Raw genomic sequence first — 115,343 nt, forward strand, 5'->3', positions numbered from 1 at the left:
ACACTTGGTGCAGGCGCATTAGGGATTATTTTACTTGAATACTGGTCAATGCTTGAGTTTTCATTTTTGGCTACATTCGCTTCACTCCTGTCTGGATTATGTTATATAGCGACCCCTTACAAGCGCCAGTTTCGTCCATCCTTAAAAGAGGCATTCTTTAAACAGCTTGTAGCAAGCAAAAGCATATTTTCTAAACAAAAACACTTCTATGCATTTTTGGCATTATCTTGCTTGTCTTATCCAGTATTGACCTTTTTAGTAAAACTTGTCCCTATTTATTTCGCTGAACAAGGCATTAGTGGTAGTTGGTTTGCGGCATGGGAAATGAGTTATGGTCTAGGTGCGTTACTAAGTGGATTGCTGATTGCTCGCCTTTTAAGGCGTTATGAGCATGAAAATGCAATGATAGTTTCAATTCTAGTTATGGCGACCTTACTTATTTTGATGGGATCTTACCTTTCCCCTACTTTGATTATATTACTTACTGTTGTCCTTGGTTTTTTCAATTCATATAATCGTATTGCGAGAACCAATAAGATGCATCATGTCATTGCGATGGAAGAAAGAGGACGCGTTGAAGGTGGATTAAAACTGTTTTCTACACTAGCGCAAAGCTTGAGTTACGTCGTTATTGCGCTGTTAAGTTACTTACAACTCACAGCTTTGGGCTTCATTATTATCGGGATAGTATTGCTGATCGCAGGGGTGATAATGCTGCACTTAAAACAGCGTTCAAATATTAAAATATTTATAAATCAAGCTGAAATTATCGGTCACTAGTCAGTACTCATCGTGTATTCTTGATGGCTGTAGTTTCTTTGATTCGGAGATGAACCGTTTAAGTATCGCAATGTCGCGTAACCGAGTGTCTAATTAAGTCTGGGAAGTCCAATCCCTGCGTAGGTGCATACTACACCAAAGCCTACCACAAAATACCGAAGAAAAAAAAGACAGTCTCTAATATTTGACACTCGTATTGTACGGCTACTTTTGGTATCACCACAAATTAGTAAATTGTGGTTGCATAGCTCGGCTAACTCGGAGCCGAGCATCTCCAATATGGACGGTCATCTTTCCAGTGAAATCTTTTTTCACCTTTTCAATCGCCGAAACATTCACGACACTTGAGCGATGAATCTGCCAAAACATATTAGGATCAAGCTGTCTTAGTAATTCTTTAAGAGAAGTACGCAACAGATACTCTACACTCTGCATAGCTTCCTGCTTATACAAAGACACGTACTTATCTTCAGCCTTAAAATACAACACTTCCGACAGTGAGATAAGGTGAATGTCATCACCTTTAGTTGCTTTAATCCAGGTTAAGTAATTTGGCTTAGCTTGATTAGTCAATTGCTGAATTTGATCAATCAGTAATGACACATCTGTCGTAGTTGTTGATTTTTGTTGGGACAGCTGTGTTTGAAGCTTTTCAACGCATTGAGCTAATCTTTTATCTGAAACTGGCTTAAGTAGGTAGTCAACCGCATTTATTTCAAAGGCTTGCACAGCAAACTCATCATATGCGGTAATAAACACAACTCTTGTTTGACTGTGATTTTTTACTAATAACTTAGCCACACTCATACCATCACGCTGCGGCATTTTAATGTCCAAGAATACAATGTCAGGCTGATGCTGCTCGATAAGGAGTAAAGCTTGATCACCATTTTCAGCTAATGCAATAATATCTAATTGAGGCCAACTTTCGGCTAACGCCTGATTTAAGTGATGTCTCAACAAAGGTTCATCATCTACAATAATAGCTGTTACTGAATTGCTGTGCGTCATCCTTCTATTCCTTTAAAGATTCTAAGTCTGTCAATGCAATATGAAGCTTAGCAGTGACTCCACCTTGGGCATTTTCTACAATCGTGAGATTTCCCCTATTAGAAAATAATGCCAGCAAACGTTGTCGAACATTCTCAAGCCCAATGCCATGACCAGCACTTGATGATTCGAGCATAAGCCCATTACCGCTGTCAATAACTGATATGCTTACCATACCCTGCTTTTCAGCAATAACTACTATTATACAGCCTCCTTGGACTTTAGGTTCAATACCATGTTGTATGGCATTTTCTACTAATGGCTGCAGTAATAAAGGAGGGAAACTTACGTCATAATTTAACTGATTATCTATCTTATATGTTAACCGCTCACCTAAACGAATATATTGGATACTTAGGTATGCATCGATCAATTCTAATTCACCCGAAATGGACGTATTAGACTGACGGTTCGCCTGTAGCGTACTGCGTAATAGATTAGTAAGTTTCTCAAGCATCAACCGAGCGTTTTGAGGGTGCTGATCAATGAGCGCATTGATATTTGCTAACGTATTAAATAAAAAGTGTGGTTCTATCTGACTTTGAAGCTGCTTTAACTGACTCATAATCAATGTTTTTTCTTGCTCTGCCTGTTTACGCTTTGCCGTTTCGAGTTCTGTTTGCGCAAGTAGTTTTTGTTCGTAAATATAAAAATATAGAAAGCATATAGCAGTAAATACAAAACCTAAAAAAATAACCGGTGTTAGTTTGGCAAAGTTATTAACATTACTGTATTGATCTAACCAGAAAGCCGCATTGCTAGTGCCGAGAATTATAGAACACACAAACGAAAATACCCTAACCCACGGCAAATTAAGGTTTGGGGAAAAGTGAGCTATGGCTAATGCACTAAATACAGCACCGTAGCCATAACCAAAACTGATCAAACAATGTTTAATGAAGGGCGTGGTGGGCCAGATCTGAGTCGTCATAATTGCAATAACAAAACAAAAAACACCTGTAAAAAAAATAACGTTTATGACTCGACTCTCAACGCCAATATCCTTAGAATCACATAACTTCATGGTCAGAACTTCCCTTTAAGATTTAACAAAATTATATGCTTATCAGGTAAATTTGCATATACCGAATCACCATTGCCACCTAAAAACTGGGTAGCTAGCTCAAAGCTGAATGAAGCAGAACCTGTATCATATATTTGATAACGCAACCATTGAGTCGCAATAATACCACCGTCTTGCGGTGATAACATTACATCAAACGAGGGCTCGAAATTATTGAGCCACAACCAATCTTGGCTCCACTTTAAATGACTCCAACTACTTGAGTTCAAAGACCAATGGAACATTAGATTATGCTGTACAAGATTGGCGTGATTAAGCCCTTGAGCATAAGACAGGGCTAATGGCTGCGTTTGAATCTCTGAGGATAAAGACGCCCCTTGCTCAAATGCTTGCTGCCATTCATTATTACTCCAACTTCGACTATCAAACCAGTATTCCATAATAACGTGATGGCCACTGCTACTGGCCCAGTTAATACCAATAAGTGACTGGTATCCATGCTGCTTAGTTTCTAAACCCACCGCAGTTAGTGAGGTTCCTTGCTGGTAAGCAAGGTATTTACGTTGATACAATGCTGAAACATGGAGCTCCCACGCTTGATTAAGAACGGTGACGAACGAGCCGCTGAGCAAACCATGCCGGACATCATCATAATAAACTATGCCTTGCCACTCACTGTCACCCTGCAGAGCATAGTGACGAAGACCCAAACCTTGCTGCACTGATTGCTCTTCAAGATCTGAGCCTTGCTGCTGCGCCCAAGACGAATCGGTATATATCAAGCTCCACTCGCTATTCATATCAAAATATGAAGCCATCGCAGTTCCTGCGCCTTCTTCAACTTGAATACCAATTGAATTGCGTCGATACGACTTAAAGAGGTCTAAAAGTCGATAGCCATAACCGACCCCCCAATCTAATCGAACCTTACCGAGAATAAAGTCGATAGGTAATCCGCCAAAATCAACACTACTTTGCCAAAATAGTTCCTGTACAATACCATCAGCATCGAACGTTCGTTCATCTTCGCGATTCCAAAGTGACGTCCCTTTCAGCGCAAAGGACCCTGTTAACTCTTGCCAGTTGGCTTTGATATCAAGCAATGCATTTAATGACTCTGTATTTGACTGTGTGGTTTTACCGATTAAGGTCGTATCTCGATGGGCAGTCTTGCTTGCGCTTAACTCCCAATCCCAATCTAAGTTTAGGTTTGAACTCAATGCGTTTGTACTTATTATCAATGCTGTTATGCAAAACCATCTACTCAAATACTTATAGGCCATGTCAAACGCTACAATTTGTCCTTGTGCATTCATTGTCCGCACAGTTATAGATCTACCGTTTTATTACGAGTCAAATAAGCAGGATTGTAATATCTGTCATCAAGTTCAACAACTTCAATAGCTTTATATTCAATCACTGTCTTTTTCGCAGGTTGAATTTTGTCGAGCAATGTCATTGCAACAACGCGCAATTGCTCATTTCTTATTCCTGCTTCAAACCAAGCTTGTTTTGCCAGCTTTCCTGAGCGTAAGTACAGATCCGCTTTGATTGGAAAATTATTTTTCTCATCAAGCCACAAGTCGATCTTTTGATAACTGGTTCCTGATGTCATTGCGGTTAATACTAATCTATTTGTATGTATTATCTCACCAAATTCAACAGAAACCGACTCTTTATCCATAAGTTCACCTTGATAATCATCACTCCACGTTAACGTTGATATATCGCCTACAGAAGCTTCACCTAATAGCTTTTGCATTGGAGTAATACGAATTGGTCGACGGCTTTTCGGCATAAGTAGCCAATAGTTATCACCGAGCATTAGCATTTTTTGTCCCGCTTCAACCTGAGACTTAAAGACCACCAAAGACTCTCGATTTGGTCTTGTATAGACATGGTATTCACGCGTTTTTTTGAGCTGTTGATATTCAAATAACGAGACAATCGATACTATTTTGGCAGAATTTTCTTCCATGCGATAAAGATCCGCCTGTTTGATCATTGCTTTGACATTATCTTTAGCCGCGACAGTAAAGCTCGACACTGTAATGATAAGAGCTAGTTGAATCGAAACGAAAGTTGCCTTAAATAAAACATTAAACATAAACCAGAGCCTCCGTGATAGGTTTGTTTACACCTTTTCGTGCTGAAATCCATGCAGCAAGGATGCAGATAACCATGACACCAACAGAGCAATACGCCAGTAGTTCCACTGAAAAATAAATATTAAGCGGGTATCCATCAGTTCGGCCTGGGGGTGGCGGCATTTGTACATCAGCTATCATCAAAACTAAGCTTGTTACCAGAGTGATAACGCCGCCAATGATTGAACCTATTAGAGCCAATAAACCCGCTTCATAAATAAACCCTGACACAATTTCTTTCGGGTAGGCTCCAAGTGCTGATAAGGTTCCAATTTCTCGTGTTCGCTCGGTAACTGACATCGTCATAGTGTTGAACAGAGCAACAAATATAATTAGTGCCATGACTGCCCCCATGATTCCGAATATTCGGTCATATAAGTCTTTAACACGAGTGTAAAAGAACGCTCTCTCTTCCCATGGTGTTACTTCAACTGCTTGCGTAAGTGTCATATTATTGAGTTGTTGTTCAACCCATAACTTGGTTTCAGCAGTTTGTTCTGAGCCATACAAAAAAACTGATAATGTACTAATTTTGTCACTAGCGAGAAGGTCTTGAACCGATTGAATGTGCAGATAAAGCTGACGTTTATCAAGCTCAGGTACACCCGTGGAATAAACACCTCGCACCTTAAAATCAAACGCATTGAGTGCGCCATCGCTCGTCGTTGTAAGCAGTGTCACCCAGTCGCCTATCGTTACTTTTAGATTCTTAGCTAAACCTACAGCTAACATTACTTCAGGTTCAGTAGCATCGTAACGTGGTGATTGAATGTTAGAGAGCGTTTTACCTTCACGCATATCTAAGAACGGTCCTTTCATATCAAACTCACGATCGTTAACCCCAGAGCCAACAAAAATGGTTGATTTGGTGCCATTAGAAACAAGTCCGGTAAATTCAATGCGCGGCTGTACTCCACGAACACTTTGGTTAATGAGTAACTGTTTTATGATGCTATCAGTATCTGCGAGTCCATTAGAGAGTGGCACTTCTTCATCTTGCTCAAAAAATCCAGGCTGGCTGAGCGTTAAATGCCCGGTATCTCTTGCGGTCGATTCCTTTAACGAGTCATAGGTATAAAGGCCAAACCCACCCGCACTGGTCAAGGCAAAGACAGCAACGGCAACGATCAACACAGATAGTAAGCTTCGGCGGCCATTACGCTGCAAATTGAGATACGCAATACGTAATGAGTGTGGAATTAACTTACCCATTTGATCGCCTCCTGATTAACACTGCCATCCAATAATTCAATGGTTCGATCACAGTGTGATGCCATTCTTGGATCATGCGTGGCAACAATAAACGTTGTACCAATTTCTTTACCAAGTCGCTTCATAATGTCTATAATAATGCTCGCGGTATGACTATCTAAACTTGCAGTAGGCTCATCGGCAATGACAATTTCTGGCTTGTGTACCAACGCACGCGCAATGGCGACTCTTTGCTGCTGACCTCCAGACAAATTTCCAGGTCTATGCTGAGAAAAATCAGCTAATCCGACTTTATCTAACATGGCAATCGCTAACTGTTTCTGCTCATGAGCAGAGCTTCCATTTAGCATCAATGGGTAAGCCACATTTTCCCAGGCTGTCATTACCGGGACCAGATTGAACTTTTGGAAAACAAACCCTAATTGACTACGACGTATCTTGGCAGCAGCCGTACGGTCTTTAGGGTACTGAACACCAGCTAACGTAATTTCACCTTGGTAGTCCATATCCAACATGCCCAATATATTGAGCAAGGTGCTCTTGCCAGAACCTGATGGCCCACATAGAGCCACCATTTCACCTTTAGTAATCGAACCGCTCGCCTCTGTTAACGCTTGAACGCTCTGCTGTTCCAGTTGGTAACGTTTACTTATTTTTTTGAATATCAGCACAATAACCTCCTAACCAGCTCGGTTGATTAAGGCTTCAGCTTGCAACGTCATGGGATGTTGAGCGTTTTCCGCTTGCATCTCAGATAACCACTGGTTTGCTTGATTAACATCGCCCGCTCGCAGTGATGCTTTAATCGCGTAGATGTAAATCCAAGAGGTTGCGTCATAGCTTTGCGTTGAAAATGACTCATCCGCTAAAAGTTCTAAATAAATATCGTAACCACGCTCAAAGTGATTAAACATATCTGGCAGAGAGGTAAATGTGGAGGCTGCAATGGCTTTGGCTAAAATCGATTCAGGCAGACCCTGACGATATTCTTGATGATCAATCGAATCAGTACCCAACAGAGATAATCCTTTGGAAATCATTACTAAACCTTGTTCTGTGTACTTCATTTTATTCCAAGGCATAAAGGCATCGCGGCCCATTAAGGTTTGTGTGCTACCAAGGTAAACCATACTAAGAGCGTCAACACCTTTAGATTTAATCTGTTGATTGAGTTGCTCATACACAACTTCAACTTTATCTTCGTCACCTTCAGCTGCAAGATTGTATTGAGAGATAACGGCTTCACTTGGCGCAGCTATTGCATTAGTTCCGATCATAGCCTGACTGCTGAACAATAATGTGAGAGCTGCAAATTTAGATACTGTTTTGATGCTCATGTAGGTTGTCCCTTTCATTGGTTGATGATGAAAGGTTAAAGTAACCTTGAATCGCATGCAGAGCTTTGCGACGAATGGACAATATAGAGTGTGAATGGGCTATATGGAGAATGAATTTTTTATTGAGGCTACCATTGTCTTTAAAGAAACTGAAAATAATGAGAATTTATGATCTAATGGACAAACCAAATATACCCTTGAGCATCAATTCCGTCTCAATGGCTGTATCGCTATAAGTATTGCTTCGGACTTGTTCAATATCCGAATAGATGTCGGCTGCGCTGCACCTATTGTTATTGTTAAAAATTACCAGCCACAACGTTCTCTAAGTGGCTTTATGATATTTGCTAAACCAGAGGTATTGAAAACTGCTGTAACGGCGCTTTTATTGTACAACGTTACTTGAGTAACTAATTTAGGTGAATCAAGCATCTCTTTTATGAAAGTAATTGGCTCGTTATGATATGTGGTATTTTTGTCAGTAGACATACTCCAGCTTTGAGTAATGGCTTTATGCGTACCGACTTGGGTCTGAACCGAGGCTTCGCGACCAAGATAGTCGTTCCAGCCAATATAGAGATCTGTTGTATTATTTTTACACCTTACAGCCAGATAAACCGGTTTACCCCATCGATTTTTTCCAGAATCAGCATTCAAAGTTAATGTGACTCCCTTAGAATCATCTACGGATACATACCACTTTCCTTTGCCCACGAACGATGCTGGTTTAACTTGACGAACATTAAGTTTTTTAGCTACGGCCAAATTATCAAAGCACTCAAGTCTAACCAGATCCCCTTCAACAATAGCGCATTTAGCATATTCTTTTTCATTTATTGTAGCGCTCGCGTTTGCAGCCAACAACAGTGAGGCTGCTACCAGTAAAATTTGTCTCATCATCTTCAGATCTATCCTTGCGATGCTTAACGCTTTAATACTCTTTATGAACAATACCTTACCAATTTATGGCTGTAAGGTAAACGGCCAGCGACTATTGATGATTATTCTCGTGCGGTACGCCGCATTTATGCTTACTTTGACCTTTCATCAGATAAGTTTACGACCTGTAATCTAAGCCTGCAACAATTGCAAAAGACATGACCAAAAGGCAAGCAACCAGATGAGAACAATATTCCTCATGTACAAATAACGTCGAGCAGATCCATTCAACTGGTACTGTCATCACGTTTTTCTCTTTGCTATACTTTTTGCTATACTCTGCCATCGGCAAACACGCTGTCACGACAGTAACTTAAACTCTATTAATCGGCATCACGACCGCATAGATATAAAGGCTTAACTTGGAATTATTAAACATTGACTGCCTTGGCAAACCGCTGCGGCTGGAAGGCTCGCTAGCGGGCTGGCAACAAGTATTTTGGGACGACAAACTCGTGTCGGCGATTAACGCCTCTAGTGACAATGAGGGCAGTAAAACCCATGAATTTGAACTCAACCAGCACAGCGATAATGCGCAGCCACCAGCCAGCATCGTTATAAAACTCACCACAGAACTGCTCTGGCAACCCTTTAAAATAGACTATGCCTTGTATGTTAATGAACAGCTCATTAACGAAGGCCAGCGCGACACGAAAGATATTGAACGGCAAACCCCGCAACATCCGGTTGCCGCAAAAACAAAATTTAGCTTAATTGGCTTAGGTTCACTGGCGTTAAAGTTATTGAAGAGTGCCAAGGTTATCAAAGTAGTGCTGGCCGGCGCCAGTCTGGCGGCTTACTCTTGGCTATTTTCATGGCAGTTTGCCCTCGCCTTGATTGCTTGTCTGGTGTTTCATGAATACGGCCATGTTAAAGCCATGAAATACTTTGGTATGAAGACCAAAGGCATTTACCTGATCCCGTTTATGGGCGGGTTAGCATTAGGCGATGATAAGATTAATACCCGTTGGCAAGATGTGGTGATCTCGATTATGGGCCCCACCTTTGGCTTGCTCATGTCGCTGCTGTCTCTTGTAGCCTACTGGCTAACAGGGGAAATATTCTTTGCTGGATTGGCCAGCTTTAACGCCTTGCTGAATCTATTTAACTTGTTACCGATTTTACCGCTCGATGGTGGCCACATCCTCAAAAGCATTAGCTTTTCGATGAACAGCGTCGTAGGCCTAGTTGCTTGTATCGCAGGGGCCGTGGCCGGGATATTCATCAGCTATAGCTTAGGCTTGGCCCTGCTTGGCTTCATGCTGTTAATTGGTAGCGTCGAGATCGTATTTGAATGGCGTGGCCGTCATCAAAGCCATCTATTACCCCTCGACAGATACGGGCAGCTGTTTTCCGCTATCTGGTATGTGGCGACAGCAGGCGCGCTTATTGGTGTGATTTGGTACTTTGCCGGTATGGGTGATGAATTACTCTCCCTACCACTGCAGATATTACAAAGCTAATTACCAGCGGTGCCACTAGCCCATTGCGACTTGATTTTCGCAATGGGCTTCATTGTTAATTAGTTTACATAACCGGTCATTTCCACAAAGCCTTCACCGGTATGAGAGCCTTTAAAGCTAACCATGCCCTCAAAATATTCAATCCCAAAGCGCATGATCTGCTGCTGATTAATCACAGCCACGCGTAAATCAACATTTAAACCAATACTTTGTTTTTCTACTCGCAAGTCAAATGCATAGGGATAATCTAGCGTATCGTTAGCATGACTGACCAACTTGATATTATTCGCATCAAGAATATCAATAGCACCATTACTGTGCATCAAACTACCATAGATAAAATCCTGTTCAGAAGAGCGAATACGGTAAATCATCAAGGCTTTATCTGTTGATACACGCAAAGAAAACCAGTCCCAACCCTGTTGATCTTGCGCGAGCATTGCCGATCCCCACTCGCGGTCAAACCAAGCTGAACCAGTCACATTTAGCCATTGTCCTTGCCATAATATTTCACCTTCTACGTCGATAAAGGGTTGAGAATAATAATGGCTAGCGATCGCCTCACGCTGATGCTTTTTACTATAGCCCTGCTCACCTTGCATAAAAAATGGACTCGCAGTCACTAGCGATAATTTTACCTGCCACGCTTCATTATCAGTACGCGCAGACCCATAACTGAGCTGCGCAGGTAATAATGCCGCCGATGACTGCCATAACCAATCATCAATTGCAGCAGAAAAAGGTTGCTCAGTAATAGCCACATTAGCAAACTCTTCCCTTCCCTGACGAAAGGCAGCAAGGTGCACCTTAGTATCCGCCAACGCACCATGAGCAAAGTACCACTGCGCCTGATTAATCGCGGTACGGAATAATGTCCATTGCGTAGCAAAACGTATTCCCGAGTCACTCTTTAAATTAGCCGTTAAGTACCACCATTCATGGCGATAATCTTTATGTGGCGAATGTGCTTGAGGAAAACGAAGCCTATTTTCAGGTAAGGCTTGCGCATATTGTAGCTCCTCACCGTCTCTGACTTTAAGCGGACTTTTATTCAGCTCTGGTAGTGTTTTGACTTGTTCGCCACAGGACAATAATAAGAGTACGACTAATACTACAAACACGAACAATTTAAACATTTTACGTGGTTTCATCTGCGACTCCTTAAATTCAATTTAAACAGCGGAATACCGAGTGCTGGCAATAAGAATAACAATCCGAATATGCTGCTGACAGCAAAAGACCCCACATTGAACATCAGTGGCATTGACCAACCAAAAGAAGCTGGTAATGCCTGACTCACCAATGCATGGGCTAATATCGTGGCGATTGGCCAGCTTAAAAGTACGCAGCCCACAGCAAGTAAGCACCATTGCAGCAGCATATGCACAAACAACTCAGTCTTGCTATAACCCAGACTGCACAAAATGTATAAATCGGCTTTACGTGCCAGCTCTAAACCATTAGCCGATAAAAACAGGCCAAAGCAAGCAATCACCAATAATATAACCGCGATCAACTGCGTTAATACAAAGGTCTGTGCAAATACCTTCAGCGCTATTTTCTTTACTTGTGAAGGCTCATATATTTGATCATCAGCCAATCCCAACGCCAAGCTCACAGCTTGTTTATCGATAACAGTACCGGAACGAAAATACACACCGAAACCACTATAAACCCAGCCCGTAAATAACGGGTTAGCTTGTGTGCTATCTAACGTCAGCGAAAAACCCGGATAGCCATATTCATAATAAATACCTTGAATATGACAGCTATATTGCATCTCTCCCTGACGAAAATGAATTAATTGTTCAACGGCCAATTGGCGTTTAAGCGCGAGCTGTTCATTGATAAAGCACCCCTGCTTAATCTTAGTCGATAACGACTTTAATAATAGCGATGACAACTGTTGGGGTGATTGATAGCTGGATACTTTGACGGCGTCATTTTCTACCCTTGCCCAAGTATGCTGATGCAGAGTATATTCATCAATATCATTGTTATTTTGCAGCCAATCTTCCACCTGTTGTTTTTGACCATGATGATAACGGATAAGCAAATCTGCACTTAACTGTTGATCAAGAAAGCGCACAAATGCCCCCTCAAAACTGTGTACCATTAAAGCAGCAGCAATACTGGTCGTTAACGCGAGATAAAAAGCCGCGAGGGGTAAGTAACGCCGTCCAATCTGATTACTGGCATCTTGAAAAATATAGTTAACCCAGAAAGAATTAAATCCAAAAGACTTCACACACAGCCCACTTAGAAATAACATGCCTTGTAAAAAATGGGGTAAAAACACCACACTCGCGATCAATAACAAGCCATACTTAACCATGATCTGATACCAACTTTGGCTCGGCCACCCGCTAAATAACAGCAATAGAATAACCGCTCCCGCTAGCGTGACCAATCGAGGAAGATACCCTGTTAACGTGCTTGTAGAAAAAGTAACATGCGCAGTACTGATCCGCTTAAATTGCTTTGCTAATGCCAGTAATACCGCAACGGATGAAATAAGCAGCGCCCATAATGCGTATTGCCATTGCCAAGCAAAGTGACCACTCATATTCAGTGAATAAAGCTGACTAAACGTGAGTCCCAGCAAGGGCAATAATACGGTCACTAGCGCGACGGCAATCAATACCCCGACAATACTGGCAACCAACACCAGAAATAACGCTTCAAGCAACATCGCTATTTTGATCGTATGTAGTGCAACCCCCAACAAACGTAACTGCATCGCTAATTCAGCACGTTTATGCCAAGCCTGCTCACCCGCCTGAAACGCAATAAACATACTGACAATAAATCCTAAAACAGCCAATGCCATTAAGTTAAGGTGCAGCGCATCGGCAAATCCACTGCGTTCTTGATATGACCAAGGTTCATTGAGGGATAAATGCGCGGGCAATGCAGCCTCTAACGCCTGCTTCTGTGGTGCTGTCAATGGCGCCACCATTAACGCGCTAAAATCAATCTGCTGGGGAAATAACTGCCAAGCGAGTGCAATATCAAGCAGTGCAACCCGACCCCATTGTTCGCTCGTGGTTAAACGAATGGGAATGGCGGTTTTGTCAGCCAATATCAATACCGGATTAACGCTGGGGTTGATATCGATATCAACATCCAATGACGCCAGATGCGCTTTAGTGAACAAAACGGCTTGATGATTGAATTGGGCAGGATTAGAAATACTCAGCCCTAGCATATCAATAGCAAGGAACTTCAAACGTTCGCCATTCGCAAGGTGCTTTCGAAATGTTAATACTGGCGTAATGTGGGTGAAGCCTTGTCTACGCAAGTGAGCAAAGTCACTCTTACTTACTCGACCACCTTGCTCAGCGACAATATAAAAACCGATAGGACTGGTTAACTGTGCGTTGGCTTGGTTATATTGTTGTTTGCTCGCATGATTTAAGACCAGAATACAGAGCAAGGTGCTGGTAGCGATGGCTAAGCTGAAAATGAAACCCAAATGTAATAAGCGATGATGATTATATTCTGCCATCTGGGTTTGTAATACTAACCACAATTCTTGCCGATCTACTCTGCGGATGAAACTAATAGCATTACTATCTGTCATCGTCTCTACCGCCCCAACTCGATTATCTCTATTTATAGACGTGGTTGATTAAGCTTAGCTGACCGTCCGCTAATTGATAGATCTTATCCATTTTGGCCGCAACGTTATGGCTATGCGTAACGAGTACGAGTGCGGTATTGTGGGATTTAGCTAATTTAACTAACAATGCCACGACACGGCTACTATTATCGTCATCGAGATTACCGGTTGGCTCATCGGCAAGTAATAATTTAGGTTGTGCACTCATGGCTCTGGCAATCGCCACACGTTGTAATTCGCCACCAGAAAGCGTCGAAGGATATTGATTTAATAAAGAGTGGATCTCTAACTGTCGAGCCAAGTTATGACACAGAGCAGTATCGTAGCGCCCAGCCAGACGGGCACTAAAAGCAATATTATCCTGAACCGACAAACTCGATAATAAATTATATTGTTGAAAAATTATTCCTAACTGTTTCTTTCTCAGTTCACTCAGCTGCTGTTCACTCGCCTGTGCCAGTTCAACCCCTGCAAGCGTGATCTGTCCTTGCTGTATCGGCTCTAACCCAGCAATAAGATTAAGTAAGGTAGTTTTACCGCTGCCACTGTCCCCCATCAAACCAATACATTCACCTGGCCCCACAGTTAAGTTTAGATCAGACAGTAATTGCCGCTGACGCTGGCCGTCAGAGACCTGATGGCCAAGAGACTCGATGGTTAATGACACGATTACTCCTTGATGAACTATCACAGTAAAACGACAAAGATAGTGATTATCCAGCGCCGCTAGTTGAAGAATAGCGGTGTTTGAAATATATCGACAGGTTGGTCACGGAAAAGATACAACTTTACTTGTGTCTCCTCATATTAACGGCACGCTATCGTTGATGTCTTGATCTACGATAGAAAAAATGTGCCATAAATTCTATTGTTCAATTATCTTCTTTTTAGTCTAGCGGTTGATGTACCTTTAGTTGGAATGACCTCAGCACCACCGATAATATTCACGTTGTCATAAGCAAAGCGGATTTCTCTTGTCCGCCGTTCAATAGCTTGCGGTAAACTAGATGAGTTAGACAATAACTGAACGATTTGTTTACGGAAACGATATATTTGAATATTGATATGGTTCTCACTCTGTCCCAATATCTTGCTCAGTAACTCCTTGTCGATCCAGCCTTGCTCATCAGCTCTCACCCCTTTAATCACATCTTCCAAACGTTTTCGAGCCAGAATTAACAGTAAATAGTGATGATTACGTTGCCCTAAATCGTACACCTGCCCACCCATCGTTAGTTTCATCGCAACATGTTCTTCATTTTGACTAACCATGAATTGTATTGATACTTGTTCAACAGTTTCAAGATCAGGCACATTATTCTGCAACCTCTCTGTTGTAGAGCTGGCTCCAATAAAAAGCCATACTTGTGATCGCCGACTAACCAACTCCGTCACTTTTGGCACCATAGTCGGTAGCCCAAGTGTAACCAGTATTAATAAACTATTTGGCGAAGACAACTCAACAATACGCCACGCTTCTCCGGACAGACTGCCGAAATTAATCAGATCACCCAGATGTAAATGGTACTCACGCCTTCGGTGAATTCGTTTGCCATTAACATAAGTGCCATTACGGCTAAAATCTTGTAGTACCCACACTCTCCCATTCCAAAAAATTGTGGCATGCATACGAGAACTATCTGCCTCAAGCAATAATGAGTGTGAAGCATTAAACTGCCTACCAAAGAGATGCTGCGGCATCAACGTGACTTTCTCTTCAGTATTAATATTGATAATTTTTGCCATAAACAATTCCATCTATAATTATTAATTTAATCGTATCCGTTACATACATAATTCTGTGCCGGCAGCCAATTCAGCACAGTTTCGCCCTTTAGCTTTCGCTCTGTACAAAGCTTTATCTGCACGAGCAAACAAGGTATCCAATGTATCATCACATTGAAATTCGGCACTGCCGATACTACAAGATAGATTAAATTCGGATAATGAATGGTTTATGGTTACCGCATTTTGAATCCCCTGTGCAAAGCATGAAATGAAATGTTTATCCACATCATTAATCAAAATAGTAAACTCATCTCCAGCGAATCGGAAAATTTGTACTTGTTCACCACTGAACTGCAATAATAGTTGCGCAAAATTGGCTAGCACAAGATCCCCGGTTTGATGGCCATATTTATCGTTGACCCGTTTAAAACCATCAAGATCAATGATAAGTAATGATAATTCCAATTGCTTTTTATGGCTATTTTCGGATAATTGTTGAAAACAGTGCTCAAATTTATTTCTGTTAGCTAACCCTGTCAAGCTGTCTTTAAATGCCAGTAATTTCATTTTTTGATATTCCAGCGCATTATATAATGGATTGCTCAACGCCTTAGATAACTGAGTTAATAATGCTTGCTGTGCCATCGTCAGGCTTTGTTCTAAGCCGCACTCTAACTGGCCCAAAACATAACCGTGATTAAATAAATCTAACCTTAAATTAACATTATCGGGAGCAGATATTTCAGCTGCTGAAATATTATTGTCAGCATGAAAGATAAGGTTACAAAGAGGAATGTATTCACGGACGTTGTGCTTAAAAATAGCCAACAAGACTTCAGGATCTAAACTGGATTGTAATTTACTCGCTAAATTGACATAAGCTCTGTCTGCTACTTTGGATTTGATCAGCATATTTAACAGTAGCGGATGTGTGAGACTAAGATTAAATAACTTATACGATAACCAAGTGTGTGCTGTCATTGCTATTATCACCAACTTCTGTTTCCAAGTCAGTCATATTAAACATCTGACTTTCCTCGGGTTATTATTAAAATAATAACGGGACTCGTCACTGTTCCTATACCATTTGCCAAAAAGCAAACTATATAAACAGTTTAAATGCAGATTACCATTTTTGAGGTCTAAAAAATATTACAGCTTATTACACTTACAGTTATTGCACTTGTAATAAGCTATTAAATTACATGTATTTTCTAGATTAATAATATATAAAAAGTGAAATAAGATTAAGATCGGTGGCACTGTGCAGGCTATTCTGAGTATATACAGGGGTTATGTGTGCGTTGATACTCAGCTCGATTGTTTTAGAGTAGATCTAAAAAAAGCGACTCTAAGAGTCGCTTTTTTATTTATAGTCTTTATTTACACTTATTGTTATTTAAGTACTATTTTTTCTTCGCTGGACGGCGGCGACGTGGTGGTTGAGAACGTTTTGGTACATAACCTAAGATAGAGTCAGGGATACCAACTTTCGCTTCAAAACCTTCAACGTCTTTACGTTCGATCACATGATCTAGCAATTGTTCGATAGCACATAAGTTACGGAAATCATCACGAGAAACGAATGAAATAGCTTCACCTGATGCGCCAGCACGGCCAGTACGACCAATACGGTGAACATAATCAGCCTGTTCTTCAGGTAGATCGTAGTTTACTACGCGGTCTAAATCATCAATATCGATACCACGAGAAGCAACACCAGTCGCAACAAGAAAGCTTAGTTCACCGGATTTAAATTCTGTTAATAACTGCTCACGCATCGCTTGGCTACGACCACTGTGGAATGATTCTGCTTTAATGCCGCGTTTTTCAAGTTGACTTACTAACTTAGCCGCACCACGTTTTGTTTCAATAAAGATTAACGCTTGCTTCCAGTCATTTTCAATAATCATGTGGCTAAGCAATGCCGATTTCACATCTTTATCTACAACTGTTAACCACTGGTCAATTTCTGGTGCAGTTGTATTTTCTGGTTCAATCGAAATTTCCAGCGCGTAGTTAATAGCAGTTTTTGCTAAGAAACGTACTTTGTTCGATAACGTTGCCGAAAACAGTAAGTTTTGACGTTCTTGCGGTAAACGCTCGATGATTTTGTTAATGTCGTTAACAAAACCCATATCTAACATTCTGTCCGCTTCATCGATAACTAACACTTCGAGTTCGTCAAAGTGAAGCGCACGTTGATGTGCCATATCGAGTAAACGACCAGGCGTCGCAACTAGAATGTCAACACCTTCAATTAAGCGTTGTTTTTGTGGGTCCATATCAACACCACCGTACATCGCCATTGATGTTAGGTGTAAATGTTTACCGTATTGCTCAACGTTTTCTGCTACCTGAATTGCCAATTCACGAGTTGGTGTTAAGATCAGCGCACGAATACGTTTAGCACGTAGTGTATGTTTGTGGCTGAACATTTGTAATAGTGGTAATACAAAACTGGCTGTTTTACCTGTACCTGTTTGCGCAGCGGCAATCAGGTTTTTGCCCGATAAAATCGCAGGAATTGCTTTTTGTTGAATCGGCGTAGGTTGCTCGTAGCCTAACTCAGCTACTGCTTGGGTAATTAATTTGTTTAATCCAAACTTAGAAAATGGCATTTGTAATCTCAGGTGTTTGATAAATAAGTAAAATAAGTAAACTGTTAAGATTGGAATAAGTAACAGTTGGATATTGGCGTGCATTCTAACACGAAGCGAGGACTAACGGGATAATTTAACGTTTACTGCGTTTATTGCGATACATAAGCTGATCAGCTTGCTCAATCATGTCTTCAAGCACTGTTATCCGCTCATTATTAAATGTTTGGTAACCATAACTAATCGATGTTATTCCACCTACATCGAATGCTGATGCCGCAAAGTTATAACATGCGAGTATACGTGAACAAAGCACGTTTAATTGTGCATCATGAATACATTCATCATTAAACGACGTCATAATAATAAACTCATCACCGCCGATACGCGCAATAATATCACTTTCTCGACCATTTTCGTTTAATACATTAGCAAGGGTGATAATACATTGATCACCCACTTGATGACCTTGTTTATCATTAATTTTCTTTAAATTATCAATATCAAGGTAAACAAGACCAATCGTCTGCCTTGCACGTCGTGCGTCTTTAATACGCTGGTCACCAAGAAAAGATAACCCTCTGCGGTTATGAAGACCCGTTAATTCATCCGTTAATGCTAGCTCACGGATCTCCTGACAATCACGTAGCATTTGTAAATCTGCGGTAATTAACCGACAAAACTGTGCCAATACCTTGAGCAGCGCTGATGAATTCTTGGTTTCTTTGGTATCAATAATACAGATAGTGCCAAACAGTTCACCACCGGGCCAAAATATAGGCAAACCACAATAAGAACGTATTTTACCTTCCACCACAAGCGGCGATGATGTCCAGTAAGAGTCGAGTTCCGCATCTTGTATATTCACCCCTTGCTTGGTTTCAATAATATGTCGACAAAAACTATTCACGTCCCATGGCCATGAGTCATCACGAGACAGAAAATTGTCTTCATTTTGACTCGCAACAACCACATTGAATTCATTTTGACGTAATTGCACAATCGTACCACACGCAGAATCAAACAATTCAGCAATCAGATCAACGGTTTGCTGCCACTTATCGAGATCAATAATATTTTGCTGAGAACGAGATAAACAGGCTTGGTTATCAATCATGGTGACTTTCCTTTTCATACCAGATAATCATTTTTAAGCTTAAAATAGCAATTAAAGATATACCTCGGCTTTATTAACTAAAGCATAAATAATCATATTATGGATAAATGACTCGATGTTTATGTCATATTATAAATAAGTGTTTAAACGAATATAAATCCATACCTTTTCACCATTAACACAAAGAGTCATTAAGTTATGTTTGATGCCATTAAAGAATTCATCAATCCAAGTGAAAATCCCAATTTATCAAAAGCATTCGAGTATCAAAATACGCACTTACCAACATTATGGTTACTGGGTAAAACAGGCGCAGGTAAATCGTCATTGATCCAAACTATTACTGGCGATAGTGATGTTGAGGTTGGTAATGGTTTCGAACCTTGCACAATGACATCACACGCTTACAGCTATCCTAAGGCGACCCCTTTACTGCGTTTTCTTGATACGCGAGGATTATCAGAAGCGGACTACGATCCGGCTGACGATATTAAGATCAGTGCGCAACAAGGTCATGCTTTACTTGTCATAGCCAAAGCTGAAGAACCGGAACAAAGCGATGTGCTTAACGCACTAAAAAAGATTAAAAAACAAAATTCAATCAAACAGATTTTAATCATCCATACAGCCGTTAAACAACTCAGTGCTGATGAACAGACCAAAACAGTACAATATAACCAACAGCAATTTGAAAAAGTATGGGGTGATGAACTACCCTACCTTGAAGTCGATTTCGAACTCGTGAACGGCGACACATTTGGCATTCCAGCTTTAAAAAATAAGCTAACGGAATTACTGCCAATTATCCAACAGTTTAACGACGAACAACAACACGCGGATACAGAAGGTGCTAATTTTCAAACGTTAAAAACAGAAGTACTCTGGTATGCGGGCTCGGCTGGGGCAGCGGATGCAATTCCTGCTGTTGGATTGGTTGCAGTGCCGAGTATTCAAGCAAAAATGCTACACAGTTTAGCTAACCAATACGGTATCGATTGGAATAAACAAGCTTTTGCAGAATTTATCGGAACGTTAGGTTCGGGTTTTGCTTTCCAATATGCATCGAAGTTCGGTATTCGCCAATTAGTAAAATTAATTCCTGCTTACGGACAAACCATTGGTAGTGCATCTGCCGCCGTGATCAGCTTTGCATCTACGTATGCCATTGGCCGTGCGGCTTGCAAGTACATGTATCACAAAAGCAAAGGGGAAACGGTGTCGAATAAAGACATGCAAGCGATATACAAAGACGCACTATCAAATATTAAAGAGGTAGCGAAAAATGAAACGCGTTAAAAACAGTCTCGCACGGCTTAATAACCTCTCGGCGGGTGTAACAACTGTGCTTACATTAGCGGTATTCCTGCCCGTACTTGTACTGTGTGGTTTTGGTTTATACGCCATTATCCAATATGGTTATACCCTGCAGTTTGCAATTGTATTAGTGGCTACATTTCTCATCTCTTATATCCCCCTGTTACTATTACGTCGAAAAACACAAGCGAAAACCGCTGAACGACTCATATCTGAAGACCGTTTATCGGAAGGAAGAACCCCAGAAGACAGCTTAGTGAAAGCCTCTGCCGATTGGTCTGATGCCGAAAACGCCATTTGGCAACGTCTTAACCAAAAGATTGAAGCGCAGCTCGCCGAAGATGATGAATGGGGCTCGTTAAAAACACACGGCCTTGTTATCGCAAATACCACAGCCCAAGCGTTTTCCCGTGCTGATTTTCAATTTTCAGTCACCGACGGATTAAAGCTATTAGAAGAAGTAAGCCGTCGCTATCGCGTAACTCTCAAAGAAAACGTGCCCTTTGTTGAAAATATTAAAGTCTCCCACTTAAAATTTGCTTATGATCATCAAGATCAAATTGAAACCGGAAAGCAAGCCGCAGACTTACTCAGTAAAGCGTATCGTGTTTATCAATTCATCAACCCTACAGCGGCGATAGCGAAAGAAGTACGTAACAAGTTACTCGGGGATATGGCTGGTAATGTCGGTGCCAATTTACAGCTCAATATAAAAAAAGCGTTTCTGCAAGAAGTCGCGGCAGTTTCAATTGATTTATACAGTGGTCGTTTTTCTATTGAAGAAAGTGACATTACCAAAAGCACGATCGCAGAGGAAGATGAGAATCGTCGGCCAGATCAGCTTGAACCCTTGCGTATTGCGGTAATTGGACAAATCAGTGCCGGTAAGTCGTCGCTTATCAACACGATAAAAGGGGCGCTTGATGCAGAAGTAAGCGCACTCCCCTCTACCAGTGAAGTGCATGTTTATAGTTGTGCAGTGGGTGATATTGAAGTGCTAAATTTGGTGGACTTACCCGGCCTTGATGGTAATGAAAGGACCAACAAAACAGTGCTTAAACATGTAACCAATGCGGATATGGTGTTGTGGGTATTAAAAGCAAACCAATCATCACGGCAACTTGATCGTCAATTCATGCTTCGCTTAGATGAGTTTTACGCACATAAAGATAACTTACACCGTAAAAAGCCTGTATTCACGGGTATTTTAAACCAGGTGGATAAGTTAAAACCCTTGGCTGAATGGTCGCCACCGTATGATTTAGCCCAGTCTGACTCAGCAAAAGTAGTGACGATTAACAAAGCGCTTGATTACAACCAAAAGTTACTTAACTTCGATACGATCATCCCGACTTCGTTTTCAACTGAATCGAAGACGTGGGGACAGGAAAGTCTAGCGCAACTGATTGCCAATAATGTGGATGAAAGCATTAACGTGCAACGTAATCGTCAACGTTTAGAGGGGGGTAACACCAGCGCATCTGAACAATTAAAACGTGTCTTTAAAGGCGGGAAAAGCTTGTTTAAAAACCTGATTTAAACAATGCTGGGAGGATGACGACTCCTCCCAGTATTAATGTGTAACGCTGAGCACTTTAATTAACTTAATGGAACCGCTTCAGCGACTAATTTAAGGTGTGCTAAAAACTGTTGTTTATCCATCTCTCCAACAACACGTAATTGCTCAATTTCATTACCGTCACCATCAAAAAACAACATACTTGGCGGTCCAAATAATTTTGCTTTCGCCATCCATTCTGATTGCAGCTTGGTATTGTCCGTAATATCAAATTTAAGCGCATTGATTGCGGTCATTGCTGTTACAACACTTGGGTCTGAAAACACGTGTTTTTCCATCACTTTACACGATGTACACCAGTCTGCGTAGAGGTCGACCATAGTCACGACTTTCGGCGCTTGCAGATTATTAATCGCATTATCAATATTTTGTACTGACGCCGTTTTCATAAACAACGGTCGCGCGTCTTTCTCTGAACCCGTGCTAATAGCGCCACGCTGGGTGATATGCTGCAGCGGGTCAGCCATATCATCAGCGCCTGTCATCATGCCCACAAATAGCATAGCGCCGTAAACCAAGGATACGAATACCACGACGTGACGTAACCACAAACGACTTGCTTGTATATTCGTGATGTTATGGATGTACATTGCACAACTGATCATAAGCAATGCCCACAATCCTAATGTCACACTCGGAGCAGCAAAGCGGCTGATAAGTAAGATAGCGATCGCCAGTAGCATCACGCCAAACCCTTGTTTAACACGGACCATCCAAGGACCGCTGCTTGGTAATAACTTACCGCCCGACGTACCGATTATCACCAAGGGTACACCCATGCCTAATGCCATCACAAACAATACGCCGCCACCAAACAACCAGTCTTGAGTGGTAGAAACATACAATAATGCACCTGCCAGCGGCGCGGATACACAGGGCGATACAACCAAGGCTGAAATAGCGCCCATCATAAATACCGTTATCGCCTTACCCCCTGTTAAGCGTTGCGACTGGTTATTTAATGCGACCTGTAAACGCGATGGTAATTGCAATTCATAAACACCAAACATCGCCAGTGCTAACAATACAAATAAACCCGAAAATATCACTAACAACCAGGTTTGTTGCATCGCCGCTTGTATATTAACGCCCTGCCCAACTGTCGCCATTAACACGCCAATCAGTGCATAGCTTGATGCCATACCCAACACATACGCTAACGAAATATAAAAACCTTTCCAGCCCGTCATGCCAGGGCCTTGACCACCAATGATGCTCGATAAAATGGGGATCATTGGTAATACACAGGGGGTGAAAGCAAGCCCTAAACCAAGTACAAAGAAGAGTAACAAGGCTTGTGCTCGTCCAGCCCCCGCTAACATACTCGCTAAACTTTGGCTGTCATTCGCTGAAGCCGCCGTTACATTGATCAACTGACTTGACACTAGACTGATAGGTTCAACAACAGACGGCATTACCGAAATATTAGTCATCTTAGCTTCAAGTTCAATTACTTTACGCTGTGGTAAATAACATAAGCCACTGTCAGCACACCCTTGGTAGCGGACCTTAACACTGCCACTTCCGGTAAACGGCAAGGTAACCGTTAGCGGTTGATGATAAACCTTCACTAAACCGAAATTAGGATCTTGTTTTTGTTCTGCGACAACTGAAAATTGTGGTTCAGCCAAGCTGACATTACCACTCGTGACATTGAAAGAAAAACGTTTGTGGTAAAGGTAATAACCCGGCTCGGTCGCAAATGTTAATACCAATTTATTGCCATCTTCAGCGCTTAATACTTGCGATGAAAATGGAAAGGCTTGGTTAACCGTAAGGAATTCAGACTCAGCATTACTGCCCGTTTGCGTCTGAGCAATAGCGCTAACACTGGTTAACAGCAGTAACATGATACATAGCTGCTTCATTGCATCATTTAATTTTAAAAGTAACTTCATGATAATAAAAAATCCGTATTTTGATGAACATTCAACTGCTCATCAACTAATGCAAACCCAATCTCTTCGGGAACCGTTAAGCGAGGGTTAATCGTTAATGCTGTGCTCATGATCCCAGCTTGCAATGCGCTATCAGCAACAACTGTCACTGAAATAACCTGCTGGTGGGTATCTTGTGACGCGAGAATATGAGAACTTTCTTGGTCAGAAAACTGTTGTCGCCTTGCATAATGTGCTGATGTTGTCAGTGCCTGATTACGCAGTGGTAAGGCAAACAGCACTTGCGTCTGTTGATACGGGTTCACCACTGCCACCACAAAATCACTGCCATCAGCCTTACAGCCCGACGCGCGAACATCGCCACCAAAGTTAATTAACGCACCACTACTGGCTTGCTCTGCAATGGCTAACGCCTGATCAACGGCGACTTCTTTAATCACGCCACCGAGATCCAATTGCGTAATAGGGTAATGCATGATCAAGATATTATCCTCTATATCCCATGCCGCTAATCCCATATAAGGGGCTGCGTCTTGATAGACTTGTTCACGCGTTTTAGCACTGTTTTGCAATAAGGTTTTGACCGTACCAACCGTAATATCAAAGATCCCCTGCGTCGCAATACTATACTCACGCACCTTCGTTAAAATAGCCTGAGTTTCAGCATCGATAACCACACGTTTACCACTGCGTTGGTTAATCGTTTTCGTTAACATTGAGGTATCAGAATAGAAGTTAAACTTTTCTTCTAAACGGCGCGTATTTGCTTCAATATTACGCGCTAACTCCGCGGCTCCCGATGCAATCAAGGTCGCTTCACAAGGCACGGTCATCGCCATAAAACGATGCACATAAGCTTGCTTAATAGTCATATGTAACCCCTACTGCCCACCAGCGACTAGCATAACCATTACTCTGTTCATAATAAGCCGCTAATGCATTCATCCGCCATTTAGCTGATAACTTAAGGCTTACACCCAGTTCATAGGCATTGGCATTAAAATCACCTAAACGAATGTCTGTAGTGGCATAACCTGTTGAGGCGAATGTTGGATCACTGGCTTTCGGATCAATAAAGAAATTCGCACCTTGTTGGGTATACCAAGAATAACCAGGCGCTAGCATTAACCAATCCGTGATTTTGATACTCATTTTACCACCCAGTTGATGCGACATTACGCCCCAATCATCGGTGAAAAATTTATAACGCGGACGCACAACTACACGGTCAGTCACACTGTAAAATGTTTGTACATTAATCCCACCAGAAATACGAGTATCAGGGCGCGAGTCTTGTGCCAAAAATACTTCATCATCACTCATTTTACCGTCATCATCAATATCGACTTCACGCAATACCGTAAGATAATGATTACTCAAATAACCACTTTTATAACCGCCGTAGGCCGTAAAGGTTGCATACAAATTAGGAGTGAATACTTGTGACATCCCGACTTCCATACTTGATGTAAAGATGTCTTCCCATTGCTGATCATTTCCGCCATTTTGATATTCCTGAAACGCCAATGTCTGATCGGCAAGGAATGAACCACCAAGGCTAAATGAACGGTTTTTACTGCTGTCTGTATAGAGCAAGGCTTTCGCATTCGCGCCCATGCTTTTATAATCATCTTCTTGTGAGTAGTTCACGCCCAGCGTCCATTCATCTCGGTCTTTATCCCGGAAGGTCACATTTGTTGCCGCAGAATAGCGCGTATCCTCTAACTCAACAGGACGCATCTCATAATTGCCACGGTAAGGGTCATAACCCGCGCGGATGACTTCCGACGTCTGATCTTGTGCTTCTTGCGTACGTTTTCCAGCAATAACACCCGATGACGGCGTTGTCGGCACCCAAGCCGGTGAAGCACCAGACACTGTGTCATAACCAAGTTCGGCGGTGATGGTCCAGTCCAAACCAATATTCTTCTCTAACGAGAGAATGTTGTCTCCGGCTTTGATCTTATCGCCGTATTCTTCAAAACTCAAATGATGGATCGATACATGGTCTGCAGCAGATACAGAGCCAGCAACAAGGCCAAGTAGGGTTAACGGTAATTTTATATTCATTTTTATCATTCATCTTTAATTGATTACAACCGTGATTTATCAGCAATACCGTCTAAATCACTAGCCACAGAACAAGCGTCTATTTACGCGCGGTACAAGGTGCTTTTAGTTACAGCCACAGCCGCCACCACCGACACCATTACCGCCTATCGAACCTTGTTTATAAGCAAATACTTTTTCTGAAAACACATCAAACTCAGGCACTTCACCACCGGGTTTCATGGATTTTTTCGCCAGAGTGCCCTTTTGCCAAGGTTTAACAGGCTTAACGCTAAACCAGTCACTAATCGCCGAGAACAAAGAAGGTTCTTCATCTACATCGTGACTCACAGGTGCGGGTAATGCCGATGTATCCAATACAGGATAAACAGGTATCGGTGTTGGTATCACTGTGGGTAACACACTTGGTATCACACTTGGTATCACTCTTGGTAAAACGCTTGGTATCACTGTCGGTATCGTTATTTTCGGTAAAGCGCTAATAACAGATGGTGATGGCTGGTGACTCAGCACATTCACAGGGCTGATCACAACGATTGTCGGTGTTTCAGCGGTATGTTGACGAGAAGATGCCGACACTTCTGCGATTGTTTCCTGGCTTTTGTAAACCACATTAGAAACAGACTCCGTCACTTGGTAAGGTGAGTCTGAATCTGTCGAGATTACTTCAGCTTGCAAACCAAAACTGGCCAACAACAACGAAGAAGAAAGTAAGGTTAATTGTGAATAGGATCTCATTGACCTAGCCCCATACCTTTCAAGTCACTCATAATAACATCACCAATATGATTAATCGCACCATAACGCACCTTTAACACTTGGCCTTGGTAAATGTAATACAGCGCCGGCATACCAATCGGTTGAAAATCATCAACCAGCGTTTGATCGGCATCGTTAACAACGCGGAATTTGATTCCCAACGATTTCTGAAATTCAATACCAGCAGCCACGTCTTCATCCACATCGACACCAACAACATCAACACCTAATGCATGCAATGAAGGCACTAACTGGTTTACTTCTGGCAGTTCAGCACGGCAAGACACGCACCATTCAGCAAAGAAATCAATTAACGACACTCGATTGGGGTTTAACCCGAGTTGTTCCAGAGCGGCTGCAGAAAGCATTTCGCCTCGTTGATAAGCGTGCGCTTGGCTAGACAACAATAATGTGAACACAACAAGCCATTTTTTAAACATAAGTACCTCTAATACAATTAATTTAGTTAATTTCTGACTTCTTACTCTTCAAGCCCTAGATAACATAACAACGCTAAACATCTACTCTCCCAGTACAATGCGAACCTTGGTTTCAGTATTGATCTTGATTGCATCCTTAAAATAGGCTGCTAACTCCGCAGTGTTGTTCGCATCAAACACGGTGCCATTACTACCCGCACATTGCCGGAATTGCTTAATCCGTTCTGCCGATACCCCAAAACCGATAAAACTGACTTCAATATTAAGGTTTTGCTGAACCTCATCGCACAAACCAGCACGCATTAAGTCATTGAAATAATCTCCTCGACTATCACTACCATCGGTAAACAAGATCAAGCGCTGAGTCAGCGAGGTTGACTGTACGGGAGTAACATTCCACTCTTTTTGCCATTCCTCCGTCAAGGTGCGAATCCCCCAAATAAACCCTTGAAAAGAAGCGGTACTCCCACCACTTGTTTCTAATAATTCAACATGGCGAATAACATTATGAAGATTGTTTGTCAGTGGTAAAATAAATGAGGTTTCGCTACAACGATCTAAAAAACGGCGCGGTGTTGTTTCATCAAAATCCAATCTGTTAGAAGGATAATTTAACGATTGTACGGTTTTATCTGCGTCTAAATTTCCGTTTGTATACACCAGACTATCCACACATTTAGGACTGTCTTCAGAACTAAGTAACCAAGGCGCGCCAGTCACACCAACACCCGTTTGAAAAGGCACAATAGAAAATCGAACCTGGTTACTATTTGGATCAATATCGTTAATCACATCAGTAATGATTTTTTTTAATTCAGGCAAATCCCCTGACATCGAACCTGATATATCTAGAACGAGGGAAAAATCTACCGGATCTTGAATCACATTCACATTACGGATCAATTTAGAGCGTGACAGACTGTTTGACTTAATCTCGACACTACCTTTAATATCAACAGGTAGTGCTCTCAGCATCGCTGGTTTAAAGCGATATTGCGCCTTAATCTGACAACCATTCTTGCTATTGAGGTCGACACTTTTATTCAGTACCGGTAGCACGAAATTGGGCCTGTAGTATTCCAAAATATTCCCTGTCACCTCGGTATTGTTACTTTGCTGATAAGCACAGGCAAGCACAGCTGAATCCGTCGCTTGTCCCGCACGAATAACAACTTGGCTATACATAGCAAAAAATACAGTAATGGCTAATAAGCTCACTATTGCTGGCAACGTAAAAGCAAAGGTTAACGTGATCGCGCCGCGTTGACGTTGTATAACACTCATAGCGCTCGCCCTATTAATAACGCTGAACTCTGATAATAACGGTCGTTAAAATTGCGCATTAACAAAGGCGTTAAATTACCTGCAATGCTATTTACGCCTTTAATACAAACAGTGACTTGGAATATTTCGGCATGTTGGCCCGCATTGAAACCTTGAATCGTACCAATTGGAGACAAATCCGTTAAGGACAATAACGTCGGCCTCGATAAGCATGCAGCCCCAGCATTAATATCGTGTAACCTTGGTATCTGTGTTGCCACATCAAATACCACTTGTTCAACATGGATCCCCAGTTCTGCTGTGGATTTTGAAATCAACGTATTAAAACGACGTTGCGCAACCTGCAGTAAAGACTCCGTTAAGGCGGTTGAAATGACTTTGGATGTCGATGATTTAGAGGCCGAAATCAGCATGGCATTGTCACACTGCTCACACGCCACGATAGACGTGAGTGAATATGCCAAATTATCAAGTTTATTTTTTTGGCTAATAGCTTGATTGATATTCACTATAAACAAGACCAAAACGACCATAACAAATGTGATAACGGGTAATTCGATCACACTACTCCCACGCTGACCCGTACGCATACTCCATTTAATACCCATAGCGAGCACCCCGCTCTAACGTCACTAAAATCGTACGATTAAAACTCGTTAAACGGTTAAAGCTATCAATCTGACCAGGCATAAATAAAGCTTGATAAGGATAAACTAGCGTGAACTCAGCAAAATCCTGATTCTGGAAATCGTCTAACCCCGAGCCATTAGCAAGCGCCGTCAAAGAATCGAAGTAACGCGCTTTAACAGTCATCTTACTGCTATTCAATAAAGGTAAATGTTGTTCAGACAAGGTCCGCTGTAATTCCCCCGTCAGATCTTGACCCGCATTCGTCACGACTAATTGTCGAGTCGCAGAAGCCAACGCGACATCGATAACACTCCCCACCATCATAAAACGGCTAATTTCGATAAGCGCTAACAACAATACAAAAAAGGGTAAAATACTTACCGCAAATTCAATGCTGACACTGCCTTTCTGACGATGTTTTGTTTGACTAGACTTCATTGTCTTACCAAAGCTAATCGCGTGACTAACACTCATGGCTTAACCAGCTGTAACTGTTGCTGTTGCTGTAATTGTTGATAATAGGCGATGTTATTTTCCAGCTCAGCTTTAGTCAAATCTTGTTTTGCAATGGTTTTAGCCGCTTCGACATCCCCTTTCATGGCAAATGCGAGCGCTAAATTTTGACGACTCTTTGATGTTGAACTGCCGCGTAAATAATGGGCATAAAGGACATTAATACCTTGCTCTGGTTGTCCGTCTAAGATCCAAGCTAAAGCTAAGTTATTACGATATTCTAGATTTTCAGGATCGTTGGCTAACGCGCCAATAAAGGCAGTTCTTGCTGGGCTATAATCTTTAAATAATGCGTAATTAATACCGAGGCTGTTTAATGTTTTCGCATCATTAGGTAATAATTCTACTGCTTGTTTTAAATCCACTAATGCCAGTTTAACTTGCCCTAAACCTTGTTGTGCATTGCCCTTTTCACGTAATATTTGGCCGCGAGTTTCATCCAATTTAGACGGTTCATTCGATTCGAAGCTTTCACTGGATAACAGAGACTGCGCTTTATGAAGGTAATGCAAAGCTAAATCAAACTCAGACATTTGGTTGTAAGCAATCCCTAAAGCCAATAACAACGAAATATCCGTTGGTTGTAGCTTAAGTTGCTGGCGATAGATAGTAATCGCGCTTTCTGGTCGGCCACTTTCAAGCGCAAGTTGCGCGAGTTCACGGTCCTTTATCATCTCTTCAGCGACATTAGCTTGATGAGAGCTACACCCAGCCAAAGTCAGTACACTGCAGGTTAATAGCAATTTTAGTAACAAAGACCTCATCATAATTCTCCTATGCTGTCTAATAAAACGAGAATCGTTGGCGCAACGATCAGTACTACAACAGGTAACATAATTAAGAGCACCACAGGTAATGACATTTTCGCTGGGATCTTGCCGACTTTCTCTTCTAAACGAAGGTATTGATATTGACGGCTATCACTGGCTATCAAACGCATCGTCGGTGCAATCTTACTGCCGTATTTTTCAGCCTGAGACAATGCGATGACCATATTTTCAACTTCAACTAAGTCAGTCCGTTTGGCTAAGTTATCCAGTGCGGTTAAACGAGAATCTAATAAGCGTAATTCCGCTTCGGTAATTAGCCATTCACGAGATAACTCAGGTGCAACCGCCGCCATTTCATGACCAACGCGTTGAAATACCGCTTCTAACGTGAGACCCGATTCAACACAAATAACCATCAAATCCAATGCATCAGGTAACGCCAGAGCGATACGATAATTGACGGTATTTGCGCGCCACTTCAACCAATGTTCGGCTAGCAAACCACCTGAAATAGCGAAGACTAACGTTTTGGCTAACACAAATTTATCTAAGTCAAAATCGACATACCATTGCCAAGCCAATCCACTGATCAACATCAAGCTTAATTTACCTACCAAGAAATACGCACCCGCTCGAGAACCATGAAATCCCGCTTTAACCAATAACATCGCGATATCTGGCGCGACGGTTAAACGCTGCCATAAACTTGATGCTGGCTCCGTGTTAAGTGAACTCACCAGATCTCCATTGTGTTTAATCGATACCAATGCAAGACGCTGCAACAGCAACTCTCGGCGTTGAGCTTGACCATTAAATATCAACGCCATCACCGCGCCACTGATGAGTAACGCGACTGCAAACCATAAAGATAAAGTCATTAAGCGCGCACCTTAGTTAACAAATGAATGATAGCTAAACCAAGCGCCATACTTGTCACCACATACCCCAACACTAAATGACCACTGGCACTTTGGGTTAAGGTAATAAAAGCACTTGGATTTTTGAAAAACATCACACCAATCAAGATTACCGGTAAGCTTGCTAAAATTGCCGCCGTCATGCGTGGCTCTGCCGTTAAACTTTTGATCTTCATTTTAATCGCGGCATTGTCATGCACAGTACGACTCAAGCTATGTAATACTTCACGAAGCTGACCACCGTTCTCTTCATTTAAGATCAGCGCGACACGAAAGAAGTGAAAACTAACATAAGGTAAACGGATACTGGCTTGATTCAACGCTTGCTTTAAACCAATACCAATTTCTAACTTATCGCGGATCAAACTAAACTCTCGGCCTAACATCCCCTGCTGATAATCCGCAATTTGCGCAATCGCTTGAGGCACAGAAATACCCGCCGATACAGCACGGGACATCTGCCCTAATACTTGGGTAAAAGCCGCTTCAAATTCACGATGTTGACGCATTCGCATAAGCCAATAACTCGACCCAGCAATGCCAAGAATAGAAATCGCAATAATCATCATTCTTATCAAAGGTGAAAAAAATGGCATGAAAAACCAAGTGCCCAGCGCCGCAGCAACTAAGGTTACCAATAACCAACGTTTAGACTGACGATCAAACAACGAATCAATGCGCGACTGTACCTGCGACCAGTATTGCACCAAAAAACCTGTTTTCTGCTGCCAAATAAACAAGGCTGAAGTCGTTGTATTCACGGTTAAATCAACTGCGGAGGCTAAGCTTAATCGACGCTTTAATACCATTCGTTGCCGCTGGTATTGCAGTACTTTATAACTGCTTAATAGGAGCACTAAAAATAACAACGAACCAATAATAATAACCTGCATTATCGCACCCCTAGCGCTTGCTTTAACTGCGATTCAAGTTGGTAATAACGCGCTTTTTCACTAAATCTCGGTAATATTTTTGCCGATAAGAATTGCCCAACAATGTCACCATGAGCATCCGTGTGCTGATAATCAAAATGAAATAAATCATGGGTAAGATATTGCTCACCTTCAAGACCAACAATTTCGGTGATATTAACAATGCGGCGTTTACCATCTCGCATACGCTCCACTTGCACAATGACATCTAAGGTACTGGCAATTTGACGACGTAAAGCAGATACAGGTAAGTTAACTTCTGCCATCAATAACATATTTTCTAACCGAATTAAGGCATCATGTGGTGAATTAGCGTGAAGCGTTGACATCGAACCATCATGACCCGTGTTCATCGCTTGCATCATATCAAATGCTTCAGCACCACGAACCTCACCTAAAATAATACGATCGGGACGCATTCGTAGCGCATTACGTAACAGTTCACGTTGACCAATTGCAGGCGCACCTTCGACACTCGCGGGTCGCGTTTCGATACTCACGACATGAGGTTGCTGCAGCTTTAATTCTGCCGCATCTTCAATCGTAATAATGCGTTCGTCAGGTGATATACCAAATGACAGCGCATTCAATAACGTTGTTTTACCTGCGCCCGTACCACCAGAAATCAATACATTAACGCGCGAACGGGCAATAATATTAAGTACACTCGCCATTTCTGTCGACATCGCACCCAACGCCGCAAGTTGCTCTAAGCTGTGCTTTTTCTCATTAAACTTACGAATCGAAATACACGTACCATTTAATGCCAACGGGGGGATAAGTACATTCACACGGCTACCATTTGGCAAGCGAGCATCGACCATCGGCGTTGTTTCATCGACACGACGACCAATTCGGCTCACTATCCGTCTCGCCAAGTTCAATACATGCTCTTCATCGCGAAAACTGACATCAGCGCGTTTCACTTTACCCCGCAACTCAATGAAGACTTCTTTATGCCCATTAACCATGATGTCGGTGATCTCAGGATCATCCATCAGTACCTGCAAAGGACCAAGACCAAGCATTTCGTCGACAAGACGCTGACTGATATTGCGCTGTTCGGTACCGCCAATTGGAAATTGCTGACGTGCAGCAATGTTTCCAACCGCTTCAAATGTACGGTCCTCAAGCTCTTCCGGACTTAAAGTAACAACGACAGATGGCGAAATAATCGCCATAATCTCTTGCTGAATGGTCCGAAAACGCTGTTCTTCAATATTGCTTGCCGAAGACACATCCGCAATCGGCACTGATAATGACTGTGTCGTAGATGATGTTTCAGATTGCGTAGCTGCCGTTACATTAACTCCAAACATTACGCCCCCTTAAGCCAGCTAAACAAGCGTGATTTAGACACTTCAGGCTCTCCACTGACTAGGCCTACTAATTTTTTCAGTGCTTTAGCATTTCGGCTTTTTTGATTAATCGCCAATACACCCAATGCGTTACATCCTCGCATATCTGCTGGCGAATAAGGAATTTCCACATCGAACTTTCGACTTAACGTCGACGCTACATCATTCGCTGTAATCAGAGACAAAGCCTCAGGTTTAGTATGATTCAGCACCACTAACGTTCGTGTTGACGATGATTGATCCAATTTAGCCAACAACTGGTTGGTACTCCGAATAGACGCCAATGTTGGCTCAACGATAACCACACGAATATCACTGCTGTTTAGCGTGTCAAAACCGACCTTATCGCGTAGACAAAACGCGGGTACATCCCATAATAAATGTGTTGCTTGCTGCAGGCAGAAACGAGACACTTTTTGCATACTGACCACATCTGGCCAAAAGTGTTGTTCAAAACCAGATTGATAGCCAGTAAACACATATAAGTCATCATTTACCTTAAGACCGCTGCGCTGATAGATAACGGGTTCTAGGCAGTCAGGAAATTGCAGCATTTCTACTAATGCATTGTTTGCCTGCACACTAAATTGCAGATCCAAATCGCCAGTGATAAAGTCTAGATCCGCACAAGCAACATACGTCCCTTGCTGCTGTGATAAACCCCAAGCAATATTCGCTAATAAAGACGTTGTTCCAGCGCCACCTTTGGCACTAACGACCGTAATTTTACGACCACGAGGTTTACTATCTAGGGTATGCTCATTCGCCATTTTATTAGACATATTCACAATTATTGACCTCCTAAACTAGCAGCGATGCTACTCTTTTTATCTTCGTTTTGGTTATTGCTCGCAACGGGCTGATAATAAGCTTCAACAGTGGCAACCGCTTTACGTCCGTCCGTCGCTTCCAGTGTACGCCCCACAATTAAATCACGTGGTGTTGCGACCATTTGCGCCAACGCACTGCTGTTAGCACAGCCAAAGTTATCGCTGCTTTTAAATGCATTTAGCACTGTATGTTTAGCTTTACCCGCCTGGCAACTTGGAACAATACTGCGGTAAGATTCAACAACTATCGCAACATCCGCGATTGAAGACGACTCACTAAATTGACTCGAAACCTGAGATGGATACACACCAGCATGTTTCAAGATTGCAATTAACTCGGGTACTGCTTTATTACCTTTATCGCTATAACTATCAATTCTTATCCGCAGTGCCGAAAGTTCGCCTCGCTGATAAATAAACTCAATAAGCGCCGCTTTATCACTTTCATTCAGCTTTTCAGAGTCTAGCTGTATCGCTATTTTATGCGTTACAGCTTCTACTTTTACGTGTGGTTGTCGTTGTACAGAATTACTCGAACAAGCACTTAACAAACCACAAACGATTAACATCAAAAATATCCGCATAACTACCTCAGTAATAAAATCCATTATCGCCAAGCAGTCGCGGCTGGCGATTGTTAGTGCGACTTTCATTGTCTGTTGAATTTGTGGCTTGCCTTGATACTGGCCACGCTAATAAACGCTCAACATCACTCATCGGAATCAAGCCATCCGTTGGTAAAGGTAACGAGTCTGCACGGGTTGGTTGCACAAGATACGCAGTGGCAATAATGATTAACTCTGTCTCTTCGCGCTGAAAACTCGTTGAACGGAACAGTGCTCCTAATATGGGAATATCACCCAGTAATGGCATCTTTTGTAACTGTTCAATATCTTTTGATTGCAACAATCCACCCAAAGCAAAACTTTGACCACTTGCCAGTTCTACCGTCGTTGATGCACGACGCGTAACAAAGGTGGGGAATGAAGAAGTGCCCTGTGCGCCACCGATTTGAACATTAGTTTCCGACGAAACAGTACTCACCTCAGAAGCCACTTGCAGACTAATTTTATTGGCACTGAGTACGGTCGGTTTAAAGTCTAATTTCACACCAAATTGCTTATATATAACTGAAGCGGTATCATTGTAAACCAAGGGTAGTGGGATCTCACCGCCCACTAAGAACGATGCTTCTTCACCACTCATTGCCGTTAAATTAGGTTCTGCTAATACCGACATCATACCGTTCGTTGCTAGTGCATCGACAATCACAGAAAGATCTGCCCAACCCGCTGGATTTAGCCCACCGATATTACCGCCAGAGTTGTCTAGAAAAGAAAACGTGCCGGTACCAAAGCCTTGCGAACCCCACTTAATACCCAATTTATTGGATACTTTACGTGATACTTCCGCTATCCTAATTCGTAAATTAACTTGGTTAGGCATGGTGACCTGCAGCTGATTAATTAACTCATCCTTATCAATCTTGTTCTCTGCCGATTGATCTTTTTTATCTGAACCTTTTGAGCTCTGCGTGTTACCGCTTTGCTGACTATCACTGGACTCTGTGTTCGCGAGTGCTGACACATACCCTTCGGATAAACGCACTATCTTTTCCGCCATGCTCGGTGTTGGTACCTGCCCTTTCAAGAACAACTTACCAGCGGTCGATTCTGCGTTAAATATCGCATCAGGAAACTCGCTATGAATCAGCGCATTAAGCTCTGTTACATTGTGGCTAACCTTAACGGTTGCAGAATAAATAACGTTTTCTTTCGCATCAAGGACATACAAAGACGTACTCCCGGTCTTTTTACCAAACACCATAATTTTGGTATTCGTTAACGTTTGGTAATCCGCGATACCACTGCTGGCAATAAAAATAGATTTCGCTGTTTTCGGTAATACCACCAAGGTGGCTTTATTCAATACCACATCTAACGTTTGTGCTTGCAACAAAGTACTAAGCAGTAATAACGACAATGCACTCACTAGTTGTTTAATCATTTTCGTTTCCTGCGTTGCTCATCACTCGTTTATCTTTAGCACGAAATTCAATTAAGCCGATATCCGGTTGCACTTGCTTAATTGCAGGCAAAATATCATCAACATGAATTGCTGGAATCACAGCGGTATCCGTTTCGTTACTATTTTTACTGCGTAAGACCATCGACAATGTACCAAGTTGATTGGCTAAGGTGATTTGATTTGCTTGTACTGGGGAAACTTCTAACGTCACCGTACTGTTATCTGGAATCACACCTTTGTTATGCTTTTGTTTTTCTATATAACGCGAGATCTGTACCGCATCATTAAATGCCAATACTCGAACATTCTGAGCGATAGTTTTCACATATAAACTTTGAGTTTCATTACCACGAGAGCGTAACTCTTGCGCTTTTGACGCCAGCAGTAACACATCAACATGATCACCCGGACCAATTAACCCAGAATTCGCTGTTACTTCATCAACAGGTATTGATACCGCGCGATAATTTTGACGTAACATCAGGGATAAAAAACCACCTTGTTCTGGTTTTAAGAAATCCGACGGACTGAGTATTTCCCCCGTAATAAAATCACCTGCGGCAACCGTGTTTTCTAAACGAACCATAGAAAAATTGGCTTTATCAATAAAATCGACACGATCACGCACACTCGTTTCATCTACTGTTTTCCAAGCAAATAACGAGGTTCGATAAGGGCTACCGATAGCTATATCTTGTGTCGATACTAAGACTTCATAAGTTTTTACCGTGTTCTGTTTCAAAGTACTTTTTACTGGTGCCGCCAAACTGAAGAACAGCCAAACCAACCCCAATAACGACAAACAAACAGACAAGTAAACTAAACGTTTTGCATTCATAATTATTACTTCTATCTAATACGGTAAACCGTAATCACGCTAAATTAACGGGTATCATTCGCCGCCATTAATAGTTTCAAGTTTGCTAATCACAGACTCATAAGTAGTATTAATTGCATTAGTCAGGTCGCCATCGGTTCCTAAAAATTGCAACATAATAAGTGACATTGCTGCTGCTAGAATTGCATATTCAATTGCCGCTGCACCGCGTTGTTTTTGTTTATTATTTTTCATTTTGTTATCTCTATTATTTTTATGGTGACGTTAACAAATAGGCTATTAGCTGCAACCAACAGCCTATTTATAAACAATTAATGAATTGATTAATCGACAGACATCAAACGATATACATATTGACCTGAATAAGAATTGGATTTATTTACATCTGAGGTTGACTCGGTGACCATATTGAGACATTTTTGACGTCCATATTGCGCAGAGTCAGCTGTTACATAGCAAAGTTGTGAACCGTACTTTTCGACAGTATTATGACGAAATACGCTATCATTCATAGGCAAGAGCATTTCTAATTGAGCTAAGCTTGGTACTTGCCAATTACTCTTATTACATAACTTTTCAGTATTACGCTGCGCGACCTCAGCTAATACAGTGTCAGCATCCAAGTTAGACTGACCATAATATTTAGCTCTTGTTGCAAGATCAGCATTATCAAACAGCTGCCACGTTTTCTTTGTTTCCGGCTGATATGCACATACTGCTGCATCAACATCAGTAGTCACAGAGCCTGCACTATCAAGCAATTGATAAGATAGTTTTATTTCACTGACTAAACGGCCGAACACAACTTTACGTTCATCTCCCTGCTTCGACACATAGAAAGTTGCCGATGATGATGTGTTATTCGTTTCGTAGTGGTAAATATATTGTAGATCACTGCTACGTTCTTCATCCGTCCAGTACCAGAATAGTGTCGCAGGCAGAGCATCATCGTATTCAGGTTTTAAAGCAAGATGATGTGGGAACACATCAACATCGATTGTCACGTAACGCGAATCAAGATAAGTTTCAAGCGATTTGAACTTCCCTTTGCTTGGTAATGTCCAATCACTGCGGCCACATAACTTCGCAGTATTCGTCGACTCAATTAAACCACCAGTACCAGTGACACTCGCAATACCAGATGACGATGCATCAAATGCTAAATCATCAACACCGTTTGGCAGTCCATCTTTAAGTAATGTCCAATAACGCTTACGAAAAAGATCTCGGTTATCCATCACACAACGCCAGCCTTGCGCATAGGTTGTCGCGCTTGGAAGGTAGTCACCATTCATATCAAGTTTAGAAAAGTGTGTTCCAACCACGGCATCTGCGGCAGCAACTTCATAACCTGCATCTGACGCACGTTTTAAGCCCGCTTCTGCGACTGTATTTAGTGCATCAACATCTGCTGAAGTTGGTAAATCATTAAACATCACCCTCAGCTTATTGAATGCTGAAAACAAGGCTGTATTATCCTCTTTCGGCAATTCATCTGCTGCCGTTTTCAAATCCGCAGTAATTTTAATGTTAGCTTTAATGAAATCACTAATGGTTGAGGCCGCATCAAATAAATCTAAGCTCTTGGCGTGAATAGTTGCGCCATCCGTCGCAGCAATTAATTCACCTTGAGTGGTGTTTGCTGCGGTATTTTGATCCGTTAACTGAATCAAAGCTGTTAACGCAGGGGTTACTTTCAAAGCGGTGAAAAATGAGGTATGTAACGCCGTAAATTTAATAAACTCTGCATTAGCTAATGCCGTATTTTCTTTAATTTTTACTTTAATACTGTTATCAACACTTTTATCATTTTCAAGCATCGTCGAATAAAGAGCTAACAAACCAAGCCTTTCTTTATATTTAGCCAGCTCCAATTCTAATGCATCAAATGTCGTTTTAGTCTTGGTCTCTAACGCTTGTACATCGGATAATAGTGGAGACAAAGTATTGCCAGAGAGAGCGTAAACATCATTGATAACAGTAATAATGTCAGTTGAAGTCGTTTTCCATTCGCCGTCATGTAACAAGACTGAAGCTTGAATATTAGTATTTACCGTATTACTTTCAGTCACTATTTCAGCAATTTCAGGGACAGCCCAACGGCCAATAACACTCGCATAATCATACGACTTCGTATTTTCTTTACCCGCACTGATTTTTTTCAGCGTCACCGCATCAGTTTCTAAAGCCCAATATGAACTATATCGAGAATCACTAATTAAATATTTATCAAAAGCACTTGGCACATAGTCAGAGTTAACTAAGGTTTTAGCTGTCATTTGAGTAATATCGAGTAAATTCCAGTTCGGCATACCACAAAATTCAGGATTTAATTTATCTTGAACACCATCCACCTTGTCATTAGCTCCAGCATAAGCCCAGAATTGTGGGTTTTCGCCATTTACATCGTATTCAATATAACAACCATCATCGTCAGCTTTACGCCACTTACCATCATCTTTTAAGCCTTGCGCTTGGTTCCATGTTTTCATTGATACAACGCGAGTCACGTAAAAATTTTCACTCGCCGCCGTGGCAAACAATACTTGACCAGCAGGGTTTACTTGACTCGTGATCGCATTTTTCTTAACGCGAACGCCTACTTTAGTTTTATCATAAGCTTTTGCACCAATATGCTGGGGTTTACTCGTCACAGCCTGCCAGATAACACCACCGTCATTAGTAAATTCGTAATATTCAGGTTTATCGTAATCTGCCACCCATGCCCAGCTAAAACCATTTGTTTTAATTTCATTCGGATAACCTATGTTACCAATATTGACATTGACGATACTAGGTAGTGTAGGCGCATCTATGACGATTCGTATACCCGCTGTAAATGCTTGTGTACTGATTAAAGCTGCACCAGCAGCAGTGCCAGTTGCAACATTTTCTTTAACGCGTACTTGCACTTGCCCAGCATCAATATCAAAATCGCCTACCATTAACGGCTTATCCGCAACGGTTAACCAATCTCGTCCGCCCGTGAGTGAATATTCATAATCGCTCACGCTATTAAAACCAGTAACCAGCGTCCAATCAAACGTATTCAAAGCGTCATCTTGTAAAGGGTTGGTTGGTGCCTCTGGTCGTAACGGACCTGTATGTCCAGTATAAGGAGACGTATTAACAAGCGCGTCACTCACACTTCTGTTTGTCGCAGAATCAGCTTTAACACGTACCTGAATCTCCCCAATAGCGTAAACAGCATCAATGGCTAACTGATGAGGATTTCCATTAACCGCTGTCCATTCTTTGTCTTGTACTTTAATTTCATAAAACTGTTTGCCATTAAAATTATTACTCCAGGTCCAGCCAAACAGATCTAAATCATCATTAGTAATTGGGGTTGTAGGTGCATCAGGTTTAACCATCGGCTTCGTTGGATCTGTTGGCTTCGTCGGATCCGTTGGCTTCGTCGGATCCGTTGGCTTCGTCGGATTCGTTGGATTCGTTGATTTTGGATCCGGACTGCTATCGTTACATCCCGTCAATAATGTGCCTGCAACCACTGTCAATGCGAGCAGTGATTTGTTAACCCTTAACAACATATAACCTGTCCCTTTAAATGTAGATTTAAATAACCTAATGAAAACTATAGTCAAACATAAAATTTCGCATATAATAACGATAATGATATCGATTATCAATTGTATTTGATCGGTATGCTCCGATAATATTCTTTAATGAACTAAAAGTGACCATAATACGAACAATGGTTAGTATTAAATTTCAACAAGCGAAGTATTATTTTTATGAATGGAAAGTACAAACTGTCGAAAATAGCGACTATTTTAGCAAGCTGTAGCCTTGTTATTAGCTGTGGTGGCGAACAAACAAGTAAGACAACATCTGATATTTACGACTACAGTAAATTACCAATTTGCTTGGATGCAGATCGTAATAATGCGTGCGGTCAACAAGAGGAGCAAGTACCGAGCTTAGAGAGTGTTTCTAGTGCTAATACGGCACCTTACTTAATTGATAATTCGGGGTATTTTCTCACCGCGACAGCGAGTGCAGCAGTAATCAGCCCATTCACAACCTTAATCCAAAATGAAGTACTGTTTAACCCGCAAGTCGCGGGTAGTGAAGAGCAAGCTAAAGCACTTTTAAAGCAGCTTTTTGGAAGTAAATATAACATTGATTTTTATAAACTAAATGATATGCACGGTCCAAAAGAGCCAACTAAATTATTACTTGCTTCATTCAAACATGCACTGTCCTTGCAAGGTGATTCAAAAGCGTTAAAAATCTCGGCTGCTGTTGATAAAATGGTGAGCAGTCGTAATTTTGATATTACCAAAAGCTTGTCACAAGCAGATTTAGACAATAGCTATGTTAACTTGAGTAACCGCTATCTAATCCCAGGTTCTTATCCTGTAAATACTTTCTTTTCATCCTCTCCAATTACCATGAATGAAAATACAGGTATGTTACTTGCCCTCGCCTACGGTGATAAATTATTACAAGTTGATACCACGACTGGCTCGAGTAAATTATTTACACCAACAAGTACAACACCATCACTACCGAGTATGTCGACATTTGATGATCATGATGATGATGATGACGATGACGATGATGACGATGACGATGACTGTGATGATGACGATTACGGCTATAAGGATCACTGTGGAGGAAAAACCCAACTCACATCCATAATGACATTTGCAGCACAAGGTAAACACGATAAGAACGCTTATTTAATTTATCAACCGACTATTTATGGTGACAATGCTGTCAGTAATACATGTAATAGCACGGGTAATAATGGTATTTATCTAACCGAATTAGGTAAAAATAGCAAAGCATCGCCTTTATCTTCCGCACTAAGTATAGATACGTTCAGCAAGGCGTCAGGTGGAGGTCAAATAACACCTGTAGAACCATCTCTACCCGATTCATCGGCTGACTGTAAGAACAACCATATCAATAACTTAGTTGTTTCTTACAATCAAAACTGGGTAACGGCCGTGTTTACAAATGGTTACGGGGCAAATGCTGAATTACAACAATTATCAAGCTCAACATTAAAGCAAACTGGTAAGCGTTATACGTTATCTTCAAGTCAACCTAATCTCATATTGAGCAAAGAGCAAAAGCTATTACTGGTGCTACAAACATCAGGAACCGCCGCAGCAGTTGTCGATGCCGAAACGTTGGCTCTGCGTAGCGAAATCATTAAAGACAATATTGATTTTGCCGCCTTCGTCAATGACGATAAATATTTGATTGTCAGTGATAAAACCAATACCTTAAGTTGGTTTGATATAACTCAGCCAACATCACCGAATGCGACCTTAGTATTGCCCGAAAACGTAACTAAATTAGCTTCCGATCCAACAGGTAAGTTTAGTGCCGCACTCACCAATAAAAAAATATATCTCATTGATAATAAATCACAAACCGTTATCCATTCACAGGCTTATTCGCAACGATATGTCTACGGTATGAGCATGTTAAGTAACCGCATCATTATTAGTCGTTCAGGGGCTATTGATTACATCCAATTTGATAATTTGACTGGTTCACCGATTAAAGTGGCAGAGCAGATGCTATCAAAAGACTTGCTAACTCGCTGGTCTACTATCTCAGGCCGTTCATTAGTGGCAATGACATTAGCTGAATTATTACAAGATAGTGGCGAAGAAGATGCCATAAGTCAGCCATTTAGTGGCATTGATTTGCAATGGCGACCAACAAGCGCAACAACAGTTGAAGAGGTAAAAGAAGTCGTGATTAGCGGTGTTTATCGCGATGAACGTATCAGCTTATCTAAAGTGATATAAGTTCTGAATAAACCTATCTAACCGCCTTTCACCTTGATAGGTTTATTCAACATTGTAGCTGTATTAGTACTTTGTTTTCGTGTTATTCACTAACTGACTTAACATCACTGATAAACGTTCAATTTTGATATTGGATAACTGTCGGTAATCAAAATAAGGGCAAACAATTAAACGCTTTGCAGTATCAATAGCAAATTCTTCATCTAACCAAATTAAGTTAGCCTTTAATTCACTGGATGCTAATAGCTGCTTGGCATAAGTACGTCCACATATAATGTGAATAGTCTGCGCATTAGCATCAAACAGAGGTGGACTAAACAATAATGCTGTTTCACTCCCCGCTTGTAACAAATATTTATCTCGATACATTTGCCAAGTAGGCGCCCGCTGCGCAAAATCAAAGTCAGTCGGGTTTAATGCATACAACAATTTGGCATAGACGTTAAAGACTTTACGCCAGCCATTGCCGCATGCTTGACCTATGGCATTAACTTCTCCAGTCACCAGTGAACTAACGCTATTTATACCTTGGTACTCCAACATATTGGGAGTATTTGCTAGGTACACAGCAAAAGTAAATTTAGAACAACCAAGACCTTTGTTTGTCATCACGCACTACGCCTATATTTCTATTATTAAACAGCGCGTATTATACATAGCTATAAGCAACTTAAAACACGCTTCAGCTTAACCAAGCACAGAAACACCCGACGCTTTTATTATTGATAAAATTAAGCCCATTGAGAACACCGTATTTACAACCAGAAAAATTAAAGATATCGATATCGCTAATCCATTATCACGATACTTACCGACCAAATAATTAAACACTTTCCGAATCATTGCCAGAGCAATAAAAAATAAACTCACGCCAGACACAATACCGATAACTAATGGTACAACGTCACTGGTTTTATCATATATGACAAATAATAGACCCGTTACGCCTAGCCAGCCTAACCATGAAAACCACAAGTTAGCATACTTTTTATCGAGCGCTAGTTCGCCCAAATCAATCAATATTTGAAAGAAAATAACGGCAATACTCTTATTTCCCGAACTGCTTCCAGTTCTATTTCCAGACCTATTCATAGCGACACTACCCCAAGTTATAAGTGATTGTTTATAATAACTTCCTTGTGTCTAATCACTGTTGATACGACACACTTATCATCATTACATTACTTAGTTATAAGCATCAAACTAAAATCCAGATTAAACAAAAGTTTAATCACGAATGAGATGAAAGTATGGTTGATAAGAGATCACATAATTCAGTTATTCACGTCAACGGTACCGACGTAAAAAGCATTAATCGCTGATTGTATCGATTCTGACATAACATGATCTTCCACTATACCTTCTCCCGTTAAGTTACTACCCAGTAACGGGACAGTGATGCATGCGCTATCTATGATATTTCCAGACATGGTACGAACGATTTCGTACAAAGAGTCCAATGCGTGCGAGGCTCGTGGTGAGGTATTAAAAATAGCGACAGGCATATCAACAAATTCTTCTCCACTCACCAGCCAATCGAGGGCGTTCTTTAAAACACCGCTAATGCCATGTGCATATTCAGGACTCGATAAGAAAAGACCATCAGTCTCTGCAAGGCTATTTTTAAAGGCGATTACACTCACAACTGTATTTGGATCTATATCTGGATTGAACAGCGGTATGCTGCCCAATTCATCAAAAAATGTAATTTCAATATTTTCTGGTGCTAGCGCTTTCATTGCCTTAAGCAGAGCCGTGTTATAAGAGTCTTTTCTTAGACTTCCCGATATTGCTAATATCTTCATTTAAAAATCCTTCTTTCTATCAGTGCTTGCTCATCATTAAGTATTAAACTTTGCGTCCATAATACAGTGATTTTTATTTATAAAACCACCTAGAAATCAGCCTTCAAAATAATACTTAATAAAATAATCCCTTATAATATTAATCAAGATCAACAAAGCTTTTGTTATCCAAGCCTTTCTGCACACAAGTATTTACAGCCATTAACCTCGATGTAAAAATCACATCACTCTCGATATTAAGGCCTATGTATGCAGACTCCTCTCGACCAAGCGATGTTACAAATTGCACTCGATCTCAATTTAAATTTACCGCCAGGTCATCATTACCAGCGTTTGATGCAGTCGTTACAGTCGGTTCTACCTTGTGATGCAAGTGCTTTGTTCATTCTTGACGATGAAGGGTTATTGTCTGCAGCTGCCGTCAATGGCTTATCAGATGAAGTATTAGGTCAAAAATTCGATCCGCAGCAGCACCCTCGCCTACAAGCTATTCTAGCCAACCGAGAACCTGTACGCTTTCCCGCAAGTTCAACCTTGCCCGACCCCTTTGACGGGTTATTAAAAAACGATCCTAATCGGTCGATAGACGTGCATGACTGCATGGGTTGTAGCTTATATGTTGAAGATCATTTGGTTGGCCTTATCACCCTTGATGCCATGCAGGTCGGTGCTTTTAAGCGCATTGACGATATAACCGTTGCCACCTTTGCAGCATTAGCAGCTGCAACCATTCGTAATGTAAATCAAGTTGAAGCCCTACGAAAAAGCCACCAGCAACAGCAAAATATGAACCAAGTTCTCATTCAAGAAGCCCGGAATAAAGGTGGTGCATTGGTCGGTATCAGTCCCGAAATGCAAGCCCTGCGTAACAATATTAACATGGTGGCTTATTCCAATTACGCTGTATTAATCAGTGGTGAAACAGGCACAGGGAAAGAGTTAGTCGCCCATGCTGTCCACTCCAATTCCTCACGCGCAACACAACCGATGATTTACGTAAACTGCGCGGCATTGCCCGAAAGTCTGGCTGAAAGTGAATTATTTGGTCATGTTAAGGGCGCATTTACAGGTGCCATCAGCAATCGGGCGGGTAAATTTGAGTTGGCCGATGGCGGCACTATATTCTTAGATGAAATTGGTGAGTTACCCTTATTAATGCAGGCCAAACTACTGCGCGTTATTCAGCAGGGTGAAGTACAGCGAGTCGGTGCAGATAAGAACTTAATGATAAATGTCCGCATTATCGCTGCAACTAACCGTAATTTAACCGAAGAAGTCGCAGCAGGCCGCTTTCGTAGTGACCTGTTCCACCGTTTAAATGTATTTCCTATTAACGTGCCACCACTGCGAGACCGCAGAGGGGATGTCGCGGTATTATCTGGGCATATTCTTGATAGGGTTCGTTCACAATTTAATGTGGCTAAATTGCAACTGCACCCACAAGCATTAACCGCACTTAATCACTACAGTTGGCCGGGGAACGTACGCGAATTAGAACATACCTTAATGCGTGCAGGGTTACGGGCTATTCAAACACAACAAAGCCTGATTCTACAGCAGCACTTATCCGATGAAGTAAGCCAGACTGCCTCATTCGATGCAGAAACAGAAATAAATGACTTGCCTGCGACATCATTTGAACTACGGGGCGCAGTAGAAGTGTATCAAACCAAGCTCATTTCGCATGCCCTGCTGCAATCAAACTTTGTTTGGGCACAAGCCGCAGCATTTTTACAAATGGATCGCGGTAATTTATATAAAATGGGTAAAAAACTCGGCATTAAACCCAAAGAATTACGCGCAGCAATACTTTAGTTAAAGTTGCGCCGTTTTAGCCACGTCCTAAACAGAAATGATGTACTAATCACATCAATCTCGATGTAATTAGTGCATCCACAGGTCAAACACAAAACAAATAAATATCAACAAGATAAAAGTTAGCATGCTCAATGCAATATAGATTCCGAGATCATCGTTAATTCGATATCAATAATATAATTATAATGGAGTCTTAAATGTTCTGTATCCAATGTGAGAAAACGGTTCAAACACCTGTGTCGAAAGGCTGTTTTATACTCAAGGTATGTGTGGTAAAACGGCTGCTGCAGCATACATGGAACACGCCAATGTACTTGGTCAGAGCGACGAAGCAGTAAATGAGGAATACCATCAGATCATGGCATTCTTAGGTACTGAGCCGACAGATTCAAATTCCACCATTTATCCTATTGATATCAATTATATTTTGGTGATGGTATGACTATAAAGCCATTTTTTTAGTAATCTCGTCATAATAGGCATAGCAACTAACGACATTGTTAAGGTGATCACTGCCGTAGCAATAGCTTTAACAATTAAGCTGGGTAAATAAGGGGCCATGGTTACCGTTAATAAAGGCTGTATGGTTAACATAAGGGTAAATATTACGATATACGTCAGTAAAATGCTTTTCCAGCGAGGGGGGACGGCGTTTCTGACAGTGAACCAATATTCAAAACCATTGCACTGAGTGATATAGCTCTGTTTAAGTGAATCATCTAATAAGCCTAAACAATCCTTTCTTTCTTGAGACTTCTGCCATATTTCAAACCCTTCGACAGAAGAAAAGCGTACTATCGCGTGATAGTTACCTGCTTTATGTTCAGGTCTTATGATTGTTACTCCCAAGTAGTCCTGGGTCACAGTAGCGGCTGATGCAGAAACCGTCTTAAGCCATAACTCATATTCAGCAGCTTTCGCTGCTGGTACATTTCGACTAATGGTATATGTGATTAAGTCATCGCTATCATAAGTATTATCCATTGCTAATTCCCCAGACCAATTTATTTATTCCAATCAGCGTCATCCAAAAATAAGTATTCGTCTGCGATGCAGCCATTTACCCAGAGAACCCACGCCACAATGCGAATTGATAACTTTTTTCCTGCAGGTGGATTATAGCACCATTTGTCAATTGTATTGTCGCTGAGAATATATAAGTAGTTACGCTCATACCCTATCGTGCGGCCAAAATCCCCATCAAAAGCCAGTAAAGAACCCCGCGAGATTGCCGTGGCAACCATACCTTAATGCGTGCAGGGTTACGGGCCATTCAAGCACAACAGAGCCTGATTCTACAGCAGCACTTATCCGATGAAGTAAGCCAGACTGCCTCATTCGATACAGGAACAGAAATGATGTACTAATCACATCAATATCGATGTAGTTAGTACATCAAACTCAACATCAAAAAACATAAAACCGATAAATATCAACAAGATAAAAGTTGGCACGCTCAGTGCAGTATAGATTCAGAGATCATCGTTAAATCGATATCAATAATATAATTATAATGGAGTCTTAAATGTTCTGTATTCAATGTGAGCAAACTGTTCAAACCCCTGTGTCGAAAGGCTGTTCTTATACTCAAGGTATGTGTGGTAAAACGGCTGATGTTTCAGACCTACAAGACGTACTGGTATTTAATTTACAAGGCGTGTCTTTTTGGGCCGAGCTAGCACGTAAATACAACATCATTGATGCCGAAATCGATGCTTGGGCACCACGTGCATTCTTCTCTACGTTAACCAACGTTAACTTTGTGCCAGAGCGTATAACTGAATACACTGAAATTGCAGAGCGTTACAAGATACAACTACGCACGCAAGTAATGGCAGCTGCAGCAGCGGCGGGCGAAGCGTTACCTGAATTATCTCCAGCAGCGCAATTTGTATTACCAGCAACAGCTGAAGAAGTCATGAATTTTGCACCCGAAGCGGCGGTTAACCGTGGCCATGACGAATTACACGAAGACATCATTGGTCTGCGTTTATTATGCTTATACGGCCTTAAAGGTGCTGCAGCATACATGGAACACGCCAATGTACTTGGTCAGAGCGACGAAGCAGTAAACGGGGAATACCATCAGATCATGGCATTCTTAGGCACTGAACCGACGGATGCAAATACGTTATTAGAAACATCGATGCAAATTGGTTTACTAAACTACCGAATTATGGAAATGCTAGACAAGGGTGAAACAGATACTTTTGGTCATCCACAACCAACGCAAGTAAACGTAAAACCGATTGCAGGTAAATGTATTCTAGTTTCGGGTCATGACTTACATGATTTAGAAAAGATCCTGCAACAAACCGAAGGCAAAGGCATCAATGTTTATACCAACGGTGAAATGTTACCTGCACACGGTTACCCAGAACTGAACAAATACCGACACTTGGTTGGTAACTTCGGTAGTGCTTGGCAAAATCAGCAAAAAGAATTCGCTAACTTCCCCGGTGCTATCGTGATGACATCTAACTGTCTAATCAATCCGAATGTGGGTCAATACGCAGATCGTCTATTCACCCGTAGTATTGTTGGCTGGCCTGGCGTTGTTCATATTGAAGGCGATGATTTCGCACAAGTGATCGAATGTGCCTTAGCTCAATCTGGTATTGCGCACACAGAAATTGAACACAAAATCACAGTTGGCTTTGGCCGTAATGCATTAATGGAAGCTGCACCTGCCGTTATCAAGGAAGTGAAAGCAGGTAATATCAAACATTTCTTCTTAATTGGTGGTTGTGACGGTGATAAATCCGAACGCAGTTACTTCACTGATTTAGCCGTGAATACGCCGAAAGATTCGGTTGTATTAACCTTGGCTTGTGGTAAATACCGTTTCAACAAAAAAGAATTTGGCGATATCAATGGTATCCCACGTTTATTAGATGTTGGTCAATGTAACGATACTTACTCCGCTATCCAACTGGTATTAGCATTAGCAGAAGAGTTTGATTGCGGCGTGAACGATCTACCACTAAGCATCGTATTGTCTTGGTTTGAACAAAAAGCCATTGTGGTACTGCTGACGTTATTCGCGTTAGGTATCAAAGGTATTTATACCGGTCCTACAGCGCCAGCGTTCTTGACTGATAACTTGATCAAAGCATTACAAGATAACTTTGATATGCGCAGTATTGGTGACGTTGATACTGATTTAGCGACCATGTTAGCGGGTAAGTAATGCTAGCTAATAAATAGTACTCGCTAATACATAGCGATCATAATCGGCATTGGTTAAAGACGTTTGACTTTAATCAATGCTTATCCCCCACGTTCAAACCTTCAATTATCACTGCGATAGGTGCAATAATGTCTTCTTCAAATACGCCGTCTTCAACGCTTTCTTCACCAGTACTTAAGCCCCTAAAACTATCGACGCCGAAACCTTCATCACCAAAACTGACAACGCCAAAGCTTAGTTTTTCTCTCGGTGGTGATAATTCAACGATCACAACAAAACCAAGCTCAGCAAAACCATCATCAAAGCTTTCAACACCAAAACTGAGTTTCTCACTTGGTGAAACAATCACTAAGCCCAGCTTAAAACCAGCAACATGGTCGCCTTCAACAACGCCATTAGTCTTAGTTAAGCGTGAATCAGAAACCCATGACTCGATGAGCTTTACCTTTACTTCAGCAGATCAAGCACAGTTTGATTTTAAGCCAGGTCAATTCGTCACTTTAGCAGTGAAGATAGAAAATAAAACCCATTATCGCGCCTATTCAATTAGCTCAGTACCACAACAAAAACAATTACGTTTGACCATTAAACGCGTACCCGATGGCTTAGTCTCTAACTGGCTTGCAGATAACTTAAGTATCGGTGATAGCTTGTCAGCATTAAACATTGCGGGTCAATTCAATAGCAGTGATTGTAAGCACAAATCTAAACTGCTGCTTATCAGCGCAGGTTGTGGTATCACCCCAGTCATGTCGATAGCAAAGACATTATTAGCGCATAATAGCGATGCTGACATTGAATTTTTACATTGTGCTCGAGATAAAGACAACGTTATCTTCCATGATGAAATGCAGACCTTACTTGCTCAAAATAGCAATTTTAAAGTGCAATTGCTGTTGGAAAACAGCGATGGTTTTGCGAGTTTTAGTGCCGATGACAGTACTAATGAAAAGACGAATACCAGAGCCTTATCGCATCAAACCGGTATGGTAAGCGCCGACGTGATTCAACAGTTGTATCCAGATCTAAACCAACGCACTATTTTCCTATGCGGTCCTGTCGGCTTCATGAAAGCGGTTGAAAATATAGCCCAAGAAAGTGACTTTGATATGGCTAACTTTTTTCAAGAAAGCTTTACACCAGCAGCAGATAACAAACAACAAGACCAGATCGCATCAGGCGCTACAGAGGCAAGTGTCATGCTACACGTCCCTGACTTTGCGGTTGAAGCAGAAGTCATTCGAGGTTCATTGTTATTAGATGCATTAGAAAAGCATGGCGTTCCCGTTATTGGTGCATGTCGCGCCGGGGTTTGTGGATCTTGTAAGTGTAAAGTAACCAAAGGTTCGGTAAAGTCGACAAGTACCGAAACTCTCACCGAAGAAGAGATTGAACAAGGATTTGTATTAGCCTGCTCAAGTACTCTTAAGGATGATGTGACTGTCGCATTAAGCTAGTGAATCATCTTGTGGCTTAAATCCTGGTTCCCAATTCGATAATACAGCATCTCGCAAACTTCTACTGTGGGCTGAAAATCAAATTTTTCGAACCAGTTTTATATTACAGTTAATGCATTACGTTACACTTACCTCTAACAGGTTATATTCCATTACATTCCGTTACATTTCATTATGTTTCATTACATTTACATCGTGATAGGATTACTGCTCATCAAGACAATAACCAAAGGAAAGAGTTATGATCTATGCAGCACCTGGAACTCAAGATGCACTTGTTAATTTTAAACCTCGTTACCAAAATTTCATTGGTGGCCAATGGGTAGAGCCACAAAACGGCTGTTACTTTGATAATATTAGCCCAGTGAATGGCGAAGTCATCTGTCAGATCCCACGCTCAAATCACCTTGATATCGAACTTGCACTGGATGCCGCCCACAAAGCCAAAGATGCTTGGGGAACCACATCTGTTACTGCCCGTTCTAATATACTGCTAAAAATAGCCGATCGTTTAGAAGAAAACCTGACTCAACTAGCAGTAGCAGAAACCTGGGATAACGGTAAAGCAATTCGAGAAACCCTCGCTGCAGACATTCCTTTAGCGGTTGATCACTTCCGTTACTTCGCAGGCTGCTTACGCGCCCAAGAAGGCAGTATTGGGGAGATTGACGAGAACACAGTGTCTTATCACTTCCATGAACCATTAGGGGTTGTTGGTCAGATCATTCCTTGGAACTTCCCTATTCTCATGGCTGCATGGAAACTCGCACCCGCACTGGCCGCAGGTAACTGTGTGATCCTAAAGCCTGCAGAGCAAACACCTGCCTCTATTTTAGTATTAATGGAATTGATAGAAGATTTGCTACCACCCGGTGTACTGAATATCGTCAACGGTTACGGCGCTGAAGCAGGTCAAGCCCTTGCCAGCAGCACTCGTATCGCTAAGATTGCCTTTACCGGTTCTACACCCGTTGGCTCACATATTCTAAAATGTGCTGCCGAAAATATCATTCCTTCGACAGTCGAACTTGGCGGTAAATCACCGAACATCTTCTTCGCCGATATTATGGATCACGAAGATGCGTACCTGAGTAAATGTATCGAAGGTGTGGTATTAGCGTATTTCAATCAAGGTGAAGTTTGTAGCTGCCCATCACGCTTATTAGTACATGAAGATATCTATGATCAATTTATGACTAAGATCATCGAACGCACCAAGTTAATTAAACGTGGTAACCCATTGGATACCGAGACCATGGTGGGTGCGCAAGCATCGAAAGAGCAATTTGATAAGATCTTAAATTACATTCAAATAGGCAAGGAAGAAGGCGCTGAATTATTGATTGGAGGTGGAGTTGAAGAAATTCATACCGATTATGAAGACGGCTTCTATATCCAACCAACACTGCTTAAAGGCACAAATGATATGCGCATCTTCCAAGAAGAAATTTTTGGTCCGGTGATCGCAGTAACCACGTTCAAGACCGAAGAAGAAGCCCTAGCATTAGCCAATGATTCTGAATTTGGTTTAGGTGCCGGCGTTTGGAGTCGTGATATGAATGTAGCTTACCGTATGGGTCGTAAGATCCAAGCAGGCCGCGTGTGGACAAACTGCTATCACATATACCCTGCCCACGCAGCGTTTGGTGGATATAAAAAATCAGGTGTCGGCCGCGAAACTCATAAGGTGGCACTAGAACATTATCAACAGACTAAAAACTTACTCGTCAGTTATGACGTTAACCCGCTTGGTTTCTTCTAATTAACCTTCTATTTTGATTATTAAATTAGCAGCTTAACGGTTACCTCATTACCTTTAAGTTGCTAAATTAAACCTCTGCCCCAGATCAAAAACACCTCCAATTAGGAGGCCAAATTAAATAAACCACTAAAATGGATTTTTATTATGAAGTTAAAAGTTTTACCAATATCTTTACTCACAGCACTATTGTTTAGTACCTCAAATTATGCGGCACTAGGAGAGCATGATGTTAATTTTGACAACGATGCTTTAACTCATAAACATAAAGTTCGTGACTTTAAATTTTATGCATCTCTGTATGAGAAAAAATCTAATAAGCTTGATCGTATTTTACAAAGAAATCAAAGCAACCAAAAAAAGATTAAAGCTATTTCTAAATTATTCTTAAATTCGTCCTATGTGAAAAACCGTCTTATTGGCTCAGATATAGAAAAAGAAAGGTTTGTTGCAGATTTCAGAGCATTAGATTGTTTTACCTTTTTAGATTATGTAGAAGCTTTAAGAAAATCATATGATTTTTCATATGATTTTTCAGATAATTTAATTAACACGCGATATAAAAATAGTGAAGTGGATTTCTTATTAAGAAAACATTTCTTTTCAGACTGGACTTATGCAGATGATAATGGAGACAGAAATGCTGAAGATGTGACAGAATATTTAACAGATAATACGAAAACGATACAAAAAGAATTAAATCAAAAAGAGGATGGTGGAACTTACATCGCGGGATTAGCAATAACCTCAAGAAAAATAACATATATTCCAGGATATAGTATAGATAACAGCGTAGTGAATAATCTTAAAAATGGTGACTACATTGGTATATATACAAACATAAAAGGACTAGATGTAACCCATACGGGGATATTTATTAGAGGGAAGAATGGACCAGTATATAGAAATGCATCATCTATCTCTAAAAATATGAAAGTCGTTGATACACCATTTTTAGAATATGTCCAAGATAAACCAGGAATTGTAGTCTACAGAGCACTTTAAAATTTCGACCCTGTCTCGAAATATTGAAGCTGCTATGATACTAGTCAAGCGGTTATGTTCAATAGCCCCATATTGATGATTTTTATCTCATTTAATAACACATATTAACCACCCTACACCTGCCAATACAATTTACTACCAAAGGGGTACTAGTCTGTGTATGATATTACCAGCGCCACTTATTGGCTAGGGCTAGGGCTGGTACATTCACCATGTTGCACATTAATCACAGCCTTAATGGTACCCAAATTTTTCTTGGGACACTTAATGTGAAACCGATTTAAAAAGCTCATACCTAAAATAATAAATAATAAATAATAAATAATAAATAATAAATAGGATAATAATGAAAAAAATATCATTAATAATAGCGTCTTTACTTTGTAGCGCTAATAGCTTTGCTGACTCTATAACTCTATCAACAGATGGCAACATGAGTGATAGAAATATTTACATACTAAAAGTTTATAATAAAGACATGAACCCTAATAAACCACTGGGTATTTTGTGCACATATAACAATGACAACAAAGACTTATGCAAAGCTTATAGTGTAGATGAAAAAACAACATTAGCTCTTCCTACAAATTCAACATTTGAATTAAAACAAGCAGGTGCTTGGCAAGATTACTACGTGGGAACCATATCATCGACATCAGCGAATCAAACTCAATGTGATTATACAGTTCATATATCATACCCTGATGAGAATACAGAAGAAGTTAGTTTAGAAGGAAGCAACGGCTGTAAAATAATCAGGGCTAAATCGGTAAAGTAAAATCAGGGCTAATACAAATAATCCGGGTTATATCTATGCCAACTTAAAGATCAAAAAGACCTCCAATTAGGAGGTCATATCTCATAAACCACAACAAACTAAAACTTTGATTCGATAGATCTTACTTTTCAGTGATATTAATTGATGAACTTATTGCTTTATTCAGTTCAGTCCTTGCTTCCAACTCAGTTAAAAGAATATCTCGCTTTTCCACTTTGGCTAATAAAAAAGTAGTGTTATTATTTTTATTATCTTGAACACCTTTGGCAACTACAGCTAAATGAGGATACGTTGATTCAAGAACACAAGATCCTATCGCAGCAGTTCCTGCAGGATATTTATTTTGAGATACTTTTTCAGCTGCAGCAGCAGTGCCTTCTGGAACCGAAATTTCCTCTACATTTAATGAAGTTTTCCATTTATAAATTTGCTTTAATGCCGCAGGATGGGAAGCAATGTATTTTATTTCATTATTTTTCTTAATATCATCTGTATTCATCAACACACACATTTCAATCGGCATTGAAATTAAGGCTTTAACATCAATAATTCTATACTCCTGAACTGCTTTAACACTAGCTTGAACAAGATTACCTTTTATCGTTGAGTTTGTAACCGCTGCAAAGGCAAGCTGGTTATTCTCATCAGCTAATTTAAAAGCATTTTTAGGTGTGCCTGAAAATGTTACGCCAGCCCTTAGTTTTGGTTTCAGTGAAAATAATTGAGTTATTGCTGCATCATTAAAACTTCCTTTAGATGCTTGTACATACACGAGAGAATTTTTATTTGTACTTGTACTTGTACTCATAAACAATGCCAAACTAATAGTCAAAACAACCCCAGTAGATAGTATATATTTGTTAAGTTTCTTCAAAGCAACCGTTCCTTATATCCAAATATGGGTAGTTAATCATGATTTTCATTTTATTGTTATAAATACTTGTAACAAAAACAAAACAAGCTTCAAATTAATCAATAACTATCGAACTGTTAGCTTAACCATCAACAGAATACTCAAATGGTCTGCTATGTAAAATATAGTGAACTAACCCCCACACATAATAACTTGCATTTTATTGCTAACTAATAGATCATTTGTATAGTCAATTAAGTTTAATTGATTACTCCATTATACTGCTATTAAAGTTAGACGTTATTAAGGTTAGACGCTATGAACAGTTCGCCACGCTATATTCAGATCCAAGACTTCATTCTTGAAAAAATTAATTCTCACGTTTGGATACCTGGAAGCAAGATCCCGACAGAACTCGAATTAACCAAACAGTTTAGTGTCAGCCGCATGACGGTAAATAAAGCGATCCGCGATCTGGTCAACAAAGGTCTACTGGAAAGAACGCCGCGATTAGGTACATTTGTCTGCCAGAAAAAGGTGGAATCATCACTGAGTGATATTCGTAATATTGCTGATGAAATTCGCCAACGCGGCCGAACATACAGTAATAAAATCCTCCGTCAGGTAACGGTCCAAGCGGATGATGAGATAGCCATGAGATTGGGTGTTAGACTTGAAACAGCTATCTTTTTCAGTGAAATAATTCATTTTGAAGACGGTATCGCATTGCAACTGGAATTACGTTGGGTCAATCCAGAGTTTGCACCACTATACATTGAACAAGACTTTAATCTGGCTACACCCAATGAATACCTCACCAAAAACTGCCCATTAAGCTCTATTGAACATACTGTTGAAGCAATAATGCCAAGTGCCTCTATCCAGCAGCACTTGAATTTAACAGCGCAACAACCTTGCTTATTGCTCAATCGTCGCACGTGGAGCAAGCAAGATTTAATCAGTGTCGCCCTACTTTATCATCCAGCAGATAAATACAAACTCAGCCTAAAAGCCGAAATATAGCACCCACATTCAAATCATTATGCCAAACAATATGTCGGTTTTTTAAATCGACAACGATCATAAAACTCACTCAACTCATCAACAAAATCAGCACTTAGTCACAACAAATTAATTTAAAACTTGCCATTTGTATCTAAATTGTCTATTTATTTGTATATACATTTAAATGACGTGAGATTCTGATGAGTTTACTGCTAACGAATACAACAATTGTATCCATGGATCAAAGTGATTCAGATTACCAAACACAGCCTCATTGTTTCATTGCAATTGCGCACGGCAAGATAGTCGAAATAGGCCCGATGCAGCAGTGCCCGACAGCAGACTACTCACAAATTATCGATTGCCAACACCGCCTTATTACACCGGGTCTTATCGACAGTCATACCCATCTGGTTTTTGCTGGTAACCGTGCCAAAGAATTTGAACAACGCTTAACTGGCGTGCCGTATGAAACAATCGCTAAACAAGGCGGCGGTATCCTTTCAACTGTTAACGCGACTCGCGCAGCAAGCGAAAGACAACTTGTTGAACTCGCTCTACAACGTCTATCAGCACTGACCGCAGATGGCGTTACTACTATTGAAATAAAATCGGGTTACGGCTTAACGCTAGAAGATGAATTAAAAATGCTACGCGCAGCTAAACAGTTAGAGCTGCACGCCAGTATTAAGGTATCCACAACACTACTGGCCGCACACGCAGTACCGCCTGAATATAAAGACAATGCCGATAGCTATATCCGTTATGTGTGTGACGAAATAATACCAGCCGCCGTGGCAGCTAAGCTCGTGGACTATGTCGATGTATTCTGCGAAGGCATTGGCTTTAACTTGGCGCAAACGAAAACCGTTTTCGAGGCTGCTTTATCTTATGGACTAGGCATCAAAGGCCACACCGAGCAATTAAGTAACCTTGGCGGAAGTGAACTTGCCGCAACAATGGGCGCCACCTCGGTTGATCATATCGAATTTATTGACGAACAAGGCGTGAAAGCACTGGCCGAACATGGCACCGTCGCCACCCTGCTTCCTGGCGCATTCTATTTTTTAAGAGAAACCCAATGTCCACCCATTGAATTACTCCGTCAACATAACGTGCCAATGGCATTAGCAACCGATTTTAACCCAGGTACCTCCCCTATCGCATCGTTAACTATGATGATGAATATGGGCTGTACTTTATTTAGATTAACGCCTGAAGAAGCATTACGTGGCGTAACTTGCCATGCAGCGAAAGCGTTAGGGTTGCAAGATTCACGCGGCCAGATTAGAGTTGGCTATGATGCTGATTTGGCGATCTGGAATATCGAACACCCTGCACAGCTCGCTTATGAAGTGGGCACACCAAGATTACACTCTCGCATCGTTAACGGAGAGATTTGTCATGACTAAAACAACTGTTCCTGCAGGCTCCCAACGTACAATCACGAATTATGCCGTAACTAATGCTGATATTTGGCAGGGTCGAATTGACGCCGAAGACGGTGAAGCAGGCATGCGTTTTCATCAAAAAGTCACTTTAATCGCGGAAAACGATCAGTTAACAAACCAAGCCGGTGTTGTCCTACTCGGTTTCGCTTGCGATGAAGGTGTAAAACGTAACAAAGGCCGTGTTGGCGCAGTACAAGCACCGGATCTTATTCGTAAAGCACTGGCTAATATGGCATGGCATCATGACAATGCCGTTGCTATAGATACAGGTACTAGCACATCAACCCTTGTTGATGCAGGAAATATCTATTGCAGCGATGCTGATTTAGCCGCCAGCCAAAAAGAACTGGCTAATCATGTCGAAACAGCCCTCAACCAACAAAACAAAGTAATGGTATTAGGGGGTGGACACGAAATTGCGTGGGGAACATTCCAAGGATTAGCGCAGCACTTTCAAAGTATTAAAATTAAAAATCCAAAAATCGGCATTATCAACTTTGATGCCCATTTTGACTTACGCACCTATTCAACAGATGGACAGGCATTCCCAACGAGCTCAGGCACGCCATTCAATCAGATCGCGAAACACTGCCAACAATTAGGCTGGGCGTTTAATTATGCGTGTCTTGGTGTCAGTCGCGCCAGTAATACCCAAGCCTTATTCACCCTTGCAGATCAACTTGGGGTGCATTATCGCGAAGACCACCAGCTGGCTTCTTATCACCTTGCCGAGCGTATCGAAGAATTAATCGCATTTATTGATAACGTGGATTACCTCTATCTGACCATAGATATCGATGTGTTCTCTGCGAGCACAGCGCCCGGTGTTAGTGCACCAGCAGCGCGTGGGATTAATTATGAAAGTGTTGAAGCCTTACTACAACCCATATTTAACGCTAGAAATGCAGCAGACCAAGCAAAATTGCGAGTAGCTGATTTAGCTGAATACAACCCTGTTTTTGATATCGACAATCAAACTGCGCGATTAGTCGCACGATTAACGTGGGATATCACCCGCGCTATGTTCAAGTCAAAATAAAATAAATAAAAAATAAAATGCAAAATGAAAAGGAGATCATAATGACTGATAAACGTTTAGATACGTCTCGTACTATCATTGCCCCTCACGGCACCCAGCTCAACGCTAAATCATGGCAAACCGAAGCGCCATTAAGAATGTTGATGAACAACCTACACCCTGATGTTGCCGAGCATCCACATGCATTGGTTGTTTATGGTGGCATTGGTCGAGCGGCGCGTGACTGGGAATGTTATGACAAAATAGTCGAAGTACTAAAGCGTTTAGAGGATGACGAAACACTCCTTGTACAATCAGGTAAACCGGTTGGCGTATTCAAAACCCACAGTAATGCCCCGCGTGTACTTATTGCCAACTCAAACCTAGTACCACATTGGGCAAACTGGGAACACTTCAACAAGCTCGATAAAGCAGGCTTGATGATGTACGGACAGATGACCGCAGGTTCTTGGATCTATATCGGCTCGCAAGGCATAGTACAAGGTACGTACGAAACATTCGTTGCTATGGCAAAACAACATTTTGACGGCCAAGCACAAGGTCGCTGGGTGCTTACTGGTGGTTTAGGTGGCATGGGTGGCGCGCAACCACTTGCAGCAACAATGGCAGGCTTTTCTATGATTGCCGTTGAATGTGATGAATCACGTATCGATTACCGCCTGCGTACCGGTTATGTCGATAAAAAAGCCACAACCCTTGATGAAGCATTAGCGCTACTTGATGAAGCAATCAAAAACAAGCAACCAACTTCGATTGGCCTACTTGGTAATGTCGCCGATATTTTCCCTGAATTAGTGAAACGTGGTGTTGTTCCAGATTGTACTACCGACCAAACATCTGCTCACGATCCACTTAATGGTTATCTGCCACAAGGCTGGACCATGGCGCATGCTGCATCAATGCGTAAAGAAGATGAAGCGGTTGTCGTTAAAGCCGCGAAACAATCGATGGCTGTACAAGTACAAGCCATGTTAGATCTGCAAAAAGCAGGTTCAGCAACCGTAGATTATGGTAATAACATTCGTCAAATGGCACTGGAAGAAGGCGTTGAGAATGCGTTTGATTTCCCCGGTTTTGTTCCAGCCTATATTCGACCACTGTTCTGTGAAGGCATAGGTCCTTTCCGTTGGGTTGCATTGTCTGGTGATCCTGAAGATATCTACAAAACAGATCAAAAAGTAAAAGAGCTGATCCCAGATAATCCACAGCTACACAACTGGTTAGACATGGCGCGCGAACGTATTCAATTCCAAGGTCTGCCTGCACGTATTTGTTGGGTTGGCTTAAAAGACCGTCAGCGCCTTGGTTTAGCCTTTAACGAGATGGTTAAAAATGGCGAACTTAAAGCGCCGATTGTGATTGGTCGTGACCACCTTGATTCCGGTTCTGTTGCTAGCCCTAATCGCGAAACCGAAGGCATGATGGATGGTTCTGATGCAGTATCAGATTGGCCACTATTAAACGCCCTGCTCAATACCGCAAGTGGCGCGACTTGGGTATCACTTCATCATGGCGGCGGCGTAGGCATGGGCTTCTCTCAACATTCAGGCATGGTGGTACTTTGTGACGGCACCGATGATGCCCATGAACGTGTTAGTCGTGTATTACATAACGATCCAGCCACAGGCGTTATGCGCCATGCAGATGCCGGTTATGATATTGCTAAAACCTGCGCGAAAGAACAAAACTTAGACCTACCGATGCTTAAATAATTGGTATAAACAATCTTGGAGAAAAACATGTACCAACTAACAATTAAGCCTGGACAACTTACCCTGGCACAGCTTCGTCAAATCAGTCGATCCCCTGTACAGGTGTCGCTCGACCCTAGCTGCTTTGATGACATCCATGCCAGCACAGAAGTTGTCAATAATGTGATTGCAGAAAACCGGATTGCTTACGGTATTAATACCGGTTTTGGCCTGCTTGCTAACACCCGCATCGCACCTGAAGATCTCGAAACGCTACAACGCAGTATCGTGTTATCCCATGCGGCAGGTATCGGCGAATTCATGAACGACGAAACTGTACGGTTGATGATGGTGCTTAAAATTAACAGCCTAGCGCGTGGTTTTTCAGGTATCCGCTTATCGGTTATTGAAGCGTTAATGCAATTGGTTAATGCCGAAGTTTACCCTTGCGTACCGAAAAAAGGCTCAGTGGGCGCATCAGGCGATCTCGCCCCACTTGCTCACATGAGCACAGTTTTACTGGGTGAAGGTGAAGCGCGTTATCAAGGTAAAGTGATTACAGGTGAAGAAGCATTAACGATTGCAGGCATGCAGAAGATCACATTAGCACCAAAAGAAGGGTTAGCCTTGTTAAACGGTACCCAAGCATCTACTGCGTTTGGTCTTGAAGGCTTGTTTGCTGCTGAAGATCTGTTTGCTTCAGCAACCTTATGTGGCGCAATGACAGTGGAAGCTGCGCTTGGTAGCCGTCGTCCGTTTGATCCACGCGTTCACCGCGTGCGTGGTCATCGCTCACAAATGGACTCAGCAACTATGTATCGTCACATACTTGAATTTAGCAGTGAAATTGGTAATTCTCACACGGCATGTGAAAAAGTCCAAGACCCTTACTCACTGCGTTGTCAGCCACAAGTAATGGGCGCATGTTTACAGCAGATCCGTAATTCAGCTGAGATATATGAAGTCGAAGCCAACTCAGTATCAGATAACCCGTTGGTGTTTGCCGATGATGGCGATATTATCTCAGCGGGTAACTTCCACGCTGAACCGATTGCGATGGCCAGTGATAACCTTGCGCTAGCGATTGCAGAGATAGGCAGTTTATCAGAACGTCGCATGGCGCTATTAATCGACAGTAGCTTAAGCAAATTACCGCCATTCCTCGTAGATAATGGCGGTGTTAACTCTGGTTTTATGATCGCACAGGTAACCGCAGCGGCGTTAGCCAGTGAGAACAAGTCATTAGCCCATCCAGCATCGGTCGATAGTTTACCAACCTCAGCCAACCAAGAAGACCATGTATCTATGGCGACCTTTGCTGGGCGTCGATTGAAAGACATGGCTGAAAATACCCGTGGTATCTTAGCGGTTGAGCTGTTGTCTGCGGCACAAGGACTTGATTTCAGAGCGCCGCTAAAATCATCCCCGTTAATTGAACAGGCTAAAGCAGAGTTACGTGAACGTGTCGATTTCTACGACAAAGACCGTTACTTTGCCCCCGATATTGCCAAAGCTAATCAACTGCTCCTAGAAGCGGTCCACAACAAGCTTGTTGCAAGAGACATGCTGCCTAGTTTCTAATAACTCAAATTGGATAAAAGCCTTAAATCCATGATTTGATATAAACCGAATCAAATTTAAGGCTTTGCTATATCATTGAGCTGTCGGTCGTGGAACTTAGAAAGTAATAATACTGAGACTATCGCACCTAATAATGCAAGCCCCATATCTGATTGGGTATCCCATATATAACCTTGTGTACCTAAAAATGCTTCAGCATTCTCTCCTGTCGTTAACGCCACCCACCATTCGATAAGTTCGTAGAATGCACTAAACGCGAGACTCACCGAGATAATAAACAGTACCCGCCAACGCTCACCATTGACCACATTCTTTCGTATAAACAATTCTCTGGCGATTAATGCAGGTACAAAACCTTGGAAGAAATGCCCTACTTTATCGTAGTTATTCCTTTCTGCACCAAATAAACCATCAAAAAGAGGGACTTCGGCATACGTGTAATGTCCACCTATCATCAAGACAATACAATGTGCCAAAATTAAAAAATACAGTAGTGAAGTCAGTCTAAAACCATTATAGGTTGACGCTAGAATAACAGCGCCGATGATTGCAGGCACGACTTCAAGGAACCAAGTAAACTGATCTTTTGGATCAATACCTGACCAAATAAGTACGACTGCGAAAGTTAAAATCCAGAGATATTTAATAACGCTGCACTCCATAAGTAATATGTATGTCACTGAGTATATTAATGTTAACGCCATGTTACAAGCAGAGCGAGATCAAAAACAACCACACTCTAAACGACGATTAACATAAAAATATTACCAACGAGGTAATCAGAAACCTAAGCCACTGACAAGAATGATTTTAAAATATCTAAAAAACAAACGTATTGGTTAAATATATCGCAAAACATAATCGGCAGGAATGTTGAACTGGAATATTAATAAAATACTGGTAATATACCGCCCCTCACCCCTAAGTGAGAATTTTATGCAACTAAATGCATGCCAAATTGGCGAAGAAGTACCCGTAATACCGAATACCTCAACGCGTCGCAAAAGCGACAAATTGGTTCCAGCACTAACGATTGGCTTCATTAGCTTATTCTTATTGGCTGCGATCATTGACCTCCCTCGTTTCACTACCTTAATTCAAGACTTATTTTTAGCAGCAGCTGGACAATTTGGTTACTTTTGGCAATGGCTAATGGTGGCAAACTTTGCTGTTGCGTTATGCATTGCGGCAACCCGTTACGGTAAAACTCGTATGGGCCTGAAAACCAAACCTGAAATAGGCACGTTCCGCTGGTTAGCAATGATCATGTGTACCCTATTAGCAGGTGGTGGTGTTTTCTGGTCTGCAGCAGAGCCTATTTATCATTTCATTACACCATCAGCAAGTTATCCTGACATTACAGGATCAACTATTGATGCCGTTGTCCCCGCACTCAGCCAGAGTTTCTTGCATTGGGGGTTCCTTGCGTGGTCAGTGCTTGGCACACTCGCAACGATTGTATTGATGTATGCACATCACCATCATGGTATTAAGCTGCGCCCACGTGCGTTACTTTTCCCTATCGTTGGTAATCGTCTCGAAAACCATTGGTTTGGTGCAGTGATTGACGCATGTTCAATTATTGCCGTCGCAGCAGGTACGATTGGTCCAATTGGTTTCTTAGCATCGCAAATGGGTTATAGCCTTGAAGTGCTAACAGGCCTTAAAAATGACATGAACTCTCAGCTGATGATATTAGCAGTGGTTGTGTTGATTTGTGCGCTATCAGCCGCGTCTGGCATGGACAAAGGTTTACAGTGGCTTAGTCGCTTAAACGTCATTGGCGCATTTGCATTACTGCTCGCTATTCTGATTTTAGGACCAACACAATTCATTTTTGAACAGTTTGGCCGTGCATTCGCAACTTACCTGCAAGACATGCCAACCATGAGCGTGACTAACGACAATCCAGGTTGGAATGTTTGGTGGACTTGGTTCTTCTGGGGCTGGTTCATTGGTTTTGCACCTATGATGGCGATTTTTATTGCGCGTATTTCAGAAGGTCGTAGTATTCGTGAGTTAGTATTGGCTGTTGCCATTGGCGCTCCGATTGCAACAAACTTCTGGTTCTCGGTATTGGGTGGTACAGGTATCTTCCTCGAGTTACAAACACCTGGCATTATTTCAGGCCCATTAAATGAAGCTGGCTTGCCTGCGGTATTGTTAGCAACATTACAGCAATTACCATTAAGCGAAATCTTGCTACCTGCATTCTTGGTACTAACAACAACGTTTGTGGTTACCACGGGTGACTCGATGGCTTATTCGATTGCGATGGTTGTATCTGGCGATAATGAACCCGACCGTAAGCAGCGCATATTCTGGGCTGTTATCATGGGTTGTGTTGCTGCAGCGTTATTACTCGCGGGTGACGGTGGTTTAAATGCACTGCAATCATTCATTGTGATTACTGCTGTACCAGTATCATTGCTTATTGCCGCAACCTTGGTAACAGGGCCAATGGCTGCAATTAAGATGACTAAAGCACAAGATGCGCTACTTGCAGAAAAAGCACTAGCACAGGGCTAATATGTAAATTAGCCTGACTTTAAAAAGCAACACCAGCTTAATATTGTCAGGCTGATTTATTACCAATCTCAAATAATGCGTGATATCAAGGATATCGTTACTTCAGCATTTTTATAATCAATCGGTATTTCCACGCAATGTCCTTCTTTTTCAATAAACAGAGACGGAAAACTCGTCCCCCCTATAGAACGAGCAAAGGCAATTTCAGTTAATAAATCTTGATGAAGTTGTTGAGATACAAACGCAGTTTCAAATTTATCCGACTCTAGACCAAGCTGCTTCGCTAGTTCAACCAAGACTGTATTATCACTGGGATTTTTGGCATTAAGATAATAAGCAACTTGTATCGCATCAAGCATCGCCTGTTCTGCACCTTGATAACGGGCAGCAAGAATTGCTCTACATGCCGGATAAGTGGAACGTCGTGGGGTATTTTCAGTCCAAAATTCATAATTAAATGTAGTACCAAGATAATTTTCAATCTTCTTCCAATAAGATGCAATTTGCGCCTGCATCATTTCAGGCATTGGCTCATCACTATCAGGTGCCAATCCACCCAATAGATAGATAATGTCTACATCATCAGCAACAACCTGCTTAATTTCATTCCATATCGGTTTATAACCCCAGCACCACGAGCACATAGGATCATAAACGTAATAAAGCTTTGGTTTTACTGATTGCATTTGACAGTTCCCTTAATCATTACGCTCAGAACGGTTTTCAGCAACTATATCAGAGTCTTTCTGCGCGTAAAAATCAACTCTGAATTCGGTATCATCCGTCATAAACTCGACCTTATGCCAATACTCCGGTGGTGAGATAGCCGATTCATCTTGTTCAATCACAATCTCTTGCTCTATCGCGCCTCGTCTTTCGGTAAAACCATAAAATTTCAACGAGCCACTAATAACCTTAATTTTTCCGTAAACACCTGCGCGGGTATTATGTAAGTGTAGGAACATTTTAGGGATATTATTCGGTGTAAAGACAGGCGTTGATTTGTAATTCACAAAATCAGTTGGGATTGTCGGCATAAGCACACTCACTTGTAGTAAAGATAATGATTAATAGGTATAAAATATACGCCCATTATCCATGAGCGCAAGTAAGATATCCCAGCGGTTAGATCTTAAACGTTAAGTGAGGCTCCGCGCGTTTGGATCACATCCCGATACCAGAAAAAACTTTCCTTACGGGTACGTTCTAAAGTACCACTACCATCGTCACGACGGTCAACATAAATAAATCCATAACGTTTATCCATTTCAGCGGTGGAGTTAGCCACTAAATCAATCGGCCCCCAACTGGTGAACCCCATAAGTTCAACACCATCTAAGATCGCCTCTCTTGCCTGAACTAAATGATCGTTCAAATATTTAATACGATAATCATCAATGATCTCGCCATCTGCAGTAACTTCATCACGCGCCCCTAAGCCATTTTCAACGATAAACAAAGGCTTTTGGTATCTGTCATACAAGAAATTCAATAATATCCGTAAACCTTTCGGGTCTATTAACCAACCCCACTGACTTTTCTCTAAATAAGGGTTCGGCACACTATCAATAATGTTACCGACTTCTTTTTGCTTGGCGCCAGCACTGGCGCAGCCGCTGGCGTAGTAACTAAACGAGATAAAATCGACACTCGCTTCAGCCAACGTTTCTAAATCCCCCTCTTCCATTCTTACTTCGATATTATTGTCACTGAAATAACGCAATATATAACCAGGGTATCTACCTCGGGTCTGCACATCACCAAAAAATAACCACTTGTTATTCTCGTTTACCGCCGCCATAACATCATCGGGATTACAGGTATAAGGATAATTAAGCGCACCCAACAACATATTACCAATTTGGGCATCTGGGATTATTTGTTTACACAAAGTCACCGCTTTGGCACTGGCAAGAAGTTGATGATGAATTGCTTGATAAATGGCTTGTTCATCTGTTGCTTCAGGTAAACCTACACCAGTATACGGTGCATGTAACGACATGTTAATTTCATTAAAAGTCAGCCACAATTTCACTTTATGTTGGTAACGCTCAAACACGGTTATTGCATAACGTTCAAAGAATCCAATCAGTTTTCGGTCAGTCCAACCACCATAATTGTCAACTAACCCCACAGGCATTTCATAATGTGATAGCGTCACAAAAGGTTTAATATCATGCTTGGCTAATTCATCAAAAATACGGTCATAATAAGCAAGACCCGCTTCATTAGGCTGACTTTCATCGCCATGAGGAAAAATACGCGTCCATGCAATTGATAACCTTAAGCAGGTAAACCCCATCTCTTTGAATAGCTGAATGTCTTCCGGGTAGCGGTTATAAAAATCGATAGCAAGATCTTTAATACCCGCGGTTTTATCTGCACGTTCTTGATGATCACTTAAAATCCCTTTAGGCAATAAGTCCGCTGTCGATAAACCTTTACCGTCTTGATTAAACGCACCTTCGGTCTGATTCGCCGCAATCGCGCCGCCCCATAAGAAATCCTGTGGAAATAAATTCATTTGTTCCTCAACTCATAAAACAGTCCATGTTAAATACGATGATAAACTATAATAAATAATGACTAGTTGAACACGTCCACATTTTTAAACATTAAATAAGGCTAAGCTCGCACCTCTTTTAATTCACTAATCAATACTCTAAATACCGTAATTGCATTCAGCATATGTGATACGGCGGTTCTGGACACTTTATCCATCGTCCAAGGTGTCGTTTGATTTTGTTCAAAATAAGCACTTGTTAATACCATTTGCTGGTACTTATCTTTTATATCGACTATTTCAACTGCCACACCTACTACATGAGTATTAGAGTATTTCCATGTGGGAACCGTTTGAGGTTTTCGGTCACATGGCGCCACATCATTCGGAGACATGTAACGACTCTCACCATGGAAAACTAAATTAAGATCGACTCCTTCCCTGTCACACGCTTGTCCTTTCAACTTTTTGGCTAATGCGTGTCGATTGCTAACATGACCAATTAAATAACGCTCATCAGCACTCAAATGAAAAGGGATATGGCTAATATGCGGTATATTATTAGCGTCGATAAATACCAACGTCGATAGTGGGTGTTGCTTAATGATCGCAAAGGAATCAATCATACCTTCTGCTACATCGTTATCATGCTTAGTTTGAGACATAAGAAAACGCCTCTTTAGACTGGCCTGTTTTTAATAAGTTCGCTTTTACTTGCGGCCACTCGTCGGTAATAATGCTAAACAAGGCCGTGTTTCTGTAACTACCCTCTTCTGCACGACGATTCTTTCTTAAAATACCTTCAAACTGGCCACCGATACGCGCAATAGCATGACGTGATTGTAAGTTGTTCTCATGAGTACAAATTTCAACACGAGTGAAATCTAATGTTTCAAAAACATATTCAAGCAGTAAATATTTAGCATGTGAGTTAACATGGCTGCGTTGAAACTCAGGAGAGATAAAGGTATGTCCGATTTCCAAAGCGCGATCGACTTCATTTACACGAAACAAACGCGTTGAACCCACTATTTGATTGTTCTGCTTGTTAATGATGACAAACGTAACTTGTGATCCCGTGGCCATCTCATTAACCACAAGGTTAATCCAAGCTCGCGCAACATCTTCATTTTGACAAGGGTTTGGCTGCATATACCGCCAAACTTCAGCAAAGTTTCCCGCTTTACAAAAATCAGATAAGTGAGCCATTGTTATCGGCTCTAATTTGATCCATTCACTTTCAAGACTAATTGGTTTTAGCATAAGTTAGATTTCCTATTCTTATTTTGAATACAGAGTGTTGAATGTTTTCTAATTATGCTTTCATTTGGTATAACTACTACAACCAGAATAGATATAAATGGTAGACCAGATTGAAATTACTTAGCCTAACACTTGCCATCAATGCGCACATAACGGCACAAACCAATGTTGAAATTGAACAGAAGATAACGGAACCAAAAAGAAAGCGCCGAGCAAAATATTTACTCATCGCCGATGCGTTAAAACAAGCAATTAAGCAGGGACAGGTAGTTCCAAGTGAAGCACTCCCCTCGGCCCGCACATTAGCCACACAGTTAAATGTTAACCGCCATACCATTATGGCTGCAGTCGCAGAATTGGTTGCCCAAGGTTGGATTGAAGCCAAAGAACGTTCGGGATATCGGGTCGTTAATAAATTACCCATTCAAACAAGTAAGGCGATAGCTAGCACCACAGTCGAGCATCACACTTTTGACTGGCAGTTTCGACATAAAAAGACTACAGCCATTGCACCGACTAAGGGTGCCAGTGCATATAAATACAACTTTTCAGGGGGCCAGCCTGATAACCGCTTATTCCCGTTTAATGAATTCAAACACTATTTTTCACAGCTTTGCCAGCACCCGAAATTTACCCATTTAGGCTATGATAATAGTGTCGGTGAAACGGATTTAATCACCCAGATTTCAACCTATTTACGTCGTGTCAGGTCGATAACCAATAAAGAAATCATGATTTGTAATGGTTCTCAAGAAGGCCTATACATGGTGTCTAAACTGCTATTACAAGCAGGTGATAAAGTGGCCGTGGAACAGTTCGGTTATCCACCAGCATGGGCAGCCTTTAAAAGTTCAGGCGCTGAGCTGGTTGTGATTGAACAAGACAATAAAGGCATCATCCCTGCGCATTTAGCCGCACAGCTTGAACAAGGAAATATTAAACTCATTTATCTGACCCCATTACACCAATACCCGACTACAGTCACATTGGATGCCAGTAGAAGAATTCAGATATATCAACTAGCCGCACAATACGGCGTCGCGATTATTGAAGATGATTACGACCATGAGTTTCATTACGATTCTCAACCGATTGCCCCGATGGCGGCAGATGATCCCCTCGGCTTAGTAATTTACATTTCCACCTTCTCAAAGTTAATGTTCGGTGGTGCGCGGATTGGTTACGTGGTCGCAAATAATGCATTAATCACGGAGTTAACGGCATACAAAACGTTAATGAACCATAAGAGTAATGTGCTAATGCAACAAGCAGTCGCGAAGTGGATGCAACAAGGTGGTTTTGAAAGTCATTTAAGACGCATGACCCGCTGCTACCATAAACGCCGCGACTTTTTAGTTAACCTATTACGAGATTATCAACAGCAAGGTCTGCCAATCACTTTTGATTGCCCCCCTGGCGGTATGGCGCTGTGGGTGGATATGGGCGTATCAATTATTGGTCTAAAGCAAACGTTACTGACTAAAGATGTGTATTTACAGACCGAGGTTGAGTTTAATTTGATAACCGAACAAGACAAATCACAATATCGGTTTATTCGGGTGGGCTTTGCTTCCATGAATGAAGTCGAAATAACACAGGGAATGAAAATAATCGTTCAAGAATTATATGGTTAATTTACTCAATAGTAGATCGAGCTAATAGATATAATACCTAACGCCTTTCGGTTTGATCTATGGGAGGCTAGCTGGAACTAACTTTCAAAAAAACCAGCAGCCGACAAAAGATGATCTACATCAATAATTTATGATAAAAAACTAAAAGCCATACCTTCAGTTTTATTAGATTTCGTTGAAAAAAAGAATTATTCACTACTTCACAAATTCCACAAGCTTATAATGCCAATCCTAAATACCTTTTTAGCCCAATATAATAATAGCACTAGTTAAAAAATCCAATTTATACAACTAAACTGCGCGGTTACACTTTTGTTCAATAAATGACCACTTCAACAAAAATCCTTAATTAGGTGTACAACAATGTAGGTACACTAATTTCACGACAATCAGTTACAAAACACCGCTCGGGAATGATTAAGGGATAACATGTTTAAAAGTATACGGACGCGTATTGCCATTTGTGCAGGGTTCACAATGGTCTTTACCTTATTAATAGCGATGGGAATGACAACCAACGCTTTTACTAAAGTAAACCAAGAAATAACAGAAAAAGTAAAAGTACAACTAACCAATGCGACCACTTTGAACTTACGTTCGACCGCAGCGAATCAAGCTAAAACTATCGAGAATCAACTATCCCCAGTTTTAGCAAACCTTACTCAAATACGTTCCATCATTGAACTAAGCGCACAGACCCAAGCAGATGCTGAGACAATTGTTAAGCAGTTCACAGCCTCACTTGAAGTACAAGACAAAGCTGTTTTTGCTGGATATATGGTATGGGAAGAAAAAACGTGGCCACAAGAGTCAGAATCGAACGCGGCAAAAGCATTCAATACTAAAGGCTACTTAGCACCATTTTTTTCACCTAATTCAAATAACAGCTTTGATATTGTCGCAATGGATAGTTTTAACAATACAACCCTGAACGAAAATGGCGAACGAACCGATGATTGGCACTTAATCCCTTATGAAACCGGACAAACTTTCGTGATGGAACCCTATATGTATCCAGTTCGAGGCCAAAAGGAACTGATAACAACAATTAGCCAGCCATTAAAACTCAACGGTAAAATCATAGGTTCACTTGGCTTCGACCTCTCTTTGACAGAGCTACAAGGCCAAAGTGAAAAGTTAGCCAAAAAACTCTTTGATGGCAAAGGTAATATTATTATTTCTTCATGGAAAGGGGCTTTACTCGCTAATAGTAAAGATAACACCCATGTAGGTAAAAAAGTACCTTCAGCTTTGTCATCACAGTGGAAAAAGATTCAAAATTTAGCGACTCTGAATGATATTGGTATGATCACGATTGGTAATGATGAGTACGCTATCACTTCTATCGATACGACAGGTGCGCCTTGGATTGTAATGGTATCGGTTCCAACCAATGAACTCACTCAAAGTGTGGCTAAATTTGAGCATTGGAGTCATGAACAAAATTCAGAAGCACTCAATAAAGGTATCTTTGCAGGCGTAATTGCCGTTATTATTGGTATTGCTGCAATGAGTTTTATTGCAAACTCACTTGGTAAAGTGCTGATTAATTTAGTCGAACGTTTTAAAGATGCAGCCCAAGGTGATGGTGATTTAACCTACCGTATAGAAGTAAAAGGTAATGATGAAAGTGCACAACTAGCACACTGGTTTAATACCTTTTTAGGACGTATGCAAGAGATGCTACGTGCTGTAATGAAAAGCGCAGACCAAGTTGATCAGGGGGCTGGTGCCGGGCTACAGGGTGCAGCCCGTTCCAAAGAGCAACTCGATATTCAAGTCAATGAAGTCAACTCTTTAGCAACAGCAATAAATGAAATGAGTGTAACAGCTCAAGAAGTCGCTAATTCGGCTATGCAAGCTGCCACCGCAGCAAGCCAAGTTCAAACGAATAGTATAAGCGGCATTGGCCGGATGGATAATGCCGTATCCTCTGTAGACAATTTAGCGGTTCAAATCAACAACGCTCAAAATCAAACTCAAAGCTTAGTTGAATCGAGTACCTCAATACAAGGCATACTCGGAGAGATAAGTAGTATTGCTGAACAAACTAATCTACTTGCTTTAAATGCAGCGATTGAAGCTGCACGAGCTGGAGAAGCTGGACGTGGGTTTGCTGTAGTGGCAGATGAAGTGCGTAACCTTGCAACCCGTACGCAAACTTCAACTAAAGAAATTGGTGCAATGCTAGCAAGGCTAGAGCAAGAAACACAATCCATTGTGATATTGATGCAGCAGAGCCAACGACAAGCAGTTGAAACCAAACAAGAAACTCAAGCTGCACAACAAGCATTTGAGGAAATAAACCAAGCAATTGAAGTGATCAACGATATGAATAATCAAATCGCATCGGCGGCAGAGGAGCAAAGCTGCGTATCTGAAGAAATTAACCGTAATGTTGTACGTATTAATGATACCGCAATGGAAGTAATGGAAGGTATGAGTGCTTCAATCATAATTAGTAACGAGTTAACTGACAGTGCGACGAATCTACGTGGAGAATTAAGCAATTTCAAAATCTAGAACTTAACTCATCTAATTCACATCACGATTAGTCAAAGTCAAAGCCAATACCATGAACCGGGTATTGGCTTTTTGGGTTGTAGATTTCTAAATCGCACTTGCCCGACTAGAGCGTCAATATTAGACCTGTAAACTTGCGGCATTGTGAATTTTTAAGCTACTATTTCTTATGTACTATTTCTGATGTGATTAAGGCTAATAAAGTTATAGCGACGGCATAATCTACAATTAATTACACATATATCGGTTTACTAGAAAATAGGGAGTTTGAAATGATAAGGCTGTTAATCATTTTTATTGTTATCCTAATTGCATGGATACTATTTGGAACGTTGGGCAGAAAGGCAACATTAGAGGATGCAAGAACAATAGGCCTTCAAGAGGCAAGTTCCCACATTAATAATCCTATCTTATTAGAGGATTACACAGTAGCTAAAGGCATCCCTAAAGAAGCGCTAGATTCTTTAATAGAGGAAGGTAAGATCCCTTCCTATCTCTGGCGGCAGTACACATACATTGAAAATCGTGAACTGGTTGTTGCTAACAAATAGGCTTAACAGACGCGTGCGTGAATTACGCAATTCGACATACCAATAATGCATTTAAATGTGTTTGCTCTTCATTGGTGATTTGTTCCCCGCTATTCTTGGAGATTAAAAAAACGTTCTCTGTCGATTCACCAAGAGAACTGATCTTCGCTGAATGAATCGTTAAATCACTTTGTGAAAATACAGCGCAGATTTCCTCCATATAACAAGGGTCATCCAATGTGTTGATTTTTAGGAGTGATTTATTCTTTTTAGTTGATTTTAAAAACTCTACAACTGTCGTGTTTTCAAAGTTTTTAACAAACCTTGGTGTAGACAAATTGTTGCACGATATTTCATTGTTAATTGATTTTTTAACTCGAATGACTATTTTATCAAGTCTAATTTTTTCAGTTATCGGCTCATTTTTGTTATCAAGTAACTTGATTATTTCTAATACCATCCCGTCTTTGGTTTGCATAATTTGCGCATCTTTGATCTTTAACTTAGCCGTTGCTAGGGTGTTGAATATATCAACAAAAAGCTTAGGTCTATCCTTTGTATACACGATTAAGCAGGTTGCGCTAGGCAATAAACTATCGGAAATGAAAATCATATCTTGTTTCACCGAGCCCTTTAGTATTTGCTCCGTAATACAACTAATTTCATCGACACTGTTACTACTAAAAAAATGATTGGGTAAAGTAGACCATAACGACGCGATGTCTTGTTCGCACCAGCCCATGCCAGTTAGCTTACTCGTTGCGTCATTTCTATTTTCTCTGATAAGAGTACGAACTTCGAATATATTCTCTATACCTTGCCTTAGCGCATCTCGGGTTGATAAGTACAGCTGTTTTAGTTGACTCTCGTGCCACTCATTCCAATATTGCTCGTTTGTAGCGATCATATCGGCCACAGTAAACACGTAGAGCGCATTCAGCTTGTCAAAAGAACCGACCTGTTTCGCAAATTGCTTGATAACATTAGGATCGTTAATATCTTGAGTTTGAATCGTACCAATAAGAAGATCTTGGTTTGCTACTAACCAATAAACCAGTTTAATACTTGAGTTTTTTAGTTGATGAACTTCAGCGAATTCTTTGGCAATAATTGCACTGAGTTGACTATTTTCAACGGCTTGCTTACCTGATATATGATGACAAAGCGTCGCCAAAATAAGCGGCAACCTATCTTTAATATGTTGATTTACATTGTAAATGAAGCTTTGTTTATTAAAGTCACGACTGAAACTGTCGATTGCTTGCACCGCTTTACAGGTATGCTCATCGATGGTGTAAGCGTTATGCATATCGTATTGCATTTGACCTTCAATTTGCTTCCAATGTGCAAAATAGGACGCTAAAATACCATATCGATGCATTAAACTGAATGAGGTTTTTAACCCATTAGGCTGCTGTAAAAGGGTAATGAATTCTTCTCGGCATCCTTGATAACAGCTAAGTTCACCCAATAATATTCGTCTGGTTTGTCTCAATAGTCGGAGTGTTTCAGGCGCAATACCGTTAATATCTTTATGTTTAGCTATCAACAAAAACAGCCTCAACACTTGCCTTTTGTCGATAAAAACCTCTTTATATCTTGCTTCAATTAGGTTATTTCGAACCATAAAGTATTCATCAATAATGCGCTCTGGCTTCTTCGGTTGCTGCTTTAAAATATCAAATTGAAAAGAATCACTGAGCATTTGATTCAATTCGCGTATACGTGTCATCGCAGTAAACAAGTAACCCATCATGCTTTCAATCGCATGCTGGGCATTATCATCGCCACCGAAACGCATAAATTCAGCGACTGCCGATTGATAATCAAACAGTAGTATTTCTTGTGGCCTGCTAACAACTGAATGTAACGCCCAGCGTATTCGGCAGACAAAATCATAGGACTCTAACAGTTCAGAGGTTTCATCTGAGGTTAAAAAACCTGTCGACTCTATTGTTTTCGGATTATCAATTAAAAAATGCTTTTGTGCTATCCAATGTATGGTTTGTACATCTCTCATGCCACCCGGATTATTTTTTAAATTAGGCTCTAAGTACAACGCCGTATTTTTTGCATGTTTATGGCGGCTCTCCTGCTCTGTTAGCTTTGCATGGAAAAACGCTTTACTTGTCCAAACCGTGTTTTGGAAAAGCGCATCTTTGATCATTGATGCGTGAGACGATGGCCCTAACAATGGACGAATATCGAGCAAATTTGTCGCTATGGTAATATCTTCTGCTGCCAATTGAAGTGACTCTTTGAACGTTCTGACAGAGTGGCCAATATCTGTACCTAAATCCCAAAGCTTAGTGACAAAACAAGACAGTTTTTCTTCAACATCTTTGGAGACCTTACCATCACTAATAATAGCCAGATCTATATCTGATTGAGGATGAAGCCTTTTTCTTCCGTAGCCACCAACTGCATTGATGGATAAAACTGACTTATTTAATTCAAATGAACACCAAAGTGCAATAAGCAGTTGATCAAAATACTCGGATCTTTTTTCCATTAATGATTGGATAGAATCAGTATAAAATTTTTGATTTAACTCACGATCAAACTGTGCGATGCGTCGACGTAATTCTGCACCAGAAGTTTCCATTGAAACGAAAGACATGTTAATCATCCTTTATAATAGCTTGAACCAGTATTTAAACTGTCAAGCTCTCCCTTAAAATCTCACCAACAATAGTTAGAGTTAAAATGATAACAGATCTAACTAAATCATTACATTACACTGTGTTTATTACTCTGTTACATATCTCCGGTGGGTATCGTGCACATATAAATGTTAGAACACTAATCAATTAGCATAGAGTACTTGCATCAAATCAGCGGTGTCCTGATCATGTTTATCGATATTTATGTCCAAAATCTTGTTAAAATTAACAGCATGAATAATCTAGATAAAGCGTATAATATAAGCTCACTCAAAAAATAATACGTTACAGGTTGGCTAAAGACATGCTGCAAAAAGAACTACGACAGGCTAAATCGATTGATAATGTCTACAACTCGGCATATTGGCATTTGGCTCAAAAGGACTACACCCTTGCAGAAATACGCACCAAGCTTGAACGTAAAACAGACAATCAAGAGTGGATAGAAACCGTATTAGACGATCTGGTTGGCAAAAATTACATCAAAAGCGATTTTGACTTTGCAGTGCTTTTTGCTGAATCGGCGTTTCATAATGAACAAGGTAAATCAGCCATCACACGTAAATTACGTGCCAGAGGCGTAGACGAAAAAGATGCAGCAGCGGCGATTGAACAAGTAATGAATGATGAGGATATTGACCAATTTGAGTTGGCCGCATCACGATTAATAAGTACATTTCAAACATTTCACTCAACCACCAAAGAAAAACTCTATTCTCAATTCATCACCAAAGGGTTTTCACGTGCCGAAATTGACCACGCCCTCTCTCTGCACCCTGAAAAAGACACCTTAAGATCCAAACTCGAAGTCAAAGCTGAAAAAGCAGACTTGAGCCAAGAAACCATGAAGCTATACCGCAAAGGTAAGGGTAAACGCGTCATTCGCAGTGAATTACGCAGAAAGTTAATTGACGTTGAAGATTTTGATAATGTAATAGATCAACTTGAACAGGCCGGTGATATCGACTTTTACCAAAGCTGTATGGATGTGTTACACAAGAAACGCTTTGACGTGAGTAACGGCAAAGGAAAATCAAAAGCCTATGCTTACCTATCAGGTAAAGGTTTCGACTCAGATGAAATCAAAGAAGCACTCAGTCCATCTGATTAATTGCGTACTTAATTGATACGTTGAATTCAACTGGTCAACAAGAACGCTGCTTATTTAGCTAATTTTGTTCTCACGGCAATTTATTTACAATAACTTTGGCCAAAACCGAGAAATTTTGTTATATAGTTTCATTAAAGATAACAAAGCACCAATATCGAATAAAGGAATAACAATGACAAACCAACACACACACGGCGAAGAAGGTCATGTACACGGTCCAGGCTGTAGTCACCACCACGAACCACAAGCTCCGATCGTAAGAGAAGGCGCTAAAGTTGGCCGTAACGATCCTTGCACGTGTAACAGCGGGAAGAAATTTAAGAAGTGTTGTGGTAAATAATCACGCGCTTTATTAAATAGTGCTTTGACTAAATTAGTAGACGTACTAAATTAGCCATAAGTACTAAAAAGCCTCCACTGCTATTATTCAATATAGCTTTCGGAGGCTTTTTGCTAACCGTCTGCAGTGATTGTTGTAATCAATTCTTGCTGAATAGTGTCTGCTTTGTCCGTTTCAATCTGGCAAGTCCCCGCTGCTATATGACCACCACCGCCGTATTGCAGCATCAGCTCACCCACGTTAGTTTTCGAGTTACGATCAAAAATAGATTTACCGGTCGCAAATACAATATTTTGCTTTTGAAAACCCCACATTTTATGAATAGAGATATTACATTGTGGAAACAGTGCATAAATCATAAATCGATTACCAGCGAAAATAGTCTCTTCGTCAGTTAAATCAAGTAACACTAAATTGCCATGAACCGTTGCGCAACGCTGAACCTGTGCTTTAAACATAGTCTCGTGTTCACGGTACAAATCAATACGTTCCTTCACATCAGCTAATGCCAAAATATCATCAATACTATGATCTTTACAATAATCAATCAGATCCATCATCAAGGCATAGTTCGAGATTCTGAACTCGCGGAAACGCCCTAACCCAGTTCGCGCATCCATTAAGAAATTGAGCAGGTTCCAACCCTGAGAGTTTAATACCTCATCACGGTTGAACTGTGCAGAGTCACCTTTATCAACCGCGTCCATCATTTCGATCCATTCAGCAGGGAATGTGTCGAGACCACCATAATAGTCCCACACCACACGTGCAGCAGAAGGTGCATCAGGGTCAATAATGTGATTAACGCGTTCGCCAGTATTACGAATAGTTTCAGAAAGGTGATGATCAAACGTCAGATGGGCACTTTTAACATAGGGTAAATTTGTCACAATATCATTCGGGGTAATATCAATTTTACCGTCTTGCATATCCTTAGGATGAACAAATTTAATGTCACTGATAAGATCTTGTTGTTTCAACAGCACTGCACATACTAAACCATCAAAATCACTGCGCGTTACTAATCGATAATTTTGTTCAGACATATTCATTCCTTTGTCACATAAGTTTAAACCTAAGATAACTAAAGATAACCGTATACAAGAGTGAGAATCAAGAGGAGATTGTACGAGAAAGGTTTTGTAACTGCCCAAGCTTGAACTTGCGTGCAAAACAAGCCTAAGATAGATGAATATAATACCCACATGTGATAGCTAATAACCGCTAGATCACCATTCAAGAACGTGCTTTACCTCAATAATAGCTGATGAACTAAGCGCTACTTTCGTATGATTAAAAACTACTACTTTCATTTGTTACAACTTTAATTTCTTTGCAACACTTTATTAATCTTTCGTAACTTGGTATAAACATAGTTAATATACTTAGTTAGGTATTAATTTGAAATATAAACCTAACTGATGTAACTATATTAGGGTATTAAAGGGAATTTACATGGGTTCATTATCAGTTCAGTGGAAGATCACTTTGCTTTCAGGGTGTTGCATTTTACTTGTCGCAATATCATTAATCAGCTTTACACTTCTATCATCAACGTCCAACCAAAAAATCATTCAAGTCCAGAGCAGCGAGTCTGTCGGTGAAAAATCCGAACAATTACTGATGAGTGAAGCAAATACACAAGCATCAATCGTCCAAAAATATTTAGACGAAGCAACATACCGCGCAGAAATGTTAGCCGAGAGCATTGCATTCTTACAATTTAACGCTGAAGAAAATTTCACCAGTAGTGATGAACTACGCAACTCGGTTTCAGAATTATTAAAGCGCTCGGTGCAAAACTTCGACAATATGCACGCTGCATTTACCACCTTCCTTCCCGACATGTTAGATGGTGAAGATGCTAATTATGCCAATGCCGATTATGTCAGCTCTAACGATAAAGGTCGTTTTTCTGCTTACTGGTATAAGAACAACCAAAATAAACCCACCTTAACAATTAAAAGTGAACAGCAGATCAATAACACAACGCAGGCCATGAGTGGGCAGGCAAACAATTTTTGGTATAGCTGCAGCATTACCAATAAACGCATGTGTGTGATTGAACCATATTTATACAATGAGAATGGTGCTACTCGCTTAATTAGTCCCATTACCGTTCCATTACGCAAAGAAGGTAAAATAATAGGCGTAACAGGCATTGACCTCAAAATAGACGTTTTACAGCAATATGCACAACGCGCAGACCAAGCTTTATTTGCTGGCGCAGGTAAAGTTCGTATTGTGAGTAACAATGGACAACTGGTTGCTTCTGATGATGGTAATGCTACGATTGGTAAACAAATCGCAGACCCACAATTGAAGCAGTGGCTAGCCGATGGTGTAACACAATCACAATGGAGTGCAGATCAGCAATCTTTAACCGTCTTCATGCCGATTAAACTCAGTGCGGTCAACTGGGGTATAATCATCACCATGCCAAGAGAAACCTTGATGGCAGATGCGTTAGCGCTTAATCAACTCATTGAAGATCAAGCAAACGAAACCCTTAAAATTCAAATTATCACAGGGGTTATTGTTACCCTACTCGGTTTACTTATTATTTGGTTTGCAGCCGTTAAGTTAGTCGCGCCAATTAAGGATGTTGCAACTCGTCTGCAAGATATTGCGAGCGGTGAAGGCGATTTAACCCAACGACTGGATGTTAAATCTACCGATGAAGTGGGCGAACTTGCCATTTGGTTTAATCGCTTTTTAGATAAGATCCAAGGTACGATCAAAGATGTGATAGAAACCTCTAACGCCATAAGTAAAACGTCAAAAGAAGCAGGTGAAATAGCCGAGCTATCACGCCAAGGCAGTGAATCACAATTTAGAGAAGTGGATATGGTCGCGACTGCCTCTGAAGAAATGACACAAACGTCAGCCTTAGTACTAGAAAATGCAGATAAAGCCGCAGAAATGGCATGCCAAGCAGAACAGTCAGCAAAAGGTGGCCAAGCTGTCGTGCAACAATCAGCAGATACAATGCAGGAATTGGTCGAAAGAATGGCGATGGCCGTTCCGATTGCTGATGAATTGGAAAAAAACAGTGGTAATATTAGCGCCATATTGTCGGTTATTGAAGGCATATCGGAACAAACCAACTTACTCGCCCTTAATGCTGCGATTGAAGCGGCAAGAGCTGGAGAGCAAGGCAGAGGCTTTGCAGTCGTTGCCGATGAAGTGAGACAACTTGCAAGCCGAACACACGATTCCGTAGATCAAATTAGAGTCGTTATCGAAGATTTACAGTCCGGTACACGCAGTGTAACAATGGCGATAGCAGAAGGTAATCACCTTGCGCTTGAAACCGCGACACAAGTAAAGCAAGCGGTTGAAAGACTGGCTGACATCTCGTCGTTTGTGGCCGATATCCAAGTGATGAACAGCGAAATAGTAAATGCGGCCAGTGAACAGAAAGCAGTTTCGACCGAGGTTAATGGCAATGTCGCTAATATTCGTGATTTAAGCCAATCCATTTTAGATCAATCGACAGCGGCAGAAAAAATAGGCCATGATATTGCAAAACTGTCATCACAACAGCAAGTATTGGTTGGACAGTTTAAAGTCGAGTAGTCGTAAATTTAACGAATAGAAATAGAAGCAGAAACAATAATGACCATCACAAGCACCATTGTTCGGATTGTGCTGGTCATCTGCATATAACACCAAGTTGCATGATATACGCGTTAAGGTTTTAGCTTGAGAGCCTCAGTAATATCAGCAGCGCAATGACGTTCACTTAATGCTTCCCATGCTTCGCCTGATGTACGATTCACAATTCGACCACGCTGCACTGCAGGACGGTCTGCGATACCTTGAGCCCAATTTAGCAGGTGCTTATAACTTGCAACATCTAAAAATTCAGCAGCATCATATGCCTTACCAAGCACCACGTTGCCATACCAAGACCAAATCGCAATATCGGCAATACTATATTCATCACCTGCTATAAACTTATTCGCAGCAAGTTGCTTGTTTAATAAGTCGAGTTGACGCTTAACTTCCATCGTGAAACGATTAATTGGATATTCAAATTTTTCTGGTGCGTAAGCATAGAAATGACCGAACCCACCACCTAAATACGGAGCAGCTCCTTGTAACCAAAATAGCCAATTCAATACTGTCGTGCGTTTCACGATATCTTTCGGTAATAAATGGCCGAACTTATCGGCAAGGTAAAGTAAGATAGCACCTGATTCAAACACTTCAATCGACAGTTCATCAGATTTATCCACTAATGCGGGAATTTTAGAGTTTGGATTAATACCAACAAAACCGGATGAAAACTGATCGCCTTCACCAATGTTAATAATATGAGCATCATATTCGGCCTCAATCACACCCAAAGCTAACAGCTCTTCCAACATGATCGTGACTTTTTGACCATTTGGCGTTCCCAACGAATAAAGCTGTAAAGGATGAATACCGACGGGTAGTACTTTGCCGTGGGTAGCACCAGAAACAGGGCGATTTATTGATGCCCAAGCACCGCCATTATCATCATCGTTTGTCCAAACTGCCGGTGGTATGTATTCGCTTTCCATAATCTTTCCTTAGTGTTATCTATTAACTGAGTCACTCGATACTATCTTGCTAAACTACAGAGCTCAAGAACAGAAGGTAAAAGCTGTGGTAGTAAACCGAACAAGTCCACCCGCTTATCTAATACCTTGCCAGTCAGTTGCCAGGACGGCCATCATTACTTTATCGACAAATTCACCGTTGCGAAAGCCAGATTGCCTTTTCACGCCTTCATGAACATAACCAGCTTTTTCATACGCGCGGATCGCAGATGGGTTATTGGCATAGGCCGTTAATTCAATTCGGTGTAAACCCAGCGTGTTAAAACCATAATCTGTGATCACTTTGGTGATCTCTGTACCAATACCTTTACCCCAATAACTTTTATCACCAATAAGGATAAAATATTCGCCCGAACGATTGAGCGTACTGATTGACGCGATACCTGCATAACCAATCAATTTGCCTGTTTCAGCACAGCAAATACCCAATGACACGCATTTTGAATTGCCATTAATGCTTGATAACCAAGTTGAGATATCCGTTTTGGATTGCGGGTAGGCATAGGAAGATAAGCTAAATTGAGTCACGTCTCGGTCACATGACCATGCGTAGAACTCGGCAGCATCACTCATATCGAGCGATCGTAATTGCACTCTATCTGTAACTAAAAACATCCTTTTATACCTTTAATATTTATCGCTAATGTTAATTTATGCAGCATAAATTAACATAATTAGCGAAAATATAAAGTATAAGTCCTCTGCTCTCACAAGGGACTTAATTTAACTTAAAGACCACCCTGAGTCAGTTTTAACGGGTTGAGTAATTCACTCAGTTTCTCACGCGATAAGTCAGTGTGTTCTAACGCCACATCAATGATCGCGCGTTGCTCTTTGTAGGCTATCTTGGCAATTTTAGCTGCTAATTGATAACCGATAATCGGATTAAGTGCAGTCACTAAAATTGGGTTTTTATCCAAGGCTTGTTCGATGTTCTGCTGCTGAACTTCAAAGGTCGCAATGGCTTTATCGGCTAGTAGCACCACGTTGTTGCTTAGTAAATGCAAACTACTAAGTAGATTGTTAGCAATCATAGGCAGCATGACATTAAGCTCGAAGTTGCCAGACTGTCCACCAATCGTGATCGCAGTGTCGTTACCGATAACCTGTGCACAAACCATCGCCATTGCTTCTGGGATCACAGGATTCACTTTACCCGGCATAATTGAAGACCCAGGTTGCAGTGCTTCAAGGGCGATTTCGCCAAGACCAGACAGTGGACCAGAGTTCATCCAGCGCAAGTCGTTCGCTATTTTCATCAACGATACTGCGGTTGTTTTTAACGCACCAGACAATGCAACAGCGGTATCTTGCGAGCCAATTAATGCAAATAGATTATCTGCGGGCGTAAATTCTAGACCCGTTGCAATACTTAATTGTTGATTGAATACACGACTAAAGTCGGCGTGCGCATTAATCCCCGTCCCCACCGCTGTTCCACCTTGCGCCAAGCGCTGAATCACAGGTTGTAGCGCCGTTAAGTTATTAATATTTTGCTTAATCTGCGCGCTCCAGCTATGCAGACTTTGGCTCATTTTAATCGGCATCGCATCCATTAAATGAGTGCGCCCTGTTTTTACAAAATGATCAACGCTTTTCGCTTTTTTATCAATAACTTGAACTAAATGATTTAATGCCGGTAATAACTGATTAGCAAGCGCAAGCGCCGCACTCACATGAATTGTACTTGGGATAACATCATTACTACTTTGACCGTAGTTAACATGATCGTTAGCACTGACTGGCACACCCGCTATTTCGCTAGCAAGATGTGCAATCACTTCATTCGCGTTCATGTTCGAACTAGTACCAGAGCCCGTTTGGTAAACATCGACCGGAAAATGCTGCATCACATTTTCCATTTCAGATAAGTTTTTACAAGCCAAAATAATCGCATCTGCAATCGTTGGGGATACTAATTCAAGTTGTTTATTCGCTGCCGCAGCGCTGGATTTAATTTGGATTAAGGCGCGAATAAAACCGACGGGTAATTGCTGACCACTAATTGGAAAATTGTTAACTGCGCGTTGTGTTTGTGCACCATAGAGTGCCGAAGATGGCACTTCAAGTTCGCCCATACTGTCTGTTTCTATTCTAAAATTTGTCATTGTTCTTTCCGTGATTGTCAGATGAATGGCACTAACTCAGTACCGTCGAATTAGCCTGCGATTAACGTAATTTAAAAAGGGTGTAGGTTGAATACCTTGGTTACTTGTTTGTTTATTTGAATATAGTAACTATTTAGCTGATGTTTTTTTTCAGTCGTCGTGGCTATACGTTGCAATGAAAGTAGCGGCTTGTTCAACACTTCGTAACAAGCTCGACGCCAATGATTAGGCAGCAGTTCATTCTTTATTGAACGTAAAAGGAGCGCAAGTTGTGCTAAATATAGTGACCAGCACTGCTCTACATCAAGCGGAGCAGCGATCTGATCACTTAATTGAAAGTAGGACAAGAATATGTCATGACGTTGCGGTGACTCTGCATGCTCAATAGCATTGCCTAGTTGCTCATAATATTCAAGATCGCTGTCGTCACCTAAGGTGCTTTTAACATTTAATGTCGACAAGTTCATCGCATTTCCTAAAAACAGTTTATGATAATGATTCTTATTATCATAAACTGTTTAATTGGATATTCAAGGAAATATTAAATTGGTCATGAATCTTTTACGTCGAAAGTCCGTTGGATTAGTCCGTTCAAGCACTTACAAGCTGCCGACTCAATTCAACTTCCGGCAATGGACGAGAAAACAGATAACCCTGAGCTAATCGGCAACCACCTACTTCTAACAATTTCCGTTGCGCCTCTGTCTCCACACCTTCTGCGACGACTTGTAAATTGAGTAAACGCGCCATCGTAACGATTACCTCAATCATTACCTGCTTACTGGAGTCTTCTTCTAAACCATCAACAAACGAGCGATCAATTTTAATACCATCAATCGGAAACTGAACCAAACGTTTTAATGAGCTATACCCGGTACCAAAATCATCAATATATATTTTAAAACCCATCGTTCTGAGTGCCGACAAACGCTCTGTCACCACTTGCTCATTCATATCCAAGGCACTTTCTGTTAGTTCGAAACGGATACTCTCTGGTGCGACTTTTGCCTCGGTTAACAATCTAGGTAAGGCTTTCACTAATTGATCATCATGCAATTGACGGGGTGACAAATTAATATTCAGGTAAAGCCCTGCATTGGGCTGTAACAAAGATAAACGACGAAAACTGGCTAATGCCTGGGTAATAACCCATAAACCTAAGGGCTGAATCAGCAAAGATTTCTCTGCGAGAGGAATAAAACGCTCAGGGGAAACCTGACCCAATTTAGGATTATACCAACGCAACAAGACCTCAAAGCCTCGGGTTCGGGCATCCTTCAAACAGACGACTGGCTGAAAACATAAACTAAACTCATTTTTTTCCAATGCGCTATGTAAGAGATCATCAAATTCAGTCTGTCGCTGAACCTGCTCATGCAAGGCTAAACTAAATACTTGATAGTTCGCCTTACCGTTCTTTTTCACTTCGTACATGGCTAGATCCGCGTCACGTAAAATATCCCTAGCATGCTGATAGTGAGGGCCTAAGAAGGTGAATCCAATGCTGGCAGATACCTGTAGAGCGATAGACGAGCCATCTAATATAACAGGCTGAGTGACTTCACGCTGTAAGCGCTCAGCCAACTGCTTAATGGTTTTTTGAGACATTTCCCCCTCAAAATAAATGACAAACTCATCACCGCCGATACGGGCAATTCGATCTTTGCTACGTAAAATGTGTGTTAATCTGTTCGCGGTTTCTTGTAGAAAAAAGTCGCCAACGCCATGCCCATAGGTATCATTAATCTTTTTAAAACCATCAAGATCAATAAATAGCACCACGCCCCACTGTTTATTCTGTAAATATTTTTCCAAAAAATTCTGGCAGGCCGTCCGATTTAACAAACCCGTTAAGGCATCGTGATTGGCTTGATAACTCAACTGCTGCTCATTAAATTTACGTTCGGTAATCACATCTAAAGTGCCTTGATACACAACACAATCATCATCAACTGTATTTAAATATGCATTTTCTGACAGCCAAATAGTATTCCCGTGTCGATCTTCGCCTTCCCATTCATAGTTAAATACTTCTTTTTTTTCCCGTAACGTCTGTAAAAAAGCCTGATATGATTGATTTTCTCGATGTAGTTGCCGACCAATATGCTCAACCGCTTGCTGCATCTGTCGTGGATCTTCATAACCAAAAGCCCGAGCTAACGCCGGATTAACCTTTAAAAACTGTCCTTCAAGCGTTGCGCTATAAACACCTTCAACCACTTTTTCAAACAAGTTATGATATTCATTTTGTGCTAACTCTAGCGAATGTGTCTTCTCTCTGGCGAGTTCTTCAGCGCGTATGCGACGATATAGCGAATGACGTAACAACAAGAGAAACAATGAAATGATTAAACCAATACCGATGACAATTAGCATGGGGCGAGATAGATACCACCAAGGCATAGGTGGACTTAAATCAACAAACTGATATCGCAACTGCCAATTTGCATAATTTTGTGTAAAGTCAATTCGATACTCAGGCGTAGAGCGTTGTTGATGTAACGAAGTAAATAACAGCTCAGTATTTTGCAAACAGTCACGGTAGATCTCTAAACCAAGATTCTGCCTCTGGCTTAGTACTGGCCCTAAAAGAATTTCCATCGCAGCATCAAAGTGAGTCATCGCACTTACATAGCCCCTCAATTCAGAACCTACCTCACCTTGATCATTCAAAGCAAAAACAGGTAATAACAACCTAACTTCAGGTGTTGTCGCTTCATCAAGTGACATATTCTCACTGATCACTAACTGCAGACTATTATCCCGCGCTGCTAACACCATTCCCTCGCGAATACTATCGATATCTGCCAGATTAATCCCCAAGGATAAACCATTCATCTGAGCCGAGGCCGAATAATAAATAGGGTAAAATACTTCACTTGTTCCAACTCGGCTAAAACGAAAATCAAAAATGCCGGTATTAACAGCTTCCTTAATTAAATCCGGGGTTTGTTGCTGACTGGTTTTAGGAATCCACTCATACACAACAATACCGTAATCACTTAGCGATGACTGAGCATTAAACTGATCAAACTGCTGGCGAGAAAGTTCAGGCTGGTAGGTCATCATACTGCGTAATGACACGAGGTGTTCCTGCAAAGCATCAAGATTACGCTGAGCAGTGTCGAACGCTAGGCTAGCATGTTGATTCAGTTCCTCATAATCCCGTTCTTGCTCATTCTGCTGTAATTCCACATACAGAAAATATAAAGGAAACAACAACAAACTCATTGTTATAGACAACCATAAACGGATATTTTGTGCCAACACTACAGATTACCTACTGGTTTAATACTCAAATCAGATATGCATTATATTGATAATGAGAACGATTATCAATTGCGTCTGTGCATTTTAAACGAACTGACCAGCTTTGTTGTCCAACTAAATATTTCCTACTGATATGGTTAGGCGATTCATTATAGTTATAGCTATTCGAAGTCATTTCAGTAAAATTTAACGTTGCGGTGACTCAGCATGCTCAATAGCATTACCAAGTTGTTCATCATATTAAAAACGTGCATGGATCTCTTTAGGCGTAAGAAACTCAAGCGGTTTATCTAAGATATGCTGATAAATGACGTTATAGGCTAAAACATTTTTGACATAACGTCGGGTCTCTTTATAGGGAATGGCTTCGATCCAACTATCCATCGTTAAGCCTTGCTCTGCCCTGCCGTCTTTGCTGCCTTGCCAGCGGTCAACTCGATTCGGGCCCGCATTATATGCCGCAGTTGCCAGCACCCGATTCCCTTTATAGCGCTTAAGTAAGCTATCAAAATAGGCTGTACCTAACTGTACATTGATATCGCCATCAGTTAATTGTGCTTTCTTCTTATAATTTTTCAACCCAATTTTCCGTGCGGTCTCTTTTGCCGTTTTCGGCATCAGTTGCATATAACCACGAGCCCCGACCGGAGAATTAGCAGACTCGTCAAAAGAACTTTCCTGACGCGTAATGGCGTAAATATAGCTTGAATCGAGTTGATATCGAGCGGCATTAGCATAAAATAGCTGTGGTTTAGCGGCGGGGAAACGAATATTCAAGGCATCCCAACTTTTAGAAAGAATACTGGCAACGACCGAAAGATGAGCCCAACCTTTTTGGAAGGCAAATAAGCCTAACTGCCTTTGTAAATTGTTACTTTGATCGCTAATTAAAGCCCGCCACTCACGTTTAAGTAAATACCTATGTTGATGGAAATACAGTTCATCAATATGTGTTAGTTGTGTTTGCAAATGATCTAAGCCTTGCTGCTGCAAGCTGACTATATTGGCATTAAACTGGTAATCTACACCTAATTTCTGCGCGGCCAAAAAACCGTAGTAATTACGCTCAGTCGCGATTTTTTGATAAAGTTTATCGGCCTGACTTTGTTGCTGTTTATTTTCCAATACCCGTGCTTGCCAATACAACCATTTACTATCGAGTTGCTTAGTCTCGCTCAGCTGCGCCAGCCAATATTCTATATCGGCCCAATTATTAAATTTAATCGCATAACGGATCCTACGTTCCGTTAATGGTACATCCCCTAAAGCCGAAAGCGCTTTATCTAGCCAAGGTAACAACTTAGTTTCATTACGGATCATAATGCGCGATATAAGATATTTTTCTAATTTGATTTGCTCTGCCGATGTAAAATATTTTTTACGCTCATAAGTGAGATATGCATTTAATCCTAATTCAGTATCTTTTTTAGCAAGACGTTTAATGCTGGCAACTAAAAAATCGAGGCTAGCATACGCTTTGTTGTTAAATCGGGGGGTCTTAAATAAGGGGCTGTTTAATAACGTTGTTGGGGTTTTATGTAAGTCATATAACTGCTTAGCCAACAGTTTATTTTCCTTGTCCATTAAGGTGATTAAATAGGACATAAGGGATGTTTTATTATTCGCATAAGCTAAGTAAAAACGCTGAAAAATTAATGCCTGAGATATTTTCTTACTATTAAGATAATACTCCAAGACGCTATCACAGGCATTCGGCAAGGAAGATCCCGTTAACCAGGTTTTTTGCACATCAGTCCAAATTTCATCTGCTTGATCGGCCGCTAATCGCGCCTGAAAATGAAAGCATTTCAAGTCGAGTGAGTTGGGAAGTCGCGGATAAAAAGACAGGTACTCACTCCAATATTGGTTTTTTGCTAAGTAATATAAATAACTTCGCTGTAGATCATAACTCACGCGACGATCAGGGTTATCCTTTATAAAAGATTGCACTGCAAACAAACTGTTGCGGCTAAAGTGTGCTTTAAGCTGTTGGTATTCAAGTAGATAGGTTAATGGATATGCAGGAATAAGCTTTGTTTTTTGTAACGCTTTGGACCACATTTGTTGTGCTTGTAAGTCTACAACTTGCGTATACAGGCCTCTTTGCTGGCTCCACGTAAGCGAACTAGCTAAACTTGAAAATGAGAATAAAAACAAAGATATAAAAAATATTTTCATCGATTCGTCCATGAAACACTCTGCTTTAGCGCAGCTAACTAAACACCGATACTGTATGTAATCGGCTCTGTTCCTTTTTAGTGTCGGTGTTATTCAAAAAGTTCATTAATCCACAAAAATATAATGACCTGACTCGAATGGCGTAAAGGGGGGGAAGCGCCTTAGTGCTTAAGCTTCAAAGGGTATGGTTCGCATTACATAAAGTATGATGAAATTGACCAATTCTCAGCGAACGCTAATGGCGAAGTAAAAACCAATACCAAGATCAAGTATTTCATCGATGCCCCTTTGGAAGCTAACAGAGTGCTATACGAACTGATGCCGCATAACCCCTTATAAACGGGAAAGACGAACGAATATAAATATTGTGCTGCAGCCATCGAACCTTGAGTCCAAAGAATTATTTTCTTATACCCTTCATTCTGTGCTTGAAGAATAAGTTCGCTAAGTAATCTATGACCTAAATTATTATTTCTATAGTCTTTTTTAACCGCAAGAAGATGAACTTCCACCTCATCTTCTTTTACCAATTTTCTAGCATTAGAAGTCGGGGGAACCATTACAACCATCCCTGCTTGCCCATCCCCACATCCTGTATCGCTTCCCTTTTATAAATAAGCCCATTAATCGACTAATAGAGAGAAGGCGGCAATGCCTTTTATTGTTAAATACAGCATTAATTATTCCGATACAAGCAGATAGATTTATTGGAGGTCAATGTAGATACTTTTTTATTCGACTTAGTATTGATAGAAACTATACGACCGTCGTTGCTTGCTGTATTAAAATTTAACGAATATCTAAGTACCACTACTGGACAGTAGTGGTACTTAATGGTGGCAGAGCTACCCTTGTTAATCAGCCGAGTATTACAGCTGCCCAGCAAACAATTCGAACACGGGGATTTCATTGTCATCTAGCATGCCCATGGCTTCGGGATAGCCAACCACATGCTGGTATATACCTTGTGCCAAATAGTTATACAACAAAGGCTTAAATCGACCTTGTATAGGCTCAGCGTCAGCCTCAATTTGTTGATAGCCTTTACGCCACGACAAGGCTAGCATGGCCGAGATCATGCCAATCACAAGCGGCCCAGGCAGCAGAAAATCGGACTTGTATAACAAGAACAACTTGCGCAAAGACTTTTGATTCCAGGCATGGGGGGCTACATCTAAGGAGTTAGCCACACGAATACACTCGCCCTCTGCAAAGCGCTGATCGGAATACGTAGCGAAGTCTTTATTACCTGCGGAAGGGCCCGCAAAAGCAACCGTCGATATTTTTGCGCTCTCAGGCAATTTTTCGCCCTGGATATCCTTCAGCCACAAAGCCAGTGTCGGCGCTAAAGCACCACCCAGACTGTGCCCCGTCACGCAGATATCAACGGCGTCTTTACCCTCAATGTCGCCCTGTAAAAATTCTAATAAGCTCTTACCCTCTCCAGGTACGCCGGGTTCCGCAATCATTTCCTGTAACTTGGTTATGCCAATTCCAATGCTCTTAGAAATTTTGGGTTTCAACTTAGCTGCAGGTTTTCCGTACTGCCACGGCACCATGCTAGCCACTTGAAAATCTTCTATTAACCAGTCTTTCAGCCCCACCGGGTTAGTGCCGCGTATGCCTATAACATAACGTGACGGATCTTTAATATTGCGCACCAGGTACATTAAGTTGTCATCAAACAAGGCAAGGTCGAAGATAAATACTCCCGGCCCCCAGACCAACTCCCATTCATCTTTAACAGGTGCCCAGCTGGTTAAGGCATGCTTAATATCTTTCTCAATTTTTTGAGCATTACACTTATCGGGACCAATTAAATCAAATCCATAGTAAGACATATAAGCAAAGGCCAACATGGTTTGGCTTTTTGAATAACTCATGATCTATTTCCTTTTCATTCGGCACGGTAAACCCGCCATCAAGCAAATGCTTAACAGAGGGACTTATTACCGCGTTAATTAATAACCAGGTCCGGTATGCAGTACTGAGGGTACTGAACGGAAATAGTTGTAGTTGTGCTGCTTATCTTCTTCCGTAGTAGTCCACTCCGTCTCTAACTTAGCAAGATCTTCTTGCAGCTGGTCAAACACCTTGTGCATGTCGTCCTTATACTTCGCATCGACACCATTGAGCAGGTTAGTAAAGTCACCTTGCAGTAGCGTGAATCTAGCCTTGCCGGTTGCCAATGCCACGAATGCCAAAGAGCGCCATTCATTAATAGCGGAGGTGCCGCCATCCATAGGCACTTGAACCTTACTAATGCGAGGGTCCAGAGCCGCACGTATACCCGTTGTGCCATAAACTTGGTGACGAACAACCGTGTGGTGAATTGTGTCCGAAGCAAAGCGTGCAACACCCGCCTTAGTCTGGAAGCCCTCGTAACGCGCAGGTAAACCCTTGATCAAGACTTGTAACAAGCCAGCGTGGAAATCTTGCAAGTACTTATCCGCTTGTACCGCTGCGTCATCCGTATAAATGATATCGATCAATGCAGTGGTATAGCCATTCCAAATTTTAGCGTAATCTAACTCCCACTTAATACAGGCATTCGGCAATAGCTCGCCGGGCTTACCCGCAGAATCCTGCATAGTCAGCATCGCAGTACGCGCTTCAAAATCTTCATCTGCGCCATACTCGAAGTTGGAGTAGCAGTCGTTTAAGTGATTCACCAAGCTATCATGGGTGGTCGCAAAAACTTGACTAAACACCGCGCCCTCTTGAACCAAGTGCTCGGTAGTAATTTCTTCCGCCAACTCGTGGGCAAAGAAGTGTAAATACATGAACGTTCTGAATGGGTGCGCCCACTGCCCTTGTGCCTCAAAGGCGTCATGCATAGCCACTTCAACCAGGTTATAAGTCATATGTATTTCAGCCAAGTGCTTACCGCTGATCACTTGATAATACATAGACGCTAATACCAAGCTTTCCGCACGACGGAAGCTAGGACTGCGCGGATCGACTGGCAATACATCAGTGGAGTGAGGCGCCACTACAGAAATCAATTCCAAACACTTCTTTGTGCTGTTTACTTTAAAGTAAGCCGCACCACCATAGGACTCATAATCAGGCTTGGTTTCATAGTTTTCTAAGAAGCGGAAATCAATGGTCAACATACCCTCGCCCATTTCTGGAGCAGGCTTTAAGAAAGGCGATGCCACACCAGACTCGGCTAAGTACGCCAACAGCTGACCTTCTTTAAAAGCGGCAATAACAGGCTCAGGCGCTGTGTCCATCTTGCCGCCGTCGGGTAGATGTAAACCAAATATTTTCTTCGTAAACAAGCCCGGCCAGTATTCAGAACCGTCGCTCCAAATAGCCATACGCTTCTTATTGGTCAAGGGGATTTTAACATTCGCCTGAGGCAGGTAGTGATCCAGTATTGCCATGACAGAAAAAGCCGCCCTTGCCGTCTTTATCAATTTTTTAAACAGCGTGACTGATTCCTCGATATTAACAACGGCAGGAATACTCAAACGCTGCAGTAAAAACTCGGGGTGTGCCTGGTAGTATGGCTTCAGCTTAGTCTTTTCAGGTGGCTTTTTCCCACCATAAACTTCCGTCAAATTAAGCGGATGAGGGAAACGATTAGCACTAACCAAAAAGAAGTACAGCGGCGACCAGATCGTATTACTCAGCATCACTAGGAAACCACCTAGCGTCTTCGGCAATAATACCGCCGTTAACACCAGGCCGGCAATACAGGCACCCATAAAGCTCCACAAGACCAAAGAGCCCTCTGGTAACGCCACTGCAACTGACTGAGAAAAGCTAATGTCCGCAGCGGTCACGTTTAAGATTGCGCTGTACAGTAAAACACCAGAGATCGAACTAATCGTATGAAAGGCTGTGCTCTTCCAGGGAGTAGCGGTACCGATCAACAATGCCGTTAGCTGCAATGCAGCCTGTCCCACTAGCAACCACGCAATGATTTCTCCGCCTGCAGGTATTGTACCGGTGAGCACCATGATTATTTGAGCAACCTGAATACCCGCCAGCGCGAATGCCACAAGGGCCTGTGCACCGCCAAAGAACAAGGCGAAACCCAAACCAAAGCAGGCGCCGCCCGCAAGATAGAGCATGGTAAAGCGCATGTCTGCATGAGTCACAACCATACAAGTAATAAAGAAGAAGATGGTAGTAACCACAGGGGCTAAATTTAATAGGCGAAGATTTAAAATGAATACGCCAAACTTAGTTCGCGTTTGCTGAAAGGCGTGACCGCTCAGTAACAAACCCAGTTCAAACAACATACCCAAAACACTACCGATGATAGTGAACAAGAAAGGCACCCACGTCCACGCGGCCATATTCGCCCCAGCCTGAGGTGGTTTCAAAAAGGTAAACAAATCACCCACCCAAGCCAAGCCTGTAACAGCGGGATTGAACAGCTGAATAAACATAATGCTAGACAGCGTTGCCATAAACAACAAACTCAATATAGAAAAAATTGAGGGCAAGATTGCATAGGTAGGCTGTTCTGGTTTTTGAAAGCGGACTTCATCCGCATATTGAATAGGTATGGGGGTAGGTATAGGTGATCTTTTTATTTGTCTGACGACCTCGTTACCGACTCTTTTAATGGATGCAGAATCCTGTCCCGCATCATCCTTCAGTTGAACTGCAGTTTCATTTTTCATATTAGTCCTTTTTGCTTATTTATTATTTAAGTGAGAGTTTTATCCGACATTCCGCACGTAGTTTTGGTGAATTTCGAAGGAATTGCCTACACGTTCGTAAAAGATACGATTGTTGCCCATGATGGATTTTTAAATGTGAATAAGAATGTAATATGAAATTTAAGCAATGTACCACCTCATCAATAATTCAGAAGAAAGACAATATTAATATGGCATGGAAACTTTTTAATATTCAATAAGTAGTAATTATAATTATACTGATTGTGATCTACTCACCAATAAGTATAATTATTTAGGGGTGCGGTACGTAGGTTTTATAATTATTACTAACAAAAAACTGGGATTACCGTAGTAGAAAATGAAGATCAGCAGCCAATACTTTTTTATATTTCAGCGTACAACTGCGCATAAAAATAACGATTAATAACTTTCTTACTATCGTGATGGCGCAGAGTTTAACTTCAAATAAAACGAGCGTCTGTAGGGTAATTACCTGACAGACTTTTTGTTTTTTATAGCTTATGCGGTCTAAAAAATCAGCATCTAGCTATTGTCATCATTGTTTTTATTATTGTTTTTATTATAGACTCACCATGAAATATAAATCCAAAAGGACTGGAACATGAGCAACCTCATTGATATCACCACCGCACGTCAAACGGTTGTCACACTCGCCTATTTAGCCTACGCAGGCGAGACACTAGAAAAACCCCTGCCCGGCGACCAGTCTATCGATGAATCCATCGCCAAGATGATCAACTACACAATCCCTAATTAAGCGTATTGCAAGATACCCAGCAACAAGCGGATTTGCGTGTTATTTGGGGCCCAGTGAGCTATACCTTTGAACTCACCAAGCTACAAGACAATATGATGTATGTGGCGCAGTCTATTTCCAAGCCATCCGAATATGTAATGGCTATTCGCGGCACCAATGGCACAGCCATTTGGGATTGGATAGAAGAATACTTTAGAGTATTAGAAAAAGAAAAGTGGAAGCTGCCCGCTGGAAAAGCAGCCCAGGGCACGCCGAAAATATCCAAAGCAACCGACATAGGTTTAGATGCCTTGTTAAATAAAATGACGCCCGCCTCCGGCTGGGAAAGGAGGCACTGAAGCAGCTCCCTGAACTATATAGCAGTATCGGTATAAAGATGGATTTCAAGCTAAAAATAATGCGTGGCTGTCAGATTTAAGAACTGCTGTGTGTTCTGCTACCTGCCAATTAAAACCTAGAGCCTTTTCAGAGCTTTCATTGTAAGGTCCCAAGAAACAAACCTTCGTCCATTTCTCACTGCCCAGCGCAGAAAAATTAATAGACTTAAAATCGTTAGTTTCAAGTTGAAGTGATCTTTTCTTGCTGGTTTCACTTTGTATATAAGTAAGCGCGTGGTTAAGCGGTGAAGCCTGATATCTCGTTCGGTTACGTTATTATCAATCCCTAATTCACCCGAATAAAGATAACGCCTCAGTTTTTCCCATTGATTTAAGGTATAGCTAATGGCCACGCCTATTTTACTTTTCGGGGTGACTGTTTTTGCACTTTTGCTTAGCCACTCATGAAGTTGCTGCAAGACTGGTTCTGCTTTTTTCACTCGTAAGTGTTGCCGTTCTTCGGGGGTTAACGATTTGGCTTTTTTCTCAATCGCATAAAGCGATTGAATGTAATTTAATGCCACAGTGGCTTTGCCTGTTTTTTTGGCTGCGCGGTTAAGGCATCGTGAAAATTACGTCTTGCATGAGCCCAGCAACCAACAGGAATAATATCGTCGATATTTTCATAAGCACTGTAACCACCGCATTGTAAGTAACCTGCAAACCCAGCTAAGAATGCTTTAGGGCAGCTACGTGCGCGACTCGGTTGGTAATCGTAGATTACAACCGGTTTTGCCGTGTATTCATTACTACGATAAACCCACATGTATGATTTTTGCTGTGCAGTTCGATCTTTTTCATCAAGTACTTGGATCGTTGTTTCATCTGCGCAGAGCGTTGATTGAGCAAGTAAATGTGTTTTCATTACCGCTATTAATGGGCTGAGTAATTCAGCGCTTTTAATACACCAATTAGCTAATGTGCCTAGGGTGATCTCAAGACCACCGCGAGCATAGACGAGGTTCAAGGTATAAATAATGAAGGATTAGGTATTAAATAAGGGGCGTTACGTAATTTTCAAAAAGAAAAACACGGGGGCAAATTAATGCACCCCGTTACGATTTAACTATTATTTATTGGTACATGTATGCTGTTTTTCCACATAGGCGTCCACAATTGTTTTTCTAATTGTGCGGTTGCATCTTTATCATCCACAATAACACCAAATTGCTGTAGTGATGAAGGATATATATTATGGCTACCTACATAAAATACTTTGTCATCAACAATCCACAATTTATTATGACTCATGTTATTCGTTTCACGGCCATTAATTGAAATGAAGTTGATATGCAGATTTTTATCTAAGAACGTTTTTGCATAGTTTCTTTCTAAGTAATACGGTGCTTTATGTAATACATTTAATAAATAGTTATAAACAAACTCAGAATTATACCCTGAACTATAAATACCGCCGTCTAAAGAACTCGTCACGATATCAACCGTAACACCTTTGTAAATAGCACTTGCTAACGCTTCCATTACAGTGCCATCGATTGTTTTAAGTGGATGTAATACTTTGCCAAATGCGCCTTTAAAAAACAATGCTTGTTGACTTATTTTAATGCTTTTAGTGGCATTTTTGAATGCATATACTCTCGCAACTTCCGATTGATCTGCATCTTTATCTAGCACACCATTGTTGAGTTTGCTAATAGACATTACTTTCACAGCAAGGCCATTTTTAGCATCTGTAGGAGCTACATATGTTGACGAAATATGTGCAGGACAGTCATAAGTGTACTGACCATTTGCGTAGGTAACGAAGGTATTAGTAATTGTACCAGTGTTATTACATACATAATTCCACAGTGTATTTCCATATTTAGTCGCAGTAGATGCAATCGGACCTAAGATATTAATACTGAGATCATTAACAGGATTTCGCTGTAAATAATCAGCACCCCATAAGTTATGCCCACCAGTAATAACAGACTGGTTATCAACGTTAATTATTTTCCCATGATTCCAAGCAACATTTAACAACACATCTTTTTGACTATTATTGTTGCCACAATTACTTATTAATTTATTACAAGAACGTACGCTGCCTACAGTAATATCAAGATTATTAACTTCAGGAAGTACGCTAGCAATCTCAGAAAGGTAATTGGTCTGAGTTAGACTCAATTGACGTATTTCTTCCTCTTCAGATTCAGCATCATAACCAAGCATCGGCGTAAAACTACCTTGTAATAGTCGAACCGTAATATGATGATCAGAATATTGCGTATTCTTCGCCAATTGTGACAGTGCATTTTTAATTGTTGCGGTAAATGCACCACTCGAAAAACTCAGATTTAAGTGACTTATATCCATCGGCTGTAGTGTAACGATATCTACAGATCGTTTTGCTGATACAATATTGTCATATATAGCATCTAATATTTTATCTGCCGGAACCGTACACAGTTTTTTAGCATCACCGTCTTTGTTTTTGGTATAAGCTGGCGCAGTACAGGTAGAAACACCTCCACATTCCGAATCATCATTACAAGTAGACATATTGAACTCACTGTCTACATGATTAAAACTCAGCGCATCAAAACTCTTATTATAGAATTCGCTACTGGTTCCAAAAGTGAAATGGGTATCGAGGATCCATCCAGGTTTTAAATAGTTCGTACTTGGTTTTGAAAAAGTTACATCGTTAAATTGTGAATACTTTTCATTTAAATGATCGTAAATATCATTAACGTCCAATTCATTTGTACTTGCACTGGCGCTGGCGCTTACAAGTACAAATGCAGAAGCTGCACTTTTCAGAATTATCATCGCGTGTTTATTTTGTATCTTCACGTAGTCGTCTCTGTTTAATTATAAATAAATCTTTGTAACTTAAAGCTAAATTACAAACTTAAGACGAATGTTACAGCTTTAAAACTATTTATAAAGACTCTATTAGTTTGGTTTAGTTTTTTAATCTTTACTTTTTAAATATAAAGACCATTACACTTAATTGTGAATTCATTGTTTTTCATCACCAATCTAATTTTTAATCACCCCCCTTCCCTTTACAATCTATTAGCAATGCAGATTAACAATATTATACGTTAACGTACTGCATTCGCGGCTTTAAGCTACTTCCCTTCTATGAATACAGATAAATCAAAGCGTTAATATACCCGTATGACAATAATCAATAACATGTTTCATTAAATATATTCAGCAACATCAATTCATTAAAAAACAACCTAAAAATAAATATCTAATCAACAACACCCTGTCCTATAATAGTTTCAGAATATTCTAAAACTACTCAAATAACACCCAACCCCTTGCCTCATATAAGTATAAATAAATTATTAAAATAAAAATATACTATTTAACAATCACAATAATATACAATTATTCAGCTCTATCTTTAGCCATTATTTAATTGAACAGACACTTTAAAATTTTTGATATCGTATTACGGTGCTCAGCATATAAATTATCTACATCCATAAGTTGTCACTAAAATTAAGCATATATTGTCACAAACATAATTGTTCACAGGCTTAGCCGTTATTGAGTTAGCTAGGCTAGCTCGTTCTTGGACAGAGACGGCTTAGAGCTTGAGTTGAGCTTCAAAGAATAGAGTTGCATTACTTAAAATGTATCTTAAGCTGTATACCGTTACTCATACAGCACCCTTCCTATTTATTTTAATGGATTTATTTCATGTCTAGAAGCCAACGACTCTTTGACTTACTCCAGCTATTACGCTGTCATAAGTACCCTGTCTCAGCAGCACACTTAGCTCAAGAACTGAATGTAAGTGTTCGTACTATCTACCGGGATATAGTGACATTACAAGCACAAGGTGCGGAGATTGAAGGCGAAGCTGGCCTTGGTTACGTATTGAAACCGACATTTACGCTACCTCCATTAATGTTTTCAACAGAAGAGTTAGAAGCTCTCCTGTTAGGAGCTGATTGGGTTGGAAAACAGGCTAATGGTGAGTTTCATAAAGCCGCAAAAAACGCTATTGCTAAAATTTCATCAGTATTACCAGAAAATCACATTGTGAAGCGAAGCGCGGATATCATGCGTGTAGCTTCTATCATTGAAGTACCAGAATTAACGACAGAACTATCATATATTAGAGATGCCATCAAACATCAGTATAAAGCTGAGATTGACTATCAAGACTCTCAAGGGAATCCCAGCTCACGGATAATATGGCCTATTCTCATAGGTTTATTCCAGTACCATTATGTTCTAGTGGCTTGGTGTGAAACAAGAGATTCATTTCGTAATTTTAGGCTCGATAGAATAGAACACTGGCAGTCCCTTGAGCAAAAGTACCGACCTAATCGTCGTGATTTACTGAAAAAATGGCAGGAAATAGAAGGAATTAGTGAGAAAGAAATTCGCTACTGACAAAAACTGTCACTCACATCCATTATATTACTCACTCAATCAGTTGTACTTTTTAGGAACTTATATGTTTAAAATCGATTCCTTTGTTCTTTATGTCGAAAATATTGAAATCAGCAAAAATTTTTACACCAATACTTTTGAATGTGACGGTGAAGTTTTATCGCCAACATTTATTTCTTTCTCATTAGGCGATGGGGTTAGCGTTGAGTTAAAACAACTCGCACAAGTTTCTCCGAAAGCTCATATTACTGGTGGCGGTACAGAGCTATCTTTAATGGTTGATAATTCAAAAGTATTACATCACCTTTACGAACAATGGGAAAAAAAAGGAGTTAAATTCATTCAAACTCCTTTAGAGTTAATTTTTGGTATTACCTTTGTTGCGATTGATCCTGATGGACATCGAATTAGGGTCTTTACGCCGAATATCAAGGGGTCAGAACACTTGATTACTGAACTGTTTTTGTGAGATGTTTTGTGGGGATTTGTCAGAAAAAGTCACCTTGAATACGTCTTAAATATGTTAAAGCATTCTGTTAGAATAATAGGCTATTGATTAAAGAATACCGAGCCAGCATGTCAGAGTTTAAAGAATTTTCACTTTTAGAGTCAATTATTGACCGCGTTAGCCTTAAAGGCTATAAACAGCCCACACCAATCCAAAAAGAATGTATCCCAGCTCTTATTAATGGGAATGATCTTCTTGGTATAGCGCAAACGGGAACAGGAAAAACGGCGGCCTTTTCATTGCCTATTATCAATAATTTGGGGCGCAATAAAATAGATATCAACGCTAAGAGCACGCGTTCGCTCATACTAACACCCACGAGAGAGCTGGCCTCGCAAATAATGCAAAACATTGATGACTACTCTGATGGTTTAGGGCTTAAAACTAAGGTTGTTTATGGTGGTGTAGGAAGACAAGATCAAGTTGACTCTATCGCACTTGGACTTGATATTTTAGTGGCCACCCCTGGAAGGTTATTGGATTTAATTAAAACGGGCGATATAAATTTTAAGGCGTTAGAAGTATTTGTGTTAGATGAAGCAGATACAATGCTTGATATGGGGTTCTTTAAGGATGTTCAAAGCATCATATCTAAACTGCCAAAGAACCGACAAACACTATTGTTTTCAGCTACTATGCCTCCTGAAATAGAGATACTTGCAGAAGCAATATTAACGGACCCAACAAAAATTCAAATTACTGCTAAAACGGTTACTATCGACTTGATTAATCAAAGTGTATACCATCTTGAAAAATCGAATAAAGTACCTTTGCTATTTAATATCCTGAAAGAAACTGACTATGAAAAAGTGCTCATCTTTTGCAAAACAAAGCATGGCGCTGACATCATTGTTCAAGCACTAGAAGAAGCATCAATAACTGCCGCTAGCCTTCACAGTGGTAAAACACAAGCAGTTAGGGAGAAAGCGTTACAAAACTTTAAAGATTCTAATTTAAGAGTATTAGTTGCAACTGATGTTGCTGCTCGTGGCATTGATGTTGATAATATTACTTTAATCATTAACTATAACCTTCCTGAAGATCCAAGAAACTACATACACCGTATAGGACGAACTGCTCGTGCCGGGAAAAGTGGAATGGCCATTTCATTTGTTGTAGAAAATGATATAACGCTATTAAATAATATTGAAAAGCGCATAGGGCAAGCCATTCCTGTTGTTACAGAACAGCCTTTCCATAAAGAGTTTTCAAAAGCGCCTAAAAAAGTCAAAAAAAAGGTTAAAAAAATAAATAGAAGGTGAGAATATCGAGTCTGAGTTACGACTCTAAGCCACTTTGGGAGAAGTGAAGGCATCTAGCTGATACCCTCACATTCGTTGTGCGTAGTGAGCAGAGCCTCTTAGCATGTGGTCAAATTTACTGTATCACTACATTTAGATGAGATAACAGAAAAAGACTCGTGGAACTGCTGCTTGGTCGAGAAAAAACATGAATCTAAGAGCAAATGCCTTTTATTCTTCCTATACTCAATGCAGTTCTTTTAACCGTCGTAATATGCTGAGATAAGGAAGACAATGGCCTCTTTATTTGATGTTGCTCGTCGAGTGATCACTAAACTTGAAATTGTGAGTCAAACCCTCAGTCTACGAAAAGTACGCGGGGAGGAGCCGAGTTATTCGCCCTCATCGTTGCCTTTACCGGATGTTGATATTCTTGTTGGAAAAACAGTGTTGATCAGCGGTGGGTCGCGGGGAATTGGTTTAGCCATTGCGACCGCGTGTGCTAAGGCTGGCGCGAATGTGGTGATTGCTGCAAAAACCACGATCCCACACCCTAAATTACCGGGTACCATTTATACCGCAGCGGAGGAAATTAATCAGGCTGGTGCAGGGCGATCAATGGCTATTCAGCTTGATGTACGTGATGAAATAGCGGTTCAACGCGCGGTGGATGAGGCTGTTGCTGAGTTCGGTGGTATCGATATTTTAATCAACAATGCCAGTGCGATCCATCTGGATAAGATTGAACATACGCCCGTGAAAAAGTTTGATTTAATGTTTTGTATTAATGTCAGAGGGACATTTTTACTGACTCAGGCCTGTTTACCGTATCTGCGCCGTAGCCAACATTCCCACGTAGTGACCTTGTCTCCACCGATCAATCTCGACCCGAAATGGTTTAAACAATACGGGACATACACCACGTCGAAATATGCTATGTCATTATTGAGTCAGTCATTTTCCGAAGAGTTCGCAGCCGATGATATTGCCGTGAGTTCTTTGTGGCCGAAAACAGCGATCGCAACATCCGCGGTCGAAAACATGATCGCGGGAAAATTGATTGAAGGGGGCTGCCGCAAACCAAGCATCATGGCGGATGCGTGTCTCGCTTTGATTAGCCAGTTACCTTCAGACCATCAGAATGGCTTTTATCTTGATGAAGATGTGTTACGTGCACAAGGTGTTAAAGACTTCGATGCATACAGTTGCCATCCGGGTAAACCGTTACAACGAGATTTATTTTTGGATTATGACCCACAATAGACGCTGTTTTCTCAGTGTAGTTGCTAAGTAATACTGGCCATCGTTTTCGATTCATTTATGTAAATTGTGTGTGAGAACCTACCCCATTTTTCGCATGATAACATCTATGTAAAACCGAACGTTCACATTTTAGTGAGTAACCACTCTACACTTAGGGGCAAAATCGAGTTAGCCGTTCCCACCACTAATTTATCTTATTAAAAGAAGTCGCTATTTTTACAACTTCATTATCAATAGATTTGGAGATAAGCTGCCGTATCCAAATATTACCAGGGTCCCTGTCTTGTCGGGAATGCCAAAGCATAGATATTGGTGCAGGATCAATATCAAAAGATAACGGAACAACAACAAGCGTTTTTGCACTAACCGCACTAGCCACTACAGATTGGGGTGTAACACAAACAAGATCACTCTGTTGTAACATTGATGCGACGAGTGAAAAATGATTTACCGCCATCGCTATTTTTCTTTTCACTCCCATTGATTCTAGAACATCATCAACATTGGCGCGGGCTTCTCCTGATAACGAAACCATTAGGTGATCTTCTAAAAGATACTGTGCTAGTGGTAATACACCTTTCGAGTCCAGTAACTTTAATAATCGATGACCCGGTCTAACAACACAAACCAGTTTATTATTAAACAACCAGGTAGCATTAATATTTTTATAATTTCCAACATAATAATGCACTGCAAGATCAATAGAAGCATCCAATAGTAGCTCTTCGGTATTACGATGAATCGGCACCGAGTGAATACAAATATTTGGAGCCTTTACTTCCATTAGCTGACGTAAAGGCAACCATAGCATATCGGCTGGATGCTCCGTTATTCCAATTCGAAATACACGCTCAGAACTAGCGGGATCAAAGTGATTTTGGGTATTCATTTCACGAATCTCCAGCAATGGAGTTCTAAATTTTTGCCATAAGACGATCGCTCTAGGTGTTGGTCTAATCCCCCTCCCTTGTTTTACAAATAGCGGATCATTCCAAACAAGACGCATTCGAGCCACCGCATTTGATACCGCAGGTTGCGTCATACCAACCCTAGATGCAGCTAATGTAATTGAACCTTCCTCTATGATCGCGTCAAAAACAACGAGAAGATTTAAATCTACCTTTGACATTGCCACTCCCTATTCATAAATATATCTATAGATACTATATAAACAATAAATTATACCTATGTAAATAAATTGATTATCTTTATTTCACCGCAATTTAAACAATGGACAAAAAATGAAAGCATGGAAAATTATTTCAGATAAAAATGAATTCAACATCAAACAGCAGACCGTTCACTTAAGAACTCCAGAGCATGGAGAAGTCTGCATTAGAATTCGTGCCGCATCATTAAATAAGCGTGACCTTATGATCATAAAGGGCACATATCCTGGCGTGAAAACAGGTGAACTTATTCCTCTGTCGGATGGTGCGGGAGAAATTATCGCTCTCGGTGAGGGGGTGAGTGATCTTCGCCTTGGCGATCGTGTTGTTAATTTATTTTGGCGCGATTGGATAGATGGTGATTTGGCGCCAAACAATGCAGCTATGGGAAGTACTATACACGGAGTACTAGCAGAAGAAATTATATTACCTGCACACGCGCTAATAAAGATACCTGAATCTCTTAGTTTTGAAGAAGCTGCAACATTACCTTGTGCAGCCCTTACAGCTTGGAACTCACTCATGGAATCAGGTAAATTAAAACCAAATCAAACAGTTCTTACACTTGGTACAGGTGGGGTATCTCTCTTTACATTACAGTTTGCCAAAGCTGCAGGTGCTACGGTAATTATAACCTCAAGTAGTAATGAAAAACTTGCCCGAGCCAAAGCTATGGGTGCCGACTTCATCATCAACTACAACACGACGCCTGATTGGGAAGAAGAAGTACTGCGAATAACTGAGGGAGAAGGTGCCCATTTCATTATAGAAACAGGTGGCCCGGGCACACTGAGTCAATCTTTAAAAGCAGCATCTTTCAACAGTCAAGTTACTATGATTGGAGTACAGGCCGGAGTAGATGAAAAAATATCGCCATTACCGATTCTATTTAAAAAAATACATCTCAAAGGCATCATGGTAGGAAATAGAAAGATGTTCGAAAATATGCTTACTCAGATTGCGACCCATAAAATCAAACCTGTCGTTGATCAAATATTTGACTTCAACGATGCACCTAAAGCATTCGAAGCTATGGAATCAGCCAAGCATTTTGGAAAAATAGTGATTGTGAATTAGTTGCGTATTAACCATTCATTTACATCATAGACTTCAGGTTTGTGAATCGGTTTGGGTGCATTTGCAAGTTAGTTTTCCAAGTCGTTTTTTGAGGGGGGAAGCACCTTAGCATCCAGATAAAAGATGAAAAAGCATTATGCTCATAATTGGTTTAGGGAGCTGTTGTGATATGACAAATCACTTCCATTCCTCACATCAGAAAATCTATGGCAAATAACTATGTTCATATTACGACTGATTCAAAGCTCTAACTCATTTTGGGGCAAATTCAAGTTAGCCTTTCCCCTAGCTCATTTTTCCCTAGCTCATATTTGGACATAAATTAGTTACACACATAATTGCCACTCCTAAAGACAAATTGCCAACACACAACCGATTCAATGCATCGGAGGTTAAAATACTAACTAAAAATGGGGTGACAATAATAGTAAACTGGTTTACCATTATTTTACTATAAAGGAGTAGATTATTATGTGGACTAAAACATCGAGCTTGATCGTTGACGGACTAAGTGCGAATAAGGTTTGGAAAGTGTGGACAGATGTCAACCAATGGCACACTTGGCAAGACGATATTGAATATGCAACATTGGAAAGTGAATTTAAAAAAGGGGCTGTATTGAAATTTAAGCCTAAAGGAGGACCAAAGATTAACATTGAACTAATAGAAGTAAGAGAGAACTCAATGTTCATAGACCTGACTAAATTCCCTCTTGCCAGAATGTATGATTCTCATGAACTAATAGAACACGGTAATAAATTGGAAATTAAATCGACATTAAAAATCGAAGGTCCACTATCATGGCTATGGAAGAAGCTTGTTGCTGAAAGTGTAGCAAGTGGAATGGATAAGCAATTATCTCGATTGATTGAGAAAAGTAAAAATGTCTAATTCATCACCCTTTAAGCATGAAGCAGCAGATGACAGTGTAGGTTTTCTACTTTGGAAGATAACTACACTTTGGCAAAGAAAGTTAGCTGTAGTATTAGGGGGTTTTGGAATTACCCAAACTCAATTTGCAATTCTAGCTTCATTAAGATGGTTTCAAGATAACCAAAAATTGGCCACGCAAACCAATTTAGTTGAGCACACTAAAATTGATAAAATGACAATATCTAAAGCAATTCGAAAGCTCGAATTAAATGGTTTAGTCGAACGTACTTCCTCATTATCTGATGCGCGAAACACCAATGTTCAATTCACAAAAGAAGGAAATAGTTTAATAATTAAAGCTATCTTTACCATTGAAACTGCTGATGACGAATTTTTTTCCTGCTTAACCGAGAGTCAACTTAAGCAATATAAATCTCTGACATCATCACTAATAAAAAGTAATACTTTATAAATCAAAGAAAATATAGAAATCTTCTATAGGAGGTATTTTGATAAAATTTTGGTGTGGTGTCGTTTCTCGTGAACACATTAAACGAGGAGTCGTAGGAGGATTTTGCCAAGTATGCCATGGTAAACCTGCACCTTTAAATAGAATGTCAGTTGGTGACGGGATTGTTTTTTACTCACCCACTCTCGAATTCAAGGGTAAGGAACAATGCCAGAAATTTACAGCTATTGGCCGAGTCATAGGAGAAGATAGCTATCAGTTTCAAATGGCACCAGACTTCATTCCATACCGCCGAGATATTGCATATATAAGTGGTAAGGAAGTAGCAATTCGTCCAATGCTCGATAAGTTAGAATTTACTACAGGAAATAGAAACTGGGGCTTTAAATTAAGGTTTGGTCATTTTGAGCTATCACAGCACGATTTCTTTACTATAGGTCAACAAATGGTAGGCCTTGTTACTTTAACTGAAACCTTTAACTTGTATGATTGCACGGTATCAAATGTTCAACATCAGGGTGAGTTATGGGATGATTTTCCCGTTTAGTACTTAGCAATACATAACGTACCCCATTGCCCCGTAAACACAAAACACAACCTTGAACTGAAAATTACAAGCGTTGGGAATCTGTCTTAAACGCTTGTTATATGTGGAGTTCAAAACTAAAAATACGCAGGTATTGAGCCATGAAGTCCCGATGGCGCGTTTGAACTAAACATGCAATCAGAGCCCTCAATACAGACAAAACCAAGCTTGCTATAAAACTTATGGTCAATATCACTATGTAAGAATACGGCTTTGCAGTTGTGATTAGCGAGCAACTCCTTCGTGACTAAAGTTATCATGTGAGATGCATAACCTTTACCACGGAGGCTTGGTGGCGTTGCTATTGAGCCCACCCCAAAACAATCGTCTTTGAGCCCAAACATACCGCTGTAAACAATGAGAGACGATACGATTTGATCGTTTTCCATTAGCACATACCAAGTACCCGCTCGATACTTTTCACTGCTGCGACAGCCTGCTAGATACTCTTCAAAAGAAAGACCATCATTCCACGTATCAAAGCCCATAGCATAAATAACATCTAGCTCACGAGCCTTTACTTCTCTTAAGTGCATCCTTGTAACCCCCGTATTGACCAAGACGTAAACTATCATCAAACAGTACCAAATTTGTAAGTTATTACAAATAGATAACTTCAATTAACGGCCCTAAATCAAATAAAGCGAAGAAAAAACAAGAATCATATTTATATAGACCCGTGTAAATGCATAACCAAAAATAAAGTTTACATTTCATACTTATACGATTTAAGGAAGTTAAAAATGAAGATTATTTGGCAGTATCACGATGCCCACCACAAATGATTAAATCCTATTATACCTGTATATGAAGCTAGGTTTTCGATAACAAAATATATGTAAAATCAATATCACTATATTGTGGGAGAGTAATAACTCTAGGCCACTTTGGAGCATAAATGGATTAGCGTTGATGCTTCAAAGGTGTTATAGCATTCCTTCGATATCCACTCTGTTTTAAAACTTCTAAAAAATCGTTCCGTAGGCACTCTGTGTCCCAACAATTTCCGCATCGGCTACTTAAATTTTAATCTGTATTTAGAGGGGGTTAGGTGCTTATATTCTTTGAACAACCGATTAAAGTTCGCTTGGTTTCTATAGCCTACTTTTTCTGCGATTAAGCTAATTGATAAATTCGTTGTCGTAAGCAATTGAGCTGAATAATTCAGCCTAAGCTTCTTTAGGTACTGACTAAAACTTTCATTGAAATTCTGTATAAACCAACGATGAATGGTGTTTTCACTAACATACATATAATTTGCTAACTTTTTTAATGTTATATCCGATGCAAAATGGTTATCAATGTACTGACAAACTCGGTCAATTTTATTGTTGTTATGGTGTGTTGTGTTTTTCTTTACATCTGTTGAACGTGAAAGTAAGGTTAAACTTGATTGGTCTGCATATAATTCAGCCAGTACTTGAATCAATACAGCAAGTTGTCCTATGGAAGAAAGGCTTTCAAAGTTGTTTAGGTGCTTATAAACCATCTCTGCTGTTTTAGGTGAAAAACTAAGCCCTTTATTCGCGCGTTGAAGTAAAGGTGCTAACTGCCTCAACTCAACACAGCTGTACATTGCTTTGGCTATCCACTCTTCTCTAAACCATATAATATGGGTCTCACAAAGATTATTTTCATCTGTATCTATGGATTCAAAGCTATGGACAACGTTTGGTCCTATCAGTATTAGGTCATTGTGTTCTATCTGACCTTCGTAAGAACCTATTACTGCTTTTCCTTTAAAGTTTCTATGTAAAACAAGCTCAAATTCTTGGTGAGCATGCCAATTTTCGGATTTGTAAATTTCTTCCAACATTTTGTAACGCCAAGACCAGCCTTGTCTTTGGGGTACTTTTTGTATTGTTGTTTTCATGATTACTTGTCTACAACCTTTGGTTTAGAAATATGAAAATTGGGAACAGCCTAGTACATACAGTAATATATCAAGATAAGTATTACTTGTTAATGGAATAGTATTATATCTTGGGTCGTGGGACTGTAAGCTAGTTATATCTATAACATACAGAGAGCATTATATATGTTTGAATATTTTAATCACTTACAGCCAAGGCTTACTTCTCTCGTTGAAGCAAATAGAGATACTTTATCTAAAGCGACCGAGCTTTTCACTAAAGCTATTGTTGATGACAAAATGGTGCAAGTTCTTGGAACTGGGCACTCTCATATGATTGGGCTAGAGGGATTTATTCGAGCCGGGGGGCTTGGTAATATAAATGCTATTTTGGATTCAGTATTACTGACCAATGATGGTGCCTTAAGAGGCTCTGCAATGGAAAAATTATCAGGGTTGGCAGAAGTCGTGTGGAATGACCAAAATATATCGTCGGGGGACGTTATTATGATTATTTCAAATTCTGGTCGAAATGCACTTCCTATTGAATTTGCTAAAATAGCTAAAAGCAAAGGTCATTCTGTGATAGCAATAACATCAGTAGAGCAATCATCAAAATACGAGAGTCGTCATAGTTCTGGTTTTAAGCTAATGGATATTGCTGATATTGTTATTGATAATTGTGTACCTCCAGGAGATGGTCTGTGTAATATCAACGGGAATATTACTGGCGCATTTTCTAGCATTGCTGGTATGTTAATTATGAATATTCTTACGGTCGAGGCTCAAAAAGAAGCTATAAAGCAAGGTGTAACACCCTTGGTCTTCTCCAGTCAAAATATTGATGGTTTCAACAATGATCATGTCTACAAACATTTTGGCACAAGGTTAAAATCAATGTAGTTAGTCACTTACGAGCAATGCGTTCTCTCTGAAGTTGTTATGTAATTGGTGGGTAGATGCACTAACACATTTTGGAGCAGAACCTTGTTAGGCGACTTTATGTCTAAAATACCGGATGAAGATGCTGCTGCATAATGTCTCTCAATCGTTTTAACCCTTTCCCTTTATTCACGGTTTTCCAAGCAAGGTAAATGTCTGATACAGGCTCCCTTTCGCCTAGGTCAATTTCGACTAAATCACCCGAATTTAAATGTGATTGAATACGTGTTTTCGGCAGATAACCTACGCCAATGCCAGCAATAATGGCTTGAATCTTGTGTTCAACTGAATTAACGTAAAAATGTCGGCTCTGTTCAATAATGTTATTTGACCAAGGTACTGCAGTTCTTGCTGAGTCGTGCACAACGACAGTCCGGTAGTTATCAATTTCGGATTTGCTAACCGGTGCTGTAAAACTCACTAGCTCATGACCTTTAGGCACAACGAATATTTTCTGCAGATTGCCTAAGGCGGTCACACTAATACCTTGTTGATGTGGAATTGGGGCAGGTGCAGCGATAAGTAAATCGGTGCGATCTTCAATCAATGCTTCCCACGAACCATGCATTACCTCTTCATTCATGTCTACTTCGATATTCGGATGCTCATTTAAAAACAGCGCTAATGGTTTAAGTAATAGCTGCATGTCAAAAAGAGAATCGAATGTGATATTAATTTTAGGTTCCCAGCCATGGGATATGGTTTGCGTTTGCTCGGTCAGTTTACTCACTGCACCAAGCACTTTTCGACCTTCACCGAGTAAGTGGCGACCCGCAGGCGTTAATACCGACCGCCTACCCTGACGCACAAACAAAGTCACCGCCAGTTGCTCTTCTAATTTCTGCACTATGTAAGAGAGCGCCGAGGGTACTTTATTTAACTGTTCAGCGGCGGCGGCAAAACTACCACGACGGTCAATCGCATCTAGCACCTGTAATGCTTCTATCGTTATCGGAGATTTATACATTCATAGCCTCTCTCTTCTTATTATTTTATTGTCACGCTTATACACGCCATCAATTGTTCAAATATTTTGAACATACTAAACAAATTTCAGCGGTTATTCCAATCCATTTAAGCGAATACAATAGCTACACACTTATAAGACATACTTAGAAACCCATTAACGAATCAAAGAGAGCACAACATGAATACTTCAACAATTAATAAAATATTAACATCAGATAACACTTTTTCGGCATTACCACTGCGTTTAGTGGCGGGCATTATTTTTACCGCTCACGGCGCTCAGAAACTGTTTGCTTGGTTCGGTGGTTATGGGCTCGAAGGCACAGGTCAATGGATGGAATCTATCGGCCTAGCACCAGGTTACTTAATGGCGATGATGGCAGGCAGTGCGGAATTTTTTGGCGGCCTACTGCTTATCCTTGGTCTACTCACCAGACCAACAGCACTGGTATTGTCACTAACGATGATCGTCGCTATTTTTAGTACGCATATCGATAACGGGCTGTTCATGAGTAACAACGGTTATGAATTTGCCTTAGCACTGTTTGCAATCAGCCTGTCGGTAATGCTGCAAGGCGGCGGTAAATTATCAATCGATCGCCTTATCGTAAGTAAGCTTAGTTAATAAACCCGATTCGGAAACATAAGTATTAAATTTAACGAAGATGGGCGCTAACACAACATAAATTAGGAGCATTATCATGGGATTAATCGTCAACGGTAAATGGCATGACCAATGGTACGAAACCAAAGGTAGTAAAGGTCAATTTGAACGTCAGGCAAGTCGCTTCAGAGACACTATTTCAAATGAGGAAGGTAGCCGCTATCCGGCAGAAGCAGGCCGCTATCATTTGTATGTTTCGTTAGCGTGTCCTTGGGCGCATCGCACTTTGATTTTCAGACAATTGAAGCAACTCGAAGACATTATCTCTATCAGCGTCGTTAAACCTGAAATGCTGAACAATGGCTGGGAATTCGGCGCTAATAATGACGATAGCAACGACTACAGCGACACACTCTATCAAAGTGACTATGTATACCAGCTTTACCTTAAAGCTGCGCCTGATTATGAAGGACGAGTTACCGTACCTGTATTGTGGGATAAGAAAACACAAAGCATCGTTAACAATGAATCGAGTGAAATAATTCGCATTTTTAACACTGCGTTTAATCAGTTAACTGGCAACCACGATGACTATTATCCGACTGATTTACAACCAGAAATCGACACTATTAACGAACGTATTTATGACACGATAAACAATGGTGTCTATCGTGCAGGCTTTGCCACCGCACAAGTAGCATATGACCAAGCCTTTGACGCACTTTTTGCCAGTTTAGATTGGCTTGAAGCGCGACTTAGCAACCACCGCTATTTACTCGGTGAACAACTAACAGAAGCGGATTGGCGATTATTTACGACATTATTGCGTTTCGATGCCGTTTATCATGGTCATTTTAAATGTAACCGCAATAAATTAAATGAGTTCCATAATATCAGTCACTATGTACGTGAATTATTTCAATTTGAAGGGATCGAAAACACTGTCGATTTGGAATATACCAAGATCCATTATTACGCGAGTCATGACACAATTAACCCGACTTTGATTGTCCCGCGTGGCCCACAGCAAGATTTCACTGCACCGCATGATAGAAATCGATTAACAAGTAAAGTCTAGGGGGAGGAAAATACAATGATAAAACACTATCCTTTTCAGCAGATTGGCAAAGCAAACCACGGCTGGTTAAAAGCCAATCATCACTTTAGCTTTGCTAATTATTACAATCCCAAAAGAATGGGGTTTGGCACGCTCAGAGTTGTTAATGACGACTGGGTTGCAGCAGGAACAGGGTTTCCAGCTCACACACACAAAAATATGGAGATCATTACTTTTGTACGCTCCGGTGCGGTCACTCATCAAGACAATACTGGTAATAAAGGCGTGACCCTCGCAGGCGAAGTACAAGTGATGAGTGCAGGCTCTGGTATTACTCATTCGGAATACAATTTAACAAAAGAACCCTTAACGTTATTTCAAATTTGGGTTGAACCGAATAAGCACAACGTAAAGCCGAGATGGGACAGCAAACTGTTTTCTGAAGATACCGATACGGTTAATAATACTAGACTACCCCTACTCGTTTCTGGATACCCAGGCGAACAAGATAACGCACTATTTATCAATCAAGCTGCGCGAATCTATGGTGGCAAGATTAAAAAAGGCACGCAATTTACTCACTCAATTGAACACCAAGCATATGTTTTGGCATCAAGTGGAGAGTTTGAACTTATCGATAATCAAAGGGCGATATTGATGAACAAAGGCGATGGAGCAGAAGTGACGAGACAAAAAGACGTCATTATTAAAGCCCTATCCGATACGGAGATCATCGTAATTGATGCACCTGCCCAGTAATATTTTGTTTATGTGGCAGCAATGGCAGTAGCGATCAGACGATCGCTATTTTTTAAGACCCTCGGTTTACTTGTGTAAATGTTCCCGGCATATAAGATCAATGTCATTTATTAAGAGTGGTTCCTGTGTCAACTCACAAAAATAACCGTCATCACGTTTAGAATTATGCATACAGGTATGACATTGACCAAAAGATTTAAACTGATTAGCTGACTGCACTGCAAATAATAAATCATGAAGCGCAGTGTTAATCGTATTAAATTTTTTATTATTAAGTTGTTCACTCGCTTGTTGCAGTAGTGGTGAGATCTGCAACCCATTAATCAACTCTAGGCCAGATTCTGTCACTTTAAGATGTGCAACACGTTTATCTTTACTATCCGCTACTTTCTCAATAAGTCCTTTTTTTTCAAGCACTTTTAGTGTCTGAGAAACCGAACCCTTGGTCTGATTTAAATAATCAGTCACGCCCATTGGTGTGTCTGAATAACGGTTACATATCGACAGATAATGTAACGCTTCAAATTGGATGGGCTGCAAACCATACTCAAGCAAGCGATTACGTTTTTCACTGCGTAGCAAGCTAGAAAGCCGCTCTAATGTTTGTTGGATCATTGATATATTCATTCATATATAGTATCGAATAAACACCATATTTACAACCTAGAATGGTAATTGTAGTATTGAGTCGATACCATTTGACAACACGGAATGCCCGTGTACACTTAGTGTTGACTCAATACTAATTTTGGAGATAGTTATGAAACACCATTCTTTATTTATCACAGCCTCTTTGGCACTGTTGTCCTCGTCTTATGCATTTTCTGACGGCTCACATGATGGCGGCATCCACGCTAAAGTCGATCCTACAGGTAACACACCTGCCACCTTTGATATCGTTCACGCCAAAATAACGACTGATAAAAATATTGCGACCTTCCACATGGCGGTGTCTGAAAAAGCAGGGATAAGTAAACCACTTGCATCGGGTAAATTGGCGGGTAGTAACGTGTTCTCTTATGTGTGGCCGACTTCGCTTAATAGCGCAACAGTTGGTTTCGAGAAAGACGCCGGAATACTGTCACTTGCAGTGACAGCTCATGCCGATTTTGATGACACGCCTTTATACGATGAGAATTCAGATAACAATCCAGCCAATGATGGCGATGTTTGGCACAGTCATTGGGTCGTTTTACAAGCCAATGAACAGTGCGGTAAAGGCATGCTCGCGGTGGTTGATATTCCAGAAGGTACATCGCCAAAACTGCCTAAAACATGGCCGGGACTCCCTATCCTGCTAGATAGTCCAGGCTGGGATCCTATCTTTAATAACAACACCGTTGAAGTAAAAGTAGCCTTTGATTCTAACGTTGATATTTCCAATACCAAGTATGATGGCGTTACCGCTGGCCTACGCGTTAATCAAAGTGTTCATGCACCATTACTATGTGTAGTCAATGTAATGGACGTTGCCTCTGGAGATTTAAGTTTACCCGGTAAAGTAAATCAATAAAGAAATTAGGCAGGTGTTAGCGCGCCTGCCTATCAATTAGTCCCATAATCAATGAGGTAATAAGAATGTCTATATTAACCGAATACCCAATAGCACCCGAAATTGAAGCAAGTGCTTGGCTCAATACGACTGCACCACTGTCTCTATCAAAAATGAGAGGGTCTGTCATTGTTATTCATGCATTTCAAATGTTATGTCCAGGTTGTGTATCGCACGGGATACCGCAAACAAAAATGATCGATGAAACATTCTCCGATAAAAACGTTAAAGTCATTGGCCTTCACACTGTATTTGAACATCACGCAGTGATGACCGCTGACGCACTAAAAGCATTTATCCATGAATATCGAATCACTTTTCCGATTGCCATTGATATGCCAGCTTCAAGCGGCCATATACCCAAGACAATGCAACGCTATGAAATGAGGGGAACGCCGACTCTTATTTTGATCGATAAAAATGGCCGAATAAGACTAAATCATTTTGGCAGAATCGATGATATGCGAGTGGGTAAGATAATTAGTGAATTGGTATCAGAAACAGCTGCACTTACCAGTACTACTGAAAAGACAGAGTCGACTTTAGATTCAGCTGAAAGTAGATGTGATGAGAACGGTTGCTATATTTAATACCGATGCGCCTAAGAACTGAGTCTTA

Annotated in this window: 102 protein-coding genes; 39 read left to right on the top strand and 63 right to left on the bottom strand. The window is 40.8% G+C overall.

Annotation, left to right across the window (positions count from 1 at the left end; translation table 11 throughout):
* On the top strand, positions 1-780 hold a 780-nt coding region (locus AKG98_RS05355; protein ID WP_228140210.1), incomplete at its 5' end, for an MFS transporter.
* A 216-nt stretch (positions 781-996) separates the two neighbouring features.
* Here AKG98_RS05355 and AKG98_RS05360 read toward each other — a convergent pair.
* The 8 genes from AKG98_RS05360 to AKG98_RS05395 form a co-directional block, all read right to left on the bottom strand.
* Positions 997-1,791, bottom strand: a complete 795-nt coding sequence (locus AKG98_RS05360) for a LytTR family DNA-binding domain-containing protein (protein WP_067042513.1) — start codon at positions 1,789-1,791, stop codon at positions 997-999.
* Positions 1,792-1,795: 4 nt separating this feature from the next.
* Entirely contained in the window at positions 1,796-2,854 is a 1,059-nt protein-coding gene (locus tag AKG98_RS05365) for a sensor histidine kinase (protein WP_067042516.1), read from the bottom strand.
* A gap of 2 nt (positions 2,855-2,856) precedes the next feature.
* Complete coding sequence (locus tag AKG98_RS05370) at positions 2,857-4,074, bottom strand: hypothetical protein (RefSeq protein WP_198155433.1); 1,218 nt, start codon at positions 4,072-4,074, stop codon at positions 2,857-2,859.
* Between the two features lie 107 nt (positions 4,075-4,181).
* Positions 4,182-4,961, bottom strand: a complete 780-nt coding sequence (locus AKG98_RS05375) for an outer membrane lipoprotein-sorting protein (RefSeq protein ID WP_067042518.1) — start codon at positions 4,959-4,961, stop codon at positions 4,182-4,184.
* Positions 4,954-6,213: an ABC transporter permease gene (locus tag AKG98_RS05380; protein ID WP_067042521.1), complete on the bottom strand. Its 1,260-nt coding sequence runs from the start codon at positions 6,211-6,213 to the stop codon at positions 4,954-4,956. The genes AKG98_RS05375 and AKG98_RS05380 overlap by 8 nt, the downstream gene beginning before the upstream one ends.
* Positions 6,201-6,884 carry an ABC transporter ATP-binding protein gene (locus tag AKG98_RS05385; RefSeq protein WP_067042524.1) on the bottom strand — a complete coding sequence of 228 codons (684 nt, stop codon included), beginning with the start codon at positions 6,882-6,884 and terminating at the stop codon, positions 6,201-6,203. The genes AKG98_RS05380 and AKG98_RS05385 overlap by 13 nt, the downstream gene beginning before the upstream one ends.
* Before the next feature lie 9 nt (positions 6,885-6,893).
* Positions 6,894-7,550 carry a hypothetical protein gene (locus tag AKG98_RS05390; protein ID WP_067042527.1) on the bottom strand — a complete coding sequence of 219 codons (657 nt, stop codon included), beginning with the start codon at positions 7,548-7,550 and terminating at the stop codon, positions 6,894-6,896.
* Between the two features lie 306 nt (positions 7,551-7,856).
* Positions 7,857-8,450: a type VI secretion system-associated protein TagO gene (locus tag AKG98_RS05395; RefSeq protein ID WP_198155435.1), complete on the bottom strand. Its 594-nt coding sequence runs from the start codon at positions 8,448-8,450 to the stop codon at positions 7,857-7,859.
* A gap of 401 nt (positions 8,451-8,851) precedes the next feature.
* Between AKG98_RS05395 and AKG98_RS05400 the strand changes: the two genes are divergently transcribed.
* The gene (locus tag AKG98_RS05400) at positions 8,852-9,952 is read left to right on the top strand and encodes a site-2 protease family protein (protein WP_067042530.1); all 1,101 of its coding nucleotides are present in this window, start codon (positions 8,852-8,854) and stop codon (positions 9,950-9,952) included.
* A 59-nt stretch (positions 9,953-10,011) separates the two neighbouring features.
* Here AKG98_RS05400 and AKG98_RS05405 read toward each other — a convergent pair whose 3' ends face one another.
* The 7 genes from AKG98_RS05405 to AKG98_RS05435 form a co-directional block, all read right to left on the bottom strand.
* Positions 10,012-11,103: a lipocalin-like domain-containing protein gene (locus AKG98_RS05405; protein WP_067042533.1), complete on the bottom strand. Its 1,092-nt coding sequence runs from the start codon at positions 11,101-11,103 to the stop codon at positions 10,012-10,014.
* Complete coding sequence (locus tag AKG98_RS05410) at positions 11,100-13,535, bottom strand: FtsX-like permease family protein (protein WP_067042536.1); 2,436 nt, start codon at positions 13,533-13,535, stop codon at positions 11,100-11,102. The genes AKG98_RS05405 and AKG98_RS05410 overlap by 4 nt, the downstream gene beginning before the upstream one ends.
* A 28-nt stretch (positions 13,536-13,563) precedes the next feature.
* Positions 13,564-14,241 (bottom strand): ABC transporter ATP-binding protein, encoded by a 678-nt coding sequence (locus AKG98_RS05415; protein ID WP_067042539.1) that lies wholly within the window; start codon positions 14,239-14,241, stop codon positions 13,564-13,566.
* Positions 14,242-14,450: 209 nt separating this feature from the next.
* Positions 14,451-15,320: an FHA domain-containing protein gene (locus AKG98_RS05420; RefSeq protein ID WP_228140211.1), complete on the bottom strand. Its 870-nt coding sequence runs from the start codon at positions 15,318-15,320 to the stop codon at positions 14,451-14,453.
* A 39-nt stretch (positions 15,321-15,359) separates the two neighbouring features.
* Complete coding sequence (locus AKG98_RS05425; RefSeq protein ID WP_067042545.1) at positions 15,360-16,283, bottom strand: GGDEF domain-containing protein; 924 nt, start codon at positions 16,281-16,283, stop codon at positions 15,360-15,362.
* Positions 16,284-16,708: 425 nt separating this feature from the next.
* Positions 16,709-17,923: a DEAD/DEAH box helicase gene (locus AKG98_RS05430; protein ID WP_067043207.1), complete on the bottom strand. Its 1,215-nt coding sequence runs from the start codon at positions 17,921-17,923 to the stop codon at positions 16,709-16,711.
* Positions 17,924-18,038: 115 nt separating this feature from the next.
* Positions 18,039-19,019 (bottom strand): diguanylate cyclase domain-containing protein, encoded by a 981-nt coding sequence (locus AKG98_RS05435; RefSeq protein ID WP_067042548.1) that lies wholly within the window; start codon positions 19,017-19,019, stop codon positions 18,039-18,041.
* Between the two features lie 198 nt (positions 19,020-19,217).
* Between AKG98_RS05435 and AKG98_RS05440 the strand changes: the two genes are divergently transcribed.
* Positions 19,218-20,315, top strand: a complete 1,098-nt coding sequence (locus tag AKG98_RS05440; protein ID WP_067042551.1) for a YcjF family protein — start codon at positions 19,218-19,220, stop codon at positions 20,313-20,315.
* Positions 20,302-21,873, top strand: a complete 1,572-nt coding sequence (locus tag AKG98_RS05445; RefSeq protein WP_067042554.1) for a GTPase family protein — start codon at positions 20,302-20,304, stop codon at positions 21,871-21,873. Before AKG98_RS05440 ends, AKG98_RS05445 begins: the two co-directional genes overlap by 14 nt.
* A 59-nt stretch (positions 21,874-21,932) precedes the next feature.
* On the opposite strand, the gene dsbD is transcribed toward AKG98_RS05445, so the two are convergent.
* The 18 genes from dsbD to AKG98_RS05535 form a co-directional block, all read right to left on the bottom strand.
* Complete coding sequence (dsbD, locus tag AKG98_RS05450; protein ID WP_067042556.1) at positions 21,933-23,810, bottom strand: protein-disulfide reductase DsbD; 1,878 nt, start codon at positions 23,808-23,810, stop codon at positions 21,933-21,935.
* Positions 23,807-24,682, bottom strand: coding sequence for an FAD:protein FMN transferase (locus AKG98_RS05455; protein ID WP_067042559.1), 876 nt, complete (start codon positions 24,680-24,682; stop codon positions 23,807-23,809). The genes dsbD and AKG98_RS05455 overlap by 4 nt, the downstream gene beginning before the upstream one ends.
* Positions 24,672-25,880, bottom strand: coding sequence for a DUF3570 domain-containing protein (locus tag AKG98_RS05460; RefSeq protein ID WP_067042562.1), 1,209 nt, complete (start codon positions 25,878-25,880; stop codon positions 24,672-24,674). Before AKG98_RS05460 ends, AKG98_RS05455 begins: the two co-directional genes overlap by 11 nt.
* Before the next feature lie 105 nt (positions 25,881-25,985).
* Positions 25,986-26,618, bottom strand: coding sequence for a DUF4266 domain-containing protein (locus tag AKG98_RS22150; protein ID WP_067042564.1), 633 nt, complete (start codon positions 26,616-26,618; stop codon positions 25,986-25,988).
* Positions 26,615-27,079 carry a TlpA disulfide reductase family protein gene (locus tag AKG98_RS05470; RefSeq protein WP_067042567.1) on the bottom strand — a complete coding sequence of 155 codons (465 nt, stop codon included), beginning with the start codon at positions 27,077-27,079 and terminating at the stop codon, positions 26,615-26,617. Before AKG98_RS05470 ends, AKG98_RS22150 begins: the two co-directional genes overlap by 4 nt.
* An 81-nt stretch (positions 27,080-27,160) precedes the next feature.
* Positions 27,161-28,363, bottom strand: a complete 1,203-nt coding sequence (locus AKG98_RS05475; RefSeq protein WP_067042569.1) for a VWA domain-containing protein — start codon at positions 28,361-28,363, stop codon at positions 27,161-27,163.
* Positions 28,360-28,971: a tight adherence pilus pseudopilin TadF gene (gene tadF, locus AKG98_RS05480; protein WP_067042572.1), complete on the bottom strand. Its 612-nt coding sequence runs from the start codon at positions 28,969-28,971 to the stop codon at positions 28,360-28,362. The genes AKG98_RS05475 and tadF overlap by 4 nt, the downstream gene beginning before the upstream one ends.
* The gene (locus AKG98_RS05485; protein ID WP_228140212.1) at positions 28,961-29,467 is read right to left on the bottom strand and encodes a TadE/TadG family type IV pilus assembly protein; all 507 of its coding nucleotides are present in this window, start codon (positions 29,465-29,467) and stop codon (positions 28,961-28,963) included. Before AKG98_RS05485 ends, tadF begins: the two co-directional genes overlap by 11 nt.
* Positions 29,464-30,273, bottom strand: a complete 810-nt coding sequence (locus AKG98_RS05490) for a lipopolysaccharide assembly protein LapB (protein ID WP_228140213.1) — start codon at positions 30,271-30,273, stop codon at positions 29,464-29,466. Before AKG98_RS05490 ends, AKG98_RS05485 begins: the two co-directional genes overlap by 4 nt.
* On the bottom strand, positions 30,270-31,154 hold the full coding sequence (locus tag AKG98_RS05495; protein ID WP_067042578.1) for a type II secretion system F family protein: 885 nt from the start codon (positions 31,152-31,154) through the stop codon (positions 30,270-30,272). Before AKG98_RS05495 ends, AKG98_RS05490 begins: the two co-directional genes overlap by 4 nt.
* Complete coding sequence (locus AKG98_RS05500) at positions 31,154-32,086, bottom strand: type II secretion system F family protein (protein WP_067042581.1); 933 nt, start codon at positions 32,084-32,086, stop codon at positions 31,154-31,156. Before AKG98_RS05500 ends, AKG98_RS05495 begins: the two co-directional genes overlap by 1 nt.
* Complete coding sequence (locus tag AKG98_RS05505; RefSeq protein WP_067042584.1) at positions 32,086-33,444, bottom strand: CpaF family protein; 1,359 nt, start codon at positions 33,442-33,444, stop codon at positions 32,086-32,088. The genes AKG98_RS05500 and AKG98_RS05505 overlap by 1 nt, the downstream gene beginning before the upstream one ends.
* Positions 33,444-34,265, bottom strand: coding sequence for a hypothetical protein (locus tag AKG98_RS05510; RefSeq protein ID WP_067043213.1), 822 nt, complete (start codon positions 34,263-34,265; stop codon positions 33,444-33,446). Before AKG98_RS05510 ends, AKG98_RS05505 begins: the two co-directional genes overlap by 1 nt.
* Positions 34,266-34,273: 8 nt before the next feature.
* Positions 34,274-34,882, bottom strand: a complete 609-nt coding sequence (locus AKG98_RS05515) for a CpaD family pilus assembly lipoprotein (protein ID WP_067043217.1) — start codon at positions 34,880-34,882, stop codon at positions 34,274-34,276.
* A 22-nt stretch (positions 34,883-34,904) separates the two neighbouring features.
* The gene (locus AKG98_RS05520) at positions 34,905-36,320 is read right to left on the bottom strand and encodes a type II and III secretion system protein family protein (RefSeq protein WP_067042586.1); all 1,416 of its coding nucleotides are present in this window, start codon (positions 36,318-36,320) and stop codon (positions 34,905-34,907) included.
* Positions 36,313-37,179, bottom strand: a complete 867-nt coding sequence (gene cpaB, locus AKG98_RS05525) for a Flp pilus assembly protein CpaB (RefSeq protein ID WP_067042589.1) — start codon at positions 37,177-37,179, stop codon at positions 36,313-36,315. Before cpaB ends, AKG98_RS05520 begins: the two co-directional genes overlap by 8 nt.
* 54 nt (positions 37,180-37,233) lie before the next feature.
* On the bottom strand, positions 37,234-37,413 hold the full coding sequence (locus AKG98_RS05530) for a Flp family type IVb pilin (RefSeq protein WP_067042592.1): 180 nt from the start codon (positions 37,411-37,413) through the stop codon (positions 37,234-37,236).
* Between the two features lie 89 nt (positions 37,414-37,502).
* The gene (locus tag AKG98_RS05535) at positions 37,503-40,730 is read right to left on the bottom strand and encodes a hypothetical protein (protein ID WP_067042595.1); all 3,228 of its coding nucleotides are present in this window, start codon (positions 40,728-40,730) and stop codon (positions 37,503-37,505) included.
* A gap of 204 nt (positions 40,731-40,934) precedes the next feature.
* Between AKG98_RS05535 and AKG98_RS05540 the strand changes: the two genes are divergently transcribed.
* Positions 40,935-42,971, top strand: coding sequence for a hypothetical protein (locus AKG98_RS05540; protein ID WP_067042600.1), 2,037 nt, complete (start codon positions 40,935-40,937; stop codon positions 42,969-42,971).
* Between the two features lie 63 nt (positions 42,972-43,034).
* On the opposite strand, the gene AKG98_RS05545 is transcribed toward AKG98_RS05540, so the two are convergent.
* The 3 genes from AKG98_RS05545 to AKG98_RS05555 all read right to left on the bottom strand — a co-directional run bounded on the left by AKG98_RS05545 (position 43,035) and on the right by AKG98_RS05555 (position 44,776).
* Positions 43,035-43,580 carry a hypothetical protein gene (locus tag AKG98_RS05545; protein WP_067042604.1) on the bottom strand — a complete coding sequence of 182 codons (546 nt, stop codon included), beginning with the start codon at positions 43,578-43,580 and terminating at the stop codon, positions 43,035-43,037.
* Positions 43,581-43,658: 78 nt separating this feature from the next.
* The gene (locus AKG98_RS05550) at positions 43,659-44,063 is read right to left on the bottom strand and encodes a hypothetical protein (RefSeq protein WP_157534070.1); all 405 of its coding nucleotides are present in this window, start codon (positions 44,061-44,063) and stop codon (positions 43,659-43,661) included.
* Positions 44,064-44,245: 182 nt separating this feature from the next.
* Complete coding sequence (locus tag AKG98_RS05555; RefSeq protein ID WP_067042609.1) at positions 44,246-44,776, bottom strand: NADPH-dependent FMN reductase; 531 nt, start codon at positions 44,774-44,776, stop codon at positions 44,246-44,248.
* Positions 44,777-45,025: 249 nt separating this feature from the next.
* Here AKG98_RS05555 and norR point away from each other — a divergent pair, with 249 nt between their 5' ends.
* Positions 45,026-46,591, top strand: a complete 1,566-nt coding sequence (gene norR / locus AKG98_RS05560) for a nitric oxide reductase transcriptional regulator NorR (protein ID WP_067042612.1) — start codon at positions 45,026-45,028, stop codon at positions 46,589-46,591.
* Positions 46,592-47,014: 423 nt separating this feature from the next.
* Here the strand turns inward: norR and AKG98_RS05565 are convergent, their stop codons facing one another.
* Positions 47,015-47,578, bottom strand: a complete 564-nt coding sequence (locus AKG98_RS05565; RefSeq protein WP_067042615.1) for a hypothetical protein — start codon at positions 47,576-47,578, stop codon at positions 47,015-47,017.
* 541 nt (positions 47,579-48,119) lie between these two features.
* Between AKG98_RS05565 and hcp the strand changes: the two genes are divergently transcribed.
* The 5 genes from hcp to AKG98_RS05600 all read left to right on the top strand — a co-directional run bounded on the left by hcp (position 48,120) and on the right by AKG98_RS05600 (position 54,783).
* Complete coding sequence (gene hcp / locus AKG98_RS05575; RefSeq protein ID WP_067042621.1) at positions 48,120-49,784, top strand: hydroxylamine reductase; 1,665 nt, start codon at positions 48,120-48,122, stop codon at positions 49,782-49,784.
* 128 nt (positions 49,785-49,912) lie between these two features.
* Positions 49,913-51,241, top strand: coding sequence for a hybrid-cluster NAD(P)-dependent oxidoreductase (locus tag AKG98_RS05580; RefSeq protein WP_067042624.1), 1,329 nt, complete (start codon positions 49,913-49,915; stop codon positions 51,239-51,241).
* A gap of 241 nt (positions 51,242-51,482) precedes the next feature.
* Positions 51,483-53,003 (top strand): aldehyde dehydrogenase family protein, encoded by a 1,521-nt coding sequence (locus AKG98_RS05585; RefSeq protein WP_067042625.1) that lies wholly within the window; start codon positions 51,483-51,485, stop codon positions 53,001-53,003.
* 144 nt (positions 53,004-53,147) lie between these two features.
* A complete protein-coding gene (locus tag AKG98_RS05590) occupies positions 53,148-54,005 on the top strand; it encodes an N-acetylmuramoyl-L-alanine amidase-like domain-containing protein (RefSeq protein ID WP_083543887.1) in 858 nt (285 codons plus the stop codon).
* Positions 54,006-54,351: 346 nt separating this feature from the next.
* Positions 54,352-54,783 (top strand): hypothetical protein, encoded by a 432-nt coding sequence (locus tag AKG98_RS05600; RefSeq protein WP_067042631.1) that lies wholly within the window; start codon positions 54,352-54,354, stop codon positions 54,781-54,783.
* A 121-nt stretch (positions 54,784-54,904) separates the two neighbouring features.
* Here AKG98_RS05600 and AKG98_RS05605 read toward each other — a convergent pair whose 3' ends face one another.
* Positions 54,905-55,657: a prephenate dehydratase domain-containing protein gene (locus AKG98_RS05605; RefSeq protein WP_067042634.1), complete on the bottom strand. Its 753-nt coding sequence runs from the start codon at positions 55,655-55,657 to the stop codon at positions 54,905-54,907.
* Between the two features lie 297 nt (positions 55,658-55,954).
* On the opposite strand from AKG98_RS05605, the gene hutC reads away from it, so the two are divergent.
* From hutC to hutH, 5 genes are all read left to right on the top strand, one after another.
* Positions 55,955-56,659: a histidine utilization repressor gene (gene hutC, locus AKG98_RS05610; protein ID WP_067042637.1), complete on the top strand. Its 705-nt coding sequence runs from the start codon at positions 55,955-55,957 to the stop codon at positions 56,657-56,659.
* A gap of 182 nt (positions 56,660-56,841) precedes the next feature.
* Positions 56,842-58,053, top strand: a complete 1,212-nt coding sequence (hutI, locus tag AKG98_RS05615; RefSeq protein ID WP_067042639.1) for an imidazolonepropionase — start codon at positions 56,842-56,844, stop codon at positions 58,051-58,053.
* Entirely contained in the window at positions 58,046-59,131 is a 1,086-nt protein-coding gene (hutG, locus tag AKG98_RS05620) for a formimidoylglutamase (protein WP_067042642.1), read from the top strand. The genes hutI and hutG overlap by 8 nt, the downstream gene beginning before the upstream one ends.
* 41 nt (positions 59,132-59,172) lie before the next feature.
* Positions 59,173-60,843 (top strand): urocanate hydratase, encoded by a 1,671-nt coding sequence (gene hutU / locus AKG98_RS05625; RefSeq protein ID WP_067042645.1) that lies wholly within the window; start codon positions 59,173-59,175, stop codon positions 60,841-60,843.
* Between the two features lie 27 nt (positions 60,844-60,870).
* The gene (hutH, locus tag AKG98_RS05630) at positions 60,871-62,403 is read left to right on the top strand and encodes a histidine ammonia-lyase (protein ID WP_067042648.1); all 1,533 of its coding nucleotides are present in this window, start codon (positions 60,871-60,873) and stop codon (positions 62,401-62,403) included.
* Between the two features lie 56 nt (positions 62,404-62,459).
* On the opposite strand, the gene AKG98_RS05635 is transcribed toward hutH, so the two are convergent.
* On the bottom strand, positions 62,460-63,065 hold the full coding sequence (locus tag AKG98_RS05635) for a DUF2238 domain-containing protein (protein WP_369814914.1): 606 nt from the start codon (positions 63,063-63,065) through the stop codon (positions 62,460-62,462).
* A gap of 274 nt (positions 63,066-63,339) precedes the next feature.
* Between AKG98_RS05635 and AKG98_RS05640 the strand changes: the two genes are divergently transcribed.
* Positions 63,340-64,932 carry a BCCT family transporter gene (locus tag AKG98_RS05640; protein WP_067042651.1) on the top strand — a complete coding sequence of 531 codons (1,593 nt, stop codon included), beginning with the start codon at positions 63,340-63,342 and terminating at the stop codon, positions 64,930-64,932.
* Positions 64,933-65,000: 68 nt separating this feature from the next.
* Here AKG98_RS05640 and AKG98_RS05645 read toward each other — a convergent pair whose 3' ends face one another.
* From AKG98_RS05645 to AKG98_RS05665, 5 genes are all read right to left on the bottom strand, one after another.
* Positions 65,001-65,618 (bottom strand): DsbA family protein, encoded by a 618-nt coding sequence (locus AKG98_RS05645; RefSeq protein ID WP_067042654.1) that lies wholly within the window; start codon positions 65,616-65,618, stop codon positions 65,001-65,003.
* A gap of 12 nt (positions 65,619-65,630) precedes the next feature.
* Positions 65,631-65,969 carry a DUF1971 domain-containing protein gene (locus AKG98_RS05650; RefSeq protein ID WP_067042658.1) on the bottom strand — a complete coding sequence of 113 codons (339 nt, stop codon included), beginning with the start codon at positions 65,967-65,969 and terminating at the stop codon, positions 65,631-65,633.
* Between the two features lie 95 nt (positions 65,970-66,064).
* On the bottom strand, positions 66,065-67,456 hold the full coding sequence (locus AKG98_RS05655) for a glycoside hydrolase family 1 protein (protein ID WP_067042661.1): 1,392 nt from the start codon (positions 67,454-67,456) through the stop codon (positions 66,065-66,067).
* A 101-nt stretch (positions 67,457-67,557) separates the two neighbouring features.
* The gene (locus AKG98_RS05660) at positions 67,558-68,100 is read right to left on the bottom strand and encodes an FMN-binding negative transcriptional regulator (RefSeq protein ID WP_067042664.1); all 543 of its coding nucleotides are present in this window, start codon (positions 68,098-68,100) and stop codon (positions 67,558-67,560) included.
* Positions 68,087-68,698 (bottom strand): GNAT family N-acetyltransferase, encoded by a 612-nt coding sequence (locus AKG98_RS05665; RefSeq protein WP_067042667.1) that lies wholly within the window; start codon positions 68,696-68,698, stop codon positions 68,087-68,089. The genes AKG98_RS05660 and AKG98_RS05665 overlap by 14 nt, the downstream gene beginning before the upstream one ends.
* Positions 68,699-68,871: 173 nt before the next feature.
* On the opposite strand from AKG98_RS05665, the gene AKG98_RS05670 reads away from it, so the two are divergent.
* From AKG98_RS05670 to AKG98_RS05680, 3 genes are all read left to right on the top strand, one after another.
* Positions 68,872-70,332, top strand: a complete 1,461-nt coding sequence (locus AKG98_RS05670; protein WP_067043226.1) for a PLP-dependent aminotransferase family protein — start codon at positions 68,872-68,874, stop codon at positions 70,330-70,332.
* A 429-nt stretch (positions 70,333-70,761) separates the two neighbouring features.
* Positions 70,762-72,855: a methyl-accepting chemotaxis protein gene (locus AKG98_RS05675; RefSeq protein WP_067042670.1), complete on the top strand. Its 2,094-nt coding sequence runs from the start codon at positions 70,762-70,764 to the stop codon at positions 72,853-72,855.
* Between the two features lie 272 nt (positions 72,856-73,127).
* Complete coding sequence (locus tag AKG98_RS05680) at positions 73,128-73,406, top strand: hypothetical protein (protein ID WP_067042673.1); 279 nt, start codon at positions 73,128-73,130, stop codon at positions 73,404-73,406.
* Between the two features lie 22 nt (positions 73,407-73,428).
* Here the strand turns inward: AKG98_RS05680 and glnD are convergent, their stop codons facing one another.
* Entirely contained in the window at positions 73,429-76,005 is a 2,577-nt protein-coding gene (gene glnD / locus AKG98_RS05685) for a [protein-PII] uridylyltransferase (protein WP_083543888.1), read from the bottom strand.
* Positions 76,006-76,352: 347 nt separating this feature from the next.
* On the opposite strand from glnD, the gene AKG98_RS05690 reads away from it, so the two are divergent.
* Positions 76,353-77,159 (top strand): RecX family transcriptional regulator, encoded by an 807-nt coding sequence (locus tag AKG98_RS05690; protein ID WP_067042676.1) that lies wholly within the window; start codon positions 76,353-76,355, stop codon positions 77,157-77,159.
* A 172-nt stretch (positions 77,160-77,331) separates the two neighbouring features.
* Positions 77,332-77,499 carry an SEC-C metal-binding domain-containing protein gene (locus AKG98_RS05695; RefSeq protein ID WP_067042679.1) on the top strand — a complete coding sequence of 56 codons (168 nt, stop codon included), beginning with the start codon at positions 77,332-77,334 and terminating at the stop codon, positions 77,497-77,499.
* 113 nt (positions 77,500-77,612) lie between these two features.
* Here the strand turns inward: AKG98_RS05695 and AKG98_RS05700 are convergent, their stop codons facing one another.
* Positions 77,613-78,545 (bottom strand): exopolyphosphatase, encoded by a 933-nt coding sequence (locus AKG98_RS05700; protein WP_067042682.1) that lies wholly within the window; start codon positions 78,543-78,545, stop codon positions 77,613-77,615.
* Between the two features lie 409 nt (positions 78,546-78,954).
* On the opposite strand from AKG98_RS05700, the gene AKG98_RS05705 reads away from it, so the two are divergent.
* The gene (locus tag AKG98_RS05705; RefSeq protein ID WP_067042685.1) at positions 78,955-81,078 is read left to right on the top strand and encodes a methyl-accepting chemotaxis protein; all 2,124 of its coding nucleotides are present in this window, start codon (positions 78,955-78,957) and stop codon (positions 81,076-81,078) included.
* Positions 81,079-81,191: 113 nt separating this feature from the next.
* On the opposite strand, the gene yghU is transcribed toward AKG98_RS05705, so the two are convergent.
* From yghU to AKG98_RS05750, 9 genes are all read right to left on the bottom strand, one after another.
* Positions 81,192-82,049, bottom strand: coding sequence for a glutathione-dependent disulfide-bond oxidoreductase (gene yghU, locus AKG98_RS05710; protein ID WP_067042688.1), 858 nt, complete (start codon positions 82,047-82,049; stop codon positions 81,192-81,194).
* A gap of 114 nt (positions 82,050-82,163) precedes the next feature.
* The gene (locus tag AKG98_RS05715) at positions 82,164-82,703 is read right to left on the bottom strand and encodes a GNAT family N-acetyltransferase (protein ID WP_067042691.1); all 540 of its coding nucleotides are present in this window, start codon (positions 82,701-82,703) and stop codon (positions 82,164-82,166) included.
* 113 nt (positions 82,704-82,816) lie between these two features.
* Positions 82,817-84,196, bottom strand: coding sequence for a lyase family protein (locus AKG98_RS05720; RefSeq protein ID WP_067042694.1), 1,380 nt, complete (start codon positions 84,194-84,196; stop codon positions 82,817-82,819).
* Positions 84,197-84,267: 71 nt separating this feature from the next.
* On the bottom strand, positions 84,268-84,663 hold the full coding sequence (locus AKG98_RS05725; RefSeq protein WP_067042697.1) for a hypothetical protein: 396 nt from the start codon (positions 84,661-84,663) through the stop codon (positions 84,268-84,270).
* 124 nt (positions 84,664-84,787) lie between these two features.
* On the bottom strand, positions 84,788-87,466 hold the full coding sequence (locus tag AKG98_RS05730; RefSeq protein ID WP_067042700.1) for an EAL domain-containing protein: 2,679 nt from the start codon (positions 87,464-87,466) through the stop codon (positions 84,788-84,790).
* 240 nt (positions 87,467-87,706) lie between these two features.
* Positions 87,707-89,644 carry a transglycosylase SLT domain-containing protein gene (locus tag AKG98_RS05735; RefSeq protein WP_067042703.1) on the bottom strand — a complete coding sequence of 646 codons (1,938 nt, stop codon included), beginning with the start codon at positions 89,642-89,644 and terminating at the stop codon, positions 87,707-87,709.
* A gap of 194 nt (positions 89,645-89,838) precedes the next feature.
* Positions 89,839-90,213: a GNAT family N-acetyltransferase gene (locus AKG98_RS05740; RefSeq protein ID WP_083543889.1), complete on the bottom strand. Its 375-nt coding sequence runs from the start codon at positions 90,211-90,213 to the stop codon at positions 89,839-89,841.
* A 300-nt stretch (positions 90,214-90,513) separates the two neighbouring features.
* Entirely contained in the window at positions 90,514-91,527 is a 1,014-nt protein-coding gene (locus tag AKG98_RS05745) for a hypothetical protein (RefSeq protein WP_067042709.1), read from the bottom strand.
* A 78-nt stretch (positions 91,528-91,605) separates the two neighbouring features.
* Positions 91,606-94,284, bottom strand: a complete 2,679-nt coding sequence (locus tag AKG98_RS05750) for a hypothetical protein (RefSeq protein ID WP_067042711.1) — start codon at positions 94,282-94,284, stop codon at positions 91,606-91,608.
* A 622-nt stretch (positions 94,285-94,906) separates the two neighbouring features.
* Here AKG98_RS05750 and AKG98_RS22160 point away from each other — a divergent pair.
* Both AKG98_RS22160 and AKG98_RS05755 read left to right on the top strand, forming a co-directional pair.
* The gene (locus AKG98_RS22160) at positions 94,907-95,062 is read left to right on the top strand and encodes a hypothetical protein (protein WP_157534071.1); all 156 of its coding nucleotides are present in this window, start codon (positions 94,907-94,909) and stop codon (positions 95,060-95,062) included.
* A gap of 53 nt (positions 95,063-95,115) precedes the next feature.
* Positions 95,116-95,400, top strand: a complete 285-nt coding sequence (locus AKG98_RS05755; protein ID WP_157534072.1) for a hypothetical protein — start codon at positions 95,116-95,118, stop codon at positions 95,398-95,400.
* Positions 95,401-95,516: 116 nt separating this feature from the next.
* Here the strand turns inward: AKG98_RS05755 and AKG98_RS22840 are convergent, their stop codons facing one another.
* The 3 genes from AKG98_RS22840 to AKG98_RS05770 form a co-directional block, all read right to left on the bottom strand.
* Positions 95,517-95,963: a transposase gene (locus tag AKG98_RS22840; RefSeq protein WP_067042717.1), complete on the bottom strand. Its 447-nt coding sequence runs from the start codon at positions 95,961-95,963 to the stop codon at positions 95,517-95,519.
* A complete protein-coding gene (locus tag AKG98_RS22845) occupies positions 95,954-96,406 on the bottom strand; it encodes a transposase (RefSeq protein ID WP_198155439.1) in 453 nt (150 codons plus the stop codon). The genes AKG98_RS22840 and AKG98_RS22845 overlap by 10 nt, the downstream gene beginning before the upstream one ends.
* Positions 96,407-96,501: 95 nt before the next feature.
* Complete coding sequence (locus AKG98_RS05770; protein ID WP_067042723.1) at positions 96,502-98,238, bottom strand: phospholipase D-like domain-containing protein; 1,737 nt, start codon at positions 98,236-98,238, stop codon at positions 96,502-96,504.
* An 864-nt stretch (positions 98,239-99,102) separates the two neighbouring features.
* On the opposite strand from AKG98_RS05770, the gene AKG98_RS05775 reads away from it, so the two are divergent.
* From AKG98_RS05775 to AKG98_RS05790, 4 genes are all read left to right on the top strand, one after another.
* Positions 99,103-99,804, top strand: coding sequence for a YafY family protein (locus AKG98_RS05775; RefSeq protein WP_067042726.1), 702 nt, complete (start codon positions 99,103-99,105; stop codon positions 99,802-99,804).
* Positions 99,805-99,868: 64 nt separating this feature from the next.
* Positions 99,869-100,273 carry a VOC family protein gene (locus AKG98_RS05780; protein ID WP_067042729.1) on the top strand — a complete coding sequence of 135 codons (405 nt, stop codon included), beginning with the start codon at positions 99,869-99,871 and terminating at the stop codon, positions 100,271-100,273.
* Between the two features lie 107 nt (positions 100,274-100,380).
* Positions 100,381-101,574 (top strand): DEAD/DEAH box helicase, encoded by a 1,194-nt coding sequence (locus AKG98_RS05785; protein WP_067042731.1) that lies wholly within the window; start codon positions 100,381-100,383, stop codon positions 101,572-101,574.
* 273 nt (positions 101,575-101,847) lie between these two features.
* Positions 101,848-102,816 (top strand): NAD(P)-dependent oxidoreductase, encoded by a 969-nt coding sequence (locus AKG98_RS05790; protein ID WP_083543891.1) that lies wholly within the window; start codon positions 101,848-101,850, stop codon positions 102,814-102,816.
* Between the two features lie 184 nt (positions 102,817-103,000).
* Here AKG98_RS05790 and AKG98_RS05795 read toward each other — a convergent pair whose 3' ends face one another.
* Positions 103,001-103,945: a LysR family transcriptional regulator gene (locus AKG98_RS05795; RefSeq protein WP_067042734.1), complete on the bottom strand. Its 945-nt coding sequence runs from the start codon at positions 103,943-103,945 to the stop codon at positions 103,001-103,003.
* 112 nt (positions 103,946-104,057) lie between these two features.
* Here AKG98_RS05795 and AKG98_RS05800 point away from each other — a divergent pair, with 112 nt between their 5' ends.
* The 4 genes from AKG98_RS05800 (at position 104,058) to AKG98_RS05815 (ending at position 106,951) form a co-directional block, all read left to right on the top strand.
* A complete protein-coding gene (locus AKG98_RS05800; RefSeq protein ID WP_067042736.1) occupies positions 104,058-105,062 on the top strand; it encodes an NAD(P)-dependent alcohol dehydrogenase in 1,005 nt (334 codons plus the stop codon).
* Between the two features lie 471 nt (positions 105,063-105,533).
* A complete protein-coding gene (locus AKG98_RS05805) occupies positions 105,534-105,953 on the top strand; it encodes an SRPBCC family protein (RefSeq protein WP_067042739.1) in 420 nt (139 codons plus the stop codon).
* Entirely contained in the window at positions 105,946-106,407 is a 462-nt protein-coding gene (locus AKG98_RS05810) for a MarR family winged helix-turn-helix transcriptional regulator (protein WP_067042742.1), read from the top strand. The genes AKG98_RS05805 and AKG98_RS05810 overlap by 8 nt, the downstream gene beginning before the upstream one ends.
* A 37-nt stretch (positions 106,408-106,444) precedes the next feature.
* Entirely contained in the window at positions 106,445-106,951 is a 507-nt protein-coding gene (locus tag AKG98_RS05815; RefSeq protein WP_198155441.1) for an EVE domain-containing protein, read from the top strand.
* A 116-nt stretch (positions 106,952-107,067) separates the two neighbouring features.
* On the opposite strand, the gene AKG98_RS05820 is transcribed toward AKG98_RS05815, so the two are convergent.
* Both AKG98_RS05820 and AKG98_RS05825 read right to left on the bottom strand, forming a co-directional pair.
* Positions 107,068-107,526 carry a GNAT family N-acetyltransferase gene (locus tag AKG98_RS05820; RefSeq protein WP_067042745.1) on the bottom strand — a complete coding sequence of 153 codons (459 nt, stop codon included), beginning with the start codon at positions 107,524-107,526 and terminating at the stop codon, positions 107,068-107,070.
* A 479-nt stretch (positions 107,527-108,005) separates the two neighbouring features.
* Entirely contained in the window at positions 108,006-108,863 is an 858-nt protein-coding gene (locus AKG98_RS05825; RefSeq protein ID WP_067042748.1) for an AraC family transcriptional regulator, read from the bottom strand.
* Positions 108,864-109,028: 165 nt separating this feature from the next.
* Between AKG98_RS05825 and AKG98_RS05830 the strand changes: the two genes are divergently transcribed.
* Positions 109,029-109,745, top strand: coding sequence for a sugar isomerase domain-containing protein (locus tag AKG98_RS05830; RefSeq protein WP_067042751.1), 717 nt, complete (start codon positions 109,029-109,031; stop codon positions 109,743-109,745).
* A gap of 103 nt (positions 109,746-109,848) precedes the next feature.
* On the opposite strand, the gene AKG98_RS05835 is transcribed toward AKG98_RS05830, so the two are convergent.
* Complete coding sequence (locus AKG98_RS05835) at positions 109,849-110,751, bottom strand: LysR substrate-binding domain-containing protein (protein WP_067042754.1); 903 nt, start codon at positions 110,749-110,751, stop codon at positions 109,849-109,851.
* Positions 110,752-110,931: 180 nt separating this feature from the next.
* Here AKG98_RS05835 and AKG98_RS05840 point away from each other — a divergent pair, with 180 nt between their 5' ends.
* From AKG98_RS05840 to AKG98_RS05850, 3 genes are all read left to right on the top strand, one after another.
* Positions 110,932-111,378, top strand: coding sequence for a DoxX family protein (locus AKG98_RS05840; protein ID WP_067042756.1), 447 nt, complete (start codon positions 110,932-110,934; stop codon positions 111,376-111,378).
* A 76-nt stretch (positions 111,379-111,454) separates the two neighbouring features.
* Positions 111,455-112,435 carry a glutathione S-transferase family protein gene (locus tag AKG98_RS05845; RefSeq protein ID WP_067042759.1) on the top strand — a complete coding sequence of 327 codons (981 nt, stop codon included), beginning with the start codon at positions 111,455-111,457 and terminating at the stop codon, positions 112,433-112,435.
* 15 nt (positions 112,436-112,450) lie between these two features.
* Entirely contained in the window at positions 112,451-113,173 is a 723-nt protein-coding gene (locus AKG98_RS05850; protein ID WP_067042763.1) for a pirin-like bicupin family protein, read from the top strand.
* Positions 113,174-113,239: 66 nt separating this feature from the next.
* Here AKG98_RS05850 and AKG98_RS05855 read toward each other — a convergent pair whose 3' ends face one another.
* The gene (locus AKG98_RS05855) at positions 113,240-113,788 is read right to left on the bottom strand and encodes a MarR family winged helix-turn-helix transcriptional regulator (RefSeq protein ID WP_228140214.1); all 549 of its coding nucleotides are present in this window, start codon (positions 113,786-113,788) and stop codon (positions 113,240-113,242) included.
* Between the two features lie 145 nt (positions 113,789-113,933).
* Here AKG98_RS05855 and AKG98_RS05860 point away from each other — a divergent pair, with 145 nt between their 5' ends.
* A complete protein-coding gene (locus AKG98_RS05860) occupies positions 113,934-114,686 on the top strand; it encodes a hypothetical protein (protein WP_067042769.1) in 753 nt (250 codons plus the stop codon).
* A gap of 65 nt (positions 114,687-114,751) precedes the next feature.
* Positions 114,752-115,315: a redoxin domain-containing protein gene (locus AKG98_RS05865; RefSeq protein ID WP_067042772.1), complete on the top strand. Its 564-nt coding sequence runs from the start codon at positions 114,752-114,754 to the stop codon at positions 115,313-115,315.
* The last annotated feature ends 28 nt before the right edge of the window (positions 115,316-115,343 follow it).

This window comes from Moritella sp. JT01 (assembly GCF_001574435.1).
GTDB lineage: Bacteria > Pseudomonadota > Gammaproteobacteria > Enterobacterales > Moritellaceae > Moritella.

Excerpts from the sequence above, each read along its gene's own strand:
- AKG98_RS05410 (WP_067042536.1), bottom strand. The coding sequence starts at position 13,535 with ATGACAGATAGTAATGCTATTAGTTTCATCCGCAGAGTAGATCGGCAA.
- AKG98_RS05490 (WP_228140213.1), bottom strand. The coding sequence starts at position 30,273 with ATGATGAGGTCTTTGTTACTAAAATTGCTATTAACCTGCAGTGTACTG.
- AKG98_RS05830 (WP_067042751.1), top strand. The coding sequence starts at position 109,029 with ATGTTTGAATATTTTAATCACTTACAGCCAAGGCTTACTTCTCTCGTT.
- AKG98_RS05650 (WP_067042658.1), bottom strand. The coding sequence starts at position 65,969 with ATGCCGACAATCCCAACTGATTTTGTGAATTACAAATCAACGCCTGTC.
- AKG98_RS05700 (WP_067042682.1), bottom strand. The coding sequence starts at position 78,545 with ATGTCTGAACAAAATTATCGATTAGTAACGCGCAGTGATTTTGATGGT.
- AKG98_RS05835 (WP_067042754.1), bottom strand. The coding sequence starts at position 110,751 with ATGTATAAATCTCCGATAACGATAGAAGCATTACAGGTGCTAGATGCG.
- AKG98_RS05690 (WP_067042676.1), top strand. The coding sequence starts at position 76,353 with ATGCTGCAAAAAGAACTACGACAGGCTAAATCGATTGATAATGTCTAC.
- AKG98_RS05505 (WP_067042584.1), bottom strand. The coding sequence starts at position 33,444 with ATGTTTGGAGTTAATGTAACGGCAGCTACGCAATCTGAAACATCATCT.
- AKG98_RS05795 (WP_067042734.1), bottom strand. The coding sequence starts at position 103,945 with ATGTCAAAGGTAGATTTAAATCTTCTCGTTGTTTTTGACGCGATCATA.
- AKG98_RS05805 (WP_067042739.1), top strand. The coding sequence starts at position 105,534 with ATGTGGACTAAAACATCGAGCTTGATCGTTGACGGACTAAGTGCGAAT.
- AKG98_RS05540 (WP_067042600.1), top strand. The coding sequence starts at position 40,935 with ATGAATGGAAAGTACAAACTGTCGAAAATAGCGACTATTTTAGCAAGC.
- AKG98_RS05645 (WP_067042654.1), bottom strand. The coding sequence starts at position 65,618 with ATGCAATCAGTAAAACCAAAGCTTTATTACGTTTATGATCCTATGTGC.
- AKG98_RS05425 (WP_067042545.1), bottom strand. The coding sequence starts at position 16,283 with ATGACAGCACACACTTGGTTATCGTATAAGTTATTTAATCTTAGTCTC.
- AKG98_RS05725 (WP_067042697.1), bottom strand. The coding sequence starts at position 84,663 with ATGAACTTGTCGACATTAAATGTTAAAAGCACCTTAGGTGACGACAGC.
- AKG98_RS05405 (WP_067042533.1), bottom strand. The coding sequence starts at position 11,103 with ATGAAACCACGTAAAATGTTTAAATTGTTCGTGTTTGTAGTATTAGTC.
- AKG98_RS22160 (WP_157534071.1), top strand. The coding sequence starts at position 94,907 with ATGAGCAACCTCATTGATATCACCACCGCACGTCAAACGGTTGTCACA.
- AKG98_RS05430 (WP_067043207.1), bottom strand. The coding sequence starts at position 17,923 with ATGCCATTTTCTAAGTTTGGATTAAACAAATTAATTACCCAAGCAGTA.
- hutG (WP_067042642.1), top strand. The coding sequence starts at position 58,046 with ATGACTAAAACAACTGTTCCTGCAGGCTCCCAACGTACAATCACGAAT.
- AKG98_RS05445 (WP_067042554.1), top strand. The coding sequence starts at position 20,302 with ATGAAACGCGTTAAAAACAGTCTCGCACGGCTTAATAACCTCTCGGCG.
- AKG98_RS05520 (WP_067042586.1), bottom strand. The coding sequence starts at position 36,320 with ATGATTAAACAACTAGTGAGTGCATTGTCGTTATTACTGCTTAGTACT.
- AKG98_RS05640 (WP_067042651.1), top strand. The coding sequence starts at position 63,340 with ATGCAACTAAATGCATGCCAAATTGGCGAAGAAGTACCCGTAATACCG.
- AKG98_RS05365 (WP_067042516.1), bottom strand. The coding sequence starts at position 2,854 with ATGAAGTTATGTGATTCTAAGGATATTGGCGTTGAGAGTCGAGTCATA.
- tadF (WP_067042572.1), bottom strand. The coding sequence starts at position 28,971 with ATGGGTATTAAATGGAGTATGCGTACGGGTCAGCGTGGGAGTAGTGTG.
- AKG98_RS05735 (WP_067042703.1), bottom strand. The coding sequence starts at position 89,644 with ATGAAAATATTTTTTATATCTTTGTTTTTATTCTCATTTTCAAGTTTA.
- AKG98_RS05555 (WP_067042609.1), bottom strand. The coding sequence starts at position 44,776 with ATGAAGATATTAGCAATATCGGGAAGTCTAAGAAAAGACTCTTATAAC.
- AKG98_RS05825 (WP_067042748.1), bottom strand. The coding sequence starts at position 108,863 with ATGAAAACAACAATACAAAAAGTACCCCAAAGACAAGGCTGGTCTTGG.
- AKG98_RS05515 (WP_067043217.1), bottom strand. The coding sequence starts at position 34,882 with ATGTTAATCGTTTGTGGTTTGTTAAGTGCTTGTTCGAGTAATTCTGTA.
- AKG98_RS05855 (WP_228140214.1), bottom strand. The coding sequence starts at position 113,788 with ATGATCCAACAAACATTAGAGCGGCTTTCTAGCTTGCTACGCAGTGAA.
- AKG98_RS05565 (WP_067042615.1), bottom strand. The coding sequence starts at position 47,578 with ATGGATAATACTTATGATAGCGATGACTTAATCACATATACCATTAGT.
- AKG98_RS05810 (WP_067042742.1), top strand. The coding sequence starts at position 105,946 with ATGTCTAATTCATCACCCTTTAAGCATGAAGCAGCAGATGACAGTGTA.
- AKG98_RS05455 (WP_067042559.1), bottom strand. The coding sequence starts at position 24,682 with ATGACTATTAAGCAAGCTTATGTGCATCGTTTTATGGCGATGACCGTG.
- AKG98_RS05660 (WP_067042664.1), bottom strand. The coding sequence starts at position 68,100 with ATGTCTCAAACTAAGCATGATAACGATGTAGCAGAAGGTATGATTGAT.
- AKG98_RS05820 (WP_067042745.1), bottom strand. The coding sequence starts at position 107,526 with ATGCACTTAAGAGAAGTAAAGGCTCGTGAGCTAGATGTTATTTATGCT.
- AKG98_RS05590 (WP_083543887.1), top strand. The coding sequence starts at position 53,148 with ATGAAGTTAAAAGTTTTACCAATATCTTTACTCACAGCACTATTGTTT.
- AKG98_RS05785 (WP_067042731.1), top strand. The coding sequence starts at position 100,381 with ATGTCAGAGTTTAAAGAATTTTCACTTTTAGAGTCAATTATTGACCGC.
- AKG98_RS05695 (WP_067042679.1), top strand. The coding sequence starts at position 77,332 with ATGACAAACCAACACACACACGGCGAAGAAGGTCATGTACACGGTCCA.
- AKG98_RS05705 (WP_067042685.1), top strand. The coding sequence starts at position 78,955 with ATGGGTTCATTATCAGTTCAGTGGAAGATCACTTTGCTTTCAGGGTGT.
- AKG98_RS05665 (WP_067042667.1), bottom strand. The coding sequence starts at position 68,698 with ATGCTAAAACCAATTAGTCTTGAAAGTGAATGGATCAAATTAGAGCCG.
- AKG98_RS05800 (WP_067042736.1), top strand. The coding sequence starts at position 104,058 with ATGAAAGCATGGAAAATTATTTCAGATAAAAATGAATTCAACATCAAA.
- AKG98_RS05390 (WP_067042527.1), bottom strand. The coding sequence starts at position 7,550 with ATGAGCATCAAAACAGTATCTAAATTTGCAGCTCTCACATTATTGTTC.
- AKG98_RS05585 (WP_067042625.1), top strand. The coding sequence starts at position 51,483 with ATGATCTATGCAGCACCTGGAACTCAAGATGCACTTGTTAATTTTAAA.
- AKG98_RS05380 (WP_067042521.1), bottom strand. The coding sequence starts at position 6,213 with ATGGGTAAGTTAATTCCACACTCATTACGTATTGCGTATCTCAATTTG.
- glnD (WP_083543888.1), bottom strand. The coding sequence starts at position 76,005 with ATGTCTTTCGTTTCAATGGAAACTTCTGGTGCAGAATTACGTCGACGC.
- AKG98_RS05580 (WP_067042624.1), top strand. The coding sequence starts at position 49,913 with ATGTCTTCTTCAAATACGCCGTCTTCAACGCTTTCTTCACCAGTACTT.
- AKG98_RS05495 (WP_067042578.1), bottom strand. The coding sequence starts at position 31,154 with ATGACTTTATCTTTATGGTTTGCAGTCGCGTTACTCATCAGTGGCGCG.
- AKG98_RS22150 (WP_067042564.1), bottom strand. The coding sequence starts at position 26,618 with ATGAGATCCTATTCACAATTAACCTTACTTTCTTCTTCGTTGTTGTTG.
- AKG98_RS05460 (WP_067042562.1), bottom strand. The coding sequence starts at position 25,880 with ATGAATATAAAATTACCGTTAACCCTACTTGGCCTTGTTGCTGGCTCT.
- AKG98_RS05715 (WP_067042691.1), bottom strand. The coding sequence starts at position 82,703 with ATGTTTTTAGTTACAGATAGAGTGCAATTACGATCGCTCGATATGAGT.
- AKG98_RS05440 (WP_067042551.1), top strand. The coding sequence starts at position 19,218 with ATGTTTGATGCCATTAAAGAATTCATCAATCCAAGTGAAAATCCCAAT.
- AKG98_RS05675 (WP_067042670.1), top strand. The coding sequence starts at position 70,762 with ATGTTTAAAAGTATACGGACGCGTATTGCCATTTGTGCAGGGTTCACA.
- AKG98_RS05850 (WP_067042763.1), top strand. The coding sequence starts at position 112,451 with ATGATAAAACACTATCCTTTTCAGCAGATTGGCAAAGCAAACCACGGC.
- AKG98_RS05745 (WP_067042709.1), bottom strand. The coding sequence starts at position 91,527 with ATGAGTTATTCAAAAAGCCAAACCATGTTGGCCTTTGCTTATATGTCT.
- hutU (WP_067042645.1), top strand. The coding sequence starts at position 59,173 with ATGACTGATAAACGTTTAGATACGTCTCGTACTATCATTGCCCCTCAC.
- AKG98_RS05780 (WP_067042729.1), top strand. The coding sequence starts at position 99,869 with ATGTTTAAAATCGATTCCTTTGTTCTTTATGTCGAAAATATTGAAATC.
- AKG98_RS05485 (WP_228140212.1), bottom strand. The coding sequence starts at position 29,467 with ATGAGTGTTAGTCACGCGATTAGCTTTGGTAAGACAATGAAGTCTAGT.
- AKG98_RS05550 (WP_157534070.1), bottom strand. The coding sequence starts at position 44,063 with ATGAATAGGTCTGGAAATAGAACTGGAAGCAGTTCGGGAAATAAGAGT.
- AKG98_RS05375 (WP_067042518.1), bottom strand. The coding sequence starts at position 4,961 with ATGTTTAATGTTTTATTTAAGGCAACTTTCGTTTCGATTCAACTAGCT.
- AKG98_RS05420 (WP_228140211.1), bottom strand. The coding sequence starts at position 15,320 with ATGGCAAAAATTATCAATATTAATACTGAAGAGAAAGTCACGTTGATG.
- AKG98_RS05840 (WP_067042756.1), top strand. The coding sequence starts at position 110,932 with ATGAATACTTCAACAATTAATAAAATATTAACATCAGATAACACTTTT.
- dsbD (WP_067042556.1), bottom strand. The coding sequence starts at position 23,810 with ATGAAGTTACTTTTAAAATTAAATGATGCAATGAAGCAGCTATGTATC.
- AKG98_RS05395 (WP_198155435.1), bottom strand. The coding sequence starts at position 8,450 with ATGATGAGACAAATTTTACTGGTAGCAGCCTCACTGTTGTTGGCTGCA.
- AKG98_RS05860 (WP_067042769.1), top strand. The coding sequence starts at position 113,934 with ATGAAACACCATTCTTTATTTATCACAGCCTCTTTGGCACTGTTGTCC.
- AKG98_RS05655 (WP_067042661.1), bottom strand. The coding sequence starts at position 67,456 with ATGAATTTATTTCCACAGGATTTCTTATGGGGCGGCGCGATTGCGGCG.
- hcp (WP_067042621.1), top strand. The coding sequence starts at position 48,120 with ATGTTCTGTATTCAATGTGAGCAAACTGTTCAAACCCCTGTGTCGAAA.
- hutC (WP_067042637.1), top strand. The coding sequence starts at position 55,955 with ATGAACAGTTCGCCACGCTATATTCAGATCCAAGACTTCATTCTTGAA.
- hutH (WP_067042648.1), top strand. The coding sequence starts at position 60,871 with ATGTACCAACTAACAATTAAGCCTGGACAACTTACCCTGGCACAGCTT.
- AKG98_RS05435 (WP_067042548.1), bottom strand. The coding sequence starts at position 19,019 with ATGATTGATAACCAAGCCTGTTTATCTCGTTCTCAGCAAAATATTATT.
- AKG98_RS05720 (WP_067042694.1), bottom strand. The coding sequence starts at position 84,196 with ATGACAAATTTTAGAATAGAAACAGACAGTATGGGCGAACTTGAAGTG.
- AKG98_RS05510 (WP_067043213.1), bottom strand. The coding sequence starts at position 34,265 with ATGTCTAATAAAATGGCGAATGAGCATACCCTAGATAGTAAACCTCGT.
- AKG98_RS05545 (WP_067042604.1), bottom strand. The coding sequence starts at position 43,580 with ATGACAAACAAAGGTCTTGGTTGTTCTAAATTTACTTTTGCTGTGTAC.
- AKG98_RS05775 (WP_067042726.1), top strand. The coding sequence starts at position 99,103 with ATGTCTAGAAGCCAACGACTCTTTGACTTACTCCAGCTATTACGCTGT.
- AKG98_RS05535 (WP_067042595.1), bottom strand. The coding sequence starts at position 40,730 with ATGTTGTTAAGGGTTAACAAATCACTGCTCGCATTGACAGTGGTTGCA.
- AKG98_RS05680 (WP_067042673.1), top strand. The coding sequence starts at position 73,128 with ATGATAAGGCTGTTAATCATTTTTATTGTTATCCTAATTGCATGGATA.
- AKG98_RS05500 (WP_067042581.1), bottom strand. The coding sequence starts at position 32,086 with ATGCAGGTTATTATTATTGGTTCGTTGTTATTTTTAGTGCTCCTATTA.
- AKG98_RS05635 (WP_369814914.1), bottom strand. The coding sequence starts at position 63,065 with ATGGAGTGCAGCGTTATTAAATATCTCTGGATTTTAACTTTCGCAGTC.
- AKG98_RS05845 (WP_067042759.1), top strand. The coding sequence starts at position 111,455 with ATGGGATTAATCGTCAACGGTAAATGGCATGACCAATGGTACGAAACC.
- AKG98_RS05740 (WP_083543889.1), bottom strand. The coding sequence starts at position 90,213 with ATGGTTGTAATGGTTCCCCCGACTTCTAATGCTAGAAAATTGGTAAAA.
- hutI (WP_067042639.1), top strand. The coding sequence starts at position 56,842 with ATGAGTTTACTGCTAACGAATACAACAATTGTATCCATGGATCAAAGT.
- norR (WP_067042612.1), top strand. The coding sequence starts at position 45,026 with ATGCAGACTCCTCTCGACCAAGCGATGTTACAAATTGCACTCGATCTC.
- AKG98_RS05750 (WP_067042711.1), bottom strand. The coding sequence starts at position 94,284 with ATGAAAAATGAAACTGCAGTTCAACTGAAGGATGATGCGGGACAGGAT.
- AKG98_RS05790 (WP_083543891.1), top strand. The coding sequence starts at position 101,848 with ATGGCCTCTTTATTTGATGTTGCTCGTCGAGTGATCACTAAACTTGAA.
- cpaB (WP_067042589.1), bottom strand. The coding sequence starts at position 37,179 with ATGAATGCAAAACGTTTAGTTTACTTGTCTGTTTGTTTGTCGTTATTG.
- yghU (WP_067042688.1), bottom strand. The coding sequence starts at position 82,049 with ATGGAAAGCGAATACATACCACCGGCAGTTTGGACAAACGATGATGAT.
- AKG98_RS05865 (WP_067042772.1), top strand. The coding sequence starts at position 114,752 with ATGTCTATATTAACCGAATACCCAATAGCACCCGAAATTGAAGCAAGT.
- AKG98_RS05470 (WP_067042567.1), bottom strand. The coding sequence starts at position 27,079 with ATGTTTAAAAAATGGCTTGTTGTGTTCACATTATTGTTGTCTAGCCAA.
- AKG98_RS05360 (WP_067042513.1), bottom strand. The coding sequence starts at position 1,791 with ATGACGCACAGCAATTCAGTAACAGCTATTATTGTAGATGATGAACCT.
- AKG98_RS05600 (WP_067042631.1), top strand. The coding sequence starts at position 54,352 with ATGAAAAAAATATCATTAATAATAGCGTCTTTACTTTGTAGCGCTAAT.
- AKG98_RS05475 (WP_067042569.1), bottom strand. The coding sequence starts at position 28,363 with ATGAGTGTTATACAACGTCAACGCGGCGCGATCACGTTAACCTTTGCT.
- AKG98_RS05530 (WP_067042592.1), bottom strand. The coding sequence starts at position 37,413 with ATGAAAAATAATAAACAAAAACAACGCGGTGCAGCGGCAATTGAATAT.